The following is a 115,343-nucleotide window of genomic DNA, read 5'->3' as shown; positions in this document are numbered from 1 at the left end:
AACATTTACCTTAACAAATGCTGAACTCGGTTTTTATGATAATGATGGTAATTACTTGGTAGAACCAGGGATGTTTAACATTATGGTTGGAGGAAGTTCAGACAGTGGATTAAAAGATAAATTTAAATTGAAATAATTGATATAAATTAAAAGCTATGAAAAATATAATAACAACCTATAAGGTTATTTTGCTCTTTGCAATGATATCTACATTTTTTACATGCTCTAAAGACGATGACACTGTACCACAGGATGAGCCAACGCCTATTGTTTTATCTTTTGACGTATTAATATCTGAACAAAACCCGTTTAGAGTGGCTGTAAATAATACTTCCACAGGAGCAAACGGATTAAGAAGTTATTGGCAGTTTTTTACAAACGGCCCTATAGTTGAAGATCAAGCTGGACCCGAAACTCATGTTTATGATGCGCCAGGCGACTATACCATAACACTTACAGTAGAAGGTCCTAACGGCGATGTTAGTACTAGTCAAGTAGTATCGATTACTGGACAGGCTGCTGCGAATCCCGCGCTAAAAGATGCAGCTGATAAATTTTCAATTGGCATGGCGGTTAGATCAGATAGACTAGACGGAAATCATGGTGAAATTTTAACCCGTGAATTTAATAACCTTACCGCCGAATTTGAAATGAAAATGAATATCATGTATCCTTCTCAGGGTAACTATGACTTTACAGCGGCCGATGCAATTGTGGACTATGGAATTGCGAATAATATGGATATTCATGGACATACTTTAATTTGGCATACAGCAACACCAACATGGGTGGAAAATTTCTCTGGTACAGATGAGGAGTTTGAAACGATGATTAAAGATTACATTACTACAGTATTAACTCGTTATGCTGGTAAAGTAAGATCTTGGGATGTGGTAAATGAAGCAGTTGAAGATGGTACTAATCAATTAAGAAATACTGTTTTTAGAAGACGTATGGGAGATAACTATATTGAAAAATGTTATCAATTTGCAAGGGATGCAGATCCAAATGTGGTTCTATTCTATAATGACTACAACATAACATTTGATGCAGGTAAGCAAGCTGCAATGTTTGATATTGTAGATAATTTGTCTTCAAAAAACCTAATAGATGGTGTTGGAGCCCAAGTGCACATAGCTTATAACTTTCCATCTGCGGCTCAAATACAGAGTGTAGTTAATGGCACCGTATCAAGAGGTTTAAAAATGCATTTTTCTGAGCTTGATATAAGGGCAAATCCAAATAATGATATTACATCCTTAACAGATGCAAGAGCAACTGCGCAAGAAAACAAGTTTAGAGAAGTGGTTGAAATTTATGATGCTATACCCGATGCTAATAAATTTGCGTTAACCGTTTGGGGTATGCGCGATAGCGAAACTTGGTTGATTGACTTTTGGGGGCAACCCGATTGGCCATTGTTGTATGATGACGATTTCAATACTAAAAAAGCTTACAGAGGCTTTTTAGAAGGATTGAACTAACAACTAACGCTGCAGCCTTATCTATAAGGCTGTTTTGTTAAGTGTAAAAAGTCTATTCATGGTTAAGTCTTAATATAAAGCTTAGTTTGTAACGTTTTTGTATAATTTTAATAAAGTTTAAACAGATACCATATAGTTGTAGTTTAATACAATTTACTTCTTTACTTTAGTTCTAGCGCTTATTTAACTAGTTTATGTTATTGTTAGAACAAACTAACTATGATTTTATTGGAAATATAATTCTTTCCATTCTTATGCTGGGTGTTTTATTTCTTATGCTACTATTTGTAAGAAAAATAATTACAACGGTATTAGATGGACTAGAGATGTTCTATGCCCTGTTTACAAAACGCCCGGTATTCGTGCATTGTTATCCTTTTAAGAGAAAGCTAAGTAAAGAACAGACCAGAATTTTAGAAAAAGAGTTTGTTTTTTATAGAAGATTAGATGAAAAACGAAAAAGTTATTTCAGGCATAGGGTAGCAACTTTCATTAGGAAGAAAACTTTTGAGGGCAAGAAAAATTTTGTAGTAACCAATGAAGTGAAGGTTTTAGTGTCAGCCACAGCAGCAATGTTGACCTTTGGTTTTCGAAATTATGAAATTCCATACATCAAAAATATTGTTATTTACCCGACGGAGTATTTCTCTAGATTTAGTAAAACCACCAATAAAGGAGAGTTTAATGCACGTCTTAAAACTCTGGTACTTTCTTGGGATAATTTCTTGGAAGGCCATGGGATAGAGGATGATAAATTGAATTTAGGAATTCACGAATTTGCACATGCCATTCACTTTAGTTGTATCAAAAGTGAAGACATTAATTCAATTTTATTTGTTGATACTTTTAACGAGTTAAGGAATATGCTTTCTAACAACAAAACATTGAAAACTAAACTCACAAATTCTAATTTTATAAGGAGTTATGCTTTTACCAACGATTCCGAGTTACTAGCTGTAATTATTGAAACATTTATTGAGTCTCCTCAGGTTTTTAAAATCCTGTTTCCCAATATTTACTTCAAGGTAAAACAAATGCTGAATTTTAATTTTGCTGGATATTAACGTTTTACATGATTTTTGTCATGCTTTTTTCGCTTTTCTATTTTTAATTTTAGTGATAACTAGATTAAATATTTTAATGACATGATACGAAAAGCACCAATTTCGATGATAATGACGGAGGATGTCATTACGTTAAAAAGAAACGACCAATTAGAGAAAGCGGAAACGTTATTTAAGCAATATAACATCAGGCACATTCCTGTAGTTCAGGATAATGTTATTGTCGGCATGCTGAGTTATTCAGATTTGCTTAGGTTAAGTTTCGCGGATGTAACAGATAGTAGTAATGATAGCGCAGCCGATGTCATGGTATACAGTATGTTTACTATCGATCAAGTGATGAAGAAAAGTATAGTTTGTGTATCACCTTCTAACTCTATTAAGGAGGTGGCCGAAATACTAGCTATTAAGGAATTTCATGCATTGCCTGTTGTCCATAATAATCAATTAATAGGTATCGTTACCACTACCGATTTGATAAACTATTTGCTAAGACAGTTTTAAGAATTGGCAATCAACTTTAAATTTTTGATGGTTTCAGGTTGATTGCTGCTTTTAAAAACGTGACTGCCAGCTACAAAAACATCTGCGCCAGCATCAACTAGTTGTTTGATGTTTTTATCGGTTACACCACCATCTATTTCTATTCTTGTATCTAAATTTTGCTCAGTAATCATTCTCCGGAGCTTTTTAACGCGGTTATAGGTGATATCCTCAAATTTTTGACCCCCAAAACCAGGGTTGATAGACATTAATAACACCATAAAACACTCCGGCAAAATATCTTCTAATACAGATACTGGAGTAGTTAAATTGAGCACGACACCAGCTTTACAGCCAGTAGCTTTTATTTGGGTTAGTGTTCTGTGAAGATGCACCGTGGACTCGTAATGTACTGTTATAATATCTGCGCCAACTTTAGCAAATTCCTCGATGTAACGTTCAGGTTTTTCTATCATTAAATGCACATCCAGCGGTTTTTTCGCGTGTTTTTTTATAGCCTGAATTACAGGCATGCCATAAGATATATTTGGTACAAAATGACCATCCATTACATCAATATGAAACCAATCAGCGTCACTGTTATTTACCATCTCAATGTCCCTTTGTAGGTTGGCAAAGTCTGAAGCTAGCATCGAAGGTGCAATTAGTTTAGAACTCATACTGTTAAAATTACATCTTACAAAAATAGGTTTTTAAAAAAGTATTATCCTACCGTTCGGATAAAGTTTTCTACCATGGTTATTAATTTATTCGCAATTTGATTATCCGCATTTTTTAACCAGCTCAAATATTCATTAAGTGCCCTAAACTCGTCACTGCTTCTTATGGTTGTAAATCCAAAATTGTAGTCTTCAAAAATACGTTCATCTATATTGATATTTATCACTTTAATCAAGTTTCCGTGTCTACTGTCATGTTTAATCCTTTTGAAAGTATTATCAACTATTTCTTGTTCACCTTCAAGTACTTGCAAAAAATTACCATTATGAAATATTAATATCCCGCTTATATTATTTTTAAGGTTGTTGTCTCTTGCTTTTTGATAAATGGTTTTAATATTCTTGACAGACGCATTAGTAGTGGAGCTACTTATGTAGCATATTGTTTTTAGCATTAATTGTTCTTGTGTTAGGGTTATGATACAAAAAGCAAATAGTTATCTTGTTGGTTTAGCTCTTAATCCTGTAAATATAAAATTCTTTTTATTCTTATTTTAAATAAGTTTGAATAAAAATAAACCCGCGGTAATCAGCCGCGGGTTCTTTCATCAATCAAAAAACGAACAGTTATGTGTAACTGTTGTTATTGTAATTTAGTCGTTACGCTATAGCGTAACTAACCTAAATATGTTTTTAATATTTTACTTCTAGACGTATGTTTTAATCTACGAATAGCTTTTTCTTTAATTTGTCTTACACGCTCTCTTGTTAAATCGAATGTCTCGCCAATTTCCTCTAAAGTCATTGGGTGTTGGTTTCCTAAACCAAAGTATAAACGTATAACATCTGCTTCACGCGGTGTTAAGGTTTCTAGAGCACGCTCAATTTCCGTACGTAAAGATTCATGCAATAACTCTTTATCTGGATTTGGCGACTCACCAGAATTCAATACATCGTACAAGTTAGAATCTTCACCTTCAACAAGCGGGGCATCCATACTTACATGACGCCCAGAATTCTTCATCGACTCTTTTACGTCATTAATAGTCATATCCAATTCCTTTGCAATTTCTTCAGCAGAAGGTGGACGTTCATGACTTTGCTCTAAAAACGCAAATGTTTTATTAATTTTATTAATAGAACCAATTTTATTTAATGGCAAGCGTACAATACGCGATTGTTCTGCTAAGGCTTGAAGAATCGATTGACGAATCCACCAAACAGCGTAAGATATGAATTTAAAACCACGTGTTTCATCAAAACGTTGGGCGGCTTTAATTAAGCCAAGATTACCTTCATTAATTAAATCAGGTAATGTTAATCCTTGGTTTTGATATTGTTTTGCTACAGAAACCACGAAACGCAAATTTGCTTTAGTTAATTTCTCTAAAGCTATTTGGTCACCAGCCTTGATACGTTGAGCTAACTCAACCTCTTCATCAGCAGTAATCAAATCTACCTTCCCAATTTCCTGTAAATATTTATCTAACGATGCGGTTTCTCTATTGGTAACCTGCTTCGTAATTTTAAGTTGTCTCATCTAATGTTCTCCTGTAATTTAATTGTGAATTTATAAGGCACTCAATAGTTATACGTATAAATGTCACATTTTGTTACAAAAAGCAGAAAAATATTTTTTTTGCTTCAATAATTAAGACCCAAAAGGTTTTAAAAAGTCACATTGGGAGAGATAGTATTTGACGTAGTTTCAATATTTATATTCGAATAAGCTTTTTATTGCTCAAGTTTAAATCTTCCAACATATCCTTGGAAAACTGAATATGACCTCTAGTAGTTATTAGTTTAAATTTGTGTGATTTTAAGTTGCTTAAGGTGTTTAGAAATAGCCATTTAGATTTTAATAGTTTAGGTTTTTCAGTTTTTAAACTTACATCAAAAATATGTTTCCTGCCTTCCTTTATAGCCACAATATCAGGAGTAATTGCAATATCACTTCCTTTTTTAATGTACGATTTTGGGGTTTCATAACCTTCTATATCTGCTTTAATATCTTCAAAACCCTCATTTTCTAGATAATTAATAGATTCTTCTAAAATATCTGAATACTTTTCTTTTTCGCTGTAAATCATTGTTGTTTTATTAAAGTTTAAACTAATTCATTAATATACAGGATAATATGAGAATGTCAAGTTTTTAACAGGGTTTAACGTTTTAATCACTCAAATCAAACGCTCATTTAATAAAAAAGGGCAGTTTATTATTCTGGGTTTTTTGATTGTTTATATAAAATTCTAGAGTCATTTTTTTCTTAGAAGTTCTTTATTTTTAAACATAATATATTTATTTTTAGGATATTATAAGGTTTAATCTAATATTTTTATGTATATCAAAAGATTTTATTGGGTAATAACTATTGAGAGGGCTAAAGAAATCTATAACATAAGAGTTTTATATTAGTGAGTGTTCATAAAATAGTTTTGATGTAAAAAATATAAATCATAAGACAATGAAAAATATACTAACTTCTGTATTAGTAGTAGTAGGCACATGTTTGGTGCTTACGAGTTGTAGTAAAAGTAATGATCAAGAAGAAGTATTTAATAATTTTAAATATGGGCGCTTAGAAGTAGTTATTAATGGTAAAGAACACGTTTCAGGACCTGTTTATCCAGCTCCGTATAACATTGATTATGAACGTATTGTGCTTTACTGTTACAATGGTATTGATGAGTTGGCCATTACTATAAGGTTTCCTCCTGAATTGGGGAGTTATAACATAAGCAGCAACGAGTCTAGTGCTAAATTAACCTATGGTGATCCCTTTGATTTTTTTGACCAAAATGATGATGGACCCACCATTGATTATTTTGCAGGAGAAGGCTTTGTAAATATAACTGAAATTACTGACGCAAGAGTTGTTGGAGAGTTTGAATTTACGGCTGAAGATGGTACTATTCTAGAACGGCAAAGATCAGTTAAAGAGGGTGCTTTTGATATTGAAAGAGAATAGTTTTTTAATACTGATAATTAAACGCTATAATGAAAACAGTGAAAGCATAGAAAACCTAGGTTTTTTTAAACATTTTATTGATACTTAATTGAGGGTTAGGGGATAACACTTTAAGCTATCTAAACCAAAAAAAACCGTTTCTTTTGAGGAAACGGTTTTAATATAGTCACTAAAAAGAATTACTCCTCTTTCTTATCTCCTCTAGGTCTTCTATCGTCTCTGCGGTTATCGCGTCCACGATTATCTCTACCTCGGTTATCACGTCCGCGTCCGCCACGATCATTATTTTCTCTTGGTGGTCTTGCTACGTAACCTTCAGGTTTTGGTAAAATAGCTTTACGAGATACTTTCTCTTTACGTGTTCTAGAATCTATTCCGAAGTATTTTACATCAAACACATCGCCCATGTTAACTACATCGCTAACATTTTCAGTACGTTCCCAAGCTAATTCACTTACGTGTAATAATACTTCGTTTCCTGGAGCATCTGTATATTCTACAACAGCACCAAAATCAAGCATTTTAATCACTTTAACTTCGTAAACGCTACCAACTTCAGGCTTAAATAATAAAGAGTCTATTTTTGCCATAACAGCATCAATACCTTTACTACCAACACCTAAAACTTCAACAACACCTTCTTCAGTAACAGGATCTTCATTAATAACAATAGTCGTCTCAGTTTCTTTCTGTAATTCTTGAATTACCTTTCCACCAGGACCAATTAAGGCGCCAATAAATTCGTTAGGAATACGTCTAGTCACCATTGTAGGTGCATGATCTTTAACTTCAGCATTTGGAGTTTCAATAGTTTCAGTAATCTTGCCTAAAATATGTAAACGACCTTCTCTTGCTTGTTTTAAAGCATTTACAAGAATTTCATACGATAATCCTTTTACTTTAATATCCATCTGGCAAGCTGTAATACCATCTTCAGTACCTGTTACTTTAAAGTCCATATCTCCTAAGTGATCTTCATCACCTAAAATATCAGAAAGCACTGCGTATTTCCCTGTATCAGCATCAGAGATTAATCCCATAGCAATACCAGAAACAGGTTTCTTAAGTTGAACACCAGCATCCATCATCGCCATAGTTCCAGCACAAACTGTTGCCATAGAAGACGAACCGTTAGATTCTAAAATTTCAGAAACTACACGAACTGTATAAGGACAATCTTCTGGCACCATACCTTTTAAAGCACGTTGCGCTAAGTTTCCATGTCCTACTTCACGACGTGAAGTACCACGAATTGGTCTAGCTTCACCTGTTGAAAATGGAGGGAAGTTATAATGTAAATAGAAACGCTCTTCACCTTCGTAAGATGGCATATCTATTTGGTTCGCTTCTCTACTTGTTCCTAAAGTTACAGTAGCTAACGCCTGAGTTTCCCCACGTGTAAATATCGAAGAACCGTGTGTAGAAGGTAAATAATCAACCTCACACCATATTGGTCTAATCTCATCTGTTTTTCTACCATCTAAACGTAAACCTTCATCTAAGGTTAAGTTTCTAATGGCCGATTTTTGAGCTTTCGCTACATATTTATGAATAAGTTTCCCTAATTCGTCTTGTTCTTCTTCAGAAAACGATTCAAAAACCTCTTCTTTTATTTTACTAAACGCTTCTCCGCGTTCATGCTTTGCAGAACCTGCTTTAGCAATGGCATACGTTTTGTCGTAAACCATATCGTGAATTTTCTTTGCTAAATCTTCATCTTCAACCGCTGGTTCATATTCACGTACTTCTTTTTTACCAAAAGCCTCAGCTAATTTTACTTGAGCAGCACATTGCACTTTAATCGCTTCATGTGCAAACTTAATAGCATCAGCCATTTCTTCTTCAGAAATCTCATCCATTTCACCTTCAACCATCATTACAGAATCGGCAGAAGCACCAATCATCATATCGATGTCAGACTCGAGTAATTGTGCTCTAGTTGGGTTGATTATGAATTCTCCATTTACACGACCTACTCTAGCTTCAGAGATTGGGCATTCAAACGGAAAATCTGATAATTGAATAGCTGCCGAAGCTGCTAAACCTGCCATAGCATCTGGCATAACTTCATCATCATGAGACATTAACTGAATCATTACCTGAGTTTCAGAATGGTAATCTTTTGGGAATAACGGACGTAAAACACGGTCTACTAAACGCATCGTTAAAACTTCGCCGTCACTAGGTCTAGCTTCTCTTTTAAAGAAACCACCAGGGTATCTTCCTGCTGCTGCAAATTTTTCTCTGTAGTCTACCGTTAAAGGTAAAAAGTCTACATCGGCAGCGTGATAGTTGGAAACAACTGTACACAAAAGCATACATTTTCCAGATTGTACAACAACAGAACCATGCGCCTGTTTTGCTAATTTTCCGGTTTCAATAGAAATTTCTCTACCGTCACCAAGGTTTATAACCTCTTTAAATGTCTGTGGAATCATAAATTTTTTCTTGTAATTTAAGCGTAAAACTGCCTAAATCATATTAAACAATGGTCGTTGTGTTGTGTGTAGTTGTTGTGTGTGCGACTGTAAAGTCTCGACCAATGAAAAACTATAATTAGCTTCTTCTAAAATTGCGAAGTTTATACTCTTTCGCAGAGTCATTTTTTAGCGGTGGCTGAGGTATTCGATGCCAGCGCAACCCTTCAACAAGCTCAGGGTAAAAAGAAAAAAGAGGCTTGCTCAATGCAAACCTCTCTTATCTTGTTTATTTTCTTAATCCTAATTCTTTTACTATGGCACGATATCTTAAGATATCCTTCTTAGTTAAGTAATCTAGTAAAGAGCGACGCTTACCTACTAGTTTTACTAACGAACGCTCAGTATTATAATCTTTACGATTCTTTTTTAAGTGTTCTGTTAAGTGATTAATTCTGTGCGTAAACAACGCAATTTGAGCTTCTGCAGTACCAGTATCGTTCTTTCCTTTACCGTGTTTTGCGAAGATTTTCTCTTTAGCTTCTTTTGTTAAATACATGCTAATATTATTGTAAATGATTGTTATGTACTATGAAAGTCTTTCTTTCAGGCGGCAAATATAGCATCTTTTTTGTATTTAATTGATTTTTTGTGTAACTTTTCGTTGTTTTTAAAAGTTACTTCCCTAGGTAACTATTTATTGGCTTTCAATAGAATAACCTGAAGTATTTACGTAAATATGAAATCACTCTTCCCGCGAGAAAGTTTCCCAGATTCTTACGACTCTCTTGAAAAAATTTTCAACAACACATACAACGGTATCGCCATCTTAACCCTTGATGGCGATTGGATTAAAGTAAATGATAGTATTTGTGAAATGTTAGGATACTCAAAAAACGAGCTGTATAACATGAAAATAGAAAATATTATTTTTCGGGATGATTTGGGTGTGCACGCCACGAAATACGATCGTCTTATGCAAGGAAAAATAAGTAGATATCGCGTGATGCAACGTTATTTTCACAAAGATGGCTCTATCATTTGGTTTTTAATTTCGGTATCATTGATTACTGCGCTAAATGGAAAGCCTACCCAAATGATTTGGCAGTTCTCAGATATTACTAGCAGAAAATTAAACCAAGACAAGTTAAAATTGATGTTAAGGGTGGTAAGAGAGCAAAATGAAAGATTATCCTCTTTCGCCAACATAGTAACACATAATTTGCGTTCTCATTCAGGAAATTTATCTACAATTAAAGGGTTTTTGGAAGATGAGTTTTCATGGCTTAAAGAGAATGAAAATTTTTCGTTACTATCAAAAGCTATTAATAATTTAGAAGAGACAGTTTCGCATCTTACTGAAGTTGCAAAAATTAAGCCCGTAGATGCAAATCGGCTAGAAACGCTAAACCTTTATGACTATGTAGAAAATGCCATTTATAATGTTACAGCTATAGCACGAAATACTAATACTACTATAATTAATGATATTGACGAAACCCTTAATATAAAAGGTGTACCGGCTTATCTTGATAGTATTGTCCTTAATTTTTTAACCAATGCTATCAAATATCGATCGGATGACAGGGATCCTCAAGTTGAATTGACATCGAGTATAGAGGATGAATATGTGGTTTTTAGGATAGCTGATAATGGTATGGGTATAGATTTAGAGAAATATGGCGATAAGTTATTTCAGCTTTACAAAACATTCCATACCAATAGAGATTCTATAGGTTTAGGGCTATTCATCACAAAAAACCATATTGAATCCATGGGAGGTAAAGTAGAGGTTGCAAGTGAAGTAGATATTGGGACAGAATTTTCTATATATTTTAAAAGAGCAAAAAAGGACTCAGCAACTATAGAGAGCTCCGAGTCTGAATCCTTTTCTAAATAAATACCTTTTAATTACACTCTTAAAGGGTCGTTTAAAATTAAGTCAATGTACTTATTTATATTGTCTTTTAAATCTTTTCTATGTGTAATAAAATCTAGGAAACCATGTTCTAAAAGGAACTCTGATGTTTGAAATCCTTCGGGCAATTCTTTTCCAGTGGTGTCTCTTACAATTCTTGGGCCAGCAAAACCAATTAACGCTCCGGGTTCGCTAATATTAATATCACCTAACATGGCGAATGATGCCGTAGTTCCACCTGTAGTGGGGTCAGTACACAAAGATATATAAGGTATTTTAGCTTCGGCCAATTGTGCTAATTTAGCTGAGGTTTTTGCTAACTGCATCAAAGATAAAGCAGCTTCCATCATTCTAGCACCACCAGATTTTGAAATTACTACTAATGGAACATTATGTTTCAGGGAATAATCAGCTGCACGCGCAATTTTTTCGCCTACAACGCTTCCCATTGAGCCACCAATAAACGCAAAGTCCATACAGGCAACAACTAAGTCCTTACCTTTCGATTTTCCAACAGCCGTCCTTACTGCATCTTTTAATTTGGTTTTTTCTTGGGCAGCCTTTAATCTATCGGGGTATTTTTTAGTATCAACAAATTTTAGAGGGTCTTTAGATTCAAGCTTAGCATCTAGCTCTTTAAACTTGTTGTCATCAAAAAGGATCTCAAAGTACTCATTACTGCCAATTCTTACATGGTAACCATCTTCTGGACTTACATAGAAGTTTTGTTCTAGTTCTTTTGTGTCAACAATTTTACCTGTAGGAGATTTGTACCACAGGCCTTTGGGAGTATCTTTTTTTTGCTCTGTTGAAGTTTGTATTCCTTTATCTTTTCTTTTGAACCAAGACATATTGATTTAAGATTTTAAAGTAACGAGTTTATATTTAAGGAATTAGCGTTACGGTTATTTCAGTTAGTCTATTTATGATGTTTCAATTTATGGAAGATAAATTAAAAATCGATGCACAAAATTAATTCTTTTTTTAATTTTTTGATGTTTAATGCATGGTTTTATTAGCTATGTGATTATAAATAGCTGTGTGACAGTGCGTAAACAAAAAGGTTTTGCGTTAAGCAAAACCTTTTTAATCTTAAATTTATGTAGTGTAAACTTTACAAACTATTTACGTTGTTTAAATCTTCAAACGCTTTTTTAAGTCTTTCTACAAATGTTTTTTCACCTTCTCTTAACCAAACTCTTGGATCGTAGAATTTTTTGTTAGGTACATCATCACCATCTGGATTACCAATTTGAGACTTTAAATACTCAGATTTTCCACCCATGTAGTCTCTAATTCCAGTCATGTATGCATACTGTAAATCGGTGTCAATATTCATTTTAATTACACCGTAACCAATGGCTTCTCTAATTTCTTCTACTGTTGAACCAGAGCCACCATGAAAAACAAAATCAATATGATTGTGCTCAACACCGTATTTCTCTGTGATATACTCTTGCGAGTTTTTTAAAATTTTTGGAGTTAGTTTTACGTTTCCTGGTTTATAAACGCCATGTACATTTCCAAATGCTGCGGCGATAGTAAATCTGTGGCTTACTTTGCTTAATTCTTCATAAGCATAGGCAACTTCTTCTGGCTGCGTGTATAATTTAGAAGCGTCTACATCTGTATTATCAACGCCATCTTCTTCTCCACCTGTAATACCCAGCTCTATTTCTAAGGTCATACCAATTTTAGACATGCGCTCTAAATATTGCTTACAGATGTCTATATTTTCTTCAATTGGCTCCTCAGATAGATCAATCATATGAGAACTGAATAATGATTTCCCAGTTTCTTTATAATGCAATTCATTGGCATCTAGTAACCCATCAATCCAAGGCAATAACTTTTTTGCACAGTGATCTGTGTGTAAAATAACAGTTACTCCATAAGCTTCGGCCAAAGTATGTACATGTTTTGCTCCTGCAACAGCGCCAGCAATAGCTGATTTTTGTCCATCATTACTTAAGCCCTTTCCTGCATTAAACTGTGCGCCACTATTTGAAAATTGAATAATTACTGGAGCGTTTAAATCTCTAGCAGCTTCCATAACGCCGTTTATACTATTTGAACCAATTACGTTTACAGCCGGTAATGCATACCCATTTGCTTTTGCATGGTTAAAAATAGCTTGAACTTCATCTCCTGTAGCAACGCCAGGTTTTATATTATGTGCCATTGTTTTTATTGGTTTTTTGTTTGATTGACAAAAATAGTCATTTTTATGATTTCTATCTCAATGATTACCAGTGAAAATAAGATTTATAGCCTAAAACGTTATAGTTATTTATTGAGAAAATAAAACAGTTGTGTTAGAAAGGATAGTTAATACCGATGTTGTATACCGCATTTTTAAAATTGTAATCGTTAAACCATCGATTATCATCACGATAGGAGGGATCATAGGTTTTAAATCCTACGTCAAAACGAAACAAAAAGAAGCTAAAATCGTAACGTAAGCCAAAACCAGAACCAACAGCAATATCCTCTAAAGAGTTTATACCAGAGAATGTAGCCCTGGGGTCGTCAACATCATCTAAAACATTCCAAATATTTCCGGCGTCTACAAACAAAGCACCGTTTAAATCACCAAACAAATTAAAACGCTGTTCAGCGCTTACGGCAATTTTTAAGTTAGCTTCATTAAATTCATCCGTACTTTCAGAGCTTCCTGGTCCTAAAGCGTATGCTGTCCAAGCTCTATTATCATTGGCACCACCACCGAAGAAACTTTTTGCAAAGGGAATATTGTCTGAATTGCCATAGGGAATAGCTATGCCAAAAAAGCTTCGAATAGCAAAAATGTTTTGTTTGCCTAGATCCCAACGTTTTACATAATCAAATTCAGTTTTTATATATTGGGAAAAAGCTACATCAAGAAGCTCGTATCTGTCGTCAGCATCTTTTTGCAAACCCAACAACCTGGAGGCATTCGCCAAAAGTGTTCCCGCAGATTCAATTCTAAATCTGAAGATAGAAAAATCTTCATCCAATAAATTTAAGCGGTTATCCTTTATAAAGCTGAAGCTGGTAGAAAGTATTAGGTTGTCTTCGGTTAATCTATCCCTACGTTCGCCTATGGCCGAAACCCGCCTAAAATCTTCATTATTAGGAGTAAGGGATGTGTTGTTGTTTATTACGTCGGTAATAAATAGTTCTGGTTCTCCTGCATTTACCGAAAGGTCTTCACCATTATTGTAATTAATGGATTTAGAGATATCATTTAGCCTTCTGTAAGAGGTGGTATATATGTTAAAATAGTTTTCAATATTTAGGTTTCTTACGTATTGTACGTTAAACAGGTCTAGCTGGTTGGTTACTTTGGTATTAGGCCTCCAATTATAACTGAATATACCGCTTAACGCTTGTTTGTTCAACCCAATATTGGTTTGCCCAGAGCCAGATAAGGTAATTCTGGTAGAAGGCGACATATATTTTGGGATAATATTTTCAGTATTAAACGGTGAGAATATTCTGGGTATGGTAAGTCTTAAATCTAAAGCCAATTCATTAATGTTAAAAAACGGGTCTCCATCTTGCCGTCCAGCGTCATTTGAAGAACCGATAGCTGCCGTTCCAGAAATTTCAAAAGTTTCGGCACCTTTAAAAATATTTCTAATTGTTAAGCTGGGATTAAGTGCCAAACCTATTCTTTGAATATTACTTGTTGAGGCCTCTGTGCTAAAACCTAGGCTAAACTTTTTTAACGGTGTTAGATAAATATTTGCGGTAAGGGTGGTGTCGTTCTCTTCTACATAATCGATGTCAGGATATTTAAACGTTCGCAATTCATTTAAATGTCTGTAGGTATAGGTTCTATCAATGTCTTTAAATAAAGAATTTGGTGCTATAAAAATAGCATCAGTTATAGCTTTGGGTTTAAATCGCATATCCCCATAGCTATAAAGGTTAAAGCCCTTGTAAGTAGTGGAATCTTTTACAGGGGTGCCGTCGTTAATATAGGTATGATCGGTGTAGATATTTACATTTTTTACCTTGAAAATTTTAAATGGCTTACGAACGATAGAGTCTGGGGTTCTGATAGCTCTGTTCTGTATATTGAAGTTTACATTTACTTTATTGTTAGTACCAATGGTGTCAATTTCAACAGAAATATAATCCTGTTTAAAATGAAATAATCCATGATTTCTTAATAACCCAGAAATTCGTTCGCGTTCCAATTCAAAATTTATAGTTTTATATTGCTCACCTTTTTTTACCAATGCATTTTTTTTGAATCTAGGATATAAGGTTTCCACCGCTGGAGAAGCTATATTTTCAGAAATGGAGTCGATAATAAAAGCTGGCCCTTTTTTAATGTTATATATTACCTCGGCACGCTTGTTCTCCTTTTTTTCAATATTATATGCTCCTGAAACATTAAACCAACCATTATTAACGTAATAATCTTGAATACGCTTTACAGATTTTTTGGTTTTGTCTTCACTCAAAATTATAGGCGCCTCACCTGTTTTTTTCAGCCATTGGTTAAAATGAAGTTTAGACTCTTGCATTTTGTAAAACTGCTTTTTCGATAAAAAGCGCTTTAAGCCTTTTTTACTGGTATCTGCAAGTTTTATGGCCAGTATAGAATCTATATTTGGACGCGCTAGGTTATATATGTGAAGGCGCAGTGGTACTTTGCTATTAGGCTTTTGATAGAGTAAGTTGTTAAGTGTTTCGGATTTGTTTTTTTTTTCATCAACTATAATGATGTTGTTGGTTAACAGATGCTCATCTTCTGCAACTCTCTTAACCAAGCTGCACGATGTAAAACAGCTAAAAAGCACAAAACATGATAGAATTATAATAAGTTGCTGTTTCAAATACACTTGCAATAAAACCTTATAGATTTTTATTAAAATTAAGTTGAGTTTCAATTGGCTTAACTTACGGCTATTGTTTTCAAAAATACATTATTTCAAATTAAATTAGCCCAGTAAAACCCGAGTAAAAATAGTTTAGCTTTTTCTTTATGTTTGCATATCGATTTTAACCAGATGCTTTCTAAAAACCAAATAAAATTTATTAAACGATTAGGTCAAAAAAAATATAGACTTGCAGAAGGCTATTTTGTGGTTGAAGGTGTTAAAACGATAAAAGAGCTTCTACAATCTCATTTTGAGCTTCATCAATTATATACGACGGAATCTTTCAATATTGATGCCAAAACTGAAAATTTAATTTCAGAAGCAGATTTAAAACGTATTAGTTTTTTAAAAACACCAAATAAGGCACTAGCTGTATTTAATATACCTAAACCCAATCACGTTGATTATGAGGGGTTAATTGTGGCATTAGACGATGTGCGCGACCCTGGGAATTTAGGCACTATCATCAGATTGTGTGATTGGTTTGGGATTAAGGATTTGGTATGTAGCGCACAAACGGTAGATTGCTTTAATCCAAAGGTTTTGCAGGCCACAATGGGCTCAATTTCAAGAGTTAATGTAAGTTATTTAGATTTGAGTTCTTTCTTAAGCAATACACAGCTCCCAGTTTTTGGAGCTTTTATGGATGGGCATAATGTGTATAAAAGCAAATTGTCTGAAAACGGAATTTTAGTGATGGGCAATGAAGCCAATGGGATTTCCAAAAATGTTGAACGAGAAATAACAAAACGCATAGCTATACCAAGATTTGGCAATTTAAAGGCTACAGAAAGTTTAAATGTGGCTACTGCGACAGCTATTTTATTGAGTGAATTTAGAAGGACTTGATAAAGTGTTCAGCCTTAAAATGGCAATTTATCGCATTATTAACCGTTTTTTGAAATGAATATGACTGTTTCTCGACCTTAGATATTGAATATAACCTAAAAAATAGAATATGAAAAAGATACTTTTATTAACTATGTCTTTATTTGCACTAATTGCTTGCAATAATGACGATGATGAAAATACAACAGAGCCACCATTAGAAAGTTTTGATTACAACGAAACGCTTAGTGGAGACCTTTCAAATGGGTTTGATACCCCCACAAATCTTGCGTTTATAGTTGGTAATAATACTTTAAATGCCAGTCAGTCTTCGTCTGATGTTGATTACTTTACATTTACTGTCCCTTCGGAAAGTGAGCTTATTGAAATTACTTTAGATGATTATCAATCTACCGATGACGTTGCGTTTATTGGTATTGTAGCTAGTAGCGCTTTCCCAAATGATGCTTCAAATACTGGAGCAGGTGATTTATTGGGCGGTACGCTTTATGGTGTCTCAAACAGAGGCAATGATATTTTGGCAAGCATGGGAACTTTAAGCGGAGCACAAGGATTTACAGGAGCCTTAGGTTCAGGTAATTATACTATTTGGTTAAACCAAACTGGTGCTTCTTCTGAAGCCTTTTTCAATTTTAAAATTAGAAAAGCAAATTAATATTCTGAATTACTGAAACGTAAAATTGATAAAGACACCTCTGGTTTGCATACTTGTAATGTTGCTTGTCCAAGGGCTATTTGGGTTATCATCCCTAACTAATTCATCTCCCATCCCAAAAAGTCCACGAATGGAAGGTGTGAATTTAAAATTGTAGAGATAAAAGTCAATGCCAAATCCTAATTCATAAAACAAGGGTCTGCTTGTGGTTCTAAACTGCCCTTTGCTGTTGTCATCAGGATTGTTTTCATTACTTGATAAATTTATCGCTGTAGAAAAACCACCTATTATAAAAGGCTTAAAATTATTGATACGTTTGGCAGATATTTTTAAAAGTAACGGTATGTGAATGTATGTGGACTTTACCTCACGAGACAGGTCAGATTCTTTAAAATCAACACCTTGAAAATATTGTTCGCTATAAAACAATTCTCTTGTAGTGATAAAGAGCCCTGGTTCTAGTCTTAAATCCAAAAAACTATTTATTCTCATATTACCTATCAGTCCTACGCTAAAGCCTGGACTGGTATCCACGTAAATATCACGTAAATCCTCGTTGTAGTCAAAATTAAAATCGTAATTGTTTATACCTAAAAAATACCCCCAACGCAAAAATTTAAAGTCGGTAGTACCACGGCCTTGATTTGCATCGTAGATAATTTTTTCCTTTTTAAATAACTGTGCTTGCGTTGTTTGAAACGTTAGGAGGAAAACAAAACCGACTAAAATTTGCTTCATAATTACTTTGATGATTTATAAATAGTAGCTACCCCAAAGGTTTGAGGAAAATCTTCAACATTAATAAACCCAGTTTTGCGCAAAATATTGTTTAAAGCCTCACCATAAGGAAAAACCGAAGCCGACTCGCTTAAATACTTATAAGCGCTGCGGTCTTTAGAAAACAAACGACCAATCAGGGGCAAAATATTTTTGGTGTAAAAATTATAACCTTGTTTAAAAGGTGTTTTTGTTGGCACAGAAGTTTCAAGAATTACAAAAACTCCTCCTGGTTTCAACACTCTAAGAATGTCTTTAAGCCCGTTTTGTAAATTCTCAAAATTTCTTACTCCAAAGGCTACGGTTATAGCATCGAAAGTATTGTCTTCAAAAGGCATTTTTTCAGAATCACCTAGAACCATTTCAATTTTATCAGATAAGCCTTTGCTGTTTATTTTTTGTTTTCCAATGTCTAGCATTCCAGAGCTAATGTCTAGGCCAATAATTTTTTCAGCATTCGTATCTGTCATGGCTATGGCCAAATCTCCAGTTCCTGTGGCTATGTCCAAAACGGTTTTAGCGTCTTGATCTTTAACGAGATTCACAACTTTTTTGCGCCATTTTACATCAATTCCAAAGGAAATCACACGGTTAAGCCCATCATAATCCTTGGAAATAGTATCAAACATTTTAGTTACCTGATCTTTTTTACTTAGATCACTATCTTTATATGGTTTAACTTTTGACAACTTGCTAATTTTTAGGCAAACTTACATATTTATATCATTTCTACCTAAGAAGCTTTGGAGTAACTAGAGGGTTATGAATATCTTATAGATTTAATCTTGCCATATTTATTTTGTACTATCTTTGTGCTGCTTATTATAGATAAGAAAGATGAAAATAATAATTGCTGGTGCTGGTGAAGTTGGATTTCATTTAGCGAAATTATTGTCCTACGAATCTCAGGAAATTAATTTAATAGATACTGATAAAGAGAGTTTAGCTTACGCCGATACGCATTTAGATATAAAAGTAATTCGTGGTGATGCTACATCTATATCAATATTGCGAGAGGCCAAAGTGGATATATGCGACTTGCTTATTGCCGTTACGGCATCAGAAACTACAAATATTACCATTTGTGTTCTGGCAAAACAACTAGGTGCAAAACGCACTATTGCTAGAATATCTAATACAGAATTTATTAATTATAAGGATGAAGTTGGATTTACCAGATTTGGTATTGATGAGTTGATTTCTCCCGAAGCTTTGGCGGCTTCGGAAATTGAACTTTCCTTAAGGCAAACCTCGTTTAGTGATACTTATGAGTTTGAAGAGGGAGCGTTAACCATGGCAGGCTTAACTTTATCTAAAGAGGCATCGTTTGTTGGGAAAAATGTTAAGGAAGCCGCAAAAATATTTCCTGAAATTCACTTTATTCCTATTGCAATTCAACGAAAAGGTACGCAATATACGTTAATCCCGAGAGGTGATACCATTTTTAAAGAAGGTGATAATGTGGTTTTTATTACTTCGGAAGGTGGCGCTGAAGAATTATGCAGACTTACAGGAAAAGCCAATACCGAGATTAAAAATGTAATGATTTTAGGTGGTACTGAAATTGGTTTTAAGGCAGCCAGGGATTTGAGTGAAAAGGGTTTTAATATCAAACTTTTAGAAGGCGATAAGGAACGTGCTTTTGATATTGCAGACCAATTGCCCAATGTTTTGGTAATTAAGAGCGACGGGAGAAAAGTTGATGTTTTAGATGAAGAAAGTATCAGCGAAATGGATGCATTTATTGCTGTTGGTGATAATTCTGAGACTAATATAATGTCTTGTTTAGTGGCTAACTCAAAAGGTGTAAAAAAGTCGGTTGCTTTGGTTGAAAATATGGATTATTTTGAGTTATCTCACTCCATAGGTATTGATACGTTAATCAATAAAAAATTGCTTGCAGCAAACAGTATTTTTAGGTACATAAGAAAAGGAGAGGTTGTGGCAATGACGAAGTTGAGTAACATGAATGCTGAATTGCTGGAGTTTGAGGTAAAAGCAACATCCGCAATATGTAATAAGCTCATTAAAAATGTTGATTTTCCGCGTTCTGCAATTATTGGCGGTGTTATTAGAGAAAACGTTGGTTACATTGCCTTAGGAAGTTTTAAAATTCAAGAGGGGGATAAAGTTGTAGTATGTAGTTTATTACGATCTATTAAAGGTGTAGAAAAATTATTCTTATAAGCAGATTTTAATCAATGAAACTCAACTACAAGATCATTTTTCATTTTTTAGGATTGCTGGTTCTATTTAACGGTGGGTTTATGCTGCTGTCCACCTTAGTGAGTTATTTTTATGAAGATGGGGTAACTGGTACACTTTCTTTAGCCTCTATACTTACTTTAATTTTGGGCGGTGCGGTTATGCTTTTGACTAGAAAGCATAATAAAGAGATGAACAAACGCGAAGGTTATATTGTTGTAGCCTTTGGCTGGATTATCATGGCGCTTACGGGCACACTGCCTTATGTGATTACTAATAGTATTCCCAGTTTTACCAATGCTTTTTTCGAAACCATGTCTGGTTATACTACCACTGGGGCGTCTATTTTAAATGATATTGAGGCGATGCCAAAAGGGATTTTGTTTTGGCGTAGTTTAACGCATTGGATTGGTGGTATGGGAATTATAGTTTTAGCTATTGCCATTCTGCCATTGTTAGGTATCGGTGGTATGCAAATGTTTGCTGCTGAGGCGCCGGGACCAAGTGCCGATAAATTACACCCAAGAATTACAGACACAGCAAAACGTTTATGGTTAATTTATTTTGGATATACAGCAGCTGAAACGTTGTTGCTGAGTGTTGCGGGAATGTCATTTTTTGATGCTATAAATCATGCGTTATGTACGGTTTCAACAGGAGGGTTTTCAACAAAAAATGCAAGTGTAGCGTACTGGAACGGACAACCAATAATTCAATACATCATAATTTTGTTTATGTTTTTAGCTGGAACAAATTTTGTGTTGAGCTACTTTGCATTTAAAGGAAAAGTTCAAAAAGTTTTGCATGACGAAGAGTTCAAGCTCTATTTCAAGTTCATAGCCATTTTTACAATAATCGCTGCATTATTAATTTATTTTAGGGCAGATGTTTCCATATCATCCATCGATCATCCAATGGTTTGGGGAGAAGGTGAAAGTGCCCTTAGGCATGCCTTATTTCAAGTGCTGGCAATAGTAACTACCACAGGTTTTGTAACTGCAGATTACACCATGTGGACCCCATTTTTGGTAGTGTTCTTTTTTGGTTTAATGTTCTTGGGTGGTTCAGCAGGTAGTACCTCTGGTGGTGTAAAGGTGGTACGCCATATGCTCTTGATTAAAAACGGGTTTTTAGAATTTAAGCGAGCGCTTCACCCTAGCGCAATTTTACCAGTACGCTACAATAAAAAGGCTATTTCGGGGGATATTGTATTCAATATATTAGGTTTCTTTATCCTCTACATGCTCTCTTTTATTATTGGCGCACTGGTGTTTTCAATGTTTCAGTTAGATTTTGAATCTGCTATCGGACTAGCGGCATCTAGTTTAGGAAATGTTGGTCCAGCTCTAGGAGATTTTGGCCCTGTAAATAACTATGCGGCACTACCACCTTTGGCACAATGGTGGGCATCATTTTTAATGCTTATTGGCCGTTTGGAACTGTTTACGGTTTTGGTGCTGTTTACGCCTTTCTTTTGGCGGAATAGATAGATTTTTAAAATATTTTTTTGATTTTTTATAATTATTGAAAGCCTGATAAAATCTAATATTTCCGAATTTTAGTATTGATTTCTAACGATTTATAAATTGATTGAGGTGTAACATTTTTTTGAGTTGTATGTCAATATAGTATAACCAATTAAAAATCATCAATCATGGAACTAGTAATTAACTCAAGTAAATTAGATTCGTTTTCCGAACAAGAAGAGCGTTTTTACGGCCCTTCAAACTTTTTAAATTCAAACTACAAAACTGTTGTTAAGCAAAGCCTTAAAAATGCGTCTTCAAAATCAATTTTTGGCTTAAGAAGCCGTATTAAAAATTCAAGATACCGGTTGGTTTCAGGAGCTGAAGTTGCGCTAAAAGTAGCACTTTTCTTTACTGTTATTATTAGTTTATTTGCATAAGAGATAGTTTATTGTTGTAACATTTGTTTCTTTCTCACTACTCATTAGTAAGACCTTTTTGTATTTTATTTAGATAATTTAAAAATAATAAATCATGGGTGGCGAAGGCTTAATGGCGGGAGCAAATGTCTCTTTAAAAAATAATAGAAATCAGTTGTCTAAACGAAAGGACAGAAAACCTTTAAGGGGAAGTTACGCCTATATTGAACTGAAAGAACTCCCGAAGGCTACAGAAGCACAAATTTTAGAGCTAAGAGAAAAAATAAAGAAGGAAAATACAAGAAGGTTGGAGAAACAAATTTTACTATTCGTTGTTTTTATAGTCGTAGTTGTATTGTTTTTAGTTTATGCAATTTAATCTAAAAAGTAAGCTTTTGTCGTGCTGAACTTGATTCAGCATCTTATAAAAAAAGACCTGTCAACTTTAAAAACGTGACAGGTCTATATATTTTGTGCATAATTTTTTTTAACTAACGGCTGTCTTAATGCGTTTGATAGCTTCAATAATTTGCTCCTGCGAAGCTGCATAAGAAATTCTAATACAATTAGGGTTTCCAAAGGCATCACCAGTTACAGTGGCAACTAAAGCTTCTTCTAACAAGAATAAAGAAAAGTCGGTTGCATTATTTATTTTATGTCCTTTTAGGGTTTTTCCAAAGAAATGAGTTACATCAGGAAATACGTAAAACGCACCATCAGGTGTATTTGATTTGAATCCTTCAATATCTCCCAATAAGTCTAATATTAAATCACGACGTACCTTAAATTCGTCAATCATGTATTTCACACATGATGGGTCTTCATTTAACGCGGTAATAACAGAGCGTTGCGCAATACAGTTAGCTCCGCTAGTCATTTGTCCTTGTAATTTATTACATGCTCTTGCAATTTTTTCTGGTGCACCAATAAAGCCTATACGCCATCCAGTCATTGCAAAAGCTTTAGATACACCATTTACTGTAATTGTTCTGTTGTACATTTCAGAAAACTCGGCAATACTTGTATAATCTATCCCGTAGTTGATGTGCTCATATATTTCGTCTGAAACTACATAAATGTCTGGATACTTTGCAAAAACATCAACTAAGGACTGTAATTCTTCTTTACTATACACAGAGCCACTCGGGTTGCATGGTGAGCTAAACCACATCATTTTAGTTTTTGGTGTAATGGCAGCCTCTAATTGTTCCGCAGTCATTTTAAAATCTGTTTCAATTGAAGTTTTTACTTCAACAGGAACTCCTTCATAAAGTTTCACGATGTCAGAATAACTCACCCAATACGGACAAGGTAAAATAACTTCATCACCAGGATTTAACATCACACCGGCAACATTAGCTAAGCATTGTTTAGCACCAGTTGAAACCACAATTTGAGAGGGTGAATATGTTAAGTTATTATCACGTTTAAATTTCTTGATCACAGCATCTTTTAACTCTCCATACCCATCAACAGGTGTATAAGAGTTATAGCCGTCATTTATCGCTTGTATGGCCGCTTCACGTATAAAATCTGGAACTTTAAAATCTGGTTCCCCAAGGCTTAGGCCAATAATGTCTTTTCCTTCACCTCTTAATTCTCTTGCTTTGGCTGCCATAGCTAGTGTAGCAGACGTAGACATATTTAAAATTCTATCTGATAATGCTTGCATTGTTTGGTTAAATTTATTTAATGCGTATTTAAGCTAATCTAGGTTTTTGTCCTAAAGCTTTTAATTGATTGTAATGTTCTGCAACTGCTTCCCAAAAAGTGTTGTATTCATTATAAGGTAAGCTGAATTCTTTTGCAGTCTCTCTTACGATTTTAGCTAATTTACTGTAGTGTATATGACTAATATGAGAGAACAAATGATGTTCTACTTGTCTGTTTAATCCACCAGTATAAAACTCAACAAACCAACTTTTAGGAGAAAAATTTGATGTGGTGAACAATTGATGAATTGCCCAAGTGTTTTTCATATTACCTTGCTCGTCTGGAAGAGGCATTTCAGTATTTGGCATTACATGTGCTAATTGAAAAATTACACTTAAAATAATACCAGCTGTATAATGCATGATTAAAAATCCAATAAGTACTTCCCACCACTTAAAACCAAGAGATAATGGTAATACTACCCAAATAGAGTAATACACTATTTTACCAACGATAAGCTTTGTCCATTGCGTTGCAGGATTTGGCATTTTTCCATAGGCTAATTTTCTTTTTAAGTATCTGTAAGTTTGGGTGAAATCTGTCGTAATAGCCCAATTTGCGGTTAATAAGCCATATAAAAAGAAGGCGTAAAACCTTTGGTATTTATGGAAATTATACCACTTAGCATGCTTAGAAAATCTAATAATTCTACCCGCATCAATATCTTCATCGTGTCCTTGAATATTGGTATATGTATGGTGCAAAACATTGTGTTGTACTTTCCAATTATAATCATTACCAGCTAAAATATATATGCTGCTTCCCATTAATTTATTTACCCATTTTTTGCTGGAAAAGGAACCATGGTTTGCATCATGCATCACATTCATGCCAACACCTGCCATACCAACGCCAACAATTACCATACCTAGTATCTGTGCCCAACCAGGTAGATCTATAGTCAAGATTAAAATAGCAGGAACAATTAATAATGAAAACATCACAACGGCTTTGATATATAATTTCCAATTGCCGGTACGTTTAAGGTTATTTTCTTTAAAATAATCGTTTACACGCTTGTTTAAGGTCTTAAAAAATTTCGCAGGATCTTTTCTTGAAAATGAAAGTGCTTGCTTATTCATAATTAAATTTAGTTTAATCTTTATTATGTATAAAATAATTATACGTCGTGCAAAGATATAGATTAATCAATTCAACAAAGAACGTTTGAATGTAAAAATATATATGTGAAACCTTTATTTTTGTTGAAAATTTAACATTAATGAAGTTAATTCTTAAGTACTTTCCTAGCCTTTCAGAAGACCAAATATCTAAATTTCAAAGACTTGAGGCGCTATATAAAGATTGGAATTTGAAGATAAATGTGGTGTCAAGGAAGGATATAGATGAACTATATTTGAGACATGTATTGCACTCTTTAGGGATAGCAAAAGTAATTTCCTTTAAAGACGGCTCATATATTATGGATGTTGGCACAGGAGGGGGGTTTCCAGGGATTCCACTGGCAATTATGTTTCCAAATTGCCATTTTCATTTGGTGGATAGTATTGCTAAAAAGCTTAAAGTGGTTAATGAAGTAATTGAAGGTTTAGAATTAGAAAATGTACGCACAACGCATACAAGAGTTGAAGACATTGATGAAACTTACGATTTTATTGTTAGTCGCGCCGTGGCTGCAATGCCTACTTTTGTGCGCTGGACAAAAGGTAAAATAGCTAAAAAGCAAAAGAACGATTTAAAAAATGGGATACTTTACCTTAAAGGAGGAGATTTAACCGAAGAACTAAAAGACTATTCAACAACTTCAATTTATAATTTAAGCGCTTATTTTGAAGAGGATTTTTTCGAAACCAAAAAAATAGTACATCTGCCTATAAAGTTCTAAAAACAGCTCTGTTTACAAAGCACTTAACCTGTCAACATAAATTTCAAAAATATGACCATCACTTATGCTCCAAGCTGTTTCGCTAAAAAGCGCAACTTCATTTTTGTATTTAAATAATTCATTTTCAGCTGCTAAAATATTTCTAGCTTTTTTAAAACACCATTTTGCTTTATCATAATTTTGAGAATGATAGCTTGCAATTGCTAAGGCCATAAGTGCTTCAAGATCCACTGCATTAAACCTTAAAGTGTCTTCAAAACTTTGTGCAGCTCCTTTATAATTTCTAGAATATAGTTGGCAAATACCAAGATAAAAATGGGCAGAGTCGTTTTTTTTGTCGAGATTAATTGCTTTTCTAAAATCTGCTTCTGCTTTCTTAAAGTCTCTCATATTTAAGTAAGCCATACCTCTATTATGGTAAGTGTCGCTATTGGGTTCTAGGGTGATACTCTTGTTAAGGAATATAATAGCTAATTCTTTTTGCCTAAGCTTTGTAAAAGACAATCCTAATTGAATATTGGTGTTTACATCATCAGGAAAATGCTTAAGCAAAAACAAAAAGGATTTTGAAGCTTGTCGGTACCTTTCTAAATTAAATTGAGTCATTCCCAAATTGTAATATGCTTCAAAAAAATCACGTTTGTATTCAATAGCCATTACATAATCCTCATAAGCACCTTCAAAATCACCTAGGGCGTATTTTGCATTACCACGGTTATAAAAAGAATCAGCATCGGGTTTTTTTAAAATTATATTTGAGAAGTCTAAAATAGCGCCCCAATAGTTTTCGAGATCAAATCTTGCCAACCCACGTTGAAAATAGGCATCTAAATTTTCTTCATTTAGCGCAATGGCTTCGGTAAAAATTATTTCTTGCTGTTTGGGATCTGCTAGTCTTTTGCCTTGTCGTACCAGTTTTTTTGATTGTCCAAAGGAGACTGTTCTACATATAAGGAGAACAACGATAAGCACTTTTGTAAAAATTTGTTTATTCATAGCAACAGGAATAATAAATTTTAAAAGATTCGAAACATAAAAACAAGTCAAACAGTTGATTTGTCTCATGTTCAGGCTCTTAAAGATACAAAATAGATGTATTTTTAAACGTTGTTTTAAGAGAAATTTAGGTATTTACAGATGGCTTTAAGTCTGTTATAACGCACTTAGTTTTTTAAATAATTCTGAAAAAAGCTGTTTTTCATTTACTTCCCAATATGTGTCCTTAAAAGCAGGTAGCGTGTTGTTGCCCCTAGCGCCTAATAGATTTTTTGCACGTTCAAACTTAGCTTTTGCTTTTTCTAAATCATTATTATAGTAATAAGCCATAGCTAATCCAAAATGCGCATCATAATCCATTTGGTCTTTATTTGTAGCAAAGGTTAAGCTCTTTATAGACTCATCAAACTCACCTAGTAGCATTTGACTCACACCTAAATAAAAATAAGCAGGTGTATTATTGGGGTTAATTTTTATTGCTTTTAAAAAATCATCTTTGGCTTCTTTATAGTAATTAATCTCAAGTAGGGCATAACCACGGTTGTAATAGGACTGGCTATTTGGTCTTATTAAAATACATGCGCCAAAATCTTTAAATGCTGCTTTATAATTTTTCAACTCCATATAAGCTGAAGCACGCTGACTGTAAGATTTATAGTCATTAGGAAAAGCACGAATAACTTTAGAATAGGCAGCTACAGCACCTTTAAAATCTTCTAAATTAAATTTAGTATTCCCTAAATTGAAATAGGCGCCAATTAAATCAGGATCAAGCTCAATGGCCTTTTGATAATCGAATAAAGCACCTTGATAATCCATCAAATTAAACTTACAATTGCCTCGGTTGTAGTAACTATCGGCATCAGGTTCAAAGAAAATTATCTTGGTAAAATCTAAAATAGCCCCGTCGTAGTCTTCCAGATTGTATTTAGCAATACCTCGGTAGAACAAGGCGTCCAGATGCTTATTGTCTATCTCTAAGGCTTGATTCAAAATCTCTATTTGTGCTTTGGGATCGTTAAGTCTCAGGGCTTGCCTCACAAACTTGGTAGCTTGCCCAATACTTAATAATGGCACAAATAGCAAAATTAGTAATGTCTTTTTCATGCTATTTCTAAACGTCAATTCTTTAAGTGTATTGTTTTTGATGTATTTAAAATATCAAAAACTATTCCACGATAATTGAAGCATAAAACTAATGAAATTTTAAAGACGATTTTATAGCTTTCTGTTTTTTGATTGTAATTTCCGCTTTTTCTTTTCCAAATAGGCCTTTTCCAAGTCGTTGCTGACACACTCCAATGCCAAATTAATAAAGTGCAATGCCTTCTTTGGTTTGGAAGTAGCAGCGTATAAATCTGAAAAAGCGCCGTAATACAGATAAGCCCGCTGTACAAAATCCTCAGGTTTCAATTGGGATAGATAATTTTTGGCTAATTTAAAATCCTTGATCTGCATGCAAATCACTGCCATTGTTAGTATATGCGAGGGCATAGGCTGTAGGGTATGCAAGCACTGATGCCAGTGTAATATTTTTTTCCAGTTAGTATCCTCAAAAGTTTTAGCTTTTAAATGCTCTGCAGCAATGGCGGCTTCATAATGATAAAAAGAAAATTCATCAGTTTCTACAGCTTTATACATCATGGAATTTCCTAATTGTATCAAGGGAAAATGCCATAAACTACGGTCTTGGTGTTTTAAGTCTAGCAACTCATTGTCAGCGTTGGTTTTGCTTTCAATGCGCGACGCATGAAAACACATTAGCGCACAAAGGGCATACGCATCAGGTGTGCGTGTTAAGGTGTTTTTTAAAAGCATTTGTGCGAGCCTTAACGCTTCACTGCACAATTCTTGCCTAATCAAGGTTTCTTTTTTATTAGAATGAAAGCCCTCATTAAAAATAAGATATAATACCTCCAAAACACTGTCCAATCGCAACTCTAAAGACTTCCCTTGTGGTATCTTAAATTGTATATCAGCCCGTTGAATCGCTTTTCTAGCGCGGGATAATCGCTTTTTAACTGTTTCCTCCTTGGTTAATAATGCCGAAGCAATTTCTTTGGTGCTAAACCCCGAAACCGTTTTTAAAGCGAATGAAATACGGTCACGCGGATCTAATTTTGGGTGGCACGCCGTAAAAATCATACGCAGTTGTGCATCTTCAACTTCAGTATCTAAAAACAGCTCGTTTATAGCAATGGCATCCGTTCCTTGATTGATGTTTGGTAGGTGTTTCTGTTCCGTTTTTAGTTTCCTAAAAATATCCAAAACCCGGTTTTTGGCGGCAACAGTCAACCACGCCTCGGGGTGTTCAGGTTGCTGTTTTCGCCAGCTTAAGCTTGCTTTAATAAAGGTGTCTTGTACCGCATCTTCTATAATATCAAGATGTTTCAGTCCAAAAACCCGAGTTAAAACAGAAACCATCTTTCCGCTATGGTGGCGAAAAAGATGGTCAATCAATTGGTGTTCCATTAACGGTCAAATACCATTACTTCTCTAATTTCTACAGTACCATTCAAATCGTAATCTGGGAAATCCTGTGCAATTTTTTCAACCGCATCAAAGTCCTCAGCCTCCACGGTATAATATCCACCAATAACCTCTTTAACCTCTGCCGAAGCCATATCCGTTACTGTTCTGTTTTTTCCAGAAACACGTCTTATTTGTGGTGTCAAAGCCTCACCGCCTCTTAAAATACCAGCGTCTTTCATTTTGTTGCCCCACGCAAACCATTTCCCCATACGTTCCTGTAATTCCTCTGGCGAAAGCCCTAATGCCGCATAATCGGCTCCCGTAAAAATCATCATAAATTGTTTCATAACTACATGTTTTAAAGTTTATACCCTTAAGACGTTTACCAAAATATAAAAGGGGACAACTTCCTCAAAAATAATTAATTCAAGCGTAGTTTTTTATAAAAATAATTTTGGCGTTCCCCTAAAGGGTCAGGCTTTCCGCTATATCTTTCTGCGAAGCAGTCCCGAACTTGTTTCGGGATCTCTCTGAAAATAGGCATAACTCAAAAATTTGAAAACTTCAACATCAAAAGCTTCGCATAAAGGATGCCGCTGCAATCCTTAACGCGGGGTATGTTTGCTTTGGCAAGTGCTTAAATTGTTTTAAAAGTTTTTTAGGAGGTTCGTTTAACTAGTATATGAAGCGTAGCATCCCGAAGGGTGCTATGATTTCATATACAGTGTTGTCGATAGTTACTTTATAATGACTTCCTTTTTAATGAAATGTATTGTTCCATTAACGCTGTTGAAGAGGGCATAGTCCTTTCTGTCATTACTTTTAATTTTGTGCTTTGCTGTATCTCCATAATCTGAAACTCCTTTAATACTGACGAAATGAGGTGTCGTATTTGCAGAATGAGTGGAAGTGAAATAGAATCCATTTGTTTCCATGTCAAGTCCTTTTACATTGTGGTAGGATTCATTAATATCCTTAATTTTTTCATCACTTCGCAGTAGAGAGCTTCCAGTGACCATCAGGCCAATATGTTTTTTTAGGTCTTTTTCGAAAAGTTCATGTTTTGGATTAGAATCTTTAATTGATTTCAACACGTCTATTGAAAAAAACCTGCTCAACTTGGACTTTAGATTTTTATTAATACCGTCAGCATTTTGCATGTACTTCTTCCGAGTTGTTCCATCAGACTTTTCAATTTCAACAATACTATTATAATTAAGAGATTTCTCAGCGATAACTAAATCACCAATATTTGTAATATTAGAATTTCCAGCACAAACACCTATCATAAATAGATATTGCGGATGAAAGCTATTTATTATTTTGGTTGTATTACAAACAGAACCCTCAATTCCCATAGCTATTGGATATGGAACGATAATACTTACACCCCTCTTGCTGTTTCGAGTTCACAAGAATAGTATAGCGTTGAATCATCTAAATCAGTTTCATATTCTTCAAGGTTTCCCAATTGGTTTTGAAGCTCTTCGAATTCGTCAATTGTAGAAGTTATAATGCTGATATCAAAATTATGCACTCGTTTAAGAATACTACTATCAATTTCTTGTGGATTTGCTTTCCACCCTGATTTAGCTGAAAATGCTGATGTCTTTTTTAATATGTTGATTAAATCATTCATAACCTAAGAAAGCAAGTGCTTTTTCATTGCCTCAAAGAATTTATTATAAACTTCCTCATCTGTCGTTTCGGGTACAGTTAATTGGATGTTTAGGTTAATTGTCATATTGCTTTTTGAACTTAACTGTTGGTTTAACTGCGAAAGACCTGCTGGGGTTTTCTTTTCACCTGTTGGCGGTGCTAACTTCTTTGGTTCAACCTTAGTTTTTTCTCTTTTGGGTTTCTGAGTTGTTGTTTTTGCCTTAGGTTCTTTGACCTCTTTATCTGGGTTTGCAAGTAATAATTCATGATAAAAGCTTGCAGCTCTTTTCGCAGCCGCTTGACCAACACCAGTTGTCATAAATCAATTTTGAATTTGCGATTTTTCACTGGAGGAATCAGGAAATGCATCAGTCAAATCATCAGGGTAAATGTCTGAGATTAACTTCTCACAGAATTTGGGATATTTGATATCATCTCTGAATTCTACGATTAAGTCAGAATTCGCTTTGTTATCATCAAGTATAAACCCCATTATTTTTAATGGAGCTAATATGTTTGTTCGTGCTGAAGTTTCAGCTATTCCCAAAATACTTGCCAAATAGCTGCTCGTTATTGAAGACGGAATTTTTTTCTTGAATTGCTGTCTCAATTGATGCCATACTCTGATTGACAACATTGGGAACGATTTTTTCTCTTCACTCATATTATTTAGTTTTTTATTATCAACAACTGGATTAGCGGATATACGCCGTTGGTATGGCTTATATCCGCCGTTAAACGAAGATAGAAGAAATTTTTTACAAAGTCAAGTAGATTGTATCAAAACCAATCGACTGTTTTTTAAAATATTTCAATATTTCAAATTACATTTGATACATCAGTTTTTTTAAATGAATCATTTTCAGCAAACATTAGAAAATCCAGTTTGGCACGCGTTAAACGAAACACACCACAAATTTGCGGTGGAGTATGATGAAGTGCAATTTTACAACCCAAAAATTTGTCCGTTTGGAGCTTTTACCAATTCTAAAAAAACAAAGTCGGCATTAACGGCATATTCAAAACTCACCAAAGACTTTTTTCTGGTTTCTGAGAAAAGTGTTCCAACATTTGATGACAAGCATGTGGTACTGAATAAAAAAATGGAAGGCTGCCAAATGATATTGGACCAATTAATTCAGGTAGAAATCAAGGAAATCATAGTGCCACTTACTGAAGTACATGTTCAGGAGATTTACGATTTAATATGGTTGGTAATGCCAGGGTATTACAAAAAACGCACTTTTGATATGGGCGATTACTTTGGCATTTTTAAAGATGGAAAGTTGGTGGCAATTTCTGGTCAACGCATGCAAACCAAAGATTTTATTGAAGTAAGTGGGGTAGTAACCCATCCCAATTATACCAGACAGGGATTAGCAAAACAACTGATTACACATACTACAAAGGAAATTTTAAAAACAGGTAAACAGGCTATTTTACATACCACCAAAGGAAATCCTGTAATAGGTTTATACAAAAGCCTAGGATTTCAATTAACACGCGATATGAATTGGTGGTTTTTTAATAGAAAATAAACAGCGTTGAGTTGTTTAGTGGTTGCGTTTGAGTGTCCCTCCTAAGAAGGAGGGAGTAAGGGAGATGTAAAATCGTTTTCTTCAAATTCAAAAATATATCCCTCAATAGTTCTTATTACGTTGTCAATATCATGCATAATCTGATAACCAGAAAATCTTAATACCCGAATGTCTAATGCATTCAAACGTTTAGTTTTCTTAATATCTTTCTCAAAAACTTCAACTATTTCATGGGAGTATCCGTCACACTCGATGGCTAATTGGAGTTTGTTTCAAAAGAAATCGAAAATGTAATTGTCTATCGGTTTTTGTCTATGAAAATCATATCCATGCATCTGTTTTCTTCTCAAATATGTCCAAAGTTTAATCTCTGACTTTGTTGAACTATTTCGAAGTTGTCTTGCTAGAGCTTTTAGTTTTGGGTTGTAATTTTTAAACGCACCCCTAAATCCCCTCTTTTTAGAGGGGACGGGATCCGTCTTATTTTTTAAATTTTATCTTGACTATTGATGTTTGGGTTTTCTAAATCAATTATCTTCAACGAGTTTCTCCAAATATTCCTTAGCCTCTTCAAAATGCGCTTCCAACTTAGGAATTGGGTTATCGCCATAACCTCGCTTTAAGCGTTTTTTAGAAACGTCAAGCAAACGCAACAACGTTTCAGCAGAGGATTTCGAGGCATTCACATCGGTGCTTCCAATGGCATTAAACCAAATAGGGCTACTTTCAGCAAAAGGAAAACTATCCATGAGTGGCCATTCTACAGCACCACCAGAAACCCTAGCCGTTACCCAACCGCCTGAAGGTATTTCAATCTTGCCTTTATAGGTTTTAGAGCCTGCTTTTCTATTGCCTTTTCCTGTCCAAACTACAGCACCATTCACAAAAATTTCTACAGTATCATATGCTGTTGGGGAATGTACATCAAGCGTCCACTTCACGGTTTTACTTTTGGTATTTATCACGTCGCCCACTTCTTTTCCGTTCACTTCAAAAAGTATCTGAGGGCCGTTGGTTACAAAACTTTTACCTTCTTTCAATGCCCTTAAATAGCTTGGGATTGAAAGTTCGCCATCAGGTTTTACATAAACTCTCGTAACACCGATAGCCATGGTGCGGTACAAATCGTTCATCACATCACTTCCTGCGGAGATAGCCAAGGGTTGGCCAATATTTAAAATTTCATGCCATAGGTTAGCGGTTCCAATTTCATCAGACCATAAACACCCTACCTCAATTAAATCACTTTTGCCTAAAACACAATCGGCTATAAGTTCAATAGGGATGCGCTGCGCTCCATTATCGCTGAACGGATCTCTTACACTTACAGGATGCACATAGCCTCCCAAAGCGTTTTGATTTCTAGCAAACTCCAATGCTTCGGCGTTTAAGCGGTCATCACGCCCGTAAACATCATAATAAGGTCCCCAAACCCAAGGCCAAAATAAATCTTGTGTGCCCAATAAACCCAAATGGCCTAAAAAGTGTGAACGGACTTCCTGTCCAAACTGAATTAGAGGTGTGCCTTCATGTTTCCATTCCCAAATATCACGTTGTAAAAATCGATTTCCGAGATTAGCTAATAATGGAAAGGCAACATCTACATTTTCAGCCTTTAAATCCATTACGATATCTTTTGGGTCTAATTGGTTAGTTCCGCCATAATTCAAATGAAAATGATTGTCGCCAGAATACCAACCATTAGCTTGTGCATTCCAAATGGTATTCAAATTTATTTCCATGCTTTTGCTGTCAGAATCCAAAGTTACGCTTGTTACATTTTTTACGGTTGATAAGCCATGAACAGCTGTAATTGTAAGCTCTCCTAGAGGTGCTTCAACTTGGGTGCTTCCATCAGCATAGAAAAATACCACACCATTTTGTCCTTCAGAATGTATTATACCAGTATTAGGAACTATTGGGTGCCCTGAGGCATCAGTAATACTCATACGAACTGGTGCTTTTTTACCATCAACGTTACTAATGATATTTACTTTTCCAGTAGGTGTATTCCAGTTCCAAGTTTTAATAGCTAGGGTTTCTGGTGAACCTCCGTTAAGACTAATGCGCTTTAATTCTGAATGTTCTTCGTTATTGGTTTCATTGTAATATACCCATGTTCTGTCTTTGCTAAATTTCGGATTTAATGGCAGCTTATTGCTTTTAGTTAGCAGTAAGTTACTTTCGGGATGTACCACGTCCAACAATCGTAATTCATAATCGTCATCCTGCGGCCATGTATACACTAAAGTGCGTTTATCTGAACTTAGTGAAAATGATGCTTGGGACATGAAATTTTCCTCGGCTAAGGCAGTAGATTTGTCCTCATCGAGATTTACTAGCTCAATCGAGTCATAAGAAAAGCCCATTTTCTTTAGGTAAACCATGTATTCGGTATTTATCGGAATCGGGAGGCGTTCTAGATTTCCTGATGAGGTTAAAACTGTTTTGGTTTTACTTGTTAAATCAATGTTCCAGATATCCAAAGAACCGTTATCTGCAGATGCATAATACACCGATGTTCCATCTGAAGAAAAAATAGGGTCTAGATCTAATGCTTTGGTGTCGACTAAAACCGTTTCTATGTTTTCAGCTAAATTTAATAGCATAATCTTTGTGTCTAAACCAGTATCACGAACAAACACAATACTTTTACCATCTGGAGACCAATTGGGTTTAAAATCCATAGCTCCTGAAGATGTAATTCTAGTTGCTACTTTCGTATTTAAATCTAGCAGCCATAGCCATCCTTTTGCGGAAAACGCTACTTCGTTTTTAGTTGGTGAAGGTGCGGGGTCTGTTGCGCCTGAATTCATTACGGGCAATTCATACCCTTCGAGATATACGTGGTGACCAAAACCATCCACTTTGGGATATCTGTTGCTCCATTGTGCGCTAACGGAATGTAAACAAAATAGGGTAAGTATGGCAAATAGTACAAGATGCTTCATGGTAAATTGGATTAAAAAACAGATTCACAAAGATAAGAAGATTTTTGTTGTGGTTTTGTATGGTATTTTCTTGATTATCATAAATGAATGAAGTTGAATTGCTAATTATATTTGCAATGATTGAAAAGAGAAATTATATCGTGTATTATAATGAGAACGTATCTTTATTTTTTTCTACTATTTTCTGTTTTTATCTCGGCTCAAATTAATGAGAGTGATACGCTTAAGTTAAAAGCCAATTTAGGCATAACAGGTTTTTTTCAAGGGGGCAATGTAGAAACAGTAATTTTTAGAACGACCTCTGAAGTGAGTTTTAAACCTTGGAAAAACTGGATTTTTAAGACCAGAAACTCGTATGTGTATCAAGAATTTGGAAAGGAAAAAGCAGATGAAGATATATTAAGTTTAAACTTTTTATATATCAATCCAGAACGAAAATTCTATCCGCTATTTTTAGGTTTTGTAAGCACTAATTTTAGAAGGGAGATTGATTTACGCTACATTTATGGCGCAGGGGTTACTTATCAAGCTTGGCGTAAAAAAGACAACTGGCTTAAGTTCTCCATTTCTAGTGAATACGAACGTACTAATTTTTCAGAAACAGATTTTAACCGAAATAACTACGATGGTTTGCAAACCATAAGCACACTTCGCGGGACATTTTGGGTTAATGGAAAATATACGTTGTTTAAAAAGAAATTGATTTTAAATCATGTAAGCTATTTTCAACCTTCACTTGAGGAAAGCGATAATTTTAGGTGGCAAGCAGATGTAGGTTTAGAGTTGCCCGTATGGGATTTTTTAAACTTTAAAATAAACTATCTTCACACTTATGAAAGTATAGTTATTGAAGGGCAGCAAAAGGAAGATCGGTTTTTGACCTTTGGTTTTACATTAAAAACCATAGATAACAAGAAGACAAAAAAAGCTGCGACTCAATCCAAGGCGACTGGTTCATAATCTAAAGGCAAAGTATTGGCAAATTTTTCAAATGACCAATAGCCTTCCAAGGTTACATTTAGAGGGTTTACCAAAATACCGATTTTATCTAAAACCGCATCTTGTTTTAAAGGAATTATAGCTGAGGTCTGTTCTACAGGTGCTCTTGGTTTACTAAATGTATATGCCAATTCCTCTTTCTCCCTGGTGTAAACCACCGAAATATTGTCCTTAAAACCGAGTACAGGTATACCATTTTTTAGAGATATGATGTCAGAAGCTTTCAATCCAGATTTGTAGAGGTAGTCTTTAAATTTGGGCAATCGCTGTTTTTGTATTACAACTAGGGCAGAATCTACCGCCGTTTTTGGTGTGTCAATTTTTTTAGAAAATGTAATGGTATTTCGAGATGCCTTTAACACTGCTCGGGCTTTCGCAATTTGTTCGTCAGTTGGTCGTTCTTCATTCGGCACTCGCCTAAATTGATTTACAATGAAACCGGCTTTATCCAATTCATCATTTAGGGCAGACTTATAAAAATGAATATTAGAACCATTATAGGCTACTAATCTGTTTTCTGCCCATTGCTTTTGTTTGCGTTTCCCACCTTTTAGAGGTTTAAAAAACGCATAGCCTAAATAGGTTACATAGTTGCCTGTAATTTCAAAATGAACTAACTCGTAATTAATTTCATAACCCAAAGCTTCATTTTTTATTTGCAAATAGTCTCGAGCATCTGCGGTAAAGATATTGGTGGCATTATCATAATCAAAATATAAAATTTTCGGATTTTGAATGTCGCAGTTTTTGGAGAATTCTGTTTTCCCTAAAAACGCATCCTTAAAGTATTTTAAATTATGATACCAAATGTCATCATATACTGTTTTTTTGATAACCACTTCATCCAATTGATTGGGCTGTTCTTCCAGTTTGAAAATTAAACTATCTTTTACCGTTTCTGTATAAAAAGGATAATTTACCGTTTGATATCCCAGAAAAGAAATTATCAAATCGTAATGCCCAGACGCTACTTCTAAAGTGAATTCACCACGCGAGTTGGTGATGGTGCCAGTAGTAGTGTTGTTTAGGTAAACCGAAGCGCCTTCAAGAGGTAATTCATTATCTAGCACCTTCCCTTTTATGGTGCGTTGTGCAAATATGTTAAAGCATACAAGAAGCACAAGGATTGAGGCGAAAATATGTTGATTTAGGTGTTGCATGAGCATCAGAAACAAAAAAAAGGCAGTTTCAATATAAGAAAACTACCTTTTTAAAATACCAAAATTTAAATAGTATTATTCCCCCAAAAACGGATAACGATAATCAGTAGGCGTTACGAAGGTTTCCTTTATCAATCTTGGGGATACCCAACGCAATAAGTTTTGTGCACTACCTGCTTTATCATTTGTTCCTGATGCTCTTGCACCACCAAACGGTTGTTGTCCCACTACAGCACCAGTAGGTTTATCATTGATGTAGAAATTACCTGCACTGTTTTGCAATGCTTCGGTTGCTTCTGTTATGGCGTACCTGTCTTTTGCTAAAATTGCTCCTGTTAATGCATATTCACTGGTTTCATCAACAAGTTTCAATGTTTCTAAGTATGCGTTGTCTTCGTAGACATATATTGTGATTACTGGTCCGAATAACTCAGTACACATGGTTGTGTATTTTGGGTTTGTAGTAACTAGAACGGTAGGCTCAATAAAATAACCTTTGCTTTTATCGTAGTTGCCACCAGTCAATACTTCTACATCAGTGTCTGATTTTGCCTGATCAATATATTTTGCCAGTTTATCAAAGGATCCTTCATGAATTACTGCCGTGATAAAGTTGCTCATATCCTCAGGAGAACCCATTTTGAATGATTTCACATCTTCTACCAGAAAATCTTTTACTTCATTCCAAATGCTTTTAGCGATATAGGCTCTTGAGGCTGCACTACATTTTTGACCTTGAAACTCAAAAGCACCACGAGAAATAGCTGTTGCTACTTGTTTTGGGTTGGCTGATTTATGCGCAACAATAAAGTCCTTTCCACCAGTTTCACCAACAATTCTTGGATAGGTTTTGTAATTGTGAATGTTGTTACCTATTTGTTTCCAAAGCTCTTTAAATACAAATGTTGAACCAGTAAAGTGCAATCCTGAGAAATCTAGACTAGCCATTACGGTATTGGTAATCATCACAGGATCTCCAAACACCACATTAATAACACCTGGAGGTACACCAGCTTCTTCAAATACATCCATAATTACCTTAGCAGAGTACACTTGACTATCGCTAGGTTTCCAAACCACTACATTACCCATAAGCGCCATACAAGCTGGCAAATTTCCTGCGATTGCCGTAAAATTAAATGGTGTTACTGCATACGTAAAGCCTTCTAGTGGACGGTATTCCACGCGATTCCAGGCATCACTTGTACTTTCTGGCTGTTCCATGTAAATATCCGCCATAAATTGCACGTTAAAACGTAAGAAATCTATCAACTCGCAAGCCGCGTCAATTTCAGCTTGATGTATGGTTTTTGATTGTGCAATCATGGTAGCAGCATTTATTTTTGCTCTATATGGTCCAGCGATAAGTTCTGCCGCTTTTAAAAAGATACCTGCACGCTGTTCCCAAGGGATTTGGCTCCACGTTTTTCTGGCTTCTAAAGCAGTTGCAATGGCATCATCAACATGTTTTTGATCCGCTAAATGGTAATTGCCAACCACATGTTGGTGATCATGAGGCGGTGACATGGTTCTTGTGTTTCCTGTAGTAACGTTTTTGCCATTGATGTAAAGTGGGACATCAATTTTGCTATTAAACATCGCTTTGTAAGCCTCTAAAACGGCATTACGTTCTGGAGTTCCAGGAGCATAAGATTTTACAGGTTCATTAACTGCAATAGGTACATTAAAAAAGCCTTTTCCCATGATTTATTGGTTTTTAATAAAAATTTTTCAGTGAATTGGCTACAAATTTAAGAATTATTAAATTACAAAGTGTTACTTGGCTGCCTTAAAATCGCGTTAAATTTTGCAAATAGCAGTTCTTTTAATTATGATTTTATCTAGGTTAGCTTGATTTAGATTTTATTTATTTTTTGTAAGTTGGCAGTTCTATAAGAGACTACTGTTTTTATGTGTACAGTTACTATTATTCCAAAGGGGAATACCGATTTTATTTTGACCTCAAATCGAGATGAAGCGCCAAATCGTGTGTCTCTTCCACCTGAGTTTTATACCGTTGATAATACCGCACTGTTATTTCCTAAAGATGAGCTTTCTGGGGGTACCTGGATTGGGGTAAGCGAGAAAAAACGAGTAATCTGCTTATTAAATGGCGCTTTTGAAATTCATGTGCAAAATGCGTCTTACAGAAAAAGTAGAGGTGTAGTTGCAAAAGATTTTATGGTTGCTGATGAGATTGTGGATACCATTGGTCAATATGATTTTGAAGGTATTGAACCTTTTACTATGGTTATTGCTGATTGGAATACCGATTTAAAATTCCTTGAACTGGTTTGGGATGAGAACGAAGTTTATTTTACAGAATTACCCTTGAAACCAAAAATTTGGTCATCTTCAACTCTATATAATGAAGCTATGCGAGTAGAACGTTCGGGATGGTTTAAAGAGTTTAGATCAAAATATTCATTGAATGCTGGGACCGTGCAACAATTTCATAAAACTGCTGGTGGGAGTAATTTGGATTACGGTGTCATCATGGATAGAGGATTTGTAAAAACTACAAGCATTACTCAGGTAGAAAAGCATAATGCTGAAACGGAAATGCGCTATGAAAATCTTTTAAACGGTAAACAAATCTCAAAATCAGTTAAATTTCCACAACCCGTTAATGGCTAATACAGGTATTATTATAACTATGGCATATCCTGAAACCATTGTTATGGTTGCGGATGAATGGTATTCTCCGTTTTTAAGGTATTTGGGGGTTGGCAAAAAGAACTACTTGCGTGCAGGTCATGCAGCTTTGGTTTTAATCGATAAATCCACCGGAATTTTAGAATATCATGATTTTGGCCGATATATCACACCAGAGCCTACAGGCCGTGTTAGGGGAAAAGACACCGATAATGAATTGGATTTTCCATTAGTTGCCAAAATTAAAGACGACATCATCACTAATCTCGATGAAATTCTGGAATTTTTGGGTACACATCCAAAGCTAACTCATGGTGATGGTAAATTGGTGGCTTCAATTTGTAATGCTGTTAACTATCAAAAAGCGCGGCAACACATTACTGAAATGCAAAACAAACATTTTATAAGATATGCTGCGTTTGTTAAGAACGCTTGCAATTGTGCACGATTTGTGACGGATAGTTTGATAGCCTCGGTAACAGATTCAAAAATTAAAAAAGCACTTATTAGTTCCAAATGGTTTACACCGAGTACAGTTGGGAATGTGTTATTGGCAGATACTGAAAACTATGTGTATGAAGTGTCTGAACAAGGCCAAATCACAGAATTTAAAGGCTCACAAAAAAGTGAAAATGTGCGTTACTTTTTAGATAGACTAAAAGATCACAAAGTGAATCTTATAGGAACTTTAGAGCCAAAACATAATGACGATAGGGCTGAACATGCACAGTGGTTATCGGGCATTGCAGCAGGTGCTTGGTTTGAGCTACATAAAAATAGAAGTGTAGCCAATTACCGATTTAGGCGTATTTCGCCGTATGGTAATGTAGATTGTGATGCGCATTTTACTGTTGAGGATGAGGCTTTTAATTATGATTTACCTTATGAATTTATACATTATTCCAACTGCAAATTTTTTCATGTGAAGCAGGGGAATAGGGTGTTTAGGTTTGATAGAATTTTATAACATGACGTCATTTACAATAAACTTTCGGCATTTTATTCCGCGTTAGGAATTAAACGGCATGCTTCATGCTTCGACTGCGCTAAGCACAAGTCTTGAAATTCGCGATGAAGGAGGGATTGAGTAGTGAAATATAAACAAATGAGTAGCGCCCTAATTAACGGCAAATGGAGCACTAAGCTTGAATGTTGGAATGGTAACCAGAAATTTTTTGGTCGTTGTAAAATTCACCATATTGTAATGTCCCTGCATAGCTCCAAAAGGAGAGGTGAGCAAACAACCAGAAGTGTAAGTGTGTGATTCTCCTGGTTTAAGTACCGGTTTTTTGCCAACTACACCTTCTCCAGTAACGGTTTCTAAATTATTAAGGGCGTCTAAAATTTCCCAATGGCGTGCATAAAGCTGCACCGAATCCTTACTTTGATTTTCAATGGTAATGGTATAGCCAAAGGCGTACTGTATTTTATAATTTTTATAAAATGTACCTTCAAAAGTGGTTTCTACCGAAATCTTTATGCCTTTTGTAACCTGTTGAACCATGTTAAGGATTGATATACAATGCTTTTACGTCGCTAAAATAGGGATTTTTAAATTTTGAATACCTAAAAAAGCGTTAAATACGGACTAATTGGTAATATTTATCGATGAAACTTCATTAAAACCAATTATTCTGTCGTATCTGGCGCCTAAGTCACGGTAATAAACCAAAACTTTGTAGTTGTTTTCGGTTTGCCAGAAATCGCCACTAATGCGCCCTTCGTCTAGAGAGCCATCTGCATTTACTACAACATATTTATAGTTATAGAATCCTTGCTTGAGTTTAAAATGCCCTTTGTAGATTTTGCCTTCAGGATAATACACCATTTTGTTGTAATCGTCTAACGCATAGTTGTTATAGTTGCCATAGACGTAAATATTTTCTCCATTAAGTAATTCTGGATATGCCAGTGAAAAATGAATCTCAACATAATCTGCTTCAACCGAAACATCATCACGATCTATAGCTGTAATTTTAAATTGTCCATTAATGTCTGGGTTATACGTATATGGTAATTCTGCTCTCGAGCGATTTGTGAAAAGGTAGCTGTGATAAATATCGTTAAGCTCAATAAATTGCACGCCCATAGAGGCGGCCCTTACATCTTTGGTTTCAAAAAATAAGTACTCGTTACCTCCAGGAAATGCCGTTTCGTTTACATATCTATAAATAAGTTTATTACCAATGGTGTACTGTGGTTTTACATTTTTTATAGCTGTATTTAAATTTCTGTTTTGGATGATTAAGGTTTGTATGGTTTGCAGTGGATTATTAATTTGAGCGTTAGAAGGGATTTCTATATCCACGGTTTGCATGTAATCTATAGTTTGTACTTCTCTGGAGCGTTTTATGCTGATGCCAGGTATAACAATGTCTTCGTAAACCATTAATTTTCTTGAAAACACTAAATTATCATCTCTGTCAAATATAGAAATGAGGTAGTTTCCTGAAACCGTTAAAGCTCGGGTTTGCTGATTAGGTATGGATAATCTGTAGTGTGAATATATTTGAAACGTGTTGAAGGAATTCCGATAGTCTTGAATCCTAAAGTTATCTACCCCCAGAAGAAATTCGGTTCGCACTAAAACGGATTCTGTCCAATCATAGTCGTAGTGTTCAATTTTATAATAAAAATCGGGTTCATTGGTAGCCAGGGCATCAAATTCCAAATAAAATGTTTCGCCTAACTTTATAATGGGTAATTCTCCTAAAGCACTACTTGTACTTTTGAAAGTAATGGATTTGATATAGTCTGGAGGATTAACCTCTTCTACCTGAGCATGAAGGCCTGCATAAAGTAAAAGTGCTCCAATAAGACAAGAAATTTTATAACGCATAAATCACATTTTTGTAAATATAATCAAAATTGATGCCTAAAGCTTCGGATAAGCCAATACTATAAAATTATACTAATTTTTTGTGGTAACTACTTTTTAGTTCGTATTTTTGCACAGATTTTTTTTAGACAACTAATTTCAACAAAGAAAATATGTCAAACGACATTCGCATTAAGAAAGGTCTAGATATTAAACTTAAAGGTGAAGCCGAAAAAACCACTGACAAAGCAGTTTTAAGCAACTTTTACGTTTTAAGACCTGAAGACTTCCACGGCGTTATTCCGAAATTAATTCATAAAGTTGGCACAAAAGTAAAAGCAGGAGAAGCTGTTTTTTATGACAAATCAAACGAAGATGTAAAATTTGTTTCTCCGGTTTCTGGCGAAATTCTGGATATATCTCGTGGTGCTAAGCGTAGAATTTTGGAAATAAAAATTCAAGCTGATAAAACACAAACATATCAAGATAATGGCAAGTTTGATGTTGATGCTGCAACTGCAGAAGCGGTTAAAGCACATTTATTGGCTAGCGGATTATGGCCATTTATAAAGCAAAGACCTTATGATGTTATTGCTAATCCTGAAAAAACGCCAAAAGCAATTTTTGTTTCAGGATATGCCAGCGCACCTTTAGCTGCAGATTTAGATTATACCTTACAAGGGAAAGAGGCTGAATTGCAAACTGCCGTAGCGGCTCTAGGTAAGCTTACCGAAGGTAGAGTTCATGTTTCCGTTAGCAAAAATTCTAATTCGCCTTTGGCTGGATTATCTGGCGTGACGCTACACAAAGTTTCAGGTCCGCACCCAGCTGGTAATGTTGGTACTCTAATTAATAAAGTAGATCCTGTAAACAAAGGAGAGGTAGTTTGGACTGTAAATGCTCAAGACTTAGTGATTATCGGAGAGCTGTTACTAACTGGAAAGTTTAATGCCGAACGTACTGTTGCGTTGGTAGGTTCTCAAGTGCAAGCTCCACGTTATTTCCTTACCAAAATTGGTGCTGAAGTTGCAACAATGATTTATGATAAGGGTGTGGAGAAAGATGCTAATGCACGTGTCATATCAGGAAATGTGTTATCTGGAAAGGAAATAAGACCAGATGGCTATTTGGATTTTTACAGCGACGTTATCTCTATTATACCAGAAGGTAATGACTATGAATTTTTTGGTTGGAATAAACCTGTGTTTGATAAAGTTTCAACATCAAGAGCACTTACATTTTCTTGGTTAACCCCCAATAAAAAGTACGATTTAAATACAAATACAAACGGAGAGCATCGCGCCTTTGTTATTACTGGTAACTATGAAGAGGTATTTCCTTTAGATATTTATCCGATGCAAATTTTAAAGGCTTGCATGTATAAAGATTTAGATGAGATGGAAGCTCTAGGAATGTATGAAGTTGCTCCAGAGGATTTTGCATTAACCGAGTTTATATGTGTCTCTAAACAGCCACATCAAAAAATAATCAGAGAAGGTTTAGATTTAATGCTTAAAGAAATTGGTTAGGGTTACAGTTGTGACTTTAGATAGAAAGAAAATTAAAATTCAGAAAAATGGGTTTAAAACAAAACTTACATAATTTCAAAGTAAAAAACCAAAACAAAAAATGGTTGCCAGCGTTCAACGCGCTATTTACTTTTTTGTATACCCCAAATGAAACCACACATAATGGAACGCACATTAAGGCAGTTGATGACTTAAAGCGAACTATGAATACGGTGATTTTGGCTTTAGTACCATGTTTGATTTTTGGTATGTTTAACGCTGGATATCAACATTATTTAGCTCTAGGAGAAATAGATCAGGCCAAAGGATTTTTAGGAGCTTCTTTTTGGACGTTAGATAACTTACTACTTGGTGCAATTACGGTATTACCATTAGTAATAGTATCTTATGGAGTAGGGCTAGCAGTAGAATTTGTATTTGCTGTGATAAAAGGTCACGAAGTAGAGGAAGGCTATTTGGTAACAGGTATGTTAGTTCCTTTAATTGTTCCTATAGATATTCCTTTATGGATGCTAGCTGTCGCTGTTATATTTGGTGTAGTAATAGGAAAAGAGGTATTTGGTGGTACTGGGATGAATATCTTAAACCCAGCATTAACCATTAGAGCTTTCTTGTTCTTTGCATATCCAACTTGGATGTCTGGTGATAAAGTTTGGGTACATGGAGCAGTTGAGCGTGCTGGAACACCTGATGCAATCTCTGGTGAAACATTACTAGGGGCTTATGCTCAAAACTCTTCGCTTGCTGGAATAGATTATTGGGATATGTTTTGGGGATTGATTCCTGGATCGGTTGGAGAAACCTCAAAATTTCTAATTATAGTAGGTGCTTTGTTTTTGATTTTCACCAAAATAGGAAGTTGGAGAATTATCGTTTCAACATTAATAGGAGCGTTAGTTATGGGGTTAATATTCAACGGTGTTGTAGATGCAGGTTGGATAGGAGAATCAAGTAAATTTTATGGATTAATGAGTGTTCCTTTTTGGCAACATTTAATTATAGGAAGTATATTGTTTGGAGCAGTTTACATGGCAACAGATCCTGTTACTGCATCCCAAACCAATAAGGGTAAATGGATATATGGTTTCCTAATAGGTTTTATTTCTATTATGATTCGCGTTTTTAATCCTGCCTACCCTGAAGGTGTATTTTTAGCCATTCTTTTAATGAATGTGTTTGCACCTACCATTGATCATTATGTTGTTCAAGGTAATGTTAAGAGAAGAATGAAACGTTTAAAAGCTAAAGTAGCATAAGTTATGAGTAATAAAACAGATTCTAACGCATATACGGTTTTGTTTGCCATCGGAATGGTGGTTGTAGTTGGAGCTTTATTAGCATTTACAGCATCTTCCTTAAAGGAAAGGATTACTGAAAACAAGCGATTGGAAAAGCAGCAAAACATTCTTTATGCAATGGGCGTAAATGAAAACGAAGGCAATAGTGCCAGTTTTGTTTCTACTGAGAAAGCGCCAGAATTATTTACTAAGTACATTAAAAAGCAGCTGGTAATTACTGATGGTAAAAATGTTGAAGAAAATGATAATGCTTATTTAATAGATGTAAAAAAAGAGCAAGACAAAGCAAAAAAGGGAGAAGAAAGACAGTTGCCTTTATTTGTTGGTGAAAAAGATGGTGAAAAATTCTATATAGCACCAATTAGAGGAAAGGGACTTTGGGATGCGATATGGGCCTATGTAGCCATGGATGAAAATATGGTAGTGCAAGGTGCGTATTTCGATCATAAAGGCGAAACACCAGGATTAGGTGCCAACATCAAGGAGCGTTTCTTTATGGATGACTTTATAGGAGAGCATTTAATGTCCGATGGACAATTTAAAGGTATTACAGTTTCAAAAAGTAATGCTGACCCAACAAATGAAGATAAAACAGATCATGAAGTTGATGCTATTGCAGGAGCAACGATAACAGGAGATGGTGTTGCTGCCATGATAAAAAACGACTTAGCATTATACGTACCTTACTTTAAAACATTAAAATAATTATGGGCTTACTTTCAAAAAAAGACGCAGCATTAATTACAGATCCGTTAGCGGATAATAATCCAATTACTATTCAAGTACTTGGTATCTGTTCTGCATTGGCAATTACAGCACAATTAAAAGCTTCTATAGTAATGGCGGTTTCGGTAATATTTGTAATGGGTGTGGGTAACGTGGTTATATCGGCCATTAGAAATATCATTCCTTCAAAAATTAGAATTATTGTACAACTTACTGTGGTTGCTGCTTTAGTAATTATAGTAGATCAGGTACTAAAAGCATTTGCTTATTCTTTAAGTAAAGAGCTTTCCGTTTTTGTTGGACTTATAATCACCAACTGTATCATCATGGGGCGTTTTGAAGCATTTGCATTAGGCAACGGACTATGGCGTTCCTTCTTGGATGGTATAGGTAATGCACTAGGTTATGGTGTTATTTTAATTATTGTTGGATTTTTTAGAGAACTGTTAGGTTCGGGAACTTTGTTAGGTTTCCCAGTACTTGGAGACCCTATTGCAAAAACAGGATTATACAGTATTGGATACGAAAACAATGGTTTTATGTTACTATCACCAATGGCACTTATTGTAGTTGGAATTATTATTTGGGTACAACGTACCAGAAATAAAGCATTAATAGAAGATTAGTAATAATTCATAATTCAAAATTGAGAATTCATAATTAAAGAATATGGAACACGTAGAATTATTTTTCAAATCGATTTTTATAGATAACATGGTATTTGCCACGTTCCTTGGAATGTGTTCGTACCTTGCTGTTTCAAAAAAAGTAAGTACGGCTGTTGGTTTAGGAGCTGCAGTAATATTTGTATTGGCAATTACAGTACCCTTAAACTGGTTATTGGACCAATACATATTACAACCTGGTGCATTATCTTGGATAGGACCAGAGTTTGCGGAATATGATTTAAGCTTTCTGTCATTCATTATGTTCATTGCAACTATAGCAACCATGGTACAGCTAGTGGAAATTGTAGTAGAGAAGTTTTCCCCTTCTCTATATAACTCTTTAGGTATTTTCTTGCCTCTAATTGCAGTTAACTGTGCAATTCTTGGTGGATCGCTCTTTATGCAATCTCGTGAAATTGCAACACTTGGTTTAGCGCTTAATTATGGAATTGGATCTGGAATTGGATGGTTCTTAGCCATTTTAGCTATAGCAGCTATTCGTGAAAAAATTAGATATTCAAGTGTGCCTCCAGCATTAAGAGGATTAGGGATTACATTTATTATCACTGGTTTAATGGCGATTGGATTTATGAGTTTTGGGGGTATGCTTACTGGTGGTGATGAAGAGGCAGCAAAAGAGGAAAAAACAGTACAGGTTGAGTCTGTTGAGGATTCTAATGAAGATAAAATAGTAGCTAACAACATAAAAGTAAATGAGTAATATGATTTTAGCAATAGATTTTGGAGTTATAACTGCAACCGTAGTAGCGTTCCTAGTAGTTACGCTGTTGTTGGTAGCGCTATTATTGTTTGTAAAACAGAAATTGTCACCTTCTGGCCCTGTAAAAATTACAATTAATGGTGAAAAAGAAATTGAAGTAGATTCTGGAGGAACGCTATTATCTACTCTAGGAGGTAATAAAATTTTCTTGCCATCAGCATGTGGTGGCGGTGGTACGTGCATTCAGTGCGAATGTCATGTGTTAGAAGGTGGCGGAGAAGCATTACCTACTGAAACACCACACTTTTCGAGAAAGGAATTGCAAGATGGTGCACGTTTAGCTTGTCAAGTTAAGGTAAAGCAGGATATGAATATTACCATTCCAGAGGAAGTGTTTGGTATCAAGAAATGGGAAGCTACCGTTGTACGTAATTATAACGTGGCATCCTTCATCAAGGAGTTTGTTGTTGAAATCCCTGACGACATGGGATATAAAGCGGGCGGATACATTCAGATTGAAATTCCACCATGTGAAATAAAGTATTCTGATATTGATATTACAGCACACCCTGAAGAGCACGAAACACCCGATAAGTTTCAGGCAGAATGGGATAAGTTTGGACTTTGGCCTTTAGTGATGAAGAATGGTGAAACTGTTGAAAGAGCTTATTCAATGGCCTCGTATCCAGCTGAAGGACGTGAGATTATGCTGAATGTTCGTATTGCAACACCACCATGGGATCGTTCTAAAAACGGTTGGATGGATGTAAATCCAGGTGTGGCATCATCTTATATTTTTGCTCAAAAACCAGGAGATAAAGTAACAATTTCTGGTCCTTATGGCGAATTCTTCATCAATGAGTCAGAAAGTGAAATGCTTTATGTAGGTGGTGGAGCAGGTATGGCACCAATGCGTTCTCACTTATATCATTTATTTAAAACCTTAAAGACAGGTAGAAAAGTAACCTATTGGTATGGTGGACGTTCAAAACGTGAGTTATTCTATATAGATCACTTTAAATCATTAGAAAAGGATTTTCCGAATTTTAAGTTTTACATGGCACTTTCAGAGCCTTTAGAAGAAGATAACTGGAAAGTGAAAAAGGATATTGATGATGAAGCAGGTGATGGTTTTGTTGGATTTATTCATAATTGTGTTATTGACAATTATTTAAATCATCATGAAGCACCAGAAGATATTGAGCTGTACTTCTGTGGACCTCCGTTAATGAACAAAGCGGTACAAAAAATGGGAGAGGATTTTGGTATTCCAGATGAACACATCCGTTTTGATGACTTTGGGGGATAGACATTAATTTGTTATGCTGTGACCTAATCTCAGCAGCTAACCATATAAAACAGAAAACCAGCTCAATTGAGTTGGTTTTTTTATGCTCGAAATAAAAATTTTTTATACTAAAACATACTTCGGTTTATCATTCTCCACTTCAAACAACTTGGTATAGTCCATCACATTATTGACGCCATCAAATTCACATAAAAGGGCAATAACCGCACTCAACCCGTCGAATAAAACATCTTTATCGGTTGGATTTTCAGGCTTTTCATTTTTATAATGTAGTGGTACCTGAAACCCACAAGCTTTTAAAAAGATGTTTTCAATTTTTAGTAATTCAAGTGGTGAGTAACCATTAAATTTCCGCCCTAAAGTTTGATGCACTTTACCAACATAGTTAAGTTCCAAAGCTCCATGACTATCAGACAAATGTTTCCAGCTATCGGTATTGTCTAGAATGTTACCAACAGCACATTGTTGGCAGCATTCTGGGTTTAGCGTGTTGTTATGAAATGCGGTATATAGTTTTTGTATTGCCGAATCTAAACGGGATAAGGTCTTCATAAACCAAATTTTTTATTTGAAATTACTAAAAAATATTCATTTTATCTGTGAATTTACTCTTAAATTTTCTTTGAGACAATACGAAGTTGTTAGTTAAGACGTTTTTATAAATATGAAGAAAATAGTACTTCCATTATGCTTTTTAATCTTCTTGATTCTAGCCTTTGTAAAGTTAACACCTGTTAAGTACACTTTTAATGCAGAGGTTTCAAAAGTTAGTCCGTCTAGTCTTTTAAATAAAGATGGTTTAACAATCAAAACCAGAGCAGAAGTACCTCAAAGTTATAAACGGGTTACATACCCTAAAGGATCTTTTCAAGAATATTTACGAAACTATAAGTTAAAACCTTTTGGCGCAAAGATTATAAATTACGATGATTCTGAGTATTTCTGGCAACTAGGACATATTGGAATTTTAGAAATACCCGTACCTAAAAATGGACTGCAACAGTGTGCTGATGCACTAATTAGAATACGCAGCGAGTATCTTTGGGATAATGATAGAAAAGACGAAATAGGGTTTAATTTTACCAGTGGTCATCATTGTTCTTGGTTAAATTATGCCGAAGGCTATAGACCCAAAATTAACGGAAATAAGGTCTCGTTTCATAAAACATCGGCTATAAATCATTCAAAAGAAAACTTTTATAAATATCTAAATTTGATTTACATGTATTCCGGTACATTGTCAATGTATAATGAGCTTCCCAAAATACATGATACTAAAAATTTGAAAATAGGAGACATGCTTATAAAAGGAGGGTCTCCCGGTCATATTGTAATGATTTGTGATGAATCCGTAAATGCTCACGGAGACAAAATCTATTTACTTTTTCAAGGCAATACACCAGCTCAAAGTGTACATTTGGTTAAAAACTTAGAGGCTTCCAATCTATCCCCTTGGTATCACTTAGAAAATGATGCCACCATCCCAGTTTCCAACTATACATTTTTTGATTCTAAATTTGTTAGGTTTAAGTAGTACGTTTTGTTTTGCGTTTTTTCAAAATGAAATAAGCAGCTACGATGATAAGAAATCCAATTATAAAGCACCAAATAACCCCCGAATTAGATTGTAGCTCTATAGGCGAGGTGTCACCAATAAGCACTAAGCCTGCCCAATATTGCGGCGATAGGGTTCTGCCATCAGCGTTTTCAATATATTTTAATTTGGCTTGTTGTAATGCTTTGTCTTTTGGTAAGCCTTTTTTAATATTTTGGTAGAAAAACTCAATAATTTCAGAGCTGGATTTTTCGTCTATTTTCCAAAGGCTGGTTAAGATACTTTCACTACCAGCATAATTAAAAGCGTGCGCTAAAGAAATCATACCTTCTCCAGCTTGATAAGTAGGTTTCCCGGTTTCACAAGCGGTTAAAATAGCAAGATTGGAGTTTAGGTTTTCATTGTAAATTTCATAGGTGTATAGTGAATTATTATCATCTGGACTATTTTTTGCAAATATTAAACGGGATAGTTCAGGGGATACGTTGTTGGATTCGGCATGTGTTCCAATATGAATTATTTTATGTTCATTAGCTTCATTCCTAAAAATCTGTTTTGAAGCGTTTTGGTTTATAAAATAATCACCATTAAAAATCTTTGAATATTCTTTGGCTAAGTCTACACTAAAAGGCTGTGGAAGCAAGCTTAAATAAGTTTTGTCTAAGGATAACGAGTCCGTAATACCTATACTGTAGTCTTGTTTCATTTTAGTGTTAAACTCTGGCGCAAAGGCTATAAAGTCTTTATCATAATTTATGGTAGTATTGTATTTTCCATAAAGTAATAAGCTGTAGTTGTATGAAATATGGTATTTTGCAAGCAAACTGTTTGTTGACAAATCATTGAAATTGTTAATCTTAGAGGGCGTAAGGCTTTCGAAACTTAAATTGAATAGCTCGCCATCTGGAATAATCACTATATTTTTTGTTGTAATCTCAGAAGCAAAGGGTTTCCAAACTGAATTGTAGAGTTGCTGTAAGGATTCTGATGTTTGTTTTATACCTGAATCATGATGGGATAAAACCGATATATGTTTTTCTAGGTTTTCGGTTTTTAACTTGAAGAGTTTTTTATCAGCTTTACGTATTACCGTTGCATACAAAGTGTCACTAATATATAAATAGCGCACCAGAGTGGTGTTTTGTTCTATGTTTGCGTGAAGGCTGTCTAGAGGCTTTTCAATGGTGGCATAACGCATTTTATAATACTTTGGGTAGTCCTGTTTTAAAGAATCCAAGAAAACATCCCATTGTTTGTTCGCTTGGAAAAATGCGTCAATAGAAGCTGATGCATCGGTACCATTTAAAGCAGAAGACATATTATCCTTTAAAAGTTGCTCTCTTTCAATAATAGCTTCAGGAACATCAGAAAAACTTATCTTTTTTAGGTTCAGTCTAGACCTTATTCTGTTGTATAAACTAGATTCATGTAGCCCAATAAGATCATCTAGATAGGTTTTGTTTTTTGTTTTATGATAGAGATCAAGAAATAGCTGTTTTCTAAAATCTATTAAATTTTGATTATCGGTAAGTAGAGTTTCCAGATCAGATGGCGATTTAATAATAATTCTTTTTTTCTCTAAAATATCTAAAGCTTTTTTAGTTTGTCTTAATAGACTGTCAAGTCCATCTATATTATGTTCTGATTTTAAAAGATATTCAGATTTTGCTTTTACGAATAATGATAATGGCTTTCTAGTTTCGTTCTGAATAGAATCCAACAGGCTGTTCATTTTAAGGTTTTTGTTGTCAAAAAAAACCAAGGCCTCATCACTATACTTTAGCGCATTTTTATAATCACCAATGGTAAAATTTACCAGAGCCATGTTCTGTACTTGGTAAAAACGTAGCATTTCATTTTTATAGGTGTCTTTTTGTGTGTTGTTGTAACCTTCTTTCGCAAGGGTCAACGCCTTATCATTCATGCCAATTTTAGCATAAAAGTTTGACATTTCAACCAACCCATCCAGAAATGTATTTGTATATACACCATTAAAGTTTTCCCTGTACACCGCTTCACACATTTCATAAAATTTTTGTGCATTTTCAAAGTCTCCTATGTTTTCATATATTGAAGCTCTTACCAAATAAGCGTAGCTTTTTGCAAACGGAATTTTATCAATATTCTCAAGCCCCTTATCTGTTATTTTACCTGCCTTAGCATAATTTCTGGCAATCAAGTGCAGATGGCCTAAAATGAGTTGTGAAATTGTAAGCGCGTTGTCATCAGGCGGTAAAATTCTTTGCTTTTTTTCGTAGGAGTATGTAGCTAAGTTAATGGCACGTTCATTATCGCCAACACCACGATAAAAACCAGCAAGATTATCAATACAGGCCAAACGTTTTTTTGTAGCTTTTAGTTTTTCGGCATCATCTTCAACCCTAGTGCTGTAGTTATGTATGTGCGTTATAGCCTCATGTAAAACCGTAATGGAATTTTGGGTTTTGCCAGTATTAAAATAGTTGAGAGCCATACTATTTTTAATAATTCCCTGCTTATATTCCTTTTTTAAATCAGATAAAGATGACTTGTGTAAATATTTAAGAGACTTGTTAAAATAGTAATTTGAACTATCTAATTTTTGTAAGTTCTTTTGTGCTAATCCTAAAAGGTTAAATGATTTATACTTTAATTCAGGTAGGTTGTTAGAATCCTTATCAAATTGCTTAATAATTTGATGAAGCGTTGATTCTGCGGCTTGTGTTTTTCTAGATTTGAAAAGACTATCAGCAAGATTGTATTTAACTTCTAAGGGGTTTTTATTGGACGAAATCGAATCATTTTGCGCATTAATTGTTGAAATACTCAATGTTAGAAGCACCAATAATACGCCTCTAATAATATGTAGTAATTTCATCATTTTAATTAATGTTTAATCGGTAAGCTTCAAAACAATTTCCTTGGCTTTTTCACTTTTACTTAGGCTAAGGTTCTTTTTAGCGAGTTCTATGTTACCGGCTTTCAAGTAAGCTAGCCCCAAATAGTAATAAGCATCATTTAAAAAGGTAAAGTCATCGGGGGCTTCAACAGTGCGCTCTAAATAAGGAATGGCCTGGGCTTCTTTTCTATTTGCCATATACGCAATGCCCAAAAAATAACTTATGGTATCGTTTTCGGGTTTTTCCTCACTTAAAACCTCCCACTTTTTAATGGCATCTTGATAATCTCCATATTTATAGCTCACCATAGCCTCATAAAAATCATAATTATTGGTGCTGCCCATAGTTGTGGGTAGCCCTGGATCTGGCTTAAAATAATTGGCGTATAGTCTTTCATTTTGTGGCGTACTAAAAAACCAAATACTACCTATTGCAATAACGATGGCAGCTGCAGCTGCAAATCTGCTGTATCTTAGAAAACGAACTTTTTGTTCCGCAGAACGTTCTTTTGTTATTGTTTTTGGAACATCTTCATGAAACTCATTTAAATGTTCCTTTAAAGATTGGGCTTCAATACCAAAAAGCATCGTGCGAACATCTTCAACTTGTGCTCTAAAGTCTTCGTCAAGATCTAACAGTCTATTAAAGTCTTTTAGTTCTGGAGTACTTAAAGTGCCGTTTAGGTAACGTTCTATTGTTTCTAACAATTCTTTTGATATGTTATCGTCTTCCTTCAATCTTTATTATTTTGAGGCTAAAACCATAGCCCTTAATTTCTGCATACATCTGTATTTTTTGTTACGGGCTGTATTTTCTTCTATGTTTAATTCTTCCGAGATTTCTTTTAGTGATTTTTTTTCGAAATAAAATGTTTTTAATAGTTGCTTGCAAGGTTGTCCTAAAATTTCAAAAGCGGTCATTGTCAACTTTAATTTTTTATCTTCTACCTCATTATATGTGTCTTCTGCTTTCACTGTTTTTAGGGTGTCAGTATTTAATGGTTTAAAATCCTTAAACGATTTTGACCTTAAAACGTCGGTCCATTTATTTTTACAAATTCTGTATAAATAACCTTGTAAAGCCGTATCATTTTGGGGTGTAAACTTATTTTGTTTTACATGTGTCCAAACTGTAATAAATGCCTCTTGATAAATATCTTTCGCATATGCGGAAGAACCACTATTTTTTAATATTAAAGCTTCAACTTTAGGGTAATTTGAGGTGTACAATTCTTTAAGTACCCTTGCATCATTTGCTTTAATCGCATCGATTAATTGAGACTGGCTTAATAAATGTATTGTTTTCCCCATGAATTAATAGCTAGAGGAAAGATACAATTATTTCATTTTTCTTCAAATACTACATTGCTAAATGGTTAATAATTTGGTTATACAGTATTCATATGATTATTGTTTAATTCAGTCTTTTATAATTTTCTGTTGGAACAATAGTACTTGTACTGTTATTTTCTAGAATGAATGTGGCACTATTTAGAGTTTTTATTTTTTGTGAGAACCCACACTTTTTTACCCAAAATCATCATAATAAAAAACAGTATTGTTTTCAACACTATGCAAAGGTGAAAATGAGGGCAATAATTATCTAGCTTTTCATAATTGCGATTTTTTATTTTACGTTGGGATTATCTGGTTCTGGGTCAAAAACATCAGGTGTGCCATCACCATCTCTATCCGAAAGTGAGTCTCTATCTGGAAGCAATAATTCAAAGCTTATTGGGAAAAATACATTCATTACTAAACTGTCGTATTCATTAATAGGGCCGGCGGAAATAGAAACGGCAACTGAACTTCCAAAAGGTGTTGGAGAAACAGCTACTGTAATAATAGCTCTGGTGTTCCCAAACCTTATGGCTCTAGCACTAAAAGTTCTTGTAAATCCACCAAAGTTTGCTGTTTGTGTTGGGGGAGCGCAATCTACTACTGGTGTTGCGTTGAAGCCATATTCGTTCACCATTAAATCGTTTATAAAAAAGGCTCTAATATCATCTATGTTAGCAGTTCCAGAAAATGAAGTAATTGGGTAATACCTCCAAAAGACCTTGTTTTGTGGGTTATTATTTGACCTTCTCATATCCACACCAAAGGCGGTATTTGGTATTGAAAGGGGAGTAACAGTGTAGTTCTGCGGTACTGTAAACCTTATGTTTGTGAATACATCTGGATGATCAAAAGTGCCTTGTGGGTTTGGTACCATAGGGATACTTGTAAATGGTGCAGGAATTCCGTTTGCATAATCCCAATACACTGCTGTTGGTCCCGTGAGGTTATTTGTAATACATTGTGTTTGTGGTGTTGCACCTGCAAAATTCACTGCGTCATTATTATTTGAATTACATGATGCCAATAGAATAATTATCGCTAAAAGGCTATATATCTTAAATGCTTTCATAATTCGTGCTTATTAAAATTGATTATCGGTTTGGTATTACATCGATTTGAGTTTAAAATGTCATCACTTTTAATTTTCAATAGTGTATTGTGTCCAATCTTGATTATTCATAGAATTGTCCACATTCGGATTGTAGAGTGAATTGTCCGTGCCTATATATTCGTTATTTTGGTTCATCCAGTAATAGTTGTTTTGCCCTTCAACGTAATATTGTTGACCAGTATTAGGACTAGAAACGGTTGTGCGTTCCCAAATACCATTATTTATGGATTTTGAATGACCCGCATCGTTCATGTTATTTCTGCGTTTCCAACTTTCAAAACTGCTGTCTGAAATTGAGCTGTATGTATTACCAAGATTTCTACTAGCTTGCCCTTGGGCATTAATTGCAGCCATTCTTTGTTGGTGTTGTGCAGCCCCTTGTCTGGATTTTTGCGAATAAAAGTTGTTATTGGTTTGTACCCATTGTGGATTAATTTGAAAATTTACAAGTGAATTGATAAATGCTTTTTTAGCGCTTTCATATTTGTGTTCAGGAGCTCCCATAGCATTTAGAGTATAGCCCCAATCCATCCCACCGGCAGTTGGATAATGATTCGTAAAATACCGGATAATACCTATAGATTTATCACCATTTTTATCTACCCATTCTGTTGCGATACATTGAAATTGTTTGTTTTCTGGGATGCCTTTAAACAAGTAACTATCAAAGCGCTTATCAAATTGAGCTAAGGCAGGCAGTGGAAATTGATTTACTAATTTTAGTCCTTGAGATTTCGCATGTGGTAAAATATCTTCTTGAATTACCCTACTTATATTTTTTACTGGAGCAACTGGTCTGCCACTTTGTTGGTTCATGTAATTTAGTTGTTGATTGTTGGAAAAAAAGTAAGAGATAAATCGTTCTCCATATACTTTCACACCATCTTCAGACTCAAATAAAATACCGTCTTTATTTTTTTGTTTCACCATCCAGTCTTTTGGAATAGGCATTACACCAACAGGCAAGTTAAATTGATTGCTCATCACCTTATAGCCCTTTAAGCTGCGATTAGTGTTTTGTGACCTCTCAGGTTTGGGTTCATTAAATTCAGCTGAAATATCTTCTTCAAAAATATCTTCGGAATCGTAATCAAATTCAGCAAAGTCATCGTTATGCTTTTGGGATTGTCCGCAGGAAAAAAATAGTAGCATTAACATGCTTAAGCAATACATCAAAGGTTTCATAATAAAGGTATTTAATAAGGTTTAACAAACATTTATATCATTACATCGAAAGTGTTTAAAAATGTCATCATCCTAGTAAGTTTTAGTATTTTTGCAGCATGAGTAAACCGCTTTCAAAACAGGAATTACATAATTTGGCAATGAACCATGTTGGGGAAGATTTAGAACAGCGTGGTTTTGAGTTTGTAGCTATAAATAGTAAACTAAAAAAACACCCTCAATTTGTGTGTATTGATAAAAATAGTCAGTATTATTTCGTAGTAGTGCGTGCTGTTCTATTACCAGAAAACCCTAATAATTATGATATTGTTTGGATGGAATCTTTTAAAAAGCACGCTTTTGAAAAGGATGCAAAGGTACTTTATGCTGGAGTTGGTTTGGGTAATCCTGATGGCGAAGATTTACCTATTTATCTTAACGAAGATTACTTAATAGAATACAATGGTATTCAATACATAGAATCAAACTTAAATTAGATGAAAAACATTACTGTGCTTTTGGTTATTCTATTGGTGTTTTCTTGTAAAAAGAATCAAGAGAAGACTGTTGGCCTATCTCAAAACACTAAACTTTCTGGAGCTGTTTTTGGCACAACGTACAGTATTATTTATGATGATAAGATAGATTACAAAATTCAGATTGATAGCTTGTTTACCGTGATTAATGCGTCAATGTCAACATATATAAATGATTCTGATATCTCTAAATTGAATAGAAATGAACCAGTTGAAGTAGATCATCACTTTAAAAGCGTATTTTCTGCCTCAAAAGAAATATACGAAGCAACAGGTGGTATTTTTGATCCTACCATTGGCGATGTGGTAAATGCGTGGAGTTTTGGAGCTGAAACCAATAAGTTTTTAACCGATGCTCAAGTTATTGATAGTTTGATGCAATTTGTGGGGTTTAATAGCGTAAAGCTTGAAGGAGAAAACGTAATAAAACCTTTGAATACGTATTTGGAGTTTAATGCTATTGCTAAAGGTTATGGCGTAGATGTGATTGGGGAGTTTTTGGAAAGTAAAGACATCCACAATTATTTAGTTGAAATAGGTGGAGAAATACGTGTTAGGGGAAAAAATGTTGAGAAAGATGCGCTTTGGCTTGTGGGTTTAGATGAACCTAGATTTGATGGTGGACAATCAGTTTATAAAGCTATTAGTTTAATTGATGAAGCCATGGCTACTTCCGGGACTTATCGAAAGTTTAAGGTGGATGAAAACGGAAATAAATATGCTCATATCATCGACACAAAAACAGGTTATCCTACCAAAACCAATATTTTAAGCGTTTCGGTGATAGCTAAGGAATGTATGGTTGCTGATGCCTACGCCACTGCTTTTCAGGCTATGGGAATCGAGAATGTGTCACGATTTCTTCAATCACATCCCGAATTAAAAGCGTTCTTGATTTTTGAAAATGAAGATAAAGAGCTGGAAACCTTAAATTTAAATGAATTTCCAAAGTAGACTATTTAGTGACCTTTGGGATTATTTCTCCTTTTGCCAAACAATACCTTTCAATAGTATCTGTTGATAGAGTTGCAGTATAATCTACTTCATCTACTTTAAAACCTGTCATTCTTAACTTATCAAAATAATCCCTACCATACACTCGAACATGGTCATATTGCCCAAAGATTTTAGCACGCTCTTTTTTATCAGTAATGGAATCATCCTCAAAAGTCATAGCTCGCGTCAAGTCTTGAGGAATTTGAAAGATACCCCAGCCACCAGTTTTCATAACGCGATATAGTTCTTGCATTGCTTTGGTGTCATTAGGTATATGCTCTAAAACGTGATTACAAAGGATGACGTCAAACTCATCATTCTTAAAAGGTAAGTTGCAAATATCAGCCTTCACGTCTGCCAATGGTGAATTCAAATCTGTGGTTACATAATCAATACTATTCAAGCGTTTGAAGCGTTTATAAAATGCCTGTTCAGGTGCAAAATGTAGTACTTTTAGTTCTTCTGAAAAGAAGTTAGTTTCATTCTTAAGATACAGCCAAAGCAATCGATGACGTTCTAAAGAAAGGGTAGAGGGCGATAATACATTATTACGTTGCTTGCCATAACCATAAGGCAAAAATGTTTTAAAACTTTTACCATCAATGGGATCAGTAAATGTATTACCTCTTAAAAAAATGGCTAAAATTGGACGTATAAGGTAGCTTAACCGAATTAATAAAGGCCTTGGTATTGTGTTTAGGATTATTTTGAAGAGTTTTTTTGACACGAATTTCATGAATTTTCACAAATGCTTAAAGAACAATTCTTTTATATTTTAAACTATCTTCTCCAAAATTTATAAGAAGACCTAGTTTTAATTGGGAAACAGCTAAATAATTAAGAGTTTGTTTAATATGAGGTGATGTTAAGCATTCTATTGCTTTCAATTCTAAAACGATTTTGTCGTTCACTATAAAATCTGCTTTATATTTGTGCGGTAAGATATTCCCTTTATAGTTTATAGCGTATTTTTTTTCTCTAGAGTATGGAATATTATTATCTATAAATTCTATTTCCAATGCGTCTGCATAGACTACTTCGTTAAATCCTTTAGCTAGTTGATTATGTACTTCCATACATATCCCAATAATTTTATAAGCGTCTTCTTTATAAATTAATTGGGGCATCTTTTAGATGTAAATTAGTACTAATTATTGAAATTCGTGTCATCTTAAAACTCAAAGAACCAAAGCTTTTTGACGGAATTCATCTTCTTCATTACTCACAATTCCCAGAGCATCATGAATATAAGCAAACGTAGAAAGCAACTCGGGTTTGCCGTCAACCAGTGCAACATTATGTTCAAAGTGAGCAGAAGGTAAATTATCTAATGTGGTAATTGTCCAACCATCCCTATGTTGTCTAATGCGTTGCGTACCCATGTTAATCATAGGCTCTATAGCTACCACCATACCTTCTATAAATTTTTTACCTCGACCACGGCGACCATAGTTTGGCATTTCTGGATCTTCGTGCATTTTTTTTCCTAGTCCGTGACCAACCAACTCTCTCACCACGCCATAACCATGTGCCTCGCAGTATTGCTGAATGGCATAGCCAACATCGCCAACGCGATTATTTAATTTAAACTCCCTAATACCAACATAAAGAGATTCCTTAGTCACTTTTAAAAGTTTTTCAACTTCAGGAGAGATGTCTCCAACAGGGAAAGTATATGCATGGTCTCCGTAAAAATCATTTTTAAGAGCACCGCAATCGATAGAAATAATATCCCCTTCAACCAAAGGGTCGTTATTAGGTATACCATGAACTACCTGCGAGTTTGGGCTCATACAGAGCGTATTCGGAAAATCATATAGTCCTAAAAAACCAGGTACCGCACCTTGATCCCTTATACATTCTTCAGCAATTTTATCAAGTTGCAATGTAGTAACTCCAGGTTTAATGGCCTTCGCAACTTCACCCAACGTTTTAGATACTATCAGCGCACTTTCGCGCATTAGTTCTATCTCTTCTCTGGTTTTTACTTTAATCATGTGCTTGTAAATATTGACAAAGATACTAATTTATAGCACTATAATTATTTGCACTTAACTGACTTTTGACAGTCTTTTTACGATTACAAATTCATAGTTTTATTCAACTAAATTATATCGAGATGTTTAAAGTTGTTAGTGCCGAAGAAGCTGTAAAAACTATAAAGAGTAACAGTAGGGTGTATATACAAGCTGCCGCTGCAGTCCCCCAATTACTTATTAATGCAATGAGCGACAGGCATGAAGAGTTAAGAAACGTTGAGGTGTGTCATTTACATCTTGAAGGTGAGACGCCTTACGCCAATCCAGATTTAAAGGATAGTTTTCATGTAAATTCCTTTTTTATTGGAAAAAATGTGAGACATACAATCGCTGCAGGAAACGGATCGTATACCCCAGTTTTTTTGAGTGAACTACCATTACTGTTTAAAAGAAATATTTTGCCACTTGATGTAGCTTTGATTCATGTTTCCGTCCCTGATAAGCATGGTTATTGCTCATTAGGCGTTTCGATAGAAGCTACTCTGGCAGCTATTGATAATGCTAAAATCGTTATTGCACAAGTAAATCCGCAGATGCCAAGAACCCATGGGGATGGAATTATTCACTTTTCTGAAATCGATTTATTTGTTGAATGTGATGAACCCATACCAACATTTCACATGGGTGAGCCTACAAATATAGAATACAAAATAGCTGATTATATAGCGGGATTAATCGAGGACAAAAGTACACTGCAAATGGGAATTGGTACAATACCAAATGCGGTACTATCACGTCTTTTAAATCATAAGGATTTAGGATTACACACTGAAATGTTTTCGGATGGCGTTATTGATTTGATATTGAAGGATGTCATTAATGGTAATTATAAAGGTGTTAGCCCTGGTAGGGCGCTTACCACTTTTTTAGGTGGTTCAAAACGACTTTATGATTATGTGGATGACAATCCTTTTGTTGAACTACGAGAATCAGATTTTGTAAATGACGTATCCATTATTAAACAGAACCCAAGAATGGTAGCTATCAATTCTGCAATTGAAGTTGATGTTACAGGTCAGGTTTGTGCAGATTCTATTGGTTCAAAAATGTATTCGGGTGTTGGTGGTCAAATGGATTATATTAGAGGTGCTTCTTTAAGTGAAGGAGGTAAAGCAATTATAGCATTACCATCAACAACAAGAAAGGGTATTAGTAGAATTGTACCTTCTTTAAATCCTGGAGCAGGCGTTGTTACAACTAGAGCACATGTACATTATGTTGTAACAGAATATGGCATAGCTAATTTATATGGAAAAACTATCAAGCAAAGGGTAAAAGCCTTGGTAAATATTGCGCACCCAGACCACAGAGAAGCAATAGACAGAGCGTACTTTAAATTGATTTAATTGAAGATTATCTAAAAAGATCTAAAAAGCCTTTTTTCTTTTTGTATTCCAAAGGTTTAACATCGCCATTGGTTAGTAATTGGTAAATTTCTCCCCAACCATAAAACCCACCAATATTTCTATCGTCGATAAATAAATCTGCATTTATTTTTCTGCTAATGTCATTAGTGTACTCTTCTTCTGGAAAACTTTTATTTACAGCATAAAAACGAATACCATTGTCTTCGCAGAACTTTACGGCTTCATTCAATTTATCGCCACATCGGTAGGTCCATAAAATTAGTCTGTGTCCTTCTTCTTGTAACTTTTTTAAAGTTTCAAACGCAAACATCTGTGGTTTTCCAATTTTCGGATAAACATCCTCTACAATGGTACCGTCAAAATCAACTGCTATTAGGAGCGTATTTGCAAAATTCATTCGATTTAGGGTTTATTTTCTGCAAAGTTAAGTTTTTTTCTTTATCTCATTAAACCAATGGGTGCTGTGTCATTGCTTCTGGTTGCTCTACACCAATTAGTTTTAAAACTGTTGGTGCTAAATCTCCAAGAATACCGTCTTTAATTTCTTCTAAATCTTTGTCAATTAAAATGATAGGAACAGGATTTGTAGTATGCGCTGTATTGGGAGAACCATCAGGGTTTATCATGGTTTCACAGTTTCCGTGGTCTGCTATTAATAAGGTAGTATAATCATTATCCAAAGCGGCATTAACTACTTCTTTTACGCATTCGTCAACAGCTTCACATGCTTTAATTGCAGCTTCCATAACGCCAGTATGTCCTACCATATCACCATTAGCGAAATTCAAACATACAAAATCTACTTCACCTTTATTCAATTCAGGAATAAGGGCATCTTTTAACTCATATGCACTCATTTCAGGTTTCAAGTCGTAAGTAGCAACTTTTGGAGAATTTCTTAAAATACGTTGCTCTCCTTTAAAAGGTTCTTCGCGTCCACCAGAAAAGAAAAACGTAACATGTGGGTATTTTTCCGTTTCCGCAATTCTAATTTGTTTTTTATTATGCTTTTCTAAAACTTCACCTAAAGTTTCACTAAGGTTTTCTTTGTTGAATATAACGTTTATGTTTCTGTATTCGTCATTATAATTGGTAAGAGTAACATAGTGCAAATTCAATTTCTTCATATTGAATTCAGGAAAGTCCTGTTGAGATAATACCTCGGTCAATTCGCGTCCTCTGTCTGTTCTAAAGTTGAAGAATATAATAACATCCCCATCCTTAACTTTTGTTAAAGGAGCATTATTACTATCGACTGCAATAATTGGCTTAACAAATTCATCTGTTACATCATTGGCATAATTTGCTTGCATGGTAGCCACAATGTCTTTTGAAGCCTCCCCTTCGGCATTTACCAATGCATCATATACTAATTTGATACGTTCCCAACGTTTATCTCTATCCATTGCATAATAACGACCAGAAATAGTTGCAATTTTAGTATTTGTATTTGCAATATGTTCCTGTAAATCTTTTATAAAACCAGCACCGGATTTTGGGTCCACATCCCGTCCGTCAGTAAATCCATGCACATAAGAATTTTTTACTCCAGCTTCTTGTGCGGCATCTATTAAGCCCTTTAGGTGGTTAATATGTGAGTGTACGCCACCGTTACTTAGCAATCCTAAAAAATGAACATCTTTATTTTGTGTTTTTGCATAGTTGAACGCATCAACCAGAACCTGTTCTTTATTTAAGCTTTTATTTTCTACTGCAAGGTTAACTTTTACCAAATCTTGATACACAATTCTACCTGCTCCAAGATTCATATGCCCAACCTCACTATTGCCCATTTGTCCTTCAGGCAAACCAACATGTAAGCCATCGGTTCTAAGAGAAGCGCTAGGGTATTTTGTATATAAACTATCTATAAAAGCTGTATTTGCGTTATCAATTGCAGAAACTTTTGGGTCGGGAGATTTTCCCCAACCATCAAGTATCATAAGGATGACTTTTTTGTTCATTTTATTGATTTGATTTAAGGCGCAAAGATAAGGATTTTAAAGGGATTAAAGGAGAAATTCATTTGTAAAAAAGCACAAATTTTAACATTGTGTTTTACCTTAATTTTTCTATCGAGGAATCTTGAATTCTAGTGAAATAAACGTTAAAAAAATGTTATTTAAGAATTTGTAGTGTAACAAATTAAAATTTTAGTCGTCTCTTTAATATAATCAAAAAACAAATCATTAATCAAATTAAATTCTTTCATCATGAAAAAAACAATCATCATTTCCGCAATCGCATTATGCTTTTCAATTGTTAGTGTTAATGCCAAAACTTCATTTGAACCAACTAAAATCTACAAAACTCAGGCTATTACAAACGTAAATCCGTTTTGTGTTTCTATCGCTAAAGGTGATATTGAAACTGTAAAAAAATTAATTGAACTAGGTACAAATGTAAATGAAAAGTCTAATGGAATGACGCCTGCAATGTATGCAGCGAAATTTAACCGATGCGATATTTTAAAACTATTAATTGCAAATGGTGCTAAACTAAAAGTAAAATCTACAAAAGGAATGACAGCTATGAAATATGCAAAATTGCACAAAGCTGTTGACGCTGAAAAGGTTTTAAATGAGGCACTTGCAAAAAAGAAAAAATAATTATTAAAAACTATTATAATTATTTTGATTTAGTCACGACAAAAAGCCCTCATATGAGGGCTTTTTTAATTATAGTTGGGTGCGATATTTTTCTATAGCCTCTTCTATTTTCTCTATTCTGTTATCAGGATCGGGGTGTGTGCTTTGAAATTCGGGAACACGATTTGGTCCCGCCGCTTCCTTTAAAATTTTCATAACGCCAATCATCTCTTGGGGGTTATATCCCGCTCTCATCATAAATTTAACACCTAAATCGTCACTTTCCAGTTCATCGTCACGCCCATTAGTAAGCAGTTTTTGTTGCCCTATACCACCTACAAGTCCACCCATATCTGCACCAACTGAACCTGCGGTTGCCAAACCTTGCCAATATTCACTTTCTGCGATACGTTCTGCACTATGTCGTCCTAAAACATGACCGATTTCATGGCCTAAAACACCTGCAAGCTGGTCTTCGTTTTTTAATTTTTCTAAAAGGGCATAGGTAATAAAAATTTGTCCTCCAGGTAATGCAAAAGCATTAATCGTTCTTGGGTCGTTCAATAAATGAAACTCGTATTTATAAGGTGTATTTTTTGCAATACTGCTATTAACAAGTTTGTTGCCCACATTGTCCACTAGAGCCTGTAATTTATTATCAGGATGCAAGCCTCCATGTTGTTGTGCCATTTGCGGGGCACTTTGCAGGCCAATAGCAATCTCTTTATCGGGAGTCATGGATATCGTTTGAATCCTCCCAGTATAAGGGTTTTCTTCTCTTTGACTACAACGCTTAAGCACAAAAAATATGGCGATTGCTGCTCCAATAAGCAGTCTTACTTTAAAATTTCTTCCTCTCATTTTCGATGGTTTTAGGGTAGTAAATTACAAAATTTGGCTTATATATTTACGACACATTTTTTCCTAAAAGGTCACATGTAGTTAAGTAAGTGCTTTATACATTTTATAATGAGTTCCTATTTCATCAATTTCAAATGAATCACCAGTAATTTTATAACCATTATGTTTATAAAAATTAACTGCACTTATTCTCGCATTACACCAAATCAATTCAATATTCCTTTCTTGTAATATACCTTCTCCATACCCTAGCAACATTTTCCCTAGCTTTTTTCCTTGAAACTCTTGTAAAACAGCCATTCCTCGAAGTTGGTATTGCAATGTTTCGGTAAATAAGTCATTATTAGTTTTCATAAAAGACGCAACACCTATTACTGTATTTTTATTGAGTATTCCTATGTGTATGGTGGTTTCTAAATCGTCTCCATAAAAAGCGCAGGTGCTCAATGGTTTTTCCGCCCTTAAAATGGGATGCCTTACCAAATACGTTTCTTTAGCAGATATTTCTTTAACTGAAAACTCTTCTTTTGGATCCATTATTATTGTTTATATAAGATATAAAATTAATCAATTTATGTATCTTCACTGTAAAAACTACATATGAACTTTAGTTTTAAAATTCTGGATAAAGCAGATATATTAAAAGTTGTGCCTTTGGTTGAAAAACTTGATAACTTCGAGGTTCCTGAAACTATTTTAGAAGAACGATTTTTAGAAATGATATCCCAAAACTATGAATGTGCAGTAATTTTTGGCGATGAAGAAATTATAGGTGTATGCGGTTTATGGTTTTGTACAAGGCATTATGCAGGGAAAAGTGTTGAGGTAGATCATGTTTATATTGAAGAAGCCTACAGAGGCGAGGGTCTTGGGAAACAGTTTTTTAAATGGATTTATGATTATGTAGGTAAAAAAGGTTGTAAAACGGTGGAGTTAAATACGTACGTTAGTAACTATCCGTCACATAAATTTTATTATAACGAGGGTTTTGAAATTTTAGGCTATCATTTTTTAAAGAAGCTTTAATTTTTTTTGTTGTTCTTAGGAAGTATTATATATTTGCCATCGCTAATGCGGGAGTAGCTCAGTTGGTAGAGCGTCAGCCTTCCAAGCTGAATGTCGCCAGTTCGAACCTGGTCTCCCGCTCTAGAAGCTTCGTTGTAAAACGAGGCTTTTTTTATGCATAGCCTTTAGCAAAAATGATGTTGTATTTGGATAGCCTTGGTTTTAGATACGAGCTCGTGAGGGATTGAATGCTTCGATTGCGCTCAATAAAGACTCCATGTTTGAAATCTCCGACCGTGATAACTATCGGGAAGTGGCACATGCCTGCAGGCAGACGCCCAAATTATTATTTTAATTTAAATGGTTGAGGTTTATGCCAGGATTGACTTCGTAAGGTGGTTTATTATGCTCAAAAATTCTTGCGGTAAGTGCTCCTTGTAATGTGATGTTGTTGTTTTGTACACTGAGCCAGCTTCCTTCACGAAGCCCGATTACAGGTTGGGTATTGTAATGGTGGAATTCTTTTATCCGCGTTTCGCGGGTTTCTCCCATGTGCTTACTGTTTTTATCAGGATCTAAATAATGTGGATTTATATTAAAAGGTACCACACCCAGAGCATTAAAACTTGGCGGGTAAACAATGGGCATGTCGTTAGTGGTTTTTATGGTTAGTCCGCAAATATTGCTGCCAGCACTGGTGCCTAAATATGGTGTTCCATTATTTAAAGCTGTTTTAAGCGGCGCTATCACCTCGTTTTTATACAGTTGATTTACCAAAACAAATGTATTTCCTCCTCCTGTAAATATGCCCTCTGCATTTTCAATAGCACTTATTGGGTTTTCAAAGGTGTGCAAACCTACTGCGGTTTTACCTATTTGAGAAAAGGCATTATGGGCAATTTCGGTATAGTCATCATGAGAAATACCACTTGGTCTTGCGTATGGTACAAAAAGAATTGTTTTTGCATTTTTAAAAAGACTGGAGAGTTGATCTAAAATATAGTCCAAATATCCGCTTCCATGAACGGTGGAGGTGCTTGCGATGATAAGTTGCCGCATCATAAAAATGTTTTATGATAAAGCTAAACATTTTTTAATGATAATTGAATCCTAATGTCTTATTAAATTCAGTTTTAAGTCGTATTTTTAAGAAAATGAAAGAATTGCTTGTTTGAAAAAAGTAATGATTTTTGTAAAAGACCATACCTAATGAAAAAGATTATATGCTTATTACTAATTTTTGTTGCCTGTAGCATCAATGCTCAAAACATTAAAAGAATCGATGTAAAGGGTAAGATTGTTGTAGAGCATAACGATGTCTCTGGAATTACCATTTTTAATTCTTCCTCAAATAAAGGAACTGTTACTGATGATAAGGGAGCGTTTACTATTGCGGTTGCAGAAAATGACGTAATAGAAGTTAGCGCACTGCAATTTCAAAATTTAAATTTTAGAGTGAATGCAGATATCCTCGAGTCGAAAAGCATGAAGATATTTTTAATTGAAGAGGTTAATAAGCTCGATGAAATTATAGTAAAGTCTAAGGGATTGACAGGAGATTTGATTGCGGATATTGACGGTTCTAAAACTTTTAATCCAAAGTTGGATGCGCTTTATTTCGGCGTAAAACATAGTAGTGAATATAGTTTTGAAACCGATTATAAAACTGAAGTAAAAAATGTAGGGGATGATATTCAGCGAAACAGGTTATATAATGGCTTAAATGTCGTTAATATAGTGGACCAACTTTTACTGCCCATCTTCAGGTCTGAAGCCAAACGCAAAAAAACTTCAGATATACCTGAAGTCCCTACAAGCGCTATTAAGTATTACTTCGCTTCAGAATTTTTAGTGGATAATTTTAGTATCCCCGAACATCGTGTTGAGGATTTTATTGCCTATGTAGAACGAGACGATTTCGATTTTACACTATTAAATTATGGTAGGGAATTAGAATTTTTACAGCTTTTGAATGATAAAAGCACTGAATTTCTTAAAAAGAAAAAAGAGTAAACGTTTTATTTAACAAAACTTTACCAGCATTTTAAAGTTTGATTAAGACCTTAATAACGTTATTTATGGTACTAAATTAGTACTTATTGAAAACATTACTGTGTTTTTTTCTATTATGTTCGTTTCAATTTGCATTAGCGCAATCGGTTGAAATTATTGGTAAGGTCGAAAGTAAGGGTGATGTGGAAAATATTCATGTCATCAACAAAACTGCACAAAAATTCACCATTACCGATAAATGGGGGAATTTTAAAATTCTAGCGAAGTTGTACGACACCATAAGTTTCTCTTCAATACAGCACAAAATTAAAGATGTTGTAATTTCAAAAGAAATATTTACATCAAAAGCCGTAACAGTTATTTTAGAAGAGCAAGTAAATACCTTAAATCAAGTAACTGTAGGCAAAGTGCTAACGGGCGACCTAAGTTCTGATATAGGTAGCATTGAAGAAAAAGCGCCTGTTAATTTTTACGATTTGGGTATACCAGGTTATACGGGGAAGATAGCAACACAGAGTGAGCGAAGACTTGAGGAGGCTTCAAATTTAAGTCCATCTGTTAATGGTGGAACGTATGGCGCTGGTGGCTCAATGTCAATTTTACCAATTATAAACGCCATTACGGGCAGAACAAAAATGCTCAAGGAGCGGGTTGCCCATGAAAAAAGCGAAGCATTAATTTCCAAAATCCGCCAACGTTTTTCAGAAAGTTTATTTAGCATGCATCCTTTAGATGAAGAATTTAGAATGGACTTTTTCTATTTTTGCGAAATGGATGAGAATTTTGAGGAAAAGTGTTCAGGTACCTCAGATTTAGTAGTGTTTGAATTTTTAAGTAAAAAACTAAAAGAGTATAAAGCCAACTAAAATGAGAGAGAATAAGTAATTTGGAACGTTTTTTGAGAAAGAGAGAATAATTATTTTAGCTACCATGAAGAACTATAAAGTTTTAGGAATTGTACTGTTGTTTGTAACGTTAAGTGCATTTGTTTCCGCCCACAAATATTATGTGAGTAATACACAAATTGAATATGTTAAGGACAAAAAATCGGTACAAATTATTACAAGGGTGTTTATTGACGATTTTGAAAATGTACTAAAAGAACGTTACGATGAAGATTTTACCTTTGATAACGAAAGTTCCGAAATGGTAGATATTTATGTTGAAAAATATCTTTCAGAAAAACTCCGGATAACTATTGATAGCCAATATAAACCTGCAGTTTATATAGGAAAAGAAATAGAAATGGGCATTGTAAAATGCTATTTGGAGATTAAGGACATACCCAAAATAGAAACCATTGAGGTTTTAAACCAGATCTTATTCGATTTATTTACTGAACAACAAAATATAATAAAGCTTGATATTAATGACCAGAAAAAAAGCTTTTTACTCACCAAACAAAATGCTAAGGCAATGTTAAATTTTAATTAAATTAAAGTTTAAACCCTGTTTAAAGTCTTATTTTTGGTCGCGTTATGTGGCAAAAATTAAAGATTTGTTAGCATATTTAACAGTTTTTTAAAAAAATTATAAGATTTATAATGAAACATTTATTGTACTATTTTCTATCTGTTGTTTTCATTTCTTCAGGTATTTATGCACAGGATCAAGAGGATTCTGCTCCTAAAAAAGGCCATACAAATAATAATAAGTTCAAGCAACTTTACGATGAGTTTTCCACGCCAAATGCTTACAGGGCGGCCTCTGGAGCTCCAGGTCACGCCTACTATCAGCAGCAGGCCGACTATAAGATGGATATTGTGTTAGATGATAAAAATGCGAAACTATCAGGTTTTGAAACCATTACTTATACCAATAATTCACCTGACGTTCTAAAATATTTGTGGGTGCAATTAGATCAAAATAAAAGAGCCAAGGATTCTAAAAGTCCCTTAATAGAAGGAAGTGAGGTAAGTCCGGTAATGTACCCAAGCCAGTTTACAAACAAGTATCTCAAAGAACGTTTTGACGGTGGTTTTAATATTGAAGCCGTTACAGATGCTAAAGGTGCTAAATTACCTTACATGATTAACCGTACCATGATGCGTATAGAGTTGCCTAAACCTATGACAACAGGTGACAAGTTCTCCTTTTCAGTGAAGTGGTGGTACAATATAAATGATCACGTAAAGCATGATGGTCGTTCTGGATACGAATTTTTCCCAAAGGATGGTAACAGAGCCTATGTGATAGCTCAGTTTTTCCCAAGAATGGCAGTGTATAGCGATGTTGAAGGATGGCAAAACTCGCAATTTTGGGGACGCGATGAATTTGCACTAGCTTTTGGAGATTATGAAGTAAATATTACGGTACCCGCAGATCACATTTTAGATGGAACAGGGGTTTTAACAAATCGAAAGGAAGTATACACCAAGACTATGTTACAGCGTTACGAAAAAGCGAAAAAATCCTATAACGAACCTGTTATTATCGTAACACAAGAGGAAGCAGAAGCTGCCGAAAAAGGATTTTCTAATAAAACAAAAACATGGAAACTTAAGGCAGAAAACGTTCGTGATTTTGGATTTGCTACCTCTAGAAAGTTTCTTTTGGACATGATGGCAGTAAAAATAGGAGGTAAGGATGTTATGGCTGTTTCAATGTACCCAAAAGAAGGTAATCCGCTTTGGGAAGAATGGTCAACAAAAGCTGTGGCGAGTACTTTAAAATCTTATTCAAGAATGACATTCGATTATCCATATCATAAAGCTATTTCTGTGCATGCAAAGAGCCAAGGGATGGAGTATCCTATGATTTGTTGGAACTACGGACGTCCAAAAGAGGATGGAACGTATAGCGATAGGGTAAAGTACGGTATGATGGGCGTAATTATTCATGAAGTAGGGCATAACTATTTCCCAATGATTGTAAATAGTGACGAACGCCAATGGACATGGATGGATGAAGGTTTAAACACGTTTATGCAGTATGTTGCCGAACAAGATTTTGGTGAAGCGTATCCTGACGCATTGTCTGAAGCAGACAAACATTTTCCTTCCGATAGAGGGCCAGCACACATGATAGTGCCATATATGAGCGGTAATCAAGATTATATTGCACCAATAATGACTAAGGGACTAAACACTTATCAATTTGGAAATAATGCGTACGGAAAACCTGCAACAGCCTTAAACATTTTAAGGGAAACCGTTATGGGTCGCGAATTATTTGATTACGCCTTCAAAGAATATGCAAACAGATGGATGTTTAAGCACCCTACCCCAGAAGATTTCTTTAGAACCATGGAAGATGCATCAGCATTCGATTTAGATTGGTTTTGGAGAGGATGGTTCTACACGACCGATTGGGTAGATATTGGAATTAAGGATGTAAAAAAATATTATGTATCATCAGAACCTAATGCTTACATGAGGGATATAATGGAAAAGCGAGGAATTAAGAGAGAGCAACTAAGACCACTAGTGTTTATGGTGGAAGAAGGAAGTGAGGATGTTACAGAGTCTATGAAAAGCCAAAACTCTACTGAAGTTAAAACAGTAAAGGAATATATGATGGATAATTTTTCTGAAGAAGAGCGACAAAACATCAAATCACCAAAGTATTTTTACAACATTACCTTTGAAAAACCAGGAGGTTTGGTAATGCCAATTATCGTGGAATATACTTATGCAGATGGTTCCAAGAAAAAAGAAACCTATCCAGCCCAAATCTGGAGGTTTAATGATAATGAAGTTAGTAAAGCTATAGCAAGCGATAAGGAAATTGTTAGTATAACTGTAGACCCAAATAAGGAAACTGCGGATATTGATACAGAAAATAATGCATGGCCTAAGAAAGAAACTAAAGGCGAGTTTGAAAACTTTAAACAGAAGATACAAGGGTAACATGCTTTGAGTCGTCCTAAAATAGGTTGTCAGTTTTAAAATAAATTTAAATTAAACCGTTGGAACTATTTTCAACGGTTTTTTTGTTCTCATAACAACTTCAAATAGTTTTTATTTAAGCAATCACATCTTTACATGTTAATTTTTTTCATTTGGTTTTTGAAGTTTACAAATGAAAAATTTCATGTATTTTTGTACCGTGATACAGCACACTACATTTTTATTCATCAGTGGTACCGAGATTGCGTTTATTCTTTTTATCGCTATCATGGTTTTTGGTGCAGATAAACTACCTGAAATTGCTCGCGGCTTGGGCAAAGGTATGCGTACGCTAAAAGATGCTACAAACGATATAAAGCATGAAATCACTAAAACCGCTGAAAATCACGGTGTAGACACAAGTATAACAAAAGATGTAAAAGAGGAAATCGATAAGGTAAAAGACGATTTGGAGGATTTTACAGGATCTGTTAAGCGTAAATTTTAGTTATTAACTCACACTCAGTATTATTTAAGTAGTTTTTATTAGGGCGTTACCCTAAAGGGTCAGGCTTTCCGCTGTATCTTTTTCTCGTGCCTCAAAAAAGGATGCCGCTACAATCCTTAACGCACCTTCCTGCTAAGGCTCATTTTAAAATCAATGCTTATTATAATTTTTGCTCAGGTAGTTTTCCTCTCTTAAAGTTTTCTACTTATCGTCAATCCATCTCTAATAGGCAAAACAACTGTTTCCACTCGCTTGTCTTCTTTTAGTAGTTTGTTGTATGTTATAAGTGCAGGCGTGGATGTATCTTCTTTCTTAAATTTAGTTTCCAAAACTTTACCGCTCCAAAGCACATTATCTGATAAAATAATACCGCCTGAATTCATTTTGTCAATCACAGCTTCAAAATAATTTGCATAGTTTTCTTTATCTGCATCAATAAAAACTAAATCGAAAATTTTATCGAGTGTTGGAATAATATCCAAAGCATTACCTACATGTTGTATAATGTGTTCACCATATCCCGATTTATCAAAATATTTTCGTTGGAAGTCGTGCAATTCTTCATTAATGTCTATAGTATGAAGTTGTCCATTGCGCTGCATACCTTCCGCTAAACATATCGCTGAATAACCCGTATAAGTACCGATTTCCAGAATATGTTTAGGATTTACCAACTTAGAAATCATGCTTAAAACCCTGCCTTGGTAATGCCCACTAAGCATTCTAGGTTGCAAAATTTTTTGATTGGTTTCTCTATTTAACTGCTGTAGCAATTCTGGTTCATCTTCAGAATGTGCAACAACGTAATCGTCTAATTCTTCTGGTATAAAATGCATTAAGACAATATTTTATTTACCAAATTCATTTTAGAAGTTTCATCGTCCCCGAATAACCACTGCAATACATTATCTTCCCAAATGGCATCATATTCTTCTTCATTGATAATATTTCGTTCAATAGCCAAGTCTAGGAGCTTTCCAGGATAGGAAGATTGCGGTTCACTTTCCATTTCTCCTAGAGGATAGGGGTCATCCAGCCCCATTAATACCTGCTTCGCACCATGATTTCGTATCAATAAATCCAGCCCACCAGTATCATGAACCAAAGTATCAAAGAAAATATTTTTATGACCAACAGCTTTTCTTGGGTGGTGTTTGCCTTCAAATAAATCTGGTCTGCCATCAAACCCTTGAATTCGTCTCCCTAGATTAATTTGTGCCAGCTGTCCGCCATGAGCAAAACAAGTCCTCATATTTGGAAACTTTTCCTGATACCCATTTAAGGTTAAAAAGTGATAGGCATCTGCACATTGTGCAAGCATCCAAATGAGGTGAAATCGCCATGCGGTATTTTCAAGGTTGATAAACTTTTCACCATCGTAAGGATGAATTTCAACGGCAAGATTATATTTATCAGCAAGTTCAAACAAAGGCTCATTTTCCTCGTCAAAGATACATCGCCAGGTACCGATGGTATCCATATAATGTGTGGGCAAACACAATAAGCGCATGCCTAAAGTCTCTACACATCGTTCTATTTCCCATCCAGCGCTTCTAATAAAACCAGGGTGTACCACAAAACCACATGTGAATTTATCGGGATGTTCATGTTGTATTCTGGCATTAAAATCATTTTGAAAGCGTAAGGCTTTTTTCATTTCTTCAACACGTAAACCATTACCGTAAAGTTGGGATAAATTAAGTACCACAGCGTGGTCTAATTTGTTGCGCTCCATCCACTCTAACTTTTCATTCAAGAAAAAACTAGAATCCGTCACTGGGCGTTTCCACCCTTTTTGCAACATAAACTTTCTGTCCTTATCTACCCAAAAAATTCCCTTTTCACGCATGAATTCAGGTATCTCCTCTGGATAGGGAAGCAGGTGAGAATGACCGTTAATTCTAAGTTTGCGTTTTTCCATTTTACATTATTACAAGGCGTAAGCCATGGCAGTTTTTTTATTTAATAGATGGCTTCGTCATATTTGCTCGTATTCGAACAATCATTGGGTAATTACTCAATCTTAACTTTTTTGGGAGGCTGCATCACTTCGCCACAATTTGGGCAACTGCGTTTGTCCATATCGCCATAATACTTATCAAAAATTTTAGGCATATCGGTTTCTATATTATCCAAAGAAAAATCCTCTTCATAGAGCTTGGTAACACAGTTCTCGCAAAACCAAAGTAGTGCATCCTTGGTGCCCTTTGGGCGCTTATATTCAATTACCAACCCAACAGTATTCGCCCCTCGTTGTGGGGAATGCGGCACTTTTGGAGGCAATAAATAAATATCACCTTCCTTAATATGCACATCTTTTGGTGTGCCTTTATCAATAATTTTTAGAACAATATCGCCTTCAACCTGATAGAAAAACTCGGGAGTCTCATTGTAATGGTAATCCTTCCTGCTATTGGGCCCACCAACAACCATCACTATAAAATCACCATCTTTCCATACTACTTTATTACCCACGGGTGGTTTTAGCAAATGCCTATTTTCTTCAATCCAAGCTTTAAAATTTATAGGAGATGTTAAATTGCTCATATAAAGCCCCTCTTAATCTCCCCAAGTGGGGAGAAACTCAAATCGGGTATTTGAGTTTTGTTAAATTAAATATTGATATAAAGATAATATATCTTCTGTAATTTCTCCCTCTCTTTAGGAGGGTTGGGGAGGGCTTTTTACAAAGATTTGGTTCTTCCACCATCCACAGGAACATTTATACCATTGATATACCCAGCGGCTTCACTTGCTAAAAAGGTGATCGCGTTAGCGGTTTCCTCGGGTTGGGCAAAACGTTTCGCCGGTGTATAATTTTTCATAATTTCGGTCATTTCCTCGATAGAGGTGTTCTCTAACTTCGCTTTTATTTTAATAATTTCGGTTAAGCGCTCGGTATCAGTAAACCCAGGAAGCACATTGTTCACCGTTATACCAAATTCAGCAACTTCAATAGATAGTGTTTTACTCCAATTGCCAACCGCACCTCTTATGGTATTGCTTACTCCAAGTCTTGGAATAGGCTCTTTTACCGAAGTTGAAATTACATTTATAATTCTTCCAAAACCTTCTTTTTTCATAAATGGAATCGTGGCTTGCGCCAATAGATGATTGCATTTTACGTGCATTGTAAATGCGTTTTCAAAAGCTTCTAAACTAGCATTTACAATTTCACCGCTTGCTGGCCCACCCGTATTATTCACCAAAATATGAAACCCGTGTTCTCTTTCTATAAATTTAATTACCTGTTCTTGTAGATCTCTTGGGTTTAAGAAATCGGCAACAATATAACTATGGTTTCTATGCTTAGGCAGTGCTTCTAAGACTTCTTTTAGCTTTTCTCTATTTCTGGCAACAAGTGTTACGTTAACACCTTCTTCAGCAAGCGCAATGGCCGCAGCTTTTCCTATGCCTTGTGTGCTTCCGCAGACTAAAGCGTTTTTATTGTTTAAGTTAAGATTCATTGATTAATATTTTATACAAACATTTTTTGGTTCAGTAAAAAATCGAAGTGCTTCAAAGCCACCTTCACGTCCAACACCCGAAGCCTTCATGCCACCAAACGGTGTTCTTAAATCGCGCAGCATCCAAGTATTTACCCAAATGATACCTGTCTGCAATTGGTTGCTCATTCGCATAGTGCGTTTTAGGTTGTTTGTCCATAGTGTTGAAGATAGTCCATATTTTACACTATTGGCCATTTCTAGAACTTCTTTTTCGGTTTTAAATGGCATAATGGTAACCACTGGCCCAAATACTTCTTCTTGGTTTATGCGACAATCGTTATTTGAAACTTCAATAACTGTTGGTTCTAAATAATAGCCGTTTTCATAACCTTCAACAATAACTTTGTTACCTCCATACAATATTCTTCCGCCTTCACTTTTTGCAATATCAATGTGTTTCAAAACTTTTTCTAAGTGTGGTTTTGAAACTAAAGCTCCAATATCAGTGTGAATTTCTGATGGATGTCCAACGTTTAGTTGCTTTACCTTTTCAACAAAATCATTTTTAAAGCGATTAAATATCGAGCTTTCAACAAAAATGCGACTTCCACACAAACAAATTTGACCTTGATTAGAAAACGACGAGCGTACTGTGGTCTCCAACATATCCTCATAATCGCAATCTGCAAAAATCATATTTGGATTTTTACCACCTAATTCTAGTGATAGTTTCTTGAACATTGGCGCAGCTATTTTAGCTATATGCGCTCCAGTTTGGGTTCCACCAGTAAATGAAATGGCTTTAATGCCTGGGTGCTCTACAATGGCTTGTCCTGTGGTGTTACCCAAACCATGAACAATATTCAAAACCCCTTTTGGGAGGCCAGCCTCATTTAGTATTTCACTTAAAAGATAGGCTGTCATAGGTGTAACTTCACTGGGTTTAGCTACAACGCAATTTCCTGCTGCTATTGCAGGTGCAATTTTCCATGTGAATAAATAAAGTGGAAGGTTCCATGGAGAAATACAACCAACAACACCAATAGGTTGTCGCAAGGTATAATTTATAGCATTCTGCCCAACACTTTCATGACTTTCGCTTGTAAATTGTGTAATGGCATTACCGAAGAAACGAAAGTTGCTTGCTGCTCTAGGGATATCAATAGCTCTTGCTAAATTGGTAGGTTTCCCATTGTCTTTACTCTCGGCTTCAGCAAAACGTTCTAGGTTAGCTTTTAGTAACTCTGAAATTTTGATAAAGATTTGGCTTCTTTCTTCTAAAGTAGTTTGAGACCAATGGTTAAAGGCAGAATTAGCGCTTTCATATGCCTTTTCGATATCAACTTTTGATGAATTAGGTACTTGTCCATAAATTTCACCAGTAGCAGGGCAATAATTATCTATCCAATTGTTTGATAATGGATTAATAAATTTGCCGTTGATGTAGTTTTGGATTTGCACTTTATAACTTTTTATAAGCCACAACCTTAATCTCCACAACCAAATCTGGATGAGGCAACTGATGCACTGCGACTGTTGTTCGCGTAGGGCCAGTGGCGACATCAAAAAATTCTGCATATGCCTTGTTATAATCTGCAAAGTCATTCATGTTTACTAAAAACGAAGTGACATCAACGATATCTTTTAAAGAGGCACCAACTTGAGATAAATTCTTGTCTATGTTTTTTAAGACTTCTTGGGTTTGAGTGTACGCATTTAGTTTTTTAGTTCCCATGTCGTCAATAATGTCAACCCCGGCAATAGCGTTGCCTGGTCGCCTAGAACTTGTGCCTGAAACAAAAATAAAATCGCCTACACGTTTTACATGTGGATAAGCGCCTCTTGGTGTTACTGTGTCCATAATAAAAGCCCCAATTAATCTCCTTTCTAAGGAGTCTTACTCGGGTGAAGTAAGAATTTAGTTGTTTTTTTCAGCCTTTTAAGTTTTCTTCCTTTGGAAGGGTTTCGTAGGCTTTATTTTAGTCCAGCGATTCTATCATCTTCAAGAATGGCTTCGGTTTCTGTTTTTACTTTTTCCAAAATGATGTTCATATCATCATTGGGTGAAATAACACCTCCAGCCAGCATGTTTAAAATAGCTTTGTCCTGTGCACGCCCCTTTAACATTGCTTCACGGTAACCAATATGTTCATTAAAGGTAACTAAACTATATTTTGACGAGTACTCATTTGGAAATTCCTGTTCCAGAGCCATTTCTATTTTTCGTTTCTCTTGAAAAATAGGATTTGCCACATGGTCTTTCATTTCATGAAAATTATCAATGGCTAAATCAGCAATGGCATCGGTGTCCTTTTTCCTAGTTTTTTCATATTCAGAGAAAACAGTTTTCCAGTTGCCTTTGTGTTTATCTAAAATCTTATCAAATTCTACGACGTCTTCAAAAGAGGCATTCATCCCTTGTCCATAAAACGGAACTATAGCATGAGCTGCATCTCCCATTAAAAGCGTATTGCCTTTATAGTGCCAAGGCGAACATTTTATAGTGCCTAAAGGAGCAGTAGGATTTGTAAAGAAATCGTCCAATAAATTTGGCATTACAGCCAAAGCATCAGGAAATTCTTTTTGGAAAAACCTAAGTACCCTATCCTCGCTAGTTAAATTATTGAAATTGTGTTGGCCTTCATCATAACTTAAAAAAAGTGTTACCGTAAAGCTTCCATCTAAATTTGGTAGAGCAATTAGCATAAAATTGCCTCGGGGCCATATATGCAATGCATTTTTATGGATTTTGTAATCGCCATTGGCCTTAGGAAGAATGGTTAATTCCTTATACCCGTGCGTTAAATATTCTTGCGAAAAACTGAACAAGAACTTTTTGCCCAAATAATAGTTTTTTCGCATCACAGAACCTGCGCCATCTGTAGCTATAATGATATCTGCATCTTCAATAAATTCTTCTTTACTATTATAATCTTTAAAAAGTGCAGTAGTTTTTTCAAAATTGACAGATTTACATTTTTTATTGAAATAAATGCTGACGTTTTTGTGTTTCTCGGCTTCATCTAAAAGTAATGCGTTTAAACCGCCACGGGAAATAGAGTTGATATATTCATGATCTCTACCACTGTAATTGGATTGAAATGTATTCCCGTGGTCATCATGAATCATTCGCCCATGCATGGGGATACAAAGTTGTTTTACCTTTTCCTCAAGCCCTACTAATTTCATGCCCTTATTGCCGCGATCTGAAAACGCTAGATTAATGGAACGACCAGCACTGATATCGACTTTTCTTAAATCAGGACGTTTTTCGTATACCGAAACATTATAACCCCTTTGCCCTAGCCTGAGGGCGAGAAGTGAACCACAAAGGCCTGCACCTATAATTAATATGTTTTGTTGTTTTTTCATATATTTTATATGGTCGAGCGCCGTCGAGACCTTTAAAACCTCTCGACTGCGCTCGAGGAGACATAAGTGTTTTAATTCAAAATCTTTTTCAATTTTTCAACCAATCGATACACATCCTCAAACGAATTATACAAAGGCACAGGTGCACAACGAATCACATCTGGCTCACGCCAATCGCTAATAACTCCATATGCGGTTAACTTGTCATGTAGAGATTTATCGGCATGTTTTACTTGAATTGACAATTGACATCCACGTTCTTCAGGATTACTCGGAGTTATGATCCTTATGACATCTTCACCCAAATCTTTCAACAGAAACTCAAAATAACCTGTCAGTTTTCTAGATTTTTCAACTAATTTATCCATACCAACTTCTGCAAATACATCAAGGGATGATCTTATGGCTGCCATCGATAAAATTGGTGGATTGCTCAGTTGCCAACCTTCTGCTCCGGGTAGCTGGTCAAAGTCGTCACGCATCTTAAAACGTGTTTGTTTGTTGTGGCTCCACCAGCCTGCGAATCGGTTTAAATCCTTTCTATAAGCGTGCCTTTCATGTACAAAACAACCTGCTAAACTTCCTGGGCCAGAATTTAGATATTTGTAAGTGCACCATGCTGCAAAATCTGCTCCAGAATCGTGTAAATTCAACAATACGTTGCCAGCGCCATGTGCACAATCAAAACCAACTATACAGCCATATTTATGCCCTAATTCAGTGATGCGTTTTAAATCAAAAAACTGACCAGTATAATAATTCACGCCACCAATTAATAGTAATGCAATTGCTTCACCTTGCTCTTCTAAAATACTTTCTAAATCCTCATAATTGAGTAATTCCTCGTTTTTTCTCGGTTTCCATAATATGAGGCCTTCTTTATCATCAAAACCATGGTGTCTTAATTGCGATTCTACGGCATATTTATCTGAAGGAAATGCATCACTTTCAATCACTATTTTATAACGGTTTGAAGTGGGTTGGTAAAACGAAGCCATCATAAAATGAAGATTAGCGGTAAGGGTGTTCATTACCACCACTTCAATAGGTTTAGCGCCAACAACATCTGCCATAGTTTCGGTTAAAAACTCATGATACCCTAACCAAGGGTTTTTAGCCTCAAAGTGTCCTTCAACTCCTAAATTTGCCCAATCTTCAAGTTCTTGATTTACATAAGCTTTAGTTTGTTTTGGTTGCAAACCAAGAGAATTTCCTGTCATATAAACCAAATCATTTCGAAGGTTGTCTTTTGGAATATGAAATTGATTTCGGTACGATTTTAACGCATCATTTTGATCTTGTTCTAAAGCATATTCAAGACCTAGTCTGTAATTGGACAATGTATTTTGATTTTCGAGTTCTAACAAAAATAAACAATATTAACTTAGGAAGGAAGCCTAAAACTATAGGTTTATCATACATTGATTTTTTTGTATCTTTAGTAAAAACTTAAAGTTATGGGGAAAATAAAGGAATATACAAATGGCGAAACTACAGTAGTTTGGGAAGCTAATAAATGTATTCATTCTGCGATTTGCGCTAAGGGTTTACCAAGAGTTTTCAGACCGAGATTAAGACCTTGGATAAAAATGGATGAAGCCGAAACCGAAACCATAATAAACCAAGTAAAGCAATGTCCATCAGGTGCGTTGCGTTATTATATGAATGATGAAGGAGATGAAACTACCGAAACGATGGAAGTAAAAGTTGAGGTTTTGGAAAACGGCCCATTATTAGTGTATGGCACGTTGAACATCTTAGATAAGGATGGAAACGAAGAAGTGAAAAACAAAACCACAGCATTTTGTAGATGTGGAAAATCAGATAACAAACCATATTGTGATGGAGCTCACGTAAAAACTGGATTTAAAGGATAGTTTAAGAAACTATATAAAAGATAAAGCGCTTCAATGTATAATTGAGGCGCTTTGGATATATATAGACGCGTATGCGGAAAAAACGTTATACTTTATTTACGATATTGGTCGCCATTTAGATGTTAAACTTACAGAAATGAAATCAAACCATTCTTTTTTTGAAACCAACAAAGCAACTTGGAATACTAAGGTCAAAGTTCATGCCAAAAGTGAGATGTATGACATTGAAGCATTTAAAAATGGAAAATCGTCCTTAATGCCCTATGAATTGGAGGCTCTCGGAGATGTTTCAGGGAAATCATTGTTGCATTTACAGTGTCATTTTGGTCAGGATACTTTGAGTTGGAGCAGGCTAGGAGCTAAATGTACCGGTGTAGATTTGAGTGATGAAGGTATAAAGCTAGCGAAACAATTAAATGCGGAATTAAATTTAGATGCCGAATTTGTGTGCTGTAATGTTTTAGATACTTCGGACTATATTAAGGATACCTTTGATATTGTATTTACAAGTTATGGCGTAATTGGTTGGTTGCCCGATTTAAAACCATGGGGCAAAATGATAGCTGAACGCTTGAAGCAAGGTGGTACATTTTTTATGGCAGAATTTCACCCGATTGTTTGGATGTTTGATTATTTAGAAGGCAAACCTGTTATGAAATATGGCTATATGCAAGACGAAGTGATTTATGAAGAATACGAAGGTACTTATGCCAATGAAAACTCCAAAATGATAAGTAAAGAATACGCTTGGAATCATGGTTTAGGTGAAGTAGTTACGGCTTTAACCGAAGCAGGATTGCATATTGAATATTTAAAAGAATACGATGAAAGCCCTTATGATGTATTGCCAAATTTAGAAAAGCAAGATTCTGGAATGTTTGTGACTAAGGATAGGTTATATCCTTTGGTTTTTTGTTTGAAGGCTGTAAAAATATAGGTTAAGTAGTTTCCCAAAAAAGAAGGACTGTACTAAATTAATGACTCTCCTTCAACAATTCCTTTGGAAACTTAGCTTGAAAACGCTTTAATCTTGGGATAGACACATTGCGGATATAGCCATTATTAGGGTGAAGTCTCTCATAGTTTTGATGGTAATCCTCAGCGACCCAAAATTTTTGAAAAGGGTATACCTCTGCTGCAATTTTAGCATCTAGTTGTTTTGCTAAAGCGTCTTTTTTCTCTAAAATGATGTTCTTTTGCTCGTTATTTTGATAAAAAATAATGGATCGGTATTGCGAGCCTTTATCTGGACCTTGTCCATTTACCTGTGTTGGATTTTGTGATGCAAAATAGGCGTCAACTAAAGTAGAAAAACTTACCACTTTTGCGTCATAAATAACTTCAACAGCCTCGGCATGTCCTGTTCGTCCTGTATTGCTGGCCTCGTAGGTTGGGTTTTTGGTATGGCCTCCAGCATAGCCATTAATCACTTCGTCTACACCTTTTATGCTTTCATAAACCGCTTCTACGCACCAAAAACAACCGCTTGCAAAATAGGCCTTTGCTTTTCCGTTTTTTAATGGTACTTCAACTGGTGTGGCGTTGATTACTTTCTGTTGTTTTTCGTTGTTTTGTGCCGAGTTTTGACAACTAAATAATAGCGCTAAGGCTAAAATGGTGAATAGGTTTCTCATTGTTTTTCTTTTTCTAATAGACGTGTAAAAATACTAAACCTTAAATCTATAAGTGTGAAAGTTGTTTTAAAATTATTTTCAATAAAAAAGCCTTCAGTTTCCTGAAGGCGTTCATGAATATGTATTTATTTGATAAAGGTTTACTAAAGTTTAGCAAACAATTTCTCCATTTTTGCTTTTTGTTCTTCAGCTAACACAGCGTCAACAAGAATTCTGCCACTGTGCTCATCAGTAATTACTTTTTGTCTAGAAGCAATTTCTACCTGAACCTGAGGCGGAATGGTAAAGAAAGAACCACCTGAAGCTCCTCTTTCAATAGGTACCACTGCTAATCCGTTTTTTACATTTTTACGAATTCTGTCATAAGCAGAAACCAAACGATCTTCGATTTGTTTCTTGTATTCTTCTGATTTACTAAGTAAAGCTTGCTCTTCTTTTTCGGTTTCGGCTAAAATAGCATCTAACTCTCCTTTTTTATGCTTTAGGTGTGTTTCACGCTCCTTCAGTTGGTCCTTGGTAGCTGAAATAACCTCTTTCTTTTGCTCAATTTGAACTTTAAATTCTTTAATGTGCTTTTCAGCCAACTGAATTTCTAGCTCTTGAAATTCAACTTCTTTAGAAAGGGAGTTAAACTCTCTATTGTTTCTAACATTTTTCTGCTGTTCGCCATATTTTTTTATCAGTGCCTTAGACTCTTCAATTAAGTTTTTTCTAGATGAAATATCGTTATCAATTACAGCTAGGTCGTTTACTAATTTCTCAAGTCTGGTGTTTAATCCAGCAACTTCGTCTTCTAAATCTCTTACTTCTAAAGGTAATTCTCCGCGTACATTTCTTATTTCGTCAATTCGAGAATCTATAAGTTGTAAATCGTAAAGGGCTCTTAAACGCTCTTCTACACTAACTTCTTTCTTTTTAGCCATACTTTAAAAATACTTAACAGGATTGGTATTTGTGTTTGATAAAATGATTGCAAAATTAGTAATTTTTTTTGTAAGATGCTCTACTAAAAGCGTTTTTGTGAATTGTTCACTTTCGTAATGCCCAATGTCTGCCAAAAGAATGGAATTTTCAGAAGAGAAAAAGTCATGATATTTTAAATCGGCCGTAACAAATGCATCAGCTCCTGCCGATTTTGCAGCGTTAATAGCAAAGCTTCCCGAACCTCCTAAAACCGCTACTTTTTTAATGTTCTTATTAAGAAAGGCTGAGTGACGAATACATCCCGTCTTCATTTTGATTTTAAGGTGAGTTAAAAAGTCTTTTTCTGAAAGGGGCGTTGTTAATTCACCAATCATTCCCATACCAATGTGCTGGTTTTTATTTTCAACGGTAATCAATTCATAGGCAACTTCTTCATACGAATGGGTTTCAAATAGCTTCGTCAGTATTTTAGCTTCTAAATGTTTTGGGAATGTTACCGTTATTTTCGTTTCATGCTCCGTATGTGCTTCTCCTTTTTCTCCAATTGTGGGAGATGACTTGTCGTTACCTTTAAATGTGCCATAACCTTCTACATTAAAACTGCAATTATTATAATTACCAATACTGCCTGCGCCAACGCTAAACAACGCGCTCCTTAACGCCTTTGCTTCGTGTTTAGGAACGTAAGTGGTCAATTTTTTTATAGTACCATTTTGTGGTATCAAGATTTTTTTATTTTCCAGTCCAATCTGATTACAAATCATAGCATTTACACCGTGATATGCATTGTCCAAAGCCGTGTGTATACTGTAAATAGCAATATTATGCTTAATTGCTTTTATCACTACACGCTCCACATAATTTTTGCCTGTTAGTTTTTTTAAACCTTTAAAAATGATAGGGTGAAAACTCACTATAAGGTTGCAGTTTTTCGTTATAGCTTCATCAACAACGGTTTCTAGTGTGTCCAGCGTTACCAAAACGCCGGTTACTTCTGCGGTTTTATCGCCCACTAAAAGCCCTACATTATCAAAATCTTCAGCATAGGGTAACGGTGCGAGACTTTCTAAATGATTTATAACGTCTTGTACAATCATAAGGTTTGTATTTAGTATCAAAGATAAAATAATTACATTCGTGTTGTGAAGCTCATCAGAAAAATATTATTTCCAATAGTGCCAATTTATTTCCTGATTACTTGGTTGCGTAACAAGGTATATGATTTTGGAATAAAGCGATCCACGGCTTTTGATATGCCAGTAATTTGCGTTGGGAATTTAAGTGTTGGCGGTACAGGGAAAACGCCAATGATTGAATATTTGATAAGAATTTTAAAGGATAATTATAGTGTTGCAACATTGAGTAGGGGCTATATGCGCAAAACCCGAGGATTTCAATTGGCCAATAATAGTTCTAGTGCTGCGGATTTAGGTGATGAACCTTTTCAGTTTCATTGTAAATTTGGTAGAGCAATTCAAGTTGCGGTGGATAGTAATCGGGTTAGAGGCATTTCGCAGCTACTAAAAAGCGATAATCCGCTAGGAGTTATTTTGCTTGATGATGCCTTTCAGCATAGAAAAGTAAAAGCTGGATTAAATATTTTATTAACAACTTATGATAACCCCTATTTTCAGGATACTGTTCTACCTACTGGAGATTTAAGAGAGCCCAGAAGTGGTGCAAATCGTGCTGGTATTATTGTGGTTACTAAATGTCCTTCGGGTTTAACAAATACTGACAAATCTGAATTTTTAAAGTGTATTAACCCAAAAGATGGACAGCATGTGTTTTTTAGTTCAATTTCATATTCTGAAAACATATTATCAAATACTTCTAAAATAAAACTAACAGAATTAGGATGTTTTACTTTGGTAACAGGAATTGCAAATGCGACACCTCTTGTGAACTTTTTGAAATCTAAAAATTTAAGCTTTGAACATTTGAATTTTAAAGACCATCATGATTTTTCTCCACAAGATGTCTCTAATTTAGAAGCAAAAACAAGGATTCTAACTACTGAAAAAGATTTTATGCGTTTGAAGCAATATAAATCTCTTGAGAATAAACTGTTTTACTTGCCAATAAAGGCTAAAATTGACGAAAACGAGAAATTTGATGCTTTGGTAGGACGCTTTGTAACCTCATTTAAGCAGTAGCCGATTTCTTATCGGACAATGCATTAAATAATTTTTTCTCAAACTCTTCTTGCTTGAATGGTTTTGGAATAATATCGGTAAATCCTGCTTCTTCAAACTCGTGCATCTTATCTTCTATGGTTACCGCAGTAAGGGCAAAAATGGTTAATTCCTTATCAAAAGTTCTAACAATTTTTGTGGCTTCAATACCGCTTATCCCTGGCATATGAATATCCATTAAAATAATGTCGTATTTATTGCTCTTTATCATATCAACAGCAGCCTCTCCATTATCCACCACCTCACAGGCAAGTTCCATCTTAGTCAAAATCTTTTTAGTTATCATTTGGTTGATCTTATTGTCTTCAACCACTAAAATTTTAACCGAACTTAAATCGATATTAGGTCTTTTATCAAGCTTTTTAACTTCTTTTTTGGCTGCTTTTTCCTTAGCTTCATTGTATTCTAGAGGGATTTCGAAAAAGAATGTAGTACCTTTTCCTAATTCACTTTGCAGATAAATTTTTCCTTTTAGAATGTCAATCAATCCTTTTACAATGGATAAACCTAAACCAGTACCGCCATATTTTCTATTAATTTGAATTGAGCCCTGAGAGAAACTTTCAAACATGTTGTCTTGTTTCTCTTTGGTTATCCCGATACCATTATCCTCTACTTCAAATCTTAAGCTGTAAATATCCTTTTCTTGCCCTATTTTGTATACTCTAATCCAAATATCCCCGTCTTTGGTGAATTTGATGGAGTTACCGATAAGGTTAATTAGTATCTGAGAAATCTTTAGTTGGTCGGCTACAAAGTTTTCCGGTAAATCTTTATCATATTCAAAATGAATAGTGATATTATTATCCAATGCGGAATTATTCAGTGCTAAAATAATGTTGTTAATCTTCTTTTTAAGATTAAAAGGTTCTGGCTCAATTTCTACTTTATTTGCTTCAATTTTGTTAATTTGAAGTATATCGTTTATAAAAGTTAATAGGTAGTCTCCTGAGAATTTTAATGACTTTAAATGCTGAATCTGTTCTGGTTTTGGATCTTCATCCAATAACATATTACTTAAGCCCGTAACGGCATATAGTGGCGTTCTCAGCTCATGGGTTACTGTAGACAAGAAATTAGCCTTAGTTTTAGAGGCCAATTCTGCTTTTTCTTTTGCAATAATAAGCTCGTTATTCTTTTTATGGAGCATGTTATTAGTCTTTAACCTGATATTATTGTTCTTATATAACGAAAGCGTGAGTAAAGACAGAATGGTAATTAAGGCAACACTAAGTATTGATATTAAAGTACCTAAATCATTTTTACTATTTGCTTCTTTAAGTTCTGCTTGCTGTTTTTTGTTACTTTCAATTTGATCGTTAATCAGAAACTGAATTCTTTTTTCAGGTGACAAATTTGCCCGTTTTACAGCCCTTAAGGAGTCAGAGAGTTTGATATGCTCTTTTAAATATGAAGTTGCAAGTTCAAAATTGTCTATACTTTCATAAATATTACTTAATACCAAAAGACCAGAGTTTTGGATAGGTTTTAGGCCTTGAGACTTTGCTATATCTAAACCTTCTTTAGCAAAATTTAAGGCTTTTTCGTGTTCATTTAGGATATTGTGGATTTTCCCATGATTAACTAAAGCACTGCTTAAAATACTATTTAGTTCTTTTTTTCTGGCTAGAGCCACAGCCTGCTCATTAAGTTCTCTGGCTTTCCTGTAATTTTTAAGTTCAATGTAGGCATTGCCTTCAGCCAATAATGTCTCTGCGAGTTCCTTATCTAGTTTTTCTTCTTGAAATTTAGATTTTGCTGCTCGATAGGAATCCAACGCTTGGTAAATGTTTTTTTTCGCCATGTAAACATCTCCAAATGTTTTATATGAACGACCAAGGTTTTCGTTATCGTCAATAATACGTTGCATTTCAACAGCAGAGGTAAGTGCCTTTATTGCTACGTCTTCTTCTTCAATAATTAAATGAAGACGTCCTTTCATGGATTGAATTAATCCGATACTTTTTTTATTATCTGAGTTTTGAGCATATTCTAGAGCTTCATCAAGTGTTTTTTGAGCTTCAAAATAGTTGAAGTTCTCAATATCTTTCTCCGATTGCTCGATACGATAGTTGATATTATTTTGAATTATCTCTGGATCCTCCTCAATAACGTTTTGAGAGAACAAACAGATTGATAATAACATCAAAACAATAAATATGTATTGTTTTATTTGGGACATTTTGGTTTCAATAGGTCGACAAATATAAATATTTATTCGATAAAATACACTTTTTTCTCGATAAATTGCATATTTATTTAATTTATATGCTTTTGGGCTTTATATGATGAACGCACTAAAGCACTACTTTCCACATGTCTGAAACCTAAATCAAGACCTATTTCTTTATACTCATCAAACTCATCAGGGTTGATAAAACGTTTTACCGGTAAGTGTTTTTTACTTGGTTGTAGGTACTGACCGATGGTAACAACGTCAACATCATTCTCTCTTAAATCATGAAGTGTAGCGATAATTTCTTCCCTTGTTTCACCTAAACCAAGCATAATACCAGATTTTGTACGTCGTTGCCCCTGCTGTTTTAGATACTTTAAAACACCCATGCTTCTGTCATACTTTGCTTGAATGCGTACCTCGCGCGTTAACCTTCTTACAGTCTCAATGTTATGAGATACCACTTCTGGAGCTACATTAATAATACGATCAATATGTCTTTCTATACCTTGGAAGTCTGGTATAAGTGTTTCTAATGTGGTTTCAGGATTCATTCTTCTTACGGCATTTACAGTTTCAGCCCACATAATACTTCCCATGTCTTTTAAATCATCTCTATCAACGCTAGTTAATACAGCATGTTTTATCTTCATTATTTTTATGGAGCGCGCTACTTTTTCAGGTTCGTCCCAATCTACCGTTTCCGGTCTTCCTGTTTTTACACCGCAAAATCCACAAGAGCGCGTACAAATATTACCCAGAATCATAAAAGTTGCTGTACCCTCTCCCCAACATTCACCCATATTTGGGCAGCTGCCTGAAGTACATATTGTATTTAGGTTATATTTATCTACTAAACCTCTTAATTCAGTATATTTTTTTCCAGTAGGTAGTTTAACGCGTAACCATTTTGGTTTGGCTTGTCGTTCTGGTAATATGTTAGAGATTGTTTCCTTTTCCATCAATAAAAAATTGAACTGCAAAGATACGAAGTATTCTATTAAATAGTTTGCTACAAAGTAGTAAGGTACCAAATACTAAAACCAATGAGGAAAAGTATTCCAAACCAACTTAAAACATGTAGTTTAGTGGAAGGCCTCCATGCTTTAGGTGTGTGTTTTCCTGAGATAAGCACATAATTAATAATAGCGTAGAATGGTGCGGTAATAAAGGATAATATGGTAGCTATCTTGATAAGTAATCCCATTTCAGATGCCAAAAACAAAAAGATGTAGATGGTACCCAAAGTCAGTAAAATTATCCAGAATAAATAGCCATATTTAAAGCTTTTGTCCATAAGTAACTCCGAAGTTCTGTCCATTGAGCGTGGGGAAGCGTCAAGTGTAGTAAGTGTGGTGCTAAACATGGTGGTAAATGCCGCAATACCAATAATAATGTATGCCCAATTGCCAAGGCTTGTGGTGTACATGTCAATAAGCTGGCCTGCAAAAACCCCTGCAGAACCACTAAATGTTTCGCCACTGCTAAACATCGCTAAAGCACCTAAAAGCACAAAGCCAATGCCCAAAATGATAGTTCCAATATAGCCCACGTTAAAATCAAAAAGAGCACCTTTGATGGAAAAGCTGGATTGATTTTTCTTTTTTTCCAGCGTCCAGAGCGAATGCCACACAGATATATCCAATGGTCCAGGCATCCAACCCATAAAGGCTATTAAAAATGCAATTTCTAGATTGTTTTCAGGTAAAACCTGAGCAATTGAAAGCGCTGATACATTGTTTAACAATGCCATAAATACTGCAGCAACAGTACTAATGGATAGTATAATGATGATGACTTTAATAAGATTATCTAATAATTTGTACTTGCCTAAAAGCAATAAGGACAAACAAATTACCAAAATTATAATAAACCATATTTGCACACTATTGATTGCAATTTCTCCTATTTTAAATGGTTCGAATTCGTAAAATAAAGAGGATGCTATACCGGCAGTTACTATAGTAACTGCCATTTGTACCACAAACATGGTTCCCAAGGTTAATACGTAATAGGCAATTAAAGTGCCTTTTCCTAGTTTTTTATAGCCATCTAAAAGGCTTTCTCCTGTTGAAGCGGCATATCTAGGGCCATATTGAAAAAATGGATACTTAAAAAGTGTTACTAAGATTAATGCCCAAATTAAGCCCAAACCAAAATCGGCACCTGCTCTTGTAGACTGTACCAAATGAGACACACCAATTGCAGCACCTGCAAACAAAAGTCCAGGACCAAGGTTCTTTAGTTTGTTAATCATTTTTATTAGTAATTACTTCGGCAAGTAATTTTTTAGCTCTCAGCAGTTTTACCTTTACATTGTTTATGGGTTCGTCCAATTCTGCAGAAATTTCCTTGTAACTTAACTCTTGAAAGTATCTTAAATTGATAATTTTCTGGTAGTGGGGTTTCAGCTTTTTAATATCACGAAGTAGGTTTGCTAGATTTTGCTCGGTAATAAGTTTGTCTTCTATAGTAGGCGATTCATCTAAAACTTGAAATGCACTATTATCATCTTTGGAAATAATAGGTTTAATAGATTTTTTCTGTTTTCGCACTAAATCGATATGAATGTTCTTTGAAATGGTAATCAACCATGTTTTAAAGGTGTATTGCTCATCAAATGTTTTAATTCTATCAAATGCTCTAGAGAATGTTTGTATGGTGATATCTTCAGCGTCATTTTCATTCTGTACACGTTTCAACTGAAAGCCATATACGTCATCCCAATATAAATCCAATAAATAATTAAAGGCCTTTTGGTCATTATTTTTAGCGCGAGAGATAGCTTCTTCTATTTCCAATGGTTGGGTTTTGAGATGATATTATTTATAAAGATAGCCATTTGGGAAATAATTAAAAAGATTTCTAGAAAGGGTAAAAACAGAATCAGATCTTTTTCATTGAGTTTTTTTGCTGAAAATCCATATGTAATGAAGGTGATTGTAAATCTTATCATGATTAATGGAATAACATAAATGGGCAAATGCCAAAATACTAATAATAAAAGGGCCAAGACCCAAAATAAGAAGCCAGATATGTAAAAGAAAGCTAAGGTTATCTTGTGGTTTAGTTTATAGTGTTTTGCGGTTGAAACATGCCTGCGCTTTTGTTTGAACCAACTTTTAAATGAAGTTTTAGGAACCGAAGTGGTAAAACTATCAGGAGAAACACAAATACGTGTGTTTGAATTTGTAGCGGCTTCGTTTACAAACAAGTCGTCGTCACCCGAGCGAATATGCATATGCTTCATAAAACCATTTACCTTGAAGAACTGCGCCCTCGTATACGCCAAATTCCTGCCTACCCCCATATATGGCATTCCTAATTTTGCTAAGGACAGATAACTGATGGCGGTGTGCAATGTTTCAAATCTGATCAATTTATTTAAAAACGAGTTTTTAACTTTTGAATAACCACCATAACCCAAAACTATGGAGGTTTGGGAGTTAAAGTTTGACACCATATTCCTAATCCAATATTTTGAAACTGGTTTGCAATCGGCATCTGTAAACAGTAAAACATTGTGTTTTGCCGCTTTTATACCAAGAGTTAAAGGGTATTTTTTATTGCCCCAAAAGGTTTCTACAGGTTCTACATTAACTATTTTAATATGTTGATTTGTTTTGGAAAAGCTTTCCATGACTTCTAGGGTATCATCATGAGAAGCATCATTAATTAAAACAATTTCAAAATTTTTATAGTCCTGTTGAATGACTGAGGGCAAAAACGTTTTGAGGTTTTCTGCTTCATTCTTGGCACAAATGATAACTGAAACAGGTGTAGTGGGGTTTTTAGCTGCTTTTTTCGAATTGTGAAATGCAAATTTCCCGAAAATGTGTAAGTAAAAGAAAGCTTGAATTAAGACAACTACAATGAGGGTGTAGATTGCAATGTCCAGAATAATCATGAATTATTTCGAATGTTGCGGTTCATTACATTCGCTAAATTGGTCTGGAGTTTTTCCACAAAAACCACAAGCTTCTCCATCTTTATTCAACATGGGGTTTTGGCTAGCGCATGTGCCAGCAAATTTTCCATCTTTTTTAGCCCAAATTTTAATGGCTATTCCAGCTACACCAAGACCTAACAAAAGTAGTGTAATCAATAGAAGTTTCATGTAAATGATTTTGTGCAAAGATACAGTTTTTAGCAAAAAACTATGGTAATTGTTTGTTCATAATTAAGGAGATGTGACTTAAGTGTTTTTTAGGTGTCTCATTATTAATAAATTACGATTTTTATTACTAACCAATTAAACTATTAAAATATTATGAAAAAAATATTAGCAGAATTTTTTGGAACCTTTTGGCTGGTTTTTGGAGGTTGTGGTAGTGCCATTTACGCTGCTGCTTTTCCAGAAGTTGGTATTGGTCTTTTAGGCGTTTCTTTAGCCTTTGGTTTAACTGTTTTAACCATGGCTTATGCTGTAGGACATGTATCTGGAGCACATTTTAATCCCGCTGTATCTTTAGGGTTATGGGCTGGTGGAAAATTTGAAGGGAAACACCTTTTAGGTTACATTATTGCACAACTTATTGGAGCTATAGCGGCAGCAGGAGCTTTGTATCTCATCGTTTCAGGTAAATCTGATTTTACTGATATTGGCGGTTTTGCGGCTAACGGTTATGGAGAATTATCACCTGGAGGCTATAGTATGGTTTCTGTGTTAGTAGCAGAGTTTGTACTAACTATGTTTTTCCTTTTAATCATTTTAGGAAGTACTTATCCAAAAGCACCAAAAGGATTTGCAGGAATTGCTATAGGTTTAGCATTAACCCTTATTCACCTAATAAGTATTCCAATTTCAAATACATCCGTAAACCCAGCAAGATCAACAAGTCAAGCCTTATTTGCAGGAGGGGATTTTACAGCACAGTTATGGTTATTCTGGTTGGCACCAATAGCAGGAGCTATAGTGGCTGGATTTATACATAAAGCATTTTTCGATAAGGAATAAAGAGAATAACCCTTAATAAGAGTTATTAATAGCAAGTAAAAAGCCTCTTCCAATATATAGGAAAGAGGCTTTTTCAATAATTAAAGCTATATTAATTTGCTACTGTAGGCTTATTTCTGCTACAGAGTTTTCCAAAGATGCTATTGCGTTTCCACCTTTTGGTTCAATCGTAATATTTAAAGCTATGGCATCTTCGGTAAAAGGAATTCTTTTAAGTTGCCTATCCGTTTCACTTAAAATACCCAAACTAACCATCTTACCTTGTAAATCTGCCCAAATTTGATAGCATTGTTCTTCTGGTAATTGTGGTAAGGATACCACATCAATCATTGATGTTTTCTCTCTTGGGTTGATATAGGCAACAGTTTTTAAATCTCTAGCGCGCTCATTACCCTGAATTATATATTTATAAGTCTCAGGATCATTTAAACGCTTAAACTGTTCCATGATGTCATCAAGTCTTTTATTATTTTCTTCAATGTCATCTCTTAAATCAAATATTTCCTCAACAACTACCTGATTTTCTTCAGTTAGTTTTTGGTTTTGATTATAGAATAAATAGGAAGTAGCAGCAAAAGCAATCGCTGCAACACTAGCGGCAATACTTAATTTATACCACTTTTTATACTTTACTTTTCTTGGTAAAGAAACAACTGGTGCATCATCAAGTTCCTCTAAAACGGCATTCAATATGCGCTTAGGAGCTTCAATAGCATTACTTTTTGCAACAACCTCTAAATTATGCTGCAGTGTGTTATATGCATTTTCTACTTCAGGATATCTTGCAATGTAGGTTTCAACCTGTTCGGTTTCAGCATCAGTTGTCGTGCCCATTAGATATTTATCTAAAAGGTCTGAATTTAAAAAGGTAGTTATTTTCTCATTCATGACTAGGTTTTATTAAGGATTGTAGATTTTTTTCAATTCTCTCAATCCAATTTTTAATCTCGATTTTATAGTACCCAACGGAATATCAAGCTCATCGCTCGCTTCCTGTTGTGTCATACCTTCAAAAAATAGCGCGTTTATCACTATTTGATACTTCTCATCCAAGGTGCCTAAATGTTTTTTAATATCTAAAACATCTTGGTTCAAAGAGTTCGTTGTAATTTTATATACGCTAGAATTATCGATTTGGACTTCCTTTTCGATTTTATTTTTTAAGGACCGGGTTTTATCAATGGCCGTATTGTATGCAATTCTGTAAAGCCAAGTAAACAATTTTGCCTTGGATGCATCATACTTTTTCGCATAGCGCCAGATTTTTACAAACGTTTCTTGCAGTACATCTTGGGCGGTATCCTCATCTATAATTACCTTTCGGATAACGCCATAAAGTGCATCGGCATAATTTTCATAGAGTAAGGTAATAGCCCTTTTATCGCTATTTTTCAATAAGTCAACTATTTCTTTTTCTATGTTTGAAATCAATGTAAGTTGGTTTAATTGGTTGTTCCGTGATAGAAACAGATAAACGTCAAAGTTAGAAATTTATTTAGACTATAAGATATTTACTTCAGCTTCAATTGAAATGTCAAATAGTCTCAATACAGTTTTTTGAATCAATTTTGCAAGACTAAAAATATCAGAACCCTCGGCACCTCCATAGTTTACAAGTACTAATGCTTGATTTTTATGTACACCGTAATTTCCAAAACGCTTGCCTTTAAAACCCGCTGTTTCAATAAGCCAACCTGCAGGAACTTTTACTTCGCTTTCAGAAATGGGATAACTAGGTATATTATTAAAACTATTTTGTAATTTTTTAAATTTCTCTATTGAAATTATAGGGTTTTTAAAGAAACTACCACTGTTTCCAATTTCCTTTGGGTTTGGTAGTTTGCTTTCCCTTATCGCTATTACAGCCTTTGAAATTGCTTGAATTGTTGGTTGTTTAACATTTTGAGCCTTCAACTCTGATGTAATAGCACCATAATCCATATGAAGTTTATGATTTACTTTTGATAAACGGAAAATAACTGATGTAACGATGTATTTACCCTTTACTTCATTTTTAAAAATAGAATTTCTATAACCAAAATTACACTCGTTTTTAGTGAAAGTGATTTCTTCTAGCGTATCAATATCTAAGGCGTTGCAAGAGATGAAAGTATCTTTTAATTCTACACCATAAGCACCAATATTTTGTATAGGTGCAGTGCCGACGTTTCCCGGAATTAGCGATAGATTCTCCAAACCACCAAAGTCATTATCTAAACACCAAACCACAAAATCGTGCCAGTTTTCGCCGGCATTGGCTTTTACAAAAACAAAATTTTCGTCTTCCCTTTTAATAGAAATACCTTTTATGTTAATGTGAATAACCAATTTATCCTGATTTTGAGTAAGTAGCATATTACTGCCGCCACCTAAAATAAGTTTGTTGGGATAATTCTTATTAGCTAAAAGCTTAGATAATTGATAAGTGTTGTTAACCGAGGCAAAATGTTTCGCTTCAACATCGATACCAAAAGTATTGAAGTTTTTAAGAGATATGTTTTGCTGTATTTTCATTAATCTGGGTACACTTTAAGAGCTTCTTTTATAATGTTAACGGCCTTAATTAACTCTTGCTTATTAAGTACGTAAGCAATTCTAATTTGGTTTGCGCCAATACCCTTAGTAGAATAAAAACCGTCTGCTGGAGCTACCATAACGGTTTCATTGTCAATACTAAAAGATTCCAAAAGCCACTGGGCAAAATGGTCTGCATTTTTAACAGGAAGTTCTATGATGCAGTAAAAAGCGCCTTTAGGAATTCCAATTTTAATACCCTCGATATTTCGTAATTCTGAAACTAAGGTGTCTCTACGCTCTATGTATTCCTTTTTTACATCTTCAAAGTAGCTTTGAGGTGTGCTTAGGGCGGCTTCACTAGCAATTTGAGCATAAGTTGGCGGACTTAACCGAGCTTGGGCAAATTTTAAAACAGTATGCCTTATAGTTTCATTTCTGGTAACTAAGCACCCAATTCTTGCGCCACACATACTGTAGCGCTTAGAAACAGAATCTATCATTATAGTATGCTCATCAAGTCCTTCTAGTTCCAAAATTGAATAATGGGAATGTCCGTCATACGTGAATTCTCTGTAAACTTCATCAGATATTAAAAATAAATCGTGTCGTTTTGCGATATCTGCTAATTGTTTGATTTCTTCTTTAGAATATAAGTATCCAGTGGGATTTCCAGGGTTGCAAATCATAATTGCCTTTGTGCGAGAGCTAATCAATTTCTCAAATTCTGTAATAGATGGTAGTGCAAAATTATCCTCAATTCTCGAAATTATGGGTCTTACTTTTATGCTATTAGCCGTGGCAAAAGCAATATAATTTGCATAAAATGGCTCACATATAATCACTTCGTCATCGGGATCCATAATACTTCCAAAAATAAATGAAATAGCCTCACTTGCACCTGTGGTTACAATAATATCGGTATGTGAAACTCTTATATTATGATAAGCGTAGTAATCTGCAATTTTTTTTCTGTAAGTGTCTGAACCTTCTGAACGAGAATAAGATAAAACTTCAATGTTATTTTCTTTAACCGCGTTTAGGGCAACTTCTGGCGTTTTTATATCTGGCTGGCCAATATTTAGGTAGTATATAGACTTGCCTTTAGCTTCGGCTTTTTCAGCATAAGGGACAAGCTTACGTATTGGAGATTCGGGCATATTCCGCCCTTTTTGAGATATTGAAGGCATCTAATAACTGTTAGAGGGCAAAGTTGCAAAAATTATCTTAAAAAATGACCCTAAATTACTGGTGCTTTATAAAGATTTGTAACTTGATTTTCAAATTTAGTGAGTTTTAGGTAATGACGAGATTTTTATACATCGTATGTTTTGGCTTGTTCTCTTTCACCGGAGTATCAGCACAAGGTCAATTTATGTTGCATGGTAAAAAGACTAATGAGAAAATTAATTTCAAGCTAATTAACAATCTTATCGTGTTTCCAGTTGAGGTAAATGGTGTAGAGCTTTCATTTTTGCTAGATACTGGTGTTGGTAAGCCTATAATTTTTAATATTCTCAATATTTCGGATAGTTTGAAGATAAACAATACGGAAACTATTTCTTTAAGGGGTTTAGGCAAGGGCACATCCATTCAGGCCTTGAAGTCTAAAAATAATGTTCTAAAAATTGGAGACGCCCTTAAGGTAGACCAAGATTTATATGCCATTTATGATAAGTCCTTAGATTTTACACCTAAACTAGGAGTTCCGATACATGGTATCATAGGTTTTGATATTTTGAAAGATTTTATTGTTGAAATAAATTATACTAGGCAGTTTTTGAAATTACACAACCCTTACACTTTCACATATAAGGACTGTAAAGCGTGTGAAATTTTTAATCTGGAATTTCATAATAATAAACCTTACGTATATGGAATGTTACGTAACAACGGAAAAAGTACACCTGTGAAATTACTTATTGATACAGGCGGTAGCGATGCTTTATGGCTTTTTGAAGAAGAGGAGAAAGGAATTGCACCTGATGAGTATTATTTTGACGATTTTTTAGGACACGGACTTAATGGAAGTGTATACGGCAAACGCTCAAGGGTAGATGTGTTTTCATTAAAACGTTTTAATTTGAAACATGTAAATGTGGCATTTCCAAATGCTGAATCAATAGTTTTTAACAATATGATGCAAGATAGAAACGGAAGTGTATTAGGAGATATCTTAAAACGTTTTAACCTTATTATAGATTATGGAAGAGCAAAAATCACGTTAAAGCCGAATGGCAATTTTAAAAAACGATTTAGCTATAATAAATCTGGTATTGTTGTAGAATACAGTGGTTATCGTTTTGTGAAAACTGAAAGTAAAGATGTTGAAATAGAAGGTAAAGGCTTTGATAATTCGGTAGCTCCAAGCTATGTTTCCTCAAATAGCTTTGAGATCAGTCTTAAACCTGCTTATGCTATTGTGGAGTTGAGAGAAAGGTCTCCTGCTGAAGAAGCTGGATTGCAAAAGGGAGATATTATTCTTAATATAAATGGAAAATCAACTCATAACTTTTCGTTACAGCAAATCACGCAGTTTTTTCATGGAGAAACAGGAAAGACAATAAAACTTGTTATAGATAGAAAAGGCGTTAAACGTACTTTTAGTTTTAGATTAGCAAATCCATTCAATAAAAAAACCTAGACTAAAAGCATAGGTTTTATGTATTTTAATTTAAGGTAAGCCTTATTGCTCAACCATACTCTTACTTTTCTTTTCTAAAACGTTATTTTTAGAAGGATCTACCACGACGCCTTTAATTTTTAAAGCTACTGTTGGCGTTTCTGCATTTGATAGTACAGTAATTGTTTTTCTTATCGGGTTTACACGATTTGTATCGTATTTTACCTTGATTTCTCCTGTTTTACCAGGCATTATAGGATCTTTCGGTTTTGATGGGATAGTACACCCACAAGACGATTTTACATCAGCTATAATTAAAGGAGCATCGCCTGTATTAGTAAATTCAAAGATTCTTACACCATCGGCACCTTTCTCAATCGTGCCATAATCTATAGTAGTTTCTTTAAACTCAATTTTAGCAACTTTTTCTTGCGCGTTAAGCGAAAAACTAATTAACCCTACAAATAAAAGCGTAAATAAATGTTTCATTTTTTTGTATTTAATGGTTATTATTTAATTCAAACATAGGTACTTTTTCCACAACCTGCAAAAATAATAGACGAATTACTTAAAACTTAACATATTGCTGTTCTTAATAACATGTCGTCTGTTTTCACAGAAAAAGAAATATAAGTACTTTTGCTCATCAAAAGTCAAAAACTGTTCCAAAGTATGCAAATTCCATCAAAATATGATGCTGTAAAGGTAGAAGGTAAGTGGTATGATTACTGGATGAAACATAATTATTTTCATTCAACCCCAGATGATAGAGAACCTTATACCATAGTAATTCCGCCACCTAACGTAACTGGCGTGTTGCACATGGGGCACATGTTGAATAATACTATTCAAGATGTATTAATTCGTCGTGCAAGATTGCAAGGAAAGAATGCATGTTGGGTGCCAGGAACAGACCATGCTTCAATTGCTACAGAGGCTAAAGTTGTTGCGAAATTAAAGGAGCAAGGCATTGATAAAAATAACCTTTCACGTGAAGAATTTCTAAAGCACGCTTGGGATTGGACACATGAATATGGAGGTGTGATTTTGGAGCAGCTTAAGAAATTAGGGTGTTCCTGTGATTGGGATCGTACAAAGTTTACAATGGATGACGATATGTCAGAGGCAGTAATTAAAGTTTTTGTGGATTTATACAACAAGGGCTTGATTTATCGCGGTTATCGCATGGTAAATTGGGATCCTGAGGCGAAAACCACGTTGTCCGATGAAGAGGTAATACATGAAGAGCGCCAAGGAAATCTATATTACATCAACTATCAAGTTGAGGGAAGTGATAATGTTTTAACCATTGCCACCACCAGACCTGAAACCATCTTTGGGGATACTGCCATCTGTATTAATCCAAACGATGAGCGTTTTATCCATTTAAAAGGTAAAAAGGCTATTGTACCTATTTGCAATCGTGTTGTACCCATAATTGAAGATGAATATGTTGATTTAGAGTTTGGTACGGGCTGTCTTAAAGTTACCCCAGCGCATGATGAAAACGATAAAGTTTTGGGTGATAAGCACAATTTAGAAGTTATCGATATTTTTCATGAAGATGCTTCTTTAAATAGTTATGGCTTGCAATTTGAAGGTCAAGACAGATTTACAGCTAGAAAAGCCGTAGCCAAAGAACTTGAAACTTTAGGAGTTCTAGTCAAAACTGAAACTCACGCTAATAAAGTTGGTACTTCTGAGCGCACTAAAGCTGTTATTGAGCCAAGATTAAGTGATCAATGGTTTTTGAAAATGGAAGATTTGGTAAAACCAGCAATTAAGGCGGTTTTACATGAAGATGACATAAAACTATTTCCAAAGAAATTTGAAAATACCTATCGCCATTGGATGGAGAATATTCGCGATTGGAATATTTCACGTCAATTATTGTGGGGGCAACAAATTCCGGCTTATTACTATGGAGATGGAAAAGATGATTTTGTGGTTGCTGAAACTATAGAAAAAGCTTTATACCTAGCAAAAAAAGCAGCAGAGAACCCTCAATTAAAGATTGACGACTTACGCAGGGACACTGACGCTTTAGATACATGGTTCTCCTCATGGTTATGGCCAATATCAGTATTTGATGGCATTCGCAACCCTGAAAACGAAGAGGTAAAGTATTATTATCCCACTAACGACTTGGTAACTGGTCCCGATATCTTATTCTTTTGGGTAGCGAGAATGATTGTCGCTGGTTACGAATTTAGGGATGAAAAACCTTTTGAAAATGTGTATCTCACTGGTTTGGTTCGAGATAAACAACGTAGAAAGATGAGTAAATCCTTAGGAAATTCTCCAGATGCTTTAAAACTTATTGAGGAATATGGTGCTGATGGTGTTCGCGTAGGATTGCTATTAAGTTCTGCTGCGGGTAATGATTTACTATTTGATGAAACGTTGTGTCAGCAAGGTAAAGGTTTCGGAAATAAAATATGGAATGCCTTTAGACTTGTTCAAGGATGGGAAATCGACGGTAGTTTAGACCAATCAGAAACTGCAAAGATAGGTTTAGAGTGGTACGAAGCTAAATTTCAAAAAGTATTGGCTGAAATTGAAGATCATTTCAGCAAATATAGATTAAGTGATGCGCTAATGGCTCTCTATAAACTGATTATGGACGATTTTTCGTCATGGTTATTAGAGATTGTCAAACCTGCATATCAGCAGCCAATTGACGCCAAAACATACAATGCAGTCATAACTGCTTTTGAGAATAATTTAAAAGTTTTGCATCCATTTATGCCTTTTTTAACAGAGGAGATTTGGCAATTTATTTCAAAACGAACTCCTGAAGAAGCTTTGATTATTGCAAAATGGCCTAAGTCTACAACTATTAATAACACTCTAATTTCAGAATTTGAGTTTGCTTCAGAAGTTATATCTGGTATTAGAAATATCAGAAAACAAAAAAATATAGCATTTAAAGATGCCATCCCTTTTTCTGTGATCAATAATGAAAAGGTAACGAAAATATTTGATGCTGTGATTGCTAAATTGGGTAATTTAAATGCTATTAATTATGTAGATAGTGCCGTTGATGGCGCCCTTACATATCGCGTAAAATCTAACGAATATTTTATTCCAATATCTGGAGCTGTTGATATTGAAGCTGAAATTAAAAAATTAACGGATGAGCTAAATTATATTGAAGGATTCCTGAAATCTGTTCAGAAAAAACTATCAAATGAGCGTTTTGTAAACAATGCGCCAGAGCAGGTTGTAGCTGGTGAAAAGAAAAAAGAGGCAGATGCGCTTGCCAAAATTGAAACTATCAAAGCTAGTTTAGCTAGTTTGGGGTAGTGGTGTTTACCTTTTGCGGATATGACGCCGTTTTAATACTGCGATAAACTCAGCACATGTGGCTTATATCCGATGGTAAATGAAGATAGTGGAAAATTTTTACAAAGTCAAGTTCCAATCTCTTAAGTTTATGCTCAATAGGGTTTCTCAAACTTTATTCAGTACTGCTTTATCACCAGAGAAATGATATACACGGTGCCAATGCGTAGTGGTTTTATTTTCGGTATAAAAAATAAGTATTTACCAAATCAATATAGGCTTGTTTGGCCTCATCTTCGGATACATCTTTAACTTGAAATAGTGCATTGGTTTTAAATGCATTAATTATAGATTTTTTACTGCTGGGTTTACTATAATTATTAGTGGCTTTTTTATAGTAGGCATATAGCTTTAGCAGTGTATCTGCGGGGAATGGATCAGTATGTGCACTAACTCGTGCAACTGCTTCTTCAAACGATTTATCTAAAGATTCATCACTCATTAATTTCAGCTATAACACTCTCCCCGCCACGAACCTTTTCGTTTAACTTTATTTTTATATTTGTATCCAAGGGCAAAAATAAATCCACTCTTGATCCAAACTTAATAAATCCAGAATCGGCACCTTGAATGGCATTATCATCTACTTTGGCATAGTTTACTATTCGTTTTGCTAAAGCTCCCGCAATTTGACGGTACAATACTTTACCGTATACTTTGTTCTCTACAACTATGGTGGTACGTTCGTTTTCTTCGCTGGCTTTAGGATGCCATGCTACTAAGTATTTCCCAGGGTGATATTTACTAAAGACTACTTTTCCATCTACTGGATAACGTGTTACATGCACATTTAAAGGGGACATAAATACGCTTACCTGCAAACGTTTGTCTTTAAAATATTCTTTTTCAAAAACCTCTTCAATTACTACTACCTTTCCATCTACTGGGGATACTACGTTTTTGTCATTTTGTTTTGTGTGACGTTTAGGGTTTCTAAAAAACTGAAGAATGAGAATTAGAAACACCAAAAGTACAATCAGAATTAGTGTCCGTAACCAAAACACAGAGATAAAACTATCTACCAGTAAAAAACAGGCGACAACTATAATTAGACTAAAGAGAATTATTTTATGACCTTCCTTATGAAACATAGTGTAAAATTCTTAAAAATAAGTAAATAAATGGGGAAGCAAAAATGATACTGTCTAAACGATCTAGCAGCCCGCCATGTCCAGGCATAATTGTACCACTGTCTTTTACATTAGCTTGCCTCTTAAATTTTGATTCTATTAAATCCCCTATCGTGCCAAAAACTGTTATAACAATAGCAAGTAATAACCAGCTAGTAAAGTCTAAAGTTGTAGTGAATTTTGCAATAAAGTAACTAGCAATGCATGAAAATAACAATCCGCCTAAAAAGCCTTCGACAGTTTTTTTTGGAGAAATTTTTTCAAACAGCTTTTGTTTTCCGAAATTCTTACCTATCAGATAGGCGAAAGAATCGTTCACCCAGACCAAAATAAAAGCCGCTAGTAATATTTTTGGACTAAAGACACTTGCTATCAGCAAAAGAAATACAAACCCGCTAGATAGATAAAATGTAGTAATTATGAATCGTTTCGTCCTAAATAGCGGAATTACTTTTCGAGAAAATAAATCTTTAATTAAAAATAAATCCACAAAAATAGTTATCACCATTAATATTTGGGTTGCTTCATCTAAACCTATATCGGAGTTTAGCATGATTTGCCAATATCCGAAGACTGCATAAAGTACTATAAAAATGAAGTATGGAATAATACTTTTTAATTGAATAAGTTTACTAAACTCAAATAAAGCTAGTATGCCTAAGACAAAGAATAGAATTATAAAGCCATGAGAAGAATTAAGGCTCAAGATAACAATTAACAACGCAACATATAGCAAACCAGATAGTGATCGCAATAACATGTCTTTCATTTCTTAATTTGCTTTAATTATAAATCTTCTAAAAGCAGCAAATATAAGTTTTTTGCACTACTACCATAGCTCAAAAAATCTTTTTCATCTCCAGATTTAAAATGTTTAATCGTAGTAATGTTTGTAGGGATATGTCGTTTGTTTTTTGATTTGATACCACGTAAACCTTCACCAATATTATCCACAATCTGGCTTGTAGTGGCGAAAACAACAACGTTGAAAGGTAATTCAGGTAATTTTTTAGTTGCAATTTGATTTGAACTTATGAGCAAAGAACCATCAGTTGCAATTAAGTTTTCACAAGTGGTTAAAAAATAAGTGGCTTCACCTGAATTTTTAATAGCATCAATATTACACGATTTAAACTTCTCTAAAAGATTATCATCTATGATCAATGCAGGTTTGTCCTCCCATGAATTTTCTTGAATGATATTGGTAAAGTTAAGAAACACCTCGTTTAAGTCATCGCAATACAAGAACTTGCCGCCATTAGCTTTAAAATTTATAGTGAACTTTTCATCTATTGGCAATTTAAGTTCGGGCATATATTTGCCTCGGTCATCAGACTTTATTTCCTTTTCAGATTGTTTTGACTTTGATCCGAAAATTTTCTTAAAAAGATTCATTCAGGTATTCGCTATTAACCTTTTTTATTGAGAGTTTTCCAAATATAAAAAATCTTAAACTATTCCTTAGATTAATTTAAGATTTTTACCAAAAGCTTAACTATAAGAAGCTATTTGTCAAGATTTTCACGTTCTTCCTTTTCAAAAGGGCGTTTACCGAATATTTTTTCTAGATTATCCTTAAAGATAACTTCTTTTTCAAGTAGTACTTCTGCAAGTTCTGTAAGTTTGTCTTTATTGGCTTCCAATAACTTTACAGCTCGCTCATACTGCTTTTCTATAATATCTGAGATTTCTTTATCTATAAGTTCAGCTGTTTTTTCACTATAGGGTTTAGTAAACCCATATTCGTTTTGGCCAGAGTCGTAATAGGTAAGGTTTCCTACTTTATCGCTTAATCCATAGATAGTTACCATGGCACGAGCCTGCTTAGTAACTTTTTCTAAATCACTTAAAGCTCCAGTTGATATTTTATTGAAAATTACTTGTTCTGCAGCACGACCGCCTAGAGCAGCGCACATTTCATCAAGCATTTGTTCTGGTCTAACAATTAAGCGTTCTTCAGGTAAATACCAGGCAGCTCCCAAGGAGCGTCCTCGTGGAACAATAGTTACTTTCACTAAAGGCGCTGCATGCTCCAACATCCAACTTACGGTTGCGTGACCAGCCTCGTGATAGGCAACCGCTTGTTTTTCACTAGGCGTAATAATTTTATTTTTCTTTTCTAAACCACCAATAATTCTATCAACTGCGTCTAGAAAGTCTTGCTTATCAACTGCTTTTTTGCCGTTTCTTGCTGCAATTAAAGCTGCTTCGTTACAAACATTTGCAATATCAGCTCCAGAGAAACCGGGGGTTTGCTTTGATAAGAAATCTGTATCGAGGTCCTTTGTTTTCTTCAAAGGTCTCAAGTGTACTTCAAATATTTCTTTACGTTCCCGAACGTCTGGTAAGTCCACAAAAATTTGTCTATCAAAACGTCCAGCACGCATTAGGGCCTTATCCAAAATATCAGCCCTATTGGTTGCAGCCATAACAATAACGTTGGTATTAGTACCAAACCCATCCATTTCTGTTAATAACTGATTTAGGGTGTTTTCTCGCTCGTCATTACTTCCGGACATGGCATTCTTTCCACGTGCTCTACCAATTGCATCAATCTCATCTATAAAAATTATCGAAGGTGATTTTTCTTTTGCTTGCTTGAATAAATCACGGACACGAGAAGCTCCAACGCCTACAAACATCTCTACAAAATCAGATCCAGATAGTGAAAAGAAAGGTACTTTTGCTTCGCCAGCAACAGCTCTTGCTAACAAGGTTTTACCGGTTCCTGGAGGACCTACAAGCAATGCACCCTTAGGTATTTTACCTCCAAGAGTTGTGTATTTTTCAGGATATTTCAGGAAATCTACAATTTCTTGAACTTCTTCTTTTGCACCTTCTAAACCAGCTACATCTTTAAAAGATGTTTTAACTTCGGTATTTTGGTCAAATAGTTTTGCCTTAGATTTTCCAATATTAAAAATCTGTCCACCAGCACCACCACCAGCGCCACCAGACATGCGTCTCATAATGAAAATCCAAACACCAATTAGTAATACAAATGGTAAGATACCAATCAGAAAATCTGCTAAATGATTCTCCTCTGTGAGATATATGGGTTCTAAATCTAGATTTTCTTCTTCAATGATATTGTTCAACTCATTTTGAAAAATTTCTAACTCTCCAAATTCAAATCTATAATTAGGAATTTGAGCAGCTGATAAGCTAAAACTTGTAGGTTTAGATTTTCTGTGAATCTCTTTTTGCGACGCTTCTTTTGTTAAATAAACTTTGGCAAGCCGTCTGTTCACTATTTCAACTTTTTCTACATCTCCATCCTTTACAAAATTGAAGAACTGGGTTGGATTTGTGGTATTTCCGCTATCCAGTCCACTATTATTGAAAAGGGTAAACACCAAAAACAGGGATAGAATAATCCCATAAATCCAATACGGACTAAATTTTGGTTTTTTTTCTTTTATATTTTTATTGTCTTTTGCCATGTTTTGTTTTTAGTAACTTGTTTCTATTACTGTTGTTTTTGCATCTCCCCAAAGGCTTTCAATATCATAATACTCCCTTATATGCTTTTGAAACACATGTACAGCAATATTTACGTAGTCTAGTAAAACCCATTCAGCATTATCAGCACCTTCAATGTGCCATGGGTTATCCTTAAGTTCTTTACTTACTTTTTTCTGAATGGAATTAACGATGGCGTTAACTTGAGTGTTTGAAGTCCCTTCACAAATTATAAAATAATCGCAAACTGTATTTTCAATTTCCCTAAGGTCTAAAATACTTATTTCTTTACCTTTTACATCTTCAATTCCACTAATTATAACTGATATTAATTGATCTGCGCTTATTTTTTCTTTCGCCATTAATTTTAATTAATTTGTGCAAAGTTATTATTTTTTTAGTTCTTTAGCCTTTAAAATTTTCACAAGATTTTAAACAACAAAAATAACCTGTAAATGCCTATAATCAAACTTGATGCCATTGATTCAACTAATACTTTTTTAAAAGATATGGTTAGTGCTGAAAAGGTGGAGAATTTTACCGTAGTTACAGCAAAATATCAAACTGAAGGTAAGGGGCAAATGGGAGCAGTTTGGACATCAGAAGCGTCAAAAAACTTGATGTTTAGTGTGTTTGTTGATGTTTCAAAATTTAAAATAGAACACCCATTTTACATTAGTATGGTAACGGCCTTAGCATTGAGAAATAGTCTAAAAACATTTTTAATCCCACAGTTGCATATTAAATGGCCTAACGACATTTTGTCACAAAACAAAAAGATTTGTGGTATTTTGGTTGAAAATGTCATAAAACAAAACCACCTAAATGCAACAATTATTGGTGTTGGCTTGAACGTTAACCAAATGGATTTTGATAATTTGCCATATGCATCATCTCTGAAACAAATTACAGGGCGCTTTTTCGAAACAGATGAGCTTTTAAGCATTATTATAAAAAATTTGAAATCATATTTTTCAAAACTAAAAGAAGGTTCTTGTAAAGCGTTGAAAGCCGAGTACGAATCTTTTTTATTCAGAAAAAATAAACCCTCAACATTTAAGGATGCCAAGGGTAATTTATTTTCAGGTTATATTAAAAGTGTTTTAGATTCTGGAGATTTACAGATTCTGCTGGAAGATAATGTTATCCAATCTTTCGCATTGAAAGATGTAACATTGCTGTACTAAACAGCTTTTGGTAAATTAGTAGCCAGCGTTTCGATAAACTTGCTAATTGGCCCTTTAACCATCATTGCCATCATAGGGTTAAAGTCTCCGCTAAACTTAAGTTTTACATTGCTTTCATCGTTTTCATTTTCTGAAATAATAGCGGTTAAAGAAAAATCTATTTTACCACCAGCCGCACCAAAAACAATTTTATTTGGTGGTATTTCCTCTTTCTTCTTCAGAATAATTTCGGGCATGCCCTTTAAGGCAAATAAAAATTTTTCTTCATCTAAAACTTCAAACTTACTGATGTTTTCAGGCATTAAAGTTTCAAAATTTTCAATATTCGATATAAAGTTAAATGTGGCTTCTGGTGTTTTAGACACGCTTACTTCTGGAGATTCTAAGTTCATAAACTAATAATTTGTGTTTAGTTGTTAATTATCAAATAGCGTTCCATTCGCTAGGGTTAGAATTCCATTCGGTAAGCAATTCTAATTCTGTTTTAGTAATATAATTGGTCTGTAAGGCTTGCTCCAAAAGGTTTTCGTAATTTCCTAAAGTATGAAGCGCAACATTTTCTTTTTCAAAATTTTCTTTTGAAACTTCAAATCCATAGGTAAAAATGGCTACCATACCTTTTACGTTGATACCACCTTCACGCAGTGCTTTAACAGCATTTAAACTGCTTTTACCTGTACTGATTAAATCTTCTACAACCACTACGTTCTGTCCTTTTTCTGTAAAACCTTCAATTTGGTTTTTTCTCCCATGGCCTTTTGCATCTGGTCTAACATAGATAAAAGGTAAATTTAAATATTCAGCAACTAGCATACCTATTCCTATGGCACCTGTGGCTACACCGGCAATAGCGTCTGGTTTCCCATATTGCCGCTCAATATGTTTTGCCATAGTCTCTCTAACATAGTTACGAATGGGGGGAAACGACAAAATAATGCGATTATCACAATAAATGGGCGATTTCCATCCAGAAGCCCATGTAAAAGGTGTTTTCGGACTTAATTTTATAGCATTTACTTGCAATAAAACTTCTGCTGTTTTTTTGGCGATGTCTTTGTTAAAAATCATAGCACAAAATTAAGCATATATTGCAGTATTACATAACCTGTTTTAACAGAATAAAATATTTTTTTCAACAATAGTTGGTTTGTATTTAAAAATGATATTTTTACCAGCAGTAAACAGCTAATAATCTCTGTATGCACAAAATATTTGTTGGTGACAAGCCTATAATTTTATCTACAAAACCTAAAGACAAAAAAGGGGTTAAAAACTATAAACTCAATAAAGTTATACTTAGAAATGTAGTTAGGAAATTGAATAATTCTTCAATTAAAGAGGCACGTTTTATTCACCATAATGAAGAAAAGCTATTAAAGAAATTTTTAAAAAAAGCCCCTAAAGTCATCGCTGGAGGAGGTAAAGTATATAACAAAGAGGGAAAAGTACTTTTTATATTTAGAAACGGCAAATGGGATTTGCCAAAAGGTAAAATTGAGAAAAAAGAAAGTATAGAAGAAACCGCAATACGTGAAGTTGAGGAGGAAACTGGAGTTACGGGATTGAAGATTACAAAACCATTAGAAACTACCTATCATATTTTTAAGCGCCGTGGAAGATACAGAATAAAGATAACCTATTGGTTTGAGATGAAAACATCCTTTGACGGCAAGTTATATCCACAGGAAAAAGAGGGTATCACCAAAGTAAAATGGCTTGGTAAAAAGAAGATTAAAAAGGCTATGGAGAACTCTTATGCCAATATTAAGCTTCTAATTGATTAATTATCTTATTCTGAATACGGGATATAATAAATGCACTTCCTCATAATTTTTACTTTGCTTGTGTAGCCAATCCAATTGGGCATACCAGTTGTTTTTAAATTCGGTGAGGTCTTGTTTGCGGTGTTCAAATTCTTGTTTTAACTTTGGATTGTTTTTAAGAATTTCTAAAGCCTTATCTTCCCAGACGTAAGGAGAAAATCCTTCCTTTTGTTGCAAAACGGTATCGAAAAAATTCCAATTAAAAAATGAATCTGGAGCCTGTGGTTCTAGGGTTTCCATAATGTACCTGAACGCATATTGATTGGTTGGAATGATAAAATCACCTTCTTTAAACTTAATATTTTCCTTTGAAGTTAAAACATTTACATCATAATGGGGATAATGCCCTTCGTAAGGCGACGTATGGGTGTTATAATCCTTAATACGATAGGTTTCAACTGTAATTATGCTGTCGTTTTTAAGTGGTTCCATCTCCACTTCATTTAGTTTTAATAACTCAATAACATTATGCCAGCCTTGGGGAATTATGTAAGCACACGGAATTTCAACTTTTAATTTAGGTTTGTAGTAATTTTGGTAGTTCACTTCTTTTACAAAAGGTTTTGTCCTGTCATATTTTAATCTTTTAAAACCAGTAACTTCACTTATAACAGTATTTGCTTCAAAACCTTTAAAATTTAATTTAGAAGCTTTTGTGGTATCTATTGCCCAATCCAAAGCATAATATTTGCTTTTGTGCATTAATAGGGGCGCTTCTTTTCTAATGGACTTGATTTTATCAGAATCAGAATCCGTAATTTCAATCATGCTTTTCAATATTTCATAAGTACCCTCAACGCGCTGTTTGTAGGGTTTTAGCATGTGTGTTTCTATCATCATACCTAATGTGTTGAAAAGTGTAGTGTAGCCGGTGGAATACCTAGGGTAGTCCATAAATTGTGAAAAGCCTTGTACAGGAGTCCGGTTAAAAACGTTCACATATGGGGTAATGTCCAAGTCTTTTTCATTTAGTTTTTTTTCTAATTTGGGCATCATTTCAGTATGTAAATAAAGGCCCAGTTTATCGCCCAACTTATTATGTTGCGTAAACAAATGTGTGAGCGTATATTGGTAGTCGGCACCATTGCTTACATGCGTATCGATAAATACATCAGGTTTCAATAAGTGAAAAATTTTAGTAAAGGTCTTAGCATTTTTGGTATCGCATTTAATAAAGTCCCTATTCAAATCATAGTTTCTTGCGTTACCGCGAAAACCATAAGCTTTTGGGCCATTTTGATTAGTACGCGTGTTTGAATTTCTATTGAGACTGCCACCAACATTGTAAATAGGAATACTCGCAATTACAACATTTTCTGGTATTTTGATATTGCCCTTAGCTAAGTCTCTAAATAACAGCATTGTTGCATCAATGCCATCAGGTTCTCCTGGGTGAATGCCATTATTTATGAGTAAGATCTGTTTGTCTTTCCTAATAGTTTCATAATTGAATTCTGCATCTGGATTAAAAGTTACCAAATGCAAAGGCTTTCCAGCATCGGTTTCTCCAATAGCGCCTAGGGAGATTTCATTGTAAGTTTCAGCAAGTTGAGAATAAAAGGCAATAGCCTCTTCATAAGTCGCCGTTTCTAAACCCTTGGATATTTCAAAACGGGTGTTAAAATCATAGTACGATGCTCTTTCACAAGCAAAAAACAAAACAAATATCACTAAAATTTTTCTCATGATTTCAACTTTGATGGCTAAAATTACAATAATTTTAAATGAGTACTTCATAAGAAAGTAGCTGAAATACTGGCAATTTTGTAACTCATCCAATTTTAATTGCTTAATCTGCAAATTCTTAGGGCATAACTTGTACATCCCCTATTAAACTGTAAATTTGCAGCTTCAAAACCAAACCATGACTGCATTTTTTAGAAAGCGCGCTAAAAACGCCAAAAATGATCTTTTAAGTGGACTAACTGTCGCTTTGGCATTAGTGCCAGAAGCTGTTGCGTTTGCATTTGTTGCAGGTGTAGATCCTTTAGTAGGATTATATGCGGCATTTATGATAGGATTAATCACCTCAGTTTTTGGAGGCCGTCCAGGAATGATAAGTGGTGCTACAGGCGCCTTAGCAGTAGTGATGGTGAGTTTAGTGGCCGAAGGAAATGCCATGGGAGAACCATCAGAACAGCTGGGTTTATATTACTTATTCGCTACCGTAATTCTTATGGGAATTATTCAAATTTTAGCAGGTGTTTTTAAACTCGGAAAATTTGTAAGATTGATTCCACATCCAGTAATGATGGGGTTTGTAAATGGACTAGCCATTGTAATTTTCCTATCACAACTTAATCTTTTTAAAGATGCAAATGGAGACTGGTTTACAGGATCCAAAATGTGGATTATGTTGGGATTAGTGGCATTAACCATGGGAATTATGTTTGCATTACCAAAACTAACAAAGAAACTCCCAGAAGCATTAATTGCCATTTTAGTGGTATCCGCCATTGTGATCTTTGGAAATCTGGATGTCGCCACAGTGGGAAGCTTTATTCGCGATGGAGGTGGCGAAGGTTTAAAAGGTGGTTTGCCACAATTCCAGCCAGAGATATTTAATAAAGTGCCATTTAATTGGCAAACCATAAAGTTTATTGGGCCATACGCCTTAATTCTAGCGGCCATCGGCTTGATAGAATCATTGATGACCTTAAACTTAGTTGATGAAATTACAGAAACCAGAGGAAATGCCAACCGCGAATGTATGGCACAAGGAGGCGCAAATATTGTCACAGGATTTTTTGGTGGAATGGGTGGTTGTGCAATGATTGGACAATCGTTGATAAATATAAAGGGAGGTGGAAGAGGTAGGCTTTCCGGTATTGTTGCTGCTGTAGCCTTATTAATCTTCATTTTGTTTGCATCCGGACTCATTGAGCAAGTACCTATTGCAGCCCTAGTAGGCGTCATGTTTATGGTGGTTATTGGCACGTTTGCATGGAGTAGCTTTAGAATTTTACGAAAAATACCGCTAACCGATGCTATTGTTCTCATAGCCGTATCGCTTATCACCGTTTGGAAAGATTTAGCCATAGCAGTAATCGCAGGTGTCATTATTAGCGCCTTGGTATTCTCTTGGGAAAACGCAAAACGTATTCGTGCAAGAAAACGTATGAGGGAAGATGGTACTAAGGTTTACGAAATTTGGGGGCCACTTTTCTTTGGCTCTATAAAAGCCTTCAACGAAAAGTTTGATGTGAAAAACGACCCAGATAATGTGGAGATAGATTTTGTAGAGTCGCGTGTAAGCGACCATTCTGCTTTTGAAGCCATATACAATTTGGTAGAAAAGTACGAAGCCGCAGGAAAATCTATAAAACTAAAGCACCTTAGTGAAGACTGTAAGATACTGCTCCATAAGGCAAGTCCAAAGTTTAAGGAAGTTATCGTAGAGGATATAGACGATCCTCGCTATCACCTCGCTGAAAATCCAGAAGCGTTTACAAAACCACTGTCGGAGTATAAACTTTAGAATTTAATAATTTTATTCGAGCGTTACCACGCCACGGGCGCGGTCGGGCTTTTGGCAGTCGCTCTCTGCGAGGAGTTTCAACAAACCTGTACTGAGAGCAGTCGAATGTATGCTTCAATACCTAACGCCGTTGTTTGCTAACTTTTTAATTACACCATAAGTGCTTTATTTTTTGGGGTAGATTCTTTTACAGGTCTTGGCTAAGCATAGTGCAAAGGCAAGAAAACTTTTTAATTGCTTTTATGCCACGAAGCTAAGATTATTTTTTTTTAGTCTAAAGCAATCAGTAAATTTAGTGACTTCATAAATATCCAGAGAGCTTTCAATTTAAGCTCGTAAGGCTATATGAGGTTTAGGTTTTGTTTTGCTTTATTGAGTTCAGATGATTGCCAACGATCACATAAAGTTAAATTTTGATTTTCCCTTTAAATAGACTTTGCTAGAAGATCAAAAAAAAAACCTGCAAGCTAAAGGCTCACAGGTTTTTCTTTATTCATAAAAATTAAGTTTTATAACTTAATCATCTTTTTAGAGATCTGTTCTTTACCATCAACAATGGCTTTTAAGAAATAAATACCACGTGGTAAACCCCTTAATCCATTCATTCTAAATCTGCAGAAACCAGGATATACCTGTCCGGTAATTTGACGAACGGCATTACCGCTAAAATCGTATAATACAATATCAACTTCGGTATTCTGCGTACTTTTAATCCAAATATTGATTTGGCTTCTAAAGGGATTAGGGAATGCTTTGAGGTTTGTGATTACTAATTCTTCGCTTGGATCACAGCTACCTAAAGTAGCACCTCGCTTAAGCAATAATGGTACCGCAAAACTTGAAACACATATTGTCTTTCCTCTAAAACACAGTGCAACCCTTGGCCTATTTGGGTTATTGCCACAACGTACGTCTACAACCTCAACATTAACTGTTGCGCTAATTGAACACCCAGTGCCATCGGTAACAGTTAAGGTGTATTGTGTGGTTTCCTCTGGTGCGACTTCAATAACATCCGTTGTTTCACCATTACTCCACTCATAAGTATAAGTGCCATCACCGCCCTCTACCGTATCGAAAGTTAATAAGGTGGACTCTTGAGGGCCGTATCCAAGATAAACGGTCTGATCTTCAATTAAAGTCAAGTTAATTGCTTCAGGTTCCGTGATTGTAATATTATCAGACATCAACTCACTTCCAAAAGCATCTGTAACCAGTACATTGTAGTCTCCTGCTGATAGATTCGTTGCAGTCTCTGTTTCTTGCCCATCGTTCCATAAATAGGTATATGGTGCTATTCCTCCAGTAACTGATACACTAACTGCACCATCATCTGCATTAGCGCAGCTAACGTTTGTAGAAACTAATTCTAATTGTAAAGGTTCACCTAGTGGTATCGCTTCCCATACACTTCTATTGTCAGTTTCTGGAGCTGTTTTATGTGTTACCTCCCCGTTTTCTTCATGATACAAATATCTGCCAGCAGTTCTAGATTCAAATCTATACGTGTCAGTAAGGTCGTCGTAACGTATCGTCCACGTTTTATCTGTATCGCCTGCTGGCGGAGCTTTTAGGGTACTTACAACTACAAAGTGCCTCCCTGGACCACCAGAACCTGGTGCACGCAATATTCCAGTACCACCAGTTTCACTTTCACTATCTATATTAAAATATGCTCCACTTTCTACAAAAGTCCAATGTGTATTTTGAGGACCTCCAGAACTTGACATTGTAACAGGCTGACTGCTTCCTGCTGCAGCAGTTAAGAATTGTCCGGTTTCTACATTTCTTAATCTAACGATATCATTGGTTGGTGCTGGACCTGAATTGTCAACCACTTCAACTTTTTCATAAGTAGTATTTGCCCATCTCATTTGGGCTCTACCGCCTTTTACACGATATGCACCATATCTAATACCAGATTCCAGCCCTCTTTCCGGTTCAGGAATATTCCAGTTAAAGGCTTCACCGCCTATCACGGCATCAGAATAATGTATTTTTAAATCTGGATTATTCGGATCCTCTCTAAAACCTACCTCCAATTCAATATCTACTATTTCATTTTTTGCTACATTTTTAAGAAAAACA

115 protein-coding genes, 1 tRNA gene and 1 pseudogene (2 of these 117 cut by a window edge) are annotated in these 115,343 nt (G+C 34.9%); 44 read left to right on the top strand and 73 right to left on the bottom strand.

Translation table 11 applies throughout. From position 1 onward, the window contains the following. The 4 genes from bglX to AC1B0Z_RS08170 form a co-directional block, all read left to right on the top strand. A protein-coding gene (bglX, locus tag AC1B0Z_RS08185) for a beta-glucosidase BglX (RefSeq protein WP_483795155.1) crosses the window boundary here: on the top strand, positions 1 to 136 show its 3' end. The gene continues 2,156 nt to the left of window position 1, outside the view; only the last 136 of its 2,292 coding nucleotides appear in the window; the start codon falls outside the window, past its left edge; the stop codon is at positions 134 to 136. Positions 137 to 155: 19 nt separating this feature from the next. Then, positions 156 to 1,484 carry an endo-1,4-beta-xylanase gene (locus tag AC1B0Z_RS08180; protein WP_483795154.1) on the top strand — a complete coding sequence of 443 codons (1,329 nt, stop codon included), beginning with the start codon at positions 156 to 158 and terminating at the stop codon, positions 1,482 to 1,484. A 194-nt stretch (positions 1,485 to 1,678) separates the two neighbouring features. Continuing rightward, positions 1,679 to 2,548: a zinc-dependent peptidase gene (locus AC1B0Z_RS08175; RefSeq protein WP_483795153.1), complete on the top strand. Its 870-nt coding sequence runs from the start codon at positions 1,679 to 1,681 to the stop codon at positions 2,546 to 2,548. Positions 2,549 to 2,629: 81 nt separating this feature from the next. Continuing rightward, positions 2,630 to 3,052: a CBS domain-containing protein gene (locus AC1B0Z_RS08170; protein WP_483795152.1), complete on the top strand. Its 423-nt coding sequence runs from the start codon at positions 2,630 to 2,632 to the stop codon at positions 3,050 to 3,052. On the opposite strand, the gene rpe is transcribed toward AC1B0Z_RS08170, so the two are convergent. The 4 genes from rpe to AC1B0Z_RS08150 all read right to left on the bottom strand — a co-directional run bounded on the left by rpe (position 3,049) and on the right by AC1B0Z_RS08150 (position 5,801). Next, a complete protein-coding gene (gene rpe, locus AC1B0Z_RS08165) occupies positions 3,049 to 3,711 on the bottom strand; it encodes a ribulose-phosphate 3-epimerase (RefSeq protein WP_483795151.1) in 663 nt (220 codons plus the stop codon). The genes AC1B0Z_RS08170 and rpe overlap by 4 nt on opposite strands. 44 nt (positions 3,712 to 3,755) lie before the next feature. Further along, positions 3,756 to 4,166 carry a BLUF domain-containing protein gene (locus tag AC1B0Z_RS08160; RefSeq protein ID WP_483795149.1) on the bottom strand — a complete coding sequence of 137 codons (411 nt, stop codon included), beginning with the start codon at positions 4,164 to 4,166 and terminating at the stop codon, positions 3,756 to 3,758. A 221-nt stretch (positions 4,167 to 4,387) separates the two neighbouring features. Continuing rightward, positions 4,388 to 5,251: a sigma-70 family RNA polymerase sigma factor gene (locus AC1B0Z_RS08155; RefSeq protein ID WP_019387909.1), complete on the bottom strand. Its 864-nt coding sequence runs from the start codon at positions 5,249 to 5,251 to the stop codon at positions 4,388 to 4,390. 175 nt (positions 5,252 to 5,426) lie between these two features. Continuing rightward, positions 5,427 to 5,801, bottom strand: coding sequence for a hypothetical protein (locus tag AC1B0Z_RS08150; RefSeq protein WP_483795147.1), 375 nt, complete (start codon positions 5,799 to 5,801; stop codon positions 5,427 to 5,429). 377 nt (positions 5,802 to 6,178) lie between these two features. Between AC1B0Z_RS08150 and AC1B0Z_RS08145 the strand changes: the two genes are divergently transcribed. Next, on the top strand, positions 6,179 to 6,682 hold the full coding sequence (locus AC1B0Z_RS08145; RefSeq protein WP_483795146.1) for a DUF6252 domain-containing protein: 504 nt from the start codon (positions 6,179 to 6,181) through the stop codon (positions 6,680 to 6,682). A 179-nt stretch (positions 6,683 to 6,861) separates the two neighbouring features. Here AC1B0Z_RS08145 and AC1B0Z_RS08140 read toward each other — a convergent pair whose 3' ends face one another. After that, a complete protein-coding gene (locus AC1B0Z_RS08140; RefSeq protein ID WP_483795144.1) occupies positions 6,862 to 9,120 on the bottom strand; it encodes a polyribonucleotide nucleotidyltransferase in 2,259 nt (752 codons plus the stop codon). Between the two features lie 268 nt (positions 9,121 to 9,388). After that, entirely contained in the window at positions 9,389 to 9,658 is a 270-nt protein-coding gene (rpsO, locus tag AC1B0Z_RS08135; protein WP_130963084.1) for a 30S ribosomal protein S15, read from the bottom strand. Between the two features lie 180 nt (positions 9,659 to 9,838). On the opposite strand from rpsO, the gene AC1B0Z_RS08130 reads away from it, so the two are divergent. Beyond that, positions 9,839 to 10,999 carry a PAS domain S-box protein gene (locus AC1B0Z_RS08130; RefSeq protein ID WP_483795143.1) on the top strand — a complete coding sequence of 387 codons (1,161 nt, stop codon included), beginning with the start codon at positions 9,839 to 9,841 and terminating at the stop codon, positions 10,997 to 10,999. Positions 11,000 to 11,010: 11 nt separating this feature from the next. Here the strand turns inward: AC1B0Z_RS08130 and accD are convergent, their stop codons facing one another. From accD to tamL, 3 genes are all read right to left on the bottom strand, one after another. Then, the gene (accD, locus tag AC1B0Z_RS08125; RefSeq protein WP_483795141.1) at positions 11,011 to 11,868 is read right to left on the bottom strand and encodes an acetyl-CoA carboxylase, carboxyltransferase subunit beta; all 858 of its coding nucleotides are present in this window, start codon (positions 11,866 to 11,868) and stop codon (positions 11,011 to 11,013) included. A gap of 263 nt (positions 11,869 to 12,131) precedes the next feature. Next, a complete protein-coding gene (gene fbaA, locus AC1B0Z_RS08120; RefSeq protein ID WP_483795139.1) occupies positions 12,132 to 13,199 on the bottom strand; it encodes a class II fructose-bisphosphate aldolase in 1,068 nt (355 codons plus the stop codon). A 133-nt stretch (positions 13,200 to 13,332) separates the two neighbouring features. Then, a complete protein-coding gene (gene tamL, locus AC1B0Z_RS08115) occupies positions 13,333 to 15,810 on the bottom strand; it encodes a translocation and assembly module lipoprotein TamL (RefSeq protein ID WP_483795279.1) in 2,478 nt (825 codons plus the stop codon). A 210-nt stretch (positions 15,811 to 16,020) separates the two neighbouring features. Between tamL and AC1B0Z_RS08110 the strand changes: the two genes are divergently transcribed. Together AC1B0Z_RS08110 and AC1B0Z_RS08105 are read left to right on the top strand one after the other, a co-directional pair. Beyond that, positions 16,021 to 16,740 carry a TrmH family RNA methyltransferase gene (locus AC1B0Z_RS08110; RefSeq protein WP_483795138.1) on the top strand — a complete coding sequence of 240 codons (720 nt, stop codon included), beginning with the start codon at positions 16,021 to 16,023 and terminating at the stop codon, positions 16,738 to 16,740. Positions 16,741 to 16,849: 109 nt separating this feature from the next. After that, on the top strand, positions 16,850 to 17,395 hold the full coding sequence (locus AC1B0Z_RS08105; protein WP_483795136.1) for a hypothetical protein: 546 nt from the start codon (positions 16,850 to 16,852) through the stop codon (positions 17,393 to 17,395). A 9-nt stretch (positions 17,396 to 17,404) separates the two neighbouring features. On the opposite strand, the gene porT is transcribed toward AC1B0Z_RS08105, so the two are convergent. Continuing rightward, positions 17,405 to 18,133 (bottom strand): type IX secretion/gliding motility protein PorT/SprT, encoded by a 729-nt coding sequence (gene porT / locus AC1B0Z_RS08100; protein ID WP_483795134.1) that lies wholly within the window; start codon positions 18,131 to 18,133, stop codon positions 17,405 to 17,407. A 2-nt stretch (positions 18,134 to 18,135) separates the two neighbouring features. Next, positions 18,136 to 18,861 carry a bifunctional demethylmenaquinone methyltransferase/2-methoxy-6-polyprenyl-1,4-benzoquinol methylase UbiE gene (gene ubiE, locus AC1B0Z_RS08095; protein WP_483795132.1) on the bottom strand — a complete coding sequence of 242 codons (726 nt, stop codon included), beginning with the start codon at positions 18,859 to 18,861 and terminating at the stop codon, positions 18,136 to 18,138. A 148-nt stretch (positions 18,862 to 19,009) separates the two neighbouring features. Between ubiE and trkA the strand changes: the two genes are divergently transcribed. The 4 genes from trkA (at position 19,010) to AC1B0Z_RS08075 (ending at position 22,641) form a co-directional block, all read left to right on the top strand. Beyond that, positions 19,010 to 20,359, top strand: coding sequence for a Trk system potassium transporter TrkA (gene trkA / locus AC1B0Z_RS08090; protein ID WP_483795130.1), 1,350 nt, complete (start codon positions 19,010 to 19,012; stop codon positions 20,357 to 20,359). A gap of 14 nt (positions 20,360 to 20,373) precedes the next feature. After that, positions 20,374 to 21,867 carry a TrkH family potassium uptake protein gene (locus AC1B0Z_RS08085; protein WP_483795129.1) on the top strand — a complete coding sequence of 498 codons (1,494 nt, stop codon included), beginning with the start codon at positions 20,374 to 20,376 and terminating at the stop codon, positions 21,865 to 21,867. A gap of 164 nt (positions 21,868 to 22,031) precedes the next feature. Further along, positions 22,032 to 22,283 (top strand): hypothetical protein, encoded by a 252-nt coding sequence (locus AC1B0Z_RS08080; RefSeq protein WP_483795127.1) that lies wholly within the window; start codon positions 22,032 to 22,034, stop codon positions 22,281 to 22,283. A gap of 94 nt (positions 22,284 to 22,377) precedes the next feature. Next, on the top strand, positions 22,378 to 22,641 hold the full coding sequence (locus AC1B0Z_RS08075; protein ID WP_483795125.1) for a hypothetical protein: 264 nt from the start codon (positions 22,378 to 22,380) through the stop codon (positions 22,639 to 22,641). A 108-nt stretch (positions 22,642 to 22,749) separates the two neighbouring features. Here the strand turns inward: AC1B0Z_RS08075 and AC1B0Z_RS08070 are convergent, their stop codons facing one another. Together AC1B0Z_RS08070 and AC1B0Z_RS08065 are read right to left on the bottom strand one after the other, a co-directional pair. Further along, positions 22,750 to 23,934, bottom strand: a complete 1,185-nt coding sequence (locus tag AC1B0Z_RS08070; protein WP_483795123.1) for a pyridoxal phosphate-dependent aminotransferase — start codon at positions 23,932 to 23,934, stop codon at positions 22,750 to 22,752. Positions 23,935 to 23,962: 28 nt separating this feature from the next. Continuing rightward, a complete protein-coding gene (locus AC1B0Z_RS08065; RefSeq protein ID WP_483795121.1) occupies positions 23,963 to 25,057 on the bottom strand; it encodes a fatty acid desaturase family protein in 1,095 nt (364 codons plus the stop codon). A 140-nt stretch (positions 25,058 to 25,197) separates the two neighbouring features. On the opposite strand from AC1B0Z_RS08065, the gene rsmG reads away from it, so the two are divergent. Then, positions 25,198 to 25,821, top strand: coding sequence for a 16S rRNA (guanine(527)-N(7))-methyltransferase RsmG (rsmG, locus tag AC1B0Z_RS08060; protein WP_483795120.1), 624 nt, complete (start codon positions 25,198 to 25,200; stop codon positions 25,819 to 25,821). A gap of 12 nt (positions 25,822 to 25,833) precedes the next feature. On the opposite strand, the gene AC1B0Z_RS08055 is transcribed toward rsmG, so the two are convergent. The 8 genes from AC1B0Z_RS08055 to AC1B0Z_RS08020 all read right to left on the bottom strand — a co-directional run bounded on the left by AC1B0Z_RS08055 (position 25,834) and on the right by AC1B0Z_RS08020 (position 31,612). Further along, on the bottom strand, positions 25,834 to 26,817 hold the full coding sequence (locus AC1B0Z_RS08055; protein WP_483795119.1) for a tetratricopeptide repeat protein: 984 nt from the start codon (positions 26,815 to 26,817) through the stop codon (positions 25,834 to 25,836). A 156-nt stretch (positions 26,818 to 26,973) separates the two neighbouring features. Further along, on the bottom strand, positions 26,974 to 27,924 hold the full coding sequence (locus AC1B0Z_RS08050) for a tetratricopeptide repeat protein (RefSeq protein WP_483795118.1): 951 nt from the start codon (positions 27,922 to 27,924) through the stop codon (positions 26,974 to 26,976). A 111-nt stretch (positions 27,925 to 28,035) separates the two neighbouring features. Next, complete coding sequence (locus AC1B0Z_RS08045; RefSeq protein WP_483795117.1) at positions 28,036 to 29,289, bottom strand: RNA polymerase sigma factor; 1,254 nt, start codon at positions 29,287 to 29,289, stop codon at positions 28,036 to 28,038. Then, positions 29,289 to 29,636, bottom strand: coding sequence for a YciI family protein (locus AC1B0Z_RS08040; RefSeq protein WP_483795116.1), 348 nt, complete (start codon positions 29,634 to 29,636; stop codon positions 29,289 to 29,291). The genes AC1B0Z_RS08045 and AC1B0Z_RS08040 overlap by 1 nt, the downstream gene beginning before the upstream one ends. Positions 29,637 to 30,026: 390 nt before the next feature. Then, positions 30,027 to 30,647, bottom strand: coding sequence for a 5'-methylthioadenosine/S-adenosylhomocysteine nucleosidase family protein (locus AC1B0Z_RS08035; protein ID WP_483795115.1), 621 nt, complete (start codon positions 30,645 to 30,647; stop codon positions 30,027 to 30,029). 26 nt (positions 30,648 to 30,673) lie between these two features. Next, complete coding sequence (locus AC1B0Z_RS08030) at positions 30,674 to 30,928, bottom strand: hypothetical protein (protein WP_483795114.1); 255 nt, start codon at positions 30,926 to 30,928, stop codon at positions 30,674 to 30,676. Positions 30,929 to 30,931: 3 nt separating this feature from the next. Next, positions 30,932 to 31,267 (bottom strand): hypothetical protein, encoded by a 336-nt coding sequence (locus tag AC1B0Z_RS08025; protein WP_483795113.1) that lies wholly within the window; start codon positions 31,265 to 31,267, stop codon positions 30,932 to 30,934. 3 nt (positions 31,268 to 31,270) lie between these two features. Continuing rightward, positions 31,271 to 31,612 carry a hypothetical protein gene (locus AC1B0Z_RS08020; protein ID WP_483795111.1) on the bottom strand — a complete coding sequence of 114 codons (342 nt, stop codon included), beginning with the start codon at positions 31,610 to 31,612 and terminating at the stop codon, positions 31,271 to 31,273. A gap of 187 nt (positions 31,613 to 31,799) precedes the next feature. On the opposite strand from AC1B0Z_RS08020, the gene AC1B0Z_RS08015 reads away from it, so the two are divergent. Next, positions 31,800 to 32,486: a GNAT family N-acetyltransferase gene (locus tag AC1B0Z_RS08015; protein WP_483795110.1), complete on the top strand. Its 687-nt coding sequence runs from the start codon at positions 31,800 to 31,802 to the stop codon at positions 32,484 to 32,486. Between the two features lie 41 nt (positions 32,487 to 32,527). Here the strand turns inward: AC1B0Z_RS08015 and AC1B0Z_RS08010 are convergent. Together AC1B0Z_RS08010 and AC1B0Z_RS08005 are read right to left on the bottom strand one after the other, a co-directional pair. After that, positions 32,528 to 32,893 (bottom strand): annotated as a pseudogene (locus AC1B0Z_RS08010) (endonuclease domain-containing protein); the annotation flags it as partial. A 120-nt stretch (positions 32,894 to 33,013) separates the two neighbouring features. Then, positions 33,014 to 35,437 (bottom strand): CehA/McbA family metallohydrolase, encoded by a 2,424-nt coding sequence (locus AC1B0Z_RS08005; RefSeq protein ID WP_483795108.1) that lies wholly within the window; start codon positions 35,435 to 35,437, stop codon positions 33,014 to 33,016. Between the two features lie 150 nt (positions 35,438 to 35,587). On the opposite strand from AC1B0Z_RS08005, the gene AC1B0Z_RS08000 reads away from it, so the two are divergent. After that, on the top strand, positions 35,588 to 36,397 hold the full coding sequence (locus tag AC1B0Z_RS08000; RefSeq protein ID WP_483795106.1) for a DUF481 domain-containing protein: 810 nt from the start codon (positions 35,588 to 35,590) through the stop codon (positions 36,395 to 36,397). On the opposite strand, the gene AC1B0Z_RS07995 is transcribed toward AC1B0Z_RS08000, so the two are convergent. Continuing rightward, a complete protein-coding gene (locus AC1B0Z_RS07995; RefSeq protein ID WP_483795105.1) occupies positions 36,373 to 37,596 on the bottom strand; it encodes a carboxypeptidase-like regulatory domain-containing protein in 1,224 nt (407 codons plus the stop codon). The genes AC1B0Z_RS08000 and AC1B0Z_RS07995 overlap by 25 nt on opposite strands. Positions 37,597 to 37,671: 75 nt before the next feature. Then, the gene (pruA, locus tag AC1B0Z_RS07990) at positions 37,672 to 39,300 is read right to left on the bottom strand and encodes an L-glutamate gamma-semialdehyde dehydrogenase (RefSeq protein WP_483795104.1); all 1,629 of its coding nucleotides are present in this window, start codon (positions 39,298 to 39,300) and stop codon (positions 37,672 to 37,674) included. A 207-nt stretch (positions 39,301 to 39,507) separates the two neighbouring features. On the opposite strand from pruA, the gene AC1B0Z_RS07985 reads away from it, so the two are divergent. Both AC1B0Z_RS07985 and AC1B0Z_RS07980 read left to right on the top strand, forming a co-directional pair. Then, complete coding sequence (locus AC1B0Z_RS07985) at positions 39,508 to 40,233, top strand: NRDE family protein (protein WP_483795103.1); 726 nt, start codon at positions 39,508 to 39,510, stop codon at positions 40,231 to 40,233. After that, a complete protein-coding gene (locus AC1B0Z_RS07980) occupies positions 40,226 to 41,218 on the top strand; it encodes a DUF6695 family protein (protein WP_483795101.1) in 993 nt (330 codons plus the stop codon). The genes AC1B0Z_RS07985 and AC1B0Z_RS07980 overlap by 8 nt, the downstream gene beginning before the upstream one ends. A gap of 150 nt (positions 41,219 to 41,368) precedes the next feature. Here the strand turns inward: AC1B0Z_RS07980 and apaG are convergent, their stop codons facing one another. Beyond that, positions 41,369 to 41,755, bottom strand: coding sequence for a Co2+/Mg2+ efflux protein ApaG (apaG, locus tag AC1B0Z_RS07975; RefSeq protein ID WP_483795100.1), 387 nt, complete (start codon positions 41,753 to 41,755; stop codon positions 41,369 to 41,371). 84 nt (positions 41,756 to 41,839) lie between these two features. Further along, positions 41,840 to 43,090 (bottom strand): type IX secretion system plug protein, encoded by a 1,251-nt coding sequence (locus AC1B0Z_RS07970; protein ID WP_483795099.1) that lies wholly within the window; start codon positions 43,088 to 43,090, stop codon positions 41,840 to 41,842. Positions 43,091 to 43,242: 152 nt separating this feature from the next. On the opposite strand from AC1B0Z_RS07970, the gene AC1B0Z_RS07965 reads away from it, so the two are divergent. The 6 genes from AC1B0Z_RS07965 to nqrF are packed head-to-tail and all read left to right on the top strand — an operon-like array spanning position 43,243 to position 49,320. Beyond that, complete coding sequence (locus tag AC1B0Z_RS07965; protein ID WP_483795098.1) at positions 43,243 to 44,598, top strand: Na(+)-translocating NADH-quinone reductase subunit A; 1,356 nt, start codon at positions 43,243 to 43,245, stop codon at positions 44,596 to 44,598. 47 nt (positions 44,599 to 44,645) lie between these two features. After that, positions 44,646 to 45,854, top strand: a complete 1,209-nt coding sequence (locus AC1B0Z_RS07960) for an NADH:ubiquinone reductase (Na(+)-transporting) subunit B (RefSeq protein WP_483795097.1) — start codon at positions 44,646 to 44,648, stop codon at positions 45,852 to 45,854. A 3-nt stretch (positions 45,855 to 45,857) separates the two neighbouring features. Continuing rightward, positions 45,858 to 46,601, top strand: coding sequence for a Na(+)-translocating NADH-quinone reductase subunit C (locus AC1B0Z_RS07955; RefSeq protein ID WP_483795095.1), 744 nt, complete (start codon positions 45,858 to 45,860; stop codon positions 46,599 to 46,601). Positions 46,602 to 46,603: 2 nt separating this feature from the next. After that, positions 46,604 to 47,248 (top strand): NADH:ubiquinone reductase (Na(+)-transporting) subunit D, encoded by a 645-nt coding sequence (locus AC1B0Z_RS07950; protein ID WP_483795094.1) that lies wholly within the window; start codon positions 46,604 to 46,606, stop codon positions 47,246 to 47,248. Positions 47,249 to 47,291: 43 nt separating this feature from the next. Next, a complete protein-coding gene (gene nqrE / locus AC1B0Z_RS07945) occupies positions 47,292 to 48,011 on the top strand; it encodes an NADH:ubiquinone reductase (Na(+)-transporting) subunit E (protein WP_483795093.1) in 720 nt (239 codons plus the stop codon). A gap of 1 nt (position 48,012) precedes the next feature. After that, positions 48,013 to 49,320, top strand: coding sequence for an NADH:ubiquinone reductase (Na(+)-transporting) subunit F (gene nqrF, locus AC1B0Z_RS07940; RefSeq protein ID WP_483795277.1), 1,308 nt, complete (start codon positions 48,013 to 48,015; stop codon positions 49,318 to 49,320). A gap of 102 nt (positions 49,321 to 49,422) precedes the next feature. On the opposite strand, the gene AC1B0Z_RS07935 is transcribed toward nqrF, so the two are convergent. After that, entirely contained in the window at positions 49,423 to 49,872 is a 450-nt protein-coding gene (locus AC1B0Z_RS07935) for a Na(+)-translocating NADH-quinone reductase subunit F (protein WP_483795091.1), read from the bottom strand. A 112-nt stretch (positions 49,873 to 49,984) separates the two neighbouring features. Between AC1B0Z_RS07935 and AC1B0Z_RS07930 the strand changes: the two genes are divergently transcribed. Further along, entirely contained in the window at positions 49,985 to 50,854 is an 870-nt protein-coding gene (locus AC1B0Z_RS07930) for a DUF4846 domain-containing protein (protein ID WP_483795089.1), read from the top strand. On the opposite strand, the gene AC1B0Z_RS07925 is transcribed toward AC1B0Z_RS07930, so the two are convergent. The 5 genes from AC1B0Z_RS07925 to AC1B0Z_RS07905 form a co-directional block, all read right to left on the bottom strand. Continuing rightward, a complete protein-coding gene (locus tag AC1B0Z_RS07925; protein WP_483795088.1) occupies positions 50,847 to 53,735 on the bottom strand; it encodes a CHAT domain-containing protein in 2,889 nt (962 codons plus the stop codon). The two genes, AC1B0Z_RS07930 and AC1B0Z_RS07925, sit on opposite strands and share 8 nt — an antisense overlap. Before the next feature lie 12 nt (positions 53,736 to 53,747). Next, positions 53,748 to 54,491 (bottom strand): tetratricopeptide repeat protein, encoded by a 744-nt coding sequence (locus AC1B0Z_RS07920; RefSeq protein ID WP_483795087.1) that lies wholly within the window; start codon positions 54,489 to 54,491, stop codon positions 53,748 to 53,750. 6 nt (positions 54,492 to 54,497) lie between these two features. Then, complete coding sequence (locus tag AC1B0Z_RS07915) at positions 54,498 to 55,064, bottom strand: RNA polymerase sigma factor (protein ID WP_483795085.1); 567 nt, start codon at positions 55,062 to 55,064, stop codon at positions 54,498 to 54,500. A 316-nt stretch (positions 55,065 to 55,380) separates the two neighbouring features. Next, on the bottom strand, positions 55,381 to 56,163 hold the full coding sequence (locus AC1B0Z_RS07910) for a hypothetical protein (RefSeq protein ID WP_483795084.1): 783 nt from the start codon (positions 56,161 to 56,163) through the stop codon (positions 55,381 to 55,383). Positions 56,164 to 56,232: 69 nt separating this feature from the next. Beyond that, positions 56,233 to 57,390 carry a hypothetical protein gene (locus AC1B0Z_RS07905; RefSeq protein WP_483795083.1) on the bottom strand — a complete coding sequence of 386 codons (1,158 nt, stop codon included), beginning with the start codon at positions 57,388 to 57,390 and terminating at the stop codon, positions 56,233 to 56,235. Between the two features lie 98 nt (positions 57,391 to 57,488). On the opposite strand from AC1B0Z_RS07905, the gene AC1B0Z_RS07900 reads away from it, so the two are divergent. Then, on the top strand, positions 57,489 to 57,866 hold the full coding sequence (locus tag AC1B0Z_RS07900; RefSeq protein ID WP_483795082.1) for a Na(+)-translocating NADH-quinone reductase subunit F: 378 nt from the start codon (positions 57,489 to 57,491) through the stop codon (positions 57,864 to 57,866). Further along, positions 57,867 to 58,859: an FAD:protein FMN transferase gene (locus AC1B0Z_RS07895; protein WP_483795080.1), complete on the top strand. Its 993-nt coding sequence runs from the start codon at positions 57,867 to 57,869 to the stop codon at positions 58,857 to 58,859. It abuts the gene before it with no gap. 1 nt (position 58,860) lies between these two features. Here AC1B0Z_RS07895 and AC1B0Z_RS07890 read toward each other — a convergent pair whose 3' ends face one another. Genes AC1B0Z_RS07890 through map form a run of 3 tightly spaced genes read right to left on the bottom strand, consistent with a single transcriptional unit; the run spans position 58,861 to position 60,898 of the window. Continuing rightward, complete coding sequence (locus AC1B0Z_RS07890) at positions 58,861 to 59,637, bottom strand: class I SAM-dependent methyltransferase (protein ID WP_483795079.1); 777 nt, start codon at positions 59,635 to 59,637, stop codon at positions 58,861 to 58,863. 16 nt (positions 59,638 to 59,653) lie between these two features. Beyond that, positions 59,654 to 60,028 (bottom strand): GxxExxY protein, encoded by a 375-nt coding sequence (locus AC1B0Z_RS07885; RefSeq protein WP_483795078.1) that lies wholly within the window; start codon positions 60,026 to 60,028, stop codon positions 59,654 to 59,656. A gap of 51 nt (positions 60,029 to 60,079) precedes the next feature. Continuing rightward, positions 60,080 to 60,898, bottom strand: a complete 819-nt coding sequence (gene map, locus AC1B0Z_RS07880; protein ID WP_483795077.1) for a type I methionyl aminopeptidase — start codon at positions 60,896 to 60,898, stop codon at positions 60,080 to 60,082. A 122-nt stretch (positions 60,899 to 61,020) separates the two neighbouring features. Between map and AC1B0Z_RS07875 the strand changes: the two genes are divergently transcribed. Beyond that, the gene (locus AC1B0Z_RS07875) at positions 61,021 to 62,286 is read left to right on the top strand and encodes an acetyl-CoA hydrolase/transferase family protein (RefSeq protein WP_483795075.1); all 1,266 of its coding nucleotides are present in this window, start codon (positions 61,021 to 61,023) and stop codon (positions 62,284 to 62,286) included. Positions 62,287 to 62,293: 7 nt separating this feature from the next. Here AC1B0Z_RS07875 and AC1B0Z_RS07870 read toward each other — a convergent pair whose 3' ends face one another. Beyond that, positions 62,294 to 62,704 (bottom strand): BT0820 family HAD-type phosphatase, encoded by a 411-nt coding sequence (locus tag AC1B0Z_RS07870; RefSeq protein WP_483795073.1) that lies wholly within the window; start codon positions 62,702 to 62,704, stop codon positions 62,294 to 62,296. Between the two features lie 49 nt (positions 62,705 to 62,753). After that, positions 62,754 to 64,271, bottom strand: a complete 1,518-nt coding sequence (gene gpmI, locus AC1B0Z_RS07865; protein ID WP_483795072.1) for a 2,3-bisphosphoglycerate-independent phosphoglycerate mutase — start codon at positions 64,269 to 64,271, stop codon at positions 62,754 to 62,756. A 249-nt stretch (positions 64,272 to 64,520) separates the two neighbouring features. Between gpmI and AC1B0Z_RS07860 the strand changes: the two genes are divergently transcribed. Next, complete coding sequence (locus tag AC1B0Z_RS07860) at positions 64,521 to 64,916, top strand: ankyrin repeat domain-containing protein (RefSeq protein WP_483795071.1); 396 nt, start codon at positions 64,521 to 64,523, stop codon at positions 64,914 to 64,916. 69 nt (positions 64,917 to 64,985) lie between these two features. On the opposite strand, the gene AC1B0Z_RS07855 is transcribed toward AC1B0Z_RS07860, so the two are convergent. Both AC1B0Z_RS07855 and AC1B0Z_RS07850 read right to left on the bottom strand, forming a co-directional pair. Further along, complete coding sequence (locus tag AC1B0Z_RS07855; protein WP_483795069.1) at positions 64,986 to 65,756, bottom strand: M48 family metalloprotease; 771 nt, start codon at positions 65,754 to 65,756, stop codon at positions 64,986 to 64,988. Positions 65,757 to 65,837: 81 nt separating this feature from the next. Further along, positions 65,838 to 66,293 (bottom strand): GNAT family N-acetyltransferase, encoded by a 456-nt coding sequence (locus AC1B0Z_RS07850; RefSeq protein ID WP_483795068.1) that lies wholly within the window; start codon positions 66,291 to 66,293, stop codon positions 65,838 to 65,840. Positions 66,294 to 66,356: 63 nt separating this feature from the next. Between AC1B0Z_RS07850 and AC1B0Z_RS07845 the strand changes: the two genes are divergently transcribed. Together AC1B0Z_RS07845 and AC1B0Z_RS07840 are read left to right on the top strand one after the other, a co-directional pair. Next, positions 66,357 to 66,782 (top strand): GNAT family N-acetyltransferase, encoded by a 426-nt coding sequence (locus AC1B0Z_RS07845; protein ID WP_483795067.1) that lies wholly within the window; start codon positions 66,357 to 66,359, stop codon positions 66,780 to 66,782. 47 nt (positions 66,783 to 66,829) lie between these two features. Beyond that, positions 66,830 to 66,902, top strand: a tRNA-Gly gene (locus AC1B0Z_RS07840). Positions 66,903 to 67,112: 210 nt separating this feature from the next. Here AC1B0Z_RS07840 and pepE read toward each other — a convergent pair. Continuing rightward, positions 67,113 to 67,820, bottom strand: a complete 708-nt coding sequence (pepE, locus tag AC1B0Z_RS07835; protein WP_483795275.1) for a dipeptidase PepE — start codon at positions 67,818 to 67,820, stop codon at positions 67,113 to 67,115. 150 nt (positions 67,821 to 67,970) lie between these two features. On the opposite strand from pepE, the gene AC1B0Z_RS07830 reads away from it, so the two are divergent. The 5 genes from AC1B0Z_RS07830 to AC1B0Z_RS07810 all read left to right on the top strand — a co-directional run bounded on the left by AC1B0Z_RS07830 (position 67,971) and on the right by AC1B0Z_RS07810 (position 73,109). After that, entirely contained in the window at positions 67,971 to 68,774 is an 804-nt protein-coding gene (locus AC1B0Z_RS07830; protein ID WP_483795066.1) for a carboxypeptidase-like regulatory domain-containing protein, read from the top strand. 86 nt (positions 68,775 to 68,860) lie between these two features. Further along, positions 68,861 to 69,640, top strand: a complete 780-nt coding sequence (locus AC1B0Z_RS07825; protein WP_483795065.1) for a hypothetical protein — start codon at positions 68,861 to 68,863, stop codon at positions 69,638 to 69,640. A 64-nt stretch (positions 69,641 to 69,704) separates the two neighbouring features. Next, a complete protein-coding gene (locus AC1B0Z_RS07820; RefSeq protein ID WP_483795064.1) occupies positions 69,705 to 70,208 on the top strand; it encodes a DUF6702 family protein in 504 nt (167 codons plus the stop codon). 110 nt (positions 70,209 to 70,318) lie between these two features. After that, on the top strand, positions 70,319 to 72,622 hold the full coding sequence (locus AC1B0Z_RS07815) for a M1 family metallopeptidase (RefSeq protein ID WP_483795063.1): 2,304 nt from the start codon (positions 70,319 to 70,321) through the stop codon (positions 72,620 to 72,622). Positions 72,623 to 72,794: 172 nt separating this feature from the next. Further along, entirely contained in the window at positions 72,795 to 73,109 is a 315-nt protein-coding gene (locus AC1B0Z_RS07810; protein WP_483795061.1) for a Sec-independent protein translocase subunit TatA/TatB, read from the top strand. Between the two features lie 191 nt (positions 73,110 to 73,300). On the opposite strand, the gene AC1B0Z_RS07805 is transcribed toward AC1B0Z_RS07810, so the two are convergent. The 8 genes from AC1B0Z_RS07805 to kynU form a co-directional block, all read right to left on the bottom strand. After that, on the bottom strand, positions 73,301 to 73,945 hold the full coding sequence (locus tag AC1B0Z_RS07805) for an O-methyltransferase (RefSeq protein ID WP_483795060.1): 645 nt from the start codon (positions 73,943 to 73,945) through the stop codon (positions 73,301 to 73,303). Beyond that, positions 73,945 to 75,030, bottom strand: a complete 1,086-nt coding sequence (locus AC1B0Z_RS07800; RefSeq protein ID WP_483795059.1) for an amidohydrolase family protein — start codon at positions 75,028 to 75,030, stop codon at positions 73,945 to 73,947. Before AC1B0Z_RS07800 ends, AC1B0Z_RS07805 begins: the two co-directional genes overlap by 1 nt. Positions 75,031 to 75,122: 92 nt before the next feature. After that, positions 75,123 to 75,656, bottom strand: a complete 534-nt coding sequence (locus AC1B0Z_RS07795; RefSeq protein WP_483795058.1) for a 3-hydroxyanthranilate 3,4-dioxygenase — start codon at positions 75,654 to 75,656, stop codon at positions 75,123 to 75,125. A 137-nt stretch (positions 75,657 to 75,793) separates the two neighbouring features. Beyond that, a complete protein-coding gene (locus AC1B0Z_RS07790; RefSeq protein ID WP_483795057.1) occupies positions 75,794 to 76,576 on the bottom strand; it encodes an SDR family oxidoreductase in 783 nt (260 codons plus the stop codon). Between the two features lie 3 nt (positions 76,577 to 76,579). After that, positions 76,580 to 78,019, bottom strand: a complete 1,440-nt coding sequence (locus AC1B0Z_RS07785) for an aldehyde dehydrogenase (RefSeq protein ID WP_483795055.1) — start codon at positions 78,017 to 78,019, stop codon at positions 76,580 to 76,582. A 1-nt stretch (position 78,020) separates the two neighbouring features. After that, positions 78,021 to 78,419, bottom strand: coding sequence for a RidA family protein (locus AC1B0Z_RS07780; RefSeq protein WP_483795054.1), 399 nt, complete (start codon positions 78,417 to 78,419; stop codon positions 78,021 to 78,023). Between the two features lie 113 nt (positions 78,420 to 78,532). Continuing rightward, on the bottom strand, positions 78,533 to 79,930 hold the full coding sequence (locus tag AC1B0Z_RS07775) for an FAD-dependent oxidoreductase (RefSeq protein ID WP_483795052.1): 1,398 nt from the start codon (positions 79,928 to 79,930) through the stop codon (positions 78,533 to 78,535). 71 nt (positions 79,931 to 80,001) lie between these two features. Continuing rightward, complete coding sequence (kynU, locus tag AC1B0Z_RS07770) at positions 80,002 to 81,270, bottom strand: kynureninase (protein ID WP_483795274.1); 1,269 nt, start codon at positions 81,268 to 81,270, stop codon at positions 80,002 to 80,004. Between the two features lie 117 nt (positions 81,271 to 81,387). Here kynU and AC1B0Z_RS07765 point away from each other — a divergent pair, with 117 nt between their 5' ends. Then, positions 81,388 to 81,807 carry a (4Fe-4S)-binding protein gene (locus tag AC1B0Z_RS07765; protein WP_483795050.1) on the top strand — a complete coding sequence of 140 codons (420 nt, stop codon included), beginning with the start codon at positions 81,388 to 81,390 and terminating at the stop codon, positions 81,805 to 81,807. Between the two features lie 136 nt (positions 81,808 to 81,943). Continuing rightward, complete coding sequence (locus tag AC1B0Z_RS07760; RefSeq protein WP_483795049.1) at positions 81,944 to 82,744, top strand: class I SAM-dependent methyltransferase; 801 nt, start codon at positions 81,944 to 81,946, stop codon at positions 82,742 to 82,744. A 37-nt stretch (positions 82,745 to 82,781) separates the two neighbouring features. Here AC1B0Z_RS07760 and msrA read toward each other — a convergent pair whose 3' ends face one another. From msrA to AC1B0Z_RS07745, 3 genes are all read right to left on the bottom strand, one after another. Further along, on the bottom strand, positions 82,782 to 83,441 hold the full coding sequence (gene msrA / locus AC1B0Z_RS07755) for a peptide-methionine (S)-S-oxide reductase MsrA (RefSeq protein ID WP_483795048.1): 660 nt from the start codon (positions 83,439 to 83,441) through the stop codon (positions 82,782 to 82,784). Between the two features lie 143 nt (positions 83,442 to 83,584). Further along, on the bottom strand, positions 83,585 to 84,364 hold the full coding sequence (locus AC1B0Z_RS07750; protein ID WP_483795046.1) for a zinc ribbon domain-containing protein: 780 nt from the start codon (positions 84,362 to 84,364) through the stop codon (positions 83,585 to 83,587). A gap of 3 nt (positions 84,365 to 84,367) precedes the next feature. Next, positions 84,368 to 85,462 (bottom strand): Nif3-like dinuclear metal center hexameric protein, encoded by a 1,095-nt coding sequence (locus AC1B0Z_RS07745; RefSeq protein WP_483795044.1) that lies wholly within the window; start codon positions 85,460 to 85,462, stop codon positions 84,368 to 84,370. Between the two features lie 45 nt (positions 85,463 to 85,507). Between AC1B0Z_RS07745 and lpxK the strand changes: the two genes are divergently transcribed. Beyond that, positions 85,508 to 86,521 (top strand): tetraacyldisaccharide 4'-kinase, encoded by a 1,014-nt coding sequence (gene lpxK, locus AC1B0Z_RS07740; protein WP_483795042.1) that lies wholly within the window; start codon positions 85,508 to 85,510, stop codon positions 86,519 to 86,521. Here lpxK and AC1B0Z_RS07735 read toward each other — a convergent pair. The 6 genes from AC1B0Z_RS07735 to AC1B0Z_RS07710 all read right to left on the bottom strand — a co-directional run bounded on the left by AC1B0Z_RS07735 (position 86,511) and on the right by AC1B0Z_RS07710 (position 92,853). Continuing rightward, complete coding sequence (locus tag AC1B0Z_RS07735; protein ID WP_483795041.1) at positions 86,511 to 88,742, bottom strand: ATP-binding protein; 2,232 nt, start codon at positions 88,740 to 88,742, stop codon at positions 86,511 to 86,513. The two genes, lpxK and AC1B0Z_RS07735, sit on opposite strands and share 11 nt — an antisense overlap. 77 nt (positions 88,743 to 88,819) lie before the next feature. Further along, positions 88,820 to 89,698 (bottom strand): lipoyl synthase, encoded by an 879-nt coding sequence (lipA, locus tag AC1B0Z_RS07730; protein ID WP_483795039.1) that lies wholly within the window; start codon positions 89,696 to 89,698, stop codon positions 88,820 to 88,822. 50 nt (positions 89,699 to 89,748) lie between these two features. After that, positions 89,749 to 90,993 (bottom strand): NRAMP family divalent metal transporter, encoded by a 1,245-nt coding sequence (locus AC1B0Z_RS07725; RefSeq protein ID WP_483795037.1) that lies wholly within the window; start codon positions 90,991 to 90,993, stop codon positions 89,749 to 89,751. After that, the gene (locus tag AC1B0Z_RS07720; protein WP_483795036.1) at positions 90,986 to 91,537 is read right to left on the bottom strand and encodes an RNA polymerase sigma factor; all 552 of its coding nucleotides are present in this window, start codon (positions 91,535 to 91,537) and stop codon (positions 90,986 to 90,988) included. The genes AC1B0Z_RS07725 and AC1B0Z_RS07720 overlap by 8 nt, the downstream gene beginning before the upstream one ends. Beyond that, a complete protein-coding gene (locus AC1B0Z_RS07715; RefSeq protein ID WP_483795035.1) occupies positions 91,528 to 92,643 on the bottom strand; it encodes a glycosyltransferase in 1,116 nt (371 codons plus the stop codon). Before AC1B0Z_RS07715 ends, AC1B0Z_RS07720 begins: the two co-directional genes overlap by 10 nt. Before the next feature lie 3 nt (positions 92,644 to 92,646). After that, entirely contained in the window at positions 92,647 to 92,853 is a 207-nt protein-coding gene (locus tag AC1B0Z_RS07710) for a membrane or secreted protein (protein WP_130963166.1), read from the bottom strand. 153 nt (positions 92,854 to 93,006) lie between these two features. On the opposite strand from AC1B0Z_RS07710, the gene aqpZ reads away from it, so the two are divergent. Then, positions 93,007 to 93,693 carry an aquaporin Z gene (gene aqpZ / locus AC1B0Z_RS07705; protein ID WP_483795034.1) on the top strand — a complete coding sequence of 229 codons (687 nt, stop codon included), beginning with the start codon at positions 93,007 to 93,009 and terminating at the stop codon, positions 93,691 to 93,693. Positions 93,694 to 93,792: 99 nt separating this feature from the next. Here the strand turns inward: aqpZ and AC1B0Z_RS07700 are convergent, their stop codons facing one another. The 4 genes from AC1B0Z_RS07700 to AC1B0Z_RS07685 all read right to left on the bottom strand — a co-directional run bounded on the left by AC1B0Z_RS07700 (position 93,793) and on the right by AC1B0Z_RS07685 (position 97,397). Beyond that, positions 93,793 to 94,581 (bottom strand): anti-sigma factor domain-containing protein, encoded by a 789-nt coding sequence (locus AC1B0Z_RS07700; protein ID WP_483795033.1) that lies wholly within the window; start codon positions 94,579 to 94,581, stop codon positions 93,793 to 93,795. A gap of 12 nt (positions 94,582 to 94,593) precedes the next feature. Beyond that, the gene (locus AC1B0Z_RS07695; RefSeq protein ID WP_483795032.1) at positions 94,594 to 95,124 is read right to left on the bottom strand and encodes an RNA polymerase sigma factor; all 531 of its coding nucleotides are present in this window, start codon (positions 95,122 to 95,124) and stop codon (positions 94,594 to 94,596) included. 69 nt (positions 95,125 to 95,193) lie between these two features. Further along, entirely contained in the window at positions 95,194 to 96,207 is a 1,014-nt protein-coding gene (gene murB / locus AC1B0Z_RS07690; RefSeq protein WP_483795031.1) for a UDP-N-acetylmuramate dehydrogenase, read from the bottom strand. Further along, on the bottom strand, positions 96,207 to 97,397 hold the full coding sequence (locus tag AC1B0Z_RS07685) for a pyridoxal phosphate-dependent aminotransferase (RefSeq protein ID WP_483795030.1): 1,191 nt from the start codon (positions 97,395 to 97,397) through the stop codon (positions 96,207 to 96,209). Before AC1B0Z_RS07685 ends, murB begins: the two co-directional genes overlap by 1 nt. Positions 97,398 to 97,510: 113 nt before the next feature. On the opposite strand from AC1B0Z_RS07685, the gene AC1B0Z_RS07680 reads away from it, so the two are divergent. After that, on the top strand, positions 97,511 to 98,851 hold the full coding sequence (locus tag AC1B0Z_RS07680; protein ID WP_483795028.1) for a PDZ domain-containing protein: 1,341 nt from the start codon (positions 97,511 to 97,513) through the stop codon (positions 98,849 to 98,851). Between the two features lie 42 nt (positions 98,852 to 98,893). On the opposite strand, the gene AC1B0Z_RS07675 is transcribed toward AC1B0Z_RS07680, so the two are convergent. Continuing rightward, a complete protein-coding gene (locus AC1B0Z_RS07675; RefSeq protein ID WP_483795027.1) occupies positions 98,894 to 99,319 on the bottom strand; it encodes a DUF1573 domain-containing protein in 426 nt (141 codons plus the stop codon). A 183-nt stretch (positions 99,320 to 99,502) separates the two neighbouring features. On the opposite strand from AC1B0Z_RS07675, the gene AC1B0Z_RS07670 reads away from it, so the two are divergent. Continuing rightward, complete coding sequence (locus AC1B0Z_RS07670) at positions 99,503 to 102,136, top strand: valine--tRNA ligase (protein ID WP_483795025.1); 2,634 nt, start codon at positions 99,503 to 99,505, stop codon at positions 102,134 to 102,136. A gap of 214 nt (positions 102,137 to 102,350) precedes the next feature. Here AC1B0Z_RS07670 and AC1B0Z_RS07665 read toward each other — a convergent pair whose 3' ends face one another. From AC1B0Z_RS07665 to rsfS, 6 genes are all read right to left on the bottom strand, one after another. Continuing rightward, the gene (locus AC1B0Z_RS07665) at positions 102,351 to 102,617 is read right to left on the bottom strand and encodes an acyl-CoA-binding protein (RefSeq protein WP_483795023.1); all 267 of its coding nucleotides are present in this window, start codon (positions 102,615 to 102,617) and stop codon (positions 102,351 to 102,353) included. Continuing rightward, positions 102,610 to 103,266 (bottom strand): phosphatidylserine decarboxylase family protein, encoded by a 657-nt coding sequence (locus AC1B0Z_RS07660; RefSeq protein ID WP_483795021.1) that lies wholly within the window; start codon positions 103,264 to 103,266, stop codon positions 102,610 to 102,612. Before AC1B0Z_RS07660 ends, AC1B0Z_RS07665 begins: the two co-directional genes overlap by 8 nt. Next, positions 103,256 to 104,074 (bottom strand): phosphatidate cytidylyltransferase, encoded by an 819-nt coding sequence (locus AC1B0Z_RS07655; protein ID WP_483795019.1) that lies wholly within the window; start codon positions 104,072 to 104,074, stop codon positions 103,256 to 103,258. Before AC1B0Z_RS07655 ends, AC1B0Z_RS07660 begins: the two co-directional genes overlap by 11 nt. Before the next feature lie 17 nt (positions 104,075 to 104,091). Next, a complete protein-coding gene (locus AC1B0Z_RS07650) occupies positions 104,092 to 104,700 on the bottom strand; it encodes an LUD domain-containing protein (RefSeq protein ID WP_483795017.1) in 609 nt (202 codons plus the stop codon). Between the two features lie 110 nt (positions 104,701 to 104,810). Continuing rightward, positions 104,811 to 106,748 (bottom strand): ATP-dependent zinc metalloprotease FtsH, encoded by a 1,938-nt coding sequence (ftsH, locus tag AC1B0Z_RS07645; protein WP_483795016.1) that lies wholly within the window; start codon positions 106,746 to 106,748, stop codon positions 104,811 to 104,813. Between the two features lie 9 nt (positions 106,749 to 106,757). Continuing rightward, on the bottom strand, positions 106,758 to 107,129 hold the full coding sequence (gene rsfS / locus AC1B0Z_RS07640) for a ribosome silencing factor (RefSeq protein ID WP_483795015.1): 372 nt from the start codon (positions 107,127 to 107,129) through the stop codon (positions 106,758 to 106,760). 93 nt (positions 107,130 to 107,222) lie between these two features. On the opposite strand from rsfS, the gene AC1B0Z_RS07635 reads away from it, so the two are divergent. Further along, positions 107,223 to 107,954 (top strand): biotin--[acetyl-CoA-carboxylase] ligase, encoded by a 732-nt coding sequence (locus AC1B0Z_RS07635; RefSeq protein WP_483795013.1) that lies wholly within the window; start codon positions 107,223 to 107,225, stop codon positions 107,952 to 107,954. Here the strand turns inward: AC1B0Z_RS07635 and AC1B0Z_RS07630 are convergent. Together AC1B0Z_RS07630 and pyrE are read right to left on the bottom strand one after the other, a co-directional pair. After that, the gene (locus tag AC1B0Z_RS07630) at positions 107,951 to 108,346 is read right to left on the bottom strand and encodes an SRPBCC family protein (RefSeq protein WP_483795012.1); all 396 of its coding nucleotides are present in this window, start codon (positions 108,344 to 108,346) and stop codon (positions 107,951 to 107,953) included. The genes AC1B0Z_RS07635 and AC1B0Z_RS07630 overlap by 4 nt on opposite strands. A gap of 31 nt (positions 108,347 to 108,377) precedes the next feature. Continuing rightward, positions 108,378 to 109,022 (bottom strand): orotate phosphoribosyltransferase, encoded by a 645-nt coding sequence (gene pyrE, locus AC1B0Z_RS07625; RefSeq protein ID WP_483795011.1) that lies wholly within the window; start codon positions 109,020 to 109,022, stop codon positions 108,378 to 108,380. Positions 109,023 to 109,153: 131 nt separating this feature from the next. Here pyrE and AC1B0Z_RS07620 point away from each other — a divergent pair, with 131 nt between their 5' ends. Further along, a complete protein-coding gene (locus AC1B0Z_RS07620; RefSeq protein WP_483795010.1) occupies positions 109,154 to 109,738 on the top strand; it encodes an NUDIX hydrolase in 585 nt (194 codons plus the stop codon). Here AC1B0Z_RS07620 and AC1B0Z_RS07615 read toward each other — a convergent pair whose 3' ends face one another. Then, positions 109,739 to 111,463: a M14 family metallopeptidase gene (locus AC1B0Z_RS07615; protein ID WP_483795008.1), complete on the bottom strand. Its 1,725-nt coding sequence runs from the start codon at positions 111,461 to 111,463 to the stop codon at positions 109,739 to 109,741. It lies immediately after the preceding gene. A gap of 178 nt (positions 111,464 to 111,641) precedes the next feature. Between AC1B0Z_RS07615 and AC1B0Z_RS07610 the strand changes: the two genes are divergently transcribed. Continuing rightward, positions 111,642 to 113,255, top strand: coding sequence for a SulP family inorganic anion transporter (locus AC1B0Z_RS07610; protein WP_483795007.1), 1,614 nt, complete (start codon positions 111,642 to 111,644; stop codon positions 113,253 to 113,255). A 509-nt stretch (positions 113,256 to 113,764) separates the two neighbouring features. On the opposite strand, the gene AC1B0Z_RS07605 is transcribed toward AC1B0Z_RS07610, so the two are convergent. Next, on the bottom strand, positions 113,765 to 115,343 hold the 3' end of the coding sequence (locus tag AC1B0Z_RS07605; protein WP_483795006.1) for a T9SS type A sorting domain-containing protein. It continues 1,934 nt past the right edge of the window; 1,579 of the gene's 3,513 nt are visible here — the last part of the coding sequence; its start codon lies off the right edge, out of view; the stop codon is at positions 113,765 to 113,767.

This window comes from Hyunsoonleella sp. J2K-J805 (assembly GCF_057167125.1).
Note: the sequence above shows the minus strand (reverse complement) of the source record. Positions and strands in the feature narration are given on the sequence as shown.

Coding starts and splice junctions, on each gene's coding strand:
- AC1B0Z_RS08180 (WP_483795154.1), top strand. CDS start 156: ATGAAAAATATAATAACAACCTATAAGGTTATTTTGCTCTTTGCAATG.
- AC1B0Z_RS08175 (WP_483795153.1), top strand. CDS start 1,679: ATGTTATTGTTAGAACAAACTAACTATGATTTTATTGGAAATATAATT.
- AC1B0Z_RS08170 (WP_483795152.1), top strand. CDS start 2,630: ATGATACGAAAAGCACCAATTTCGATGATAATGACGGAGGATGTCATT.
- rpe (WP_483795151.1), bottom strand. CDS start 3,711: ATGAGTTCTAAACTAATTGCACCTTCGATGCTAGCTTCAGACTTTGCC.
- AC1B0Z_RS08160 (WP_483795149.1), bottom strand. CDS start 4,166: ATGCTAAAAACAATATGCTACATAAGTAGCTCCACTACTAATGCGTCT.
- AC1B0Z_RS08155 (WP_019387909.1), bottom strand. CDS start 5,251: ATGAGACAACTTAAAATTACGAAGCAGGTTACCAATAGAGAAACCGCA.
- AC1B0Z_RS08150 (WP_483795147.1), bottom strand. CDS start 5,801: ATGATTTACAGCGAAAAAGAAAAGTATTCAGATATTTTAGAAGAATCT.
- AC1B0Z_RS08145 (WP_483795146.1), top strand. CDS start 6,179: ATGAAAAATATACTAACTTCTGTATTAGTAGTAGTAGGCACATGTTTG.
- AC1B0Z_RS08140 (WP_483795144.1), bottom strand. CDS start 9,120: ATGATTCCACAGACATTTAAAGAGGTTATAAACCTTGGTGACGGTAGA.
- rpsO (WP_130963084.1), bottom strand. CDS start 9,658: ATGTATTTAACAAAAGAAGCTAAAGAGAAAATCTTCGCAAAACACGGT.
- AC1B0Z_RS08130 (WP_483795143.1), top strand. CDS start 9,839: ATGAAATCACTCTTCCCGCGAGAAAGTTTCCCAGATTCTTACGACTCT.
- accD (WP_483795141.1), bottom strand. CDS start 11,868: ATGTCTTGGTTCAAAAGAAAAGATAAAGGAATACAAACTTCAACAGAG.
- fbaA (WP_483795139.1), bottom strand. CDS start 13,199: ATGGCACATAATATAAAACCTGGCGTTGCTACAGGAGATGAAGTTCAA.
- AC1B0Z_RS08110 (WP_483795138.1), top strand. CDS start 16,021: ATGCTTTCTAAAAACCAAATAAAATTTATTAAACGATTAGGTCAAAAA.
- AC1B0Z_RS08105 (WP_483795136.1), top strand. CDS start 16,850: ATGAAAAAGATACTTTTATTAACTATGTCTTTATTTGCACTAATTGCT.
- porT (WP_483795134.1), bottom strand. CDS start 18,133: ATGAAGCAAATTTTAGTCGGTTTTGTTTTCCTCCTAACGTTTCAAACA.
- trkA (WP_483795130.1), top strand. CDS start 19,010: ATGAAAATAATAATTGCTGGTGCTGGTGAAGTTGGATTTCATTTAGCG.
- AC1B0Z_RS08085 (WP_483795129.1), top strand. CDS start 20,374: ATGAAACTCAACTACAAGATCATTTTTCATTTTTTAGGATTGCTGGTT.
- AC1B0Z_RS08080 (WP_483795127.1), top strand. CDS start 22,032: ATGGAACTAGTAATTAACTCAAGTAAATTAGATTCGTTTTCCGAACAA.
- AC1B0Z_RS08075 (WP_483795125.1), top strand. CDS start 22,378: ATGGGTGGCGAAGGCTTAATGGCGGGAGCAAATGTCTCTTTAAAAAAT.
- AC1B0Z_RS08070 (WP_483795123.1), bottom strand. CDS start 23,934: ATGCAAGCATTATCAGATAGAATTTTAAATATGTCTACGTCTGCTACA.
- AC1B0Z_RS08065 (WP_483795121.1), bottom strand. CDS start 25,057: ATGAATAAGCAAGCACTTTCATTTTCAAGAAAAGATCCTGCGAAATTT.
- rsmG (WP_483795120.1), top strand. CDS start 25,198: ATGAAGTTAATTCTTAAGTACTTTCCTAGCCTTTCAGAAGACCAAATA.
- AC1B0Z_RS08055 (WP_483795119.1), bottom strand. CDS start 26,817: ATGAATAAACAAATTTTTACAAAAGTGCTTATCGTTGTTCTCCTTATA.
- AC1B0Z_RS08050 (WP_483795118.1), bottom strand. CDS start 27,924: ATGAAAAAGACATTACTAATTTTGCTATTTGTGCCATTATTAAGTATT.
- AC1B0Z_RS08045 (WP_483795117.1), bottom strand. CDS start 29,289: ATGGAACACCAATTGATTGACCATCTTTTTCGCCACCATAGCGGAAAG.
- AC1B0Z_RS08040 (WP_483795116.1), bottom strand. CDS start 29,636: ATGAAACAATTTATGATGATTTTTACGGGAGCCGATTATGCGGCATTA.
- AC1B0Z_RS08035 (WP_483795115.1), bottom strand. CDS start 30,647: ATGGGAATTGAGGGTTCTGTTTGTAATACAACCAAAATAATAAATAGC.
- AC1B0Z_RS08030 (WP_483795114.1), bottom strand. CDS start 30,928: ATGAATGATTTAATCAACATATTAAAAAAGACATCAGCATTTTCAGCT.
- AC1B0Z_RS08025 (WP_483795113.1), bottom strand. CDS start 31,267: ATGACAACTGGTGTTGGTCAAGCGGCTGCGAAAAGAGCTGCAAGCTTT.
- AC1B0Z_RS08020 (WP_483795111.1), bottom strand. CDS start 31,612: ATGAGTGAAGAGAAAAAATCGTTCCCAATGTTGTCAATCAGAGTATGG.
- AC1B0Z_RS08015 (WP_483795110.1), top strand. CDS start 31,800: ATGAATCATTTTCAGCAAACATTAGAAAATCCAGTTTGGCACGCGTTA.
- AC1B0Z_RS08005 (WP_483795108.1), bottom strand. CDS start 35,437: ATGAAGCATCTTGTACTATTTGCCATACTTACCCTATTTTGTTTACAT.
- AC1B0Z_RS08000 (WP_483795106.1), top strand. CDS start 35,588: ATGAGAACGTATCTTTATTTTTTTCTACTATTTTCTGTTTTTATCTCG.
- AC1B0Z_RS07995 (WP_483795105.1), bottom strand. CDS start 37,596: ATGCAACACCTAAATCAACATATTTTCGCCTCAATCCTTGTGCTTCTT.
- pruA (WP_483795104.1), bottom strand. CDS start 39,300: ATGGGAAAAGGCTTTTTTAATGTACCTATTGCAGTTAATGAACCTGTA.
- AC1B0Z_RS07985 (WP_483795103.1), top strand. CDS start 39,508: ATGTGTACAGTTACTATTATTCCAAAGGGGAATACCGATTTTATTTTG.
- AC1B0Z_RS07980 (WP_483795101.1), top strand. CDS start 40,226: ATGGCTAATACAGGTATTATTATAACTATGGCATATCCTGAAACCATT.
- apaG (WP_483795100.1), bottom strand. CDS start 41,755: ATGGTTCAACAGGTTACAAAAGGCATAAAGATTTCGGTAGAAACCACT.
- AC1B0Z_RS07970 (WP_483795099.1), bottom strand. CDS start 43,090: ATGCGTTATAAAATTTCTTGTCTTATTGGAGCACTTTTACTTTATGCA.
- AC1B0Z_RS07965 (WP_483795098.1), top strand. CDS start 43,243: ATGTCAAACGACATTCGCATTAAGAAAGGTCTAGATATTAAACTTAAA.
- AC1B0Z_RS07960 (WP_483795097.1), top strand. CDS start 44,646: ATGGGTTTAAAACAAAACTTACATAATTTCAAAGTAAAAAACCAAAAC.
- AC1B0Z_RS07955 (WP_483795095.1), top strand. CDS start 45,858: ATGAGTAATAAAACAGATTCTAACGCATATACGGTTTTGTTTGCCATC.
- AC1B0Z_RS07950 (WP_483795094.1), top strand. CDS start 46,604: ATGGGCTTACTTTCAAAAAAAGACGCAGCATTAATTACAGATCCGTTA.
- nqrE (WP_483795093.1), top strand. CDS start 47,292: ATGGAACACGTAGAATTATTTTTCAAATCGATTTTTATAGATAACATG.
- nqrF (WP_483795277.1), top strand. CDS start 48,013: ATGATTTTAGCAATAGATTTTGGAGTTATAACTGCAACCGTAGTAGCG.
- AC1B0Z_RS07935 (WP_483795091.1), bottom strand. CDS start 49,872: ATGAAGACCTTATCCCGTTTAGATTCGGCAATACAAAAACTATATACC.
- AC1B0Z_RS07930 (WP_483795089.1), top strand. CDS start 49,985: ATGAAGAAAATAGTACTTCCATTATGCTTTTTAATCTTCTTGATTCTA.
- AC1B0Z_RS07925 (WP_483795088.1), bottom strand. CDS start 53,735: ATGATGAAATTACTACATATTATTAGAGGCGTATTATTGGTGCTTCTA.
- AC1B0Z_RS07915 (WP_483795085.1), bottom strand. CDS start 55,064: ATGGGGAAAACAATACATTTATTAAGCCAGTCTCAATTAATCGATGCG.
- AC1B0Z_RS07910 (WP_483795084.1), bottom strand. CDS start 56,163: ATGAAAGCATTTAAGATATATAGCCTTTTAGCGATAATTATTCTATTG.
- AC1B0Z_RS07905 (WP_483795083.1), bottom strand. CDS start 57,390: ATGAAACCTTTGATGTATTGCTTAAGCATGTTAATGCTACTATTTTTT.
- AC1B0Z_RS07900 (WP_483795082.1), top strand. CDS start 57,489: ATGAGTAAACCGCTTTCAAAACAGGAATTACATAATTTGGCAATGAAC.
- AC1B0Z_RS07895 (WP_483795080.1), top strand. CDS start 57,867: ATGAAAAACATTACTGTGCTTTTGGTTATTCTATTGGTGTTTTCTTGT.
- AC1B0Z_RS07890 (WP_483795079.1), bottom strand. CDS start 59,637: ATGAAATTCGTGTCAAAAAAACTCTTCAAAATAATCCTAAACACAATA.
- AC1B0Z_RS07885 (WP_483795078.1), bottom strand. CDS start 60,028: ATGCCCCAATTAATTTATAAAGAAGACGCTTATAAAATTATTGGGATA.
- map (WP_483795077.1), bottom strand. CDS start 60,898: ATGATTAAAGTAAAAACCAGAGAAGAGATAGAACTAATGCGCGAAAGT.
- AC1B0Z_RS07875 (WP_483795075.1), top strand. CDS start 61,021: ATGTTTAAAGTTGTTAGTGCCGAAGAAGCTGTAAAAACTATAAAGAGT.
- AC1B0Z_RS07870 (WP_483795073.1), bottom strand. CDS start 62,704: ATGAATTTTGCAAATACGCTCCTAATAGCAGTTGATTTTGACGGTACC.
- gpmI (WP_483795072.1), bottom strand. CDS start 64,271: ATGAACAAAAAAGTCATCCTTATGATACTTGATGGTTGGGGAAAATCT.
- AC1B0Z_RS07860 (WP_483795071.1), top strand. CDS start 64,521: ATGAAAAAAACAATCATCATTTCCGCAATCGCATTATGCTTTTCAATT.
- AC1B0Z_RS07855 (WP_483795069.1), bottom strand. CDS start 65,756: ATGAGAGGAAGAAATTTTAAAGTAAGACTGCTTATTGGAGCAGCAATC.
- AC1B0Z_RS07850 (WP_483795068.1), bottom strand. CDS start 66,293: ATGGATCCAAAAGAAGAGTTTTCAGTTAAAGAAATATCTGCTAAAGAA.
- AC1B0Z_RS07845 (WP_483795067.1), top strand. CDS start 66,357: ATGAACTTTAGTTTTAAAATTCTGGATAAAGCAGATATATTAAAAGTT.
- pepE (WP_483795275.1), bottom strand. CDS start 67,820: ATGCGGCAACTTATCATCGCAAGCACCTCCACCGTTCATGGAAGCGGA.
- AC1B0Z_RS07830 (WP_483795066.1), top strand. CDS start 67,971: ATGAAAAAGATTATATGCTTATTACTAATTTTTGTTGCCTGTAGCATC.
- AC1B0Z_RS07820 (WP_483795064.1), top strand. CDS start 69,705: ATGAAGAACTATAAAGTTTTAGGAATTGTACTGTTGTTTGTAACGTTA.
- AC1B0Z_RS07815 (WP_483795063.1), top strand. CDS start 70,319: ATGAAACATTTATTGTACTATTTTCTATCTGTTGTTTTCATTTCTTCA.
- AC1B0Z_RS07810 (WP_483795061.1), top strand. CDS start 72,795: ATGAAAAATTTCATGTATTTTTGTACCGTGATACAGCACACTACATTT.
- AC1B0Z_RS07805 (WP_483795060.1), bottom strand. CDS start 73,945: ATGCATTTTATACCAGAAGAATTAGACGATTACGTTGTTGCACATTCT.
- AC1B0Z_RS07800 (WP_483795059.1), bottom strand. CDS start 75,030: ATGGAAAAACGCAAACTTAGAATTAACGGTCATTCTCACCTGCTTCCC.
- AC1B0Z_RS07795 (WP_483795058.1), bottom strand. CDS start 75,656: ATGAGCAATTTAACATCTCCTATAAATTTTAAAGCTTGGATTGAAGAA.
- AC1B0Z_RS07790 (WP_483795057.1), bottom strand. CDS start 76,576: ATGAATCTTAACTTAAACAATAAAAACGCTTTAGTCTGCGGAAGCACA.
- AC1B0Z_RS07780 (WP_483795054.1), bottom strand. CDS start 78,419: ATGGACACAGTAACACCAAGAGGCGCTTATCCACATGTAAAACGTGTA.
- AC1B0Z_RS07775 (WP_483795052.1), bottom strand. CDS start 79,930: ATGAAAAAACAACAAAACATATTAATTATAGGTGCAGGCCTTTGTGGT.
- AC1B0Z_RS07765 (WP_483795050.1), top strand. CDS start 81,388: ATGGGGAAAATAAAGGAATATACAAATGGCGAAACTACAGTAGTTTGG.
- AC1B0Z_RS07760 (WP_483795049.1), top strand. CDS start 81,944: ATGAAATCAAACCATTCTTTTTTTGAAACCAACAAAGCAACTTGGAAT.
- msrA (WP_483795048.1), bottom strand. CDS start 83,441: ATGAGAAACCTATTCACCATTTTAGCCTTAGCGCTATTATTTAGTTGT.
- AC1B0Z_RS07750 (WP_483795046.1), bottom strand. CDS start 84,364: ATGGCTAAAAAGAAAGAAGTTAGTGTAGAAGAGCGTTTAAGAGCCCTT.
- AC1B0Z_RS07745 (WP_483795044.1), bottom strand. CDS start 85,462: ATGATTGTACAAGACGTTATAAATCATTTAGAAAGTCTCGCACCGTTA.
- AC1B0Z_RS07735 (WP_483795041.1), bottom strand. CDS start 88,742: ATGTCCCAAATAAAACAATACATATTTATTGTTTTGATGTTATTATCA.
- lipA (WP_483795039.1), bottom strand. CDS start 89,698: ATGGAAAAGGAAACAATCTCTAACATATTACCAGAACGACAAGCCAAA.
- AC1B0Z_RS07725 (WP_483795037.1), bottom strand. CDS start 90,993: ATGATTAACAAACTAAAGAACCTTGGTCCTGGACTTTTGTTTGCAGGT.
- AC1B0Z_RS07715 (WP_483795035.1), bottom strand. CDS start 92,643: ATGATTATTCTGGACATTGCAATCTACACCCTCATTGTAGTTGTCTTA.
- AC1B0Z_RS07710 (WP_130963166.1), bottom strand. CDS start 92,853: ATGAAACTTCTATTGATTACACTACTTTTGTTAGGTCTTGGTGTAGCT.
- aqpZ (WP_483795034.1), top strand. CDS start 93,007: ATGAAAAAAATATTAGCAGAATTTTTTGGAACCTTTTGGCTGGTTTTT.
- AC1B0Z_RS07700 (WP_483795033.1), bottom strand. CDS start 94,581: ATGAATGAGAAAATAACTACCTTTTTAAATTCAGACCTTTTAGATAAA.
- murB (WP_483795031.1), bottom strand. CDS start 96,207: ATGAAAATACAGCAAAACATATCTCTTAAAAACTTCAATACTTTTGGT.
- AC1B0Z_RS07685 (WP_483795030.1), bottom strand. CDS start 97,397: ATGCCTTCAATATCTCAAAAAGGGCGGAATATGCCCGAATCTCCAATA.
- AC1B0Z_RS07680 (WP_483795028.1), top strand. CDS start 97,511: ATGACGAGATTTTTATACATCGTATGTTTTGGCTTGTTCTCTTTCACC.
- AC1B0Z_RS07675 (WP_483795027.1), bottom strand. CDS start 99,319: ATGAAACATTTATTTACGCTTTTATTTGTAGGGTTAATTAGTTTTTCG.
- AC1B0Z_RS07670 (WP_483795025.1), top strand. CDS start 99,503: ATGCAAATTCCATCAAAATATGATGCTGTAAAGGTAGAAGGTAAGTGG.
- AC1B0Z_RS07665 (WP_483795023.1), bottom strand. CDS start 102,617: ATGAGTGATGAATCTTTAGATAAATCGTTTGAAGAAGCAGTTGCACGA.
- AC1B0Z_RS07660 (WP_483795021.1), bottom strand. CDS start 103,266: ATGTTTCATAAGGAAGGTCATAAAATAATTCTCTTTAGTCTAATTATA.
- AC1B0Z_RS07655 (WP_483795019.1), bottom strand. CDS start 104,074: ATGAAAGACATGTTATTGCGATCACTATCTGGTTTGCTATATGTTGCG.
- AC1B0Z_RS07650 (WP_483795017.1), bottom strand. CDS start 104,700: ATGAATCTTTTTAAGAAAATTTTCGGATCAAAGTCAAAACAATCTGAA.
- ftsH (WP_483795016.1), bottom strand. CDS start 106,748: ATGGCAAAAGACAATAAAAATATAAAAGAAAAAAAACCAAAATTTAGT.
- rsfS (WP_483795015.1), bottom strand. CDS start 107,129: ATGGCGAAAGAAAAAATAAGCGCAGATCAATTAATATCAGTTATAATT.
- AC1B0Z_RS07635 (WP_483795013.1), top strand. CDS start 107,223: ATGCCTATAATCAAACTTGATGCCATTGATTCAACTAATACTTTTTTA.
- AC1B0Z_RS07630 (WP_483795012.1), bottom strand. CDS start 108,346: ATGAACTTAGAATCTCCAGAAGTAAGCGTGTCTAAAACACCAGAAGCC.
- pyrE (WP_483795011.1), bottom strand. CDS start 109,022: ATGATTTTTAACAAAGACATCGCCAAAAAAACAGCAGAAGTTTTATTG.
- AC1B0Z_RS07620 (WP_483795010.1), top strand. CDS start 109,154: ATGCACAAAATATTTGTTGGTGACAAGCCTATAATTTTATCTACAAAA.
- AC1B0Z_RS07615 (WP_483795008.1), bottom strand. CDS start 111,463: ATGAGAAAAATTTTAGTGATATTTGTTTTGTTTTTTGCTTGTGAAAGA.
- AC1B0Z_RS07610 (WP_483795007.1), top strand. CDS start 111,642: ATGACTGCATTTTTTAGAAAGCGCGCTAAAAACGCCAAAAATGATCTT.